Below are 112,795 nucleotides of genomic sequence, written 5' to 3'. Positions count from 1 at the left end.
GCGCGCGGCGGGCGGCGGGCTGGCCGGCCACGTCGCCGAGGTCGGGGGCGCTCTCGGAGGGGCCGTCCGGGACGAGCGAGCGCGCGCCGTCCGATCCGCCGGCGGGGCCGGGGAGCCCGGTGGGCGGGGCGTGCTCGGCCAGGGGCACGTTGACCGGGTCGTCACTGCGCAGCCAGCTCACCAGCTCACCCAGTGTGGCGACGGGGATCACGGTCACATCCGGCACGAGCGCGGCCTCGGCGGCGTTGTGCGCGGGGACCACGACGGTGCTCGCCCCGGCCTCGGCCCCGGCCGCGGCGAGCACGGCGGGCAGCACCCCGCGCACCGGTCTCACCGAGCCGTCGAGACCGAGCTCGCCGAGGAAGAACAGCCGGGCGACCTTGGCGCGGGGCACGGCCCCGGCCGCCGCGAGCAGGGCCACGGCGATCGCCAGGTCGAAGACGCTTCCGCGCTTGGGCAGGCTGGCGGGGAACAGGCTGACGGTGATCCGCGCGTCGGGCCATCCGTAGCGGCTGTTGACCACGGCCGAGCGGACCCGGTCACGCGCCTCGCTCAGCGCGGTGTCCAGCATGCCGATGAGGTGCAGGCCCGCCATACCGGCGCCGACGTCGGCCTCGACGTCGACGAGGTGGCCTGCCACCCCGACCAGCGCGATGCAGCGGGTGCGGGCGACGGTCACGGTGTCGCCTCCTGGGCGGCGCGCATGGGGCGCAGCCGGTCCGGGCGGCGGTCCGGAACGGGGCCGTGACCGCCCCTGGGCATGCCCAGGGGGCCGGCGAGCCGGTGGAAGCCCGCCTCGGGCGAGGCGGCCGTCGGCCGGAGCAGCGAGCGGCGGGGCTCGGGCACCTAGCACACCCCCCGCTCGTGGCGGAGGACGAGATCTCCGGCGAACCGCTCCAGGGCGATGACGTCGACACGGATGGAGCCGTATCGCTCAGGCCGCGTGGCCAGCCATCTGACCGCGAGCCTGCGCAGGCGGGAGAGCTTCGCCTCGGTGACCGCCTCGAAGGCGGTGCCGTGACTGCGGCCGGAGCGGGTCTTCACCTCCACCACGACGAGTGCCCGCCCCTCCCGGGCGACCACGTCGATCTCCCCGTCCGGGCACCGCCAGTTGCGATCCAGGATCTGCATGCCGTGCGCCAGCAGATAGTCGACGGCGACCTGTTCGCCGTGCCTGCCGAGCTCGTCCTTCGCGGCCATGGAACCACCTCCGGTCCCAGACCTTCGCTCAGCTCGCCCCGGTCCCGGCAGACCGGATCCGATTCTGTGGATAATCAGCCGGACGCGGGCCGCGCCTGTGGAGAACTCCTCAGTTGGAGAAACCCTCCTTGGGCATCTCGAGATCCGGCTTGGCCAGCTCCTCGACGTTGACGTCCTTGAAGGTGACCACGCGGACGTTCTTCACGAATCTCGCCGGTCGGTACATGTCCCAGACCCAGGCGTCCTGCATCTTCACGTCGAAGAACACGTCGCCGTTCTCGGCCGTCCGGACGTCGAGGTCGACGGAGTTGGTCAGATAGAAGCGCCGCTCGGTCTCCACGACGTAGGTGAACAGTCCGACGACGTCGCGGTACTCACGGTAAAGCTGCAGCTCCATCTCGGTTTCGTATTTCTCGAGATCTTCTGCGCTCATACCGATCCTCCTGTTGCACGCCTTCCGGCCCGCCCGATCAGGCGAGACCGGCCCCCATTTCATTCTCACCCATCAGCCCACCGGGCCCGGACCGCGCCACCGTCGCGAACGAGAATCGGTGGGCCGGACACGGGCCGTGAGTTTCGAGCGCCCTGCGATGGCTCACGGTGCCATACCCCTTGTGCACGGCGAAACCGTACTCGGGATGGCGCTCGTCGAGCGCGGTCATCATCCTGTCGCGTGTCACCTTCGCCACGATCGAGGCGGCCGCCACGCAGGCCGCCACCTGGTCTCCCTTCCACACTCCGAGCGACGGCACGGGCAGGCCCGAGACGGGGAACCCGTCGGTGAGCACGTAGCCGAGGTCACAGGACAACCGGGCGACGGCCCGGCGCATTCCCTCGATGTTGGATCTGTGCAGGCCGCGCGCGTCGATGTCGGCCGGTGGGATCACCACCACGCTGACCGCCTCCGCGGCCGCCATGATCAGCTCGTACAGCGACTCGCGCCGGGAGACGGTGAGCAGCTTGGAGTCGTTCAGGCCGCCGATCCGGCGGCTGAGGACCACCGCGGCGACCACCAGCGGGCCGGCGCAGGCGCCCCGGCCGGCCTCGTCGACCCCGGCCACGGGACCCAGCCCACGGCGGGCCAGAGCCCGCTCGTAGCCGTACAGTCCCGAATCCCGCCGGACCACACTCGGCGTGGGGCGGAACGCAACCGTCATGGCACCACGGCAGACATAGCGACCATGACCCGAGAGTACGCCCCATCCGGACCGTTCGGTACTGCTATCTCACCTTGGCGGGGCTGTCCCTACTTCGCCGTGGCGAAGATCTCCGGCTTGGCGAAGACCTCGGGCGTCGAGAGGGTCGTCGCGCGGGAGAACGGCCAGAAGATCGCGAAGGCCCGGCCGATCACGTCGTCCTCGGAGATCGTGCCCTCGCCCTCCTGCTCCTCGTGGTCGCGCGAGTCCGCGGAGGCCGAGCGGTGGTCGCCCATGACCCAGAGCCGCCCCTCGGGCACGACCTTCTCGAACTTGCCGCCCGCGGCGAAGTCGTCGGGGTGCAGGTAGGCCTTCTCGTCGATCGGGACCCCGTTGACGGTGATCCGGTCCTGGGCGTCACAGCACTTCACGGTGTCGCCGCCGACCGCGATGACCCGTTTGATGGTGTCACCGCCCGGCCAGCCCTTGAAGACCACCACGTCACCGCGCTCGGTCTCACCGTGCAGCTTGTTGACGATCACCCGGTCGCCTTCCCGCAGGGTGTTCTCCATCGACTCCGACGGGATCTTGAAGGGCTGAACGACGAACGCCTGCAGCAGCAGCGCCACCACCACGCCGGACGCGATCAGGGCGACCGTCTCGCGCAGTCTGCCCTTGCGAGGTTCCGCCTTCCTGCTCTCGGATTCCGCGGGCTTGCTCTCGGGTTCCACAGTCATGAGGTACGGCTACCGCCTTGAAAGCCGACGACGCCACAGCACCAGCGGCACGGCCCCCGCGAGGCCGCCGAGGAGCGGGACCGCTCCGGCCGCGGCGGACGCCTTGAGCGCGGGCTGCTGGAAGGTGTCGGGGATGGGGAGGATCTTAGCTCTGGAGAAGGGCCACACGATCACGAAGGCACGGCCGACCACCTTGTCCACCGGGATCGTCCCGCCGCCGGGGTCGCCGGTGTGGGAGCGGGAGTCGAGGGAGACCGCGCGGTGGTCGCCCATGACCCACAGGCGGCCCTCCGGGACCTTGACCTCGAAGGGATCGCGGGAGGCCAGGTCACCCGGGTAGAGGTAGTCCCGCTCGTCGAGGGGCACCCCGTTGACCGTGACCCGCCCCTGGACGTCACAGCACTTCACGGTGTCGCCGTGGACGCCGATGACGCGCTTGATGTAGTCCTTCTCGCCGGGGACCACGCCGAAGGCGGTGCCGACCCAGCGGAAGAAGGCGGAGACCGGGTTGGACGGCTCCGGCAACCGGACCTCGCCGTCCCAGGAGTCCACGCCGGAGAAGACCACGATGTCACCGCGCTCGATGTCACGGGTGTGGTAGACGAGCTTGTTCACCAGCACCCGGTCGTTCGTCAGGAGGGTGTTCTCCATCGACTCCGACGGGATGTAGAACGCCTGGATCACGAAGGTCTTGATCAACAGCGCGAGGAGCAGCGCGACGACGACCAGGACGGGGAGCTCCTTCCAGAAGGAGCCCTTCTTCTTGTCCTTGTCGCTCTCGGCGGTCTTCTGTGCGTCTTCGGCGACCACGCCCACCTCGTCCTCGACAGGCCGACGCGAGGCCGCGCCGTACTCCCGGTCTTCGCTAGTCATCGTGACGAGCCTAGATGATGGCCGATGTCATCCGACTGCCCGCCGGGTCACCATGGCTATGCGTCTTGCCCATAGGAGGTCAAAACCCTCCTTGCACACGGCTGGCCCGCACCCCGGGAGGGGGACGGGCCAGGACGGCACGGCGCGGGCTCTAGCGGGCGTCGCGCTTCTCGCGGATGCGGGCGGCCTTGCCGCGCAGGTCGCGCATGTAGTAGAGCTTGGCGCGGCGGACGTCGCCACGGGTCACCAGGGTGATCTTCTCGATGACCGGGCTGTGCACCGGGAAGGTGCGCTCGACGCCGACGCTGTAGCTGACCTTGCGGACGGTGAAGGTCTCACGGGCGCCACTGCCCTGGCGACGCAGGACGAAGCCCTTGAAGACCTGGACACGGGAGCGGGTGCCCTCGATCACTCGGACGTGCACTTCGAGCGTGTCACCGGGGCGGAAGTCCGGGATGTCGCTGCGGAGCGTGGCCTTCTCAAGCTCAGTGATCAGCGTGTGCATGGCAGTGGTACCTCATTTACGCGAGCACCCGGAGGTCCATCCGGCCGCGACGGAGCGGCATCGTGACGGACACGCGTGCTGAATTGGACTGTGTCTTGGGAGTCAGGCCCTGCCCGACGGCGCGCGCCAACCAGCGGACAGTCGGCGGCAACGGTTCAGTCTGCCATATTTTCGCGACCGACCGGAAATCAACCAGTCAGAACGCCCCGGCGGCCCGGTCCCGGAGCCCGGGGACGGCGGGCGGCCCGCCGCCCCGGCCCCCGCGGTCAGCCGGAGAAGCCGAGCTCCGCCAGGACCTGGCGGTCATGCTTGTCCAGGCTCTCCGGATCGAGCGCCGACAGCAGCTCGGGCCGGTTCTTCGCGGTACGGCGGAGCGCCTCGTCCCGCCGCCACCGGGCGATCTTCCCGTGGTGGCCGGAGAGCAGGATCTCCGGGACCTCGCGCCCCCGCCACTCGGGCGGCTTGGTGTGGACCGGCCCCTCCAGGAGGTTCTCCATCGCCCCCGGCGCGAACGAGTCGTCCACGGCCGAGTGGGCGTTGCCGAGCACGCCGGGCAGCAGCCGCCCGACGGCCTCCACCATCACCAGCACCGCCACCTCGCCGCCGGCGAGCACGTAGTCGCCGACGCTGACCTCGTCCACGCGCATGCGCGAGCCGTACTCGGCCATGACCCGGGAGTCGATGCCCTCGTAGCGGGCCGGGGTGAACAGCAGCCACGGCTCGCGGGCGTACTCCATGGCCAGCTTCTGGGTGAAGGGCACCCCGCTGGGGGTCGGCACGATGATCCGGGGCTGCGCGCCGGGGCCGGCGGCGAGGACGGTGTCGATGGCCTCGCCCCACGGCTCGGGCTTCATCACCATTCCGGGCCCGCCCCCGTAGGGGGTGTCGTCCACCGTGCGGTGCACGTCGTGGGCCCAGTCGCGGAGCTGGTGGAGGTGGACGTCGAGGATGCCGCGCTCGCGGGCCTTGCCGATGAGGGAGACGTCGAGCGGGGCGAAGTATTCGGGGAAGATCGAGATGACGTCGATGCGCATGTCAGACGGCCTGGTCCGGATCGAGCAGACCGGCGGGCCCGTCCACGACGAGGAGGCCCTCGTCCAGGTCGATCACGGGGACCAGCGCCTTCACGAACGGCACGTAGACCTCGGCCGTGCCCCGCCGTACGACGAGCAGGTCCTGACCGTGGTGGAGGACGTCGGTCACCTCCCCGACCCGCTCGCCGTCGGGGGTGACCACGGCGAGGCCGATGAGCTGGTGGTCGTAGAACTCGTCGGGGTCCTCGGAGGGCGGGATGTCCGCCGAGTCGATGACGAGCGTGGTGCCGCGGAGCGCCTCGGCGCGGTCGCGGTCGTTGACGCCCTCGAACCTGACCAGCAGGACTCCCGAGTGCCAGCGCCGGGACTCGACGACGAGCGGACCGGTCGACGCGGGGTCGGTGGCGACGGCCGTGCCCGGGGCGAAACGCCCCTCCGGGTCATCGGTGCGGACCTCCACGGACACGTCGCCGCGGAGTCCGTGCGGGCGGCCGATCCGGCCTATGACAAGCTGCACGCCCGCCTCCCAAAGTTAGTCGTGTGTGGCAGAAAGCAAACGGGCCACCCACTGGATGGGTGACCCGTTCACTCGATGGATCGCGTCGGCTAGCGGGCCTCGTTCAGGTCGAGCAGATCGACCCGGACGTATTTGCCGTCGCCCAAGGCGTTCACGACGGTGCGCAGCGCCTTGGCCGTACGGCCACCACGGCCGATGACCTTGCCGAGGTCCTCGGGGTGGACCCGGACCTCAAGCACACGCCCGCTGCGGATGCGGCGAGCGTGAACCTGGACCTCGTCGGGATGTTCGACGATGCCCTTCACCAGGTGCTCGAGGGCCTCCTCGAGCATCTCAGGCCTCGCCTTCCGGCTTCTCCTCCGCGACCGGCTCAGCCGGGGTCTCAGCGGCGGTCTCGTCGGCCTTCACCGGCTTCTTGGCCGACTTCTTCGGCGTGGTGGCGGCGGCGTCCAGGGACAGCGCCTCCTTGGCCGCGGCCTCGTAGGCGGCGTGACGGTCGGCCTTGGGCTCGGCGACCTTGAGCGGAGCCGGAGCCGGCTCGCCCTTGAACTTCTGCCAGTCACCGGTGAGCTTGAGGAGCTTCAGCACGGGCTCGGTCGGCTGCGCGCCGACACCCAGCCAGTAAGCCGCCCGCTCGGCATCGATCTCGATGCGCGAGGGGTTCTCCTTCGGGTGGTACAGGCCGATCTCCTCGATCGCCCGGCCGTCACGCTTGGTGCGGCTGTCGGCGATGACAATGCGGTACTGCGGGTTGCGGATCATGCCGAGCCGCTTGAGCTTGATCTTGACTGCCACTGGTGTGGTCTCTCCTGCATTAGAGCGTGGGTGAACGGCTTCTCGTCGAGTGGGGCACGAGGAGAGGACCGTCCGTAGGGACAGGCGCGGCACGCGGGGGTGAGAGGGCACCCACGTGGTCACGATGTTCCAACATGTCATTGTGCCAGATGTACGGGAGTGCCCAGCCAAACAACGCCCATTCCGTCCGGCCCGCAGAGGGCAAATCTCGGTAATCACCGTGTGTCCGGGGCACCGGCCGGAGCGCCCTGCTGCGCTAAATGGCCGCCGTGGCAACCACCCTGAGATCCCTGCTGCTGACCGCGACCGGTTCCCTCGCCGTCCTGGGCGCCGTGCTGGCCATGAGAGCGTCCGCCGCCACCGGCGGATCGGTCCTGGCCAGAGGCGTCGAACTGGAGGTCCACGGCATTCCCGCACTCGGCCAGGAGGCGTTCGCCGGCAGTTGGGGCCGCGCCTTCGCCGGCCCCTCCGGGGGTGAGGACGACGGCGACTGGGCGGACCCCGACGGCGTCCGGGCCTTCGTCTCACTGGGCGGCAGGCGGCTGCGGGCGAGGGTCGCCGCGCCGGTCTCCTGGGAGGCGACCAGCCGGTTCGACGTCAGGCGGCTCAGGCTCAACCCCCGAGCCGGGCAGCCGCTGCTGGTGACGGGCACGGTGACGACCGGCGTCAGGTGGCGGCCGTCCGGTCCGGCGAGCGCCTCGGTCCTGGCCGCGCCCGGTAGCGTGACCGTGCTCGGCCGGCCGGTCGAGGCGGGCACGACGGTCATCCCGGCGACGGGCGCCCAGCTCGGCTACCCCGGGGTCGGGAGCGCGGTGCTCACCGTCGTCAGGACCGACGTACGGCGGACCGCCCCGCGCGCCGAGGCCGGGATGACCCTCGCGATCAGCGGGCGCATGCTCGACGCCTCGGGCGGCCTCCTCCACGACGGGCCCCTGGCCGAGGTGACCCTCGGCGGCACCGGTGTCCACTGCGCCGGCGCCGGCGTGCCACCGCGTCCCGCCCCGTCTCCGGCGTCGGACTTCACACCGAGCCTCGCCCCGTTCTCCGAGCCCGCGCCGGCCGTCACTCCGGCACCGGCGCCCGGCCCGCTCCCGGGACCCGCCGCCACCCCGGCACCCGTCCCGTTCTGGGCACCCGCCTCCTCCTCTGGGCCGGCCGCCTCGCCCGTCTTCTCCGCGGGCTCCTCGGGGCCGGTCACCGCACCGGTCACCGTCCCGGCCGCCGCACCGGCCTCCGTCGAGTCGCTGCTGAGTGCGCTGGCCGCCCCGGCCGGCTGCGCACGGCCTCCGGCCTGAGCGTCCGGACGACCAGGCGGGGATGGCCCGGGACGGCCGTGCAGGGTGGTCCGGGATGACCGTGCGGGGGTGAACGGGACGACATGCGGAGCGGGGGCGGCGGATCTCTCCGCCGCCCCCGCTCCGAGGTCCTACTTGGGCCGCACTCCCAGCAGTTCGAGTGTCGCCAGGATGATGAAGCCCACCATGATGACCAGCCAGATCCATCCGGCCCGTCGGTGGAACTTGCCGTCGCTCACTTCTGCCCGGGGAACTTGAACTTCGAGGGGTCGAAGCCCGGCGGCAGCTCCAGGCCCGGCGGGAGCTGACCGGCCCCCAGCTTGCCGAGGGCGCCACCCGGCTTGGGGGCGCCGTCGGAAGCGTCGGCGGAGGGGGCCTTGCCGAGAGCCGCCTTGCGCGGGTCACCACTGACCCGCCGGCCCTTGGCCGCCTTCTTCTGCGCGGCCTTGTTGGCCTTGCGCCCGCCGGGCATGCCGGGGATGCCCATCCCGCCGGCCATCCGCTTCATCATCTTCTGGGCGTCGAAGAAGCGGGTCACCAGGCCGTTCACCTCGGTCACCGTCACGCCGGAGCCCTTGGCGATGCGGGCCCGGCGGGAGCCGTCGATCATCTTGGGGTTCTGGCGCTCGGCCGGGGTCATCGAGCGGATGATGGCGGCGATGCGGTCGAGGTCACGGTCGTCGACCTGGTTGAGCTGCTCGCGCATCTGCCCCATGCCGGGCATCATGCCGAGCAGGTTCTTGATGGGGCCCATCTTCTGGACCATCATCATCTGCTCGAGGAAGTCCTCCAGCGTGAAGCCCTCGCCCGAGGTGAGCTTGCCCGCCATCTTGGCGGCCTCGGCCTCGTCGAAGGTCTTCTGGGCCTGCTCGATCAGGGTGAGGATGTCGCCCATGTCGAGGATGCGGGAGGCCATCCGGTCCGGGTGGAAGGCGTCGAAGTCTTCGAGCTTCTCACCGGTGGAGGCGAACATGATCGGCTTGCCGGTGATGTGGCGGACCGACAGGGCGGCGCCGCCACGGGCGTCACCGTCGAGCTTGGTGAGCACGACGCCGTCGAAGCCGACGCCCTCCATGAACGCCTGGGCCGTGGAGACGGCGTCCTGACCGATCATGGCGTCGACGACGAACAGGACCTCGTCGGGCGAGACCGCGTCGCGGATGTCGGCGGCCTGCTTCATCAGCTCCTGGTCGATGCCCAGGCGGCCGGCGGTGTCGATGATGACGATGTCGTGCTGCTGCCGCCGGGCGTGGTCGATCGACTGGCGGGCCACCTCGATCGGGTCCCCGACGCCGTTGCCCGGCTCGGGCGCGTAGACCGCGACGCCGGCGCGCTCGGCCATGACCTGGAGCTGCTGGACCGCGTTGGGACGCTGGAGGTCGGCGGCGACCAGCATGGGCGTGTGGTTCTGGTCCCGCAGCCAGCGGGCGAGCTTGCCCGCCAGCGTGGTCTTACCGGCACCCTGGAGACCCGCGAGCATGATGACGGTCGGCGGGGTCTTCGCGTAGCGGAGCCGCCGGGTCTCGCCGCCGAGGATCTCGATCAGCTCGTCATTTACGATCTTGACGACTTGCTGCGCGGGGTTCAGCGCCTGGGAGACCTCGACACCGCGGGCGCGCTCCTTGACCTGGGCGACGAACGTCTTGACCACGGGCAGCGCGACGTCAGCCTCAAGCAACGCGATGCGGATCTCACGGCAGGTGGCGTCGATGTCGGCATCCGACAGCCGCCCCTTGGAACGGAGGGAGGAGAAGACCGATGTAAGCCGGTCGGAAAGCGTCTCGAACACGTGATTGGCCAGCCTCTGCGCTACAGGTCTGCGACTCGACCCCCCAGCCTATCCGTTGGGAGGCGCCACTAACGCCCCTACGGTCGGCGTCCCCGCGCGGGAACGCCTGCCCGCGTGGTCAGCGCCCCCATCCGGGAACGGCCATCCGCATGGTCAGCGCGTGCTCCACCAGCGTGATGAGCGTGGCCTTCACCGCGTCGCGCGAGCGCGCGTCGGTCCGTGAGATCGGGATGTGCGGCGCCAGTGTCAGCGCCTCGCGCACCTCTTCCTCACCGTGCGGGTAGGTCCCGTCCCAGCCGTTGACCGCGACCACGAACGGGAGCTTGGCCTCCTCGAAGTAGTCGATCGCCGGGAAGCTGTCGGCCAGCCGCCGGGTGTCGACCAGCACGATCGCGCCGATCGCGCCGCGCACGAGGTCGTCCCACATGAACCAGAACCGGTGCTGGCCCGGCGTGCCGAACAGGTACAGGATCAGATCCCGGTCCAGCGATACACGGCCGAAGTCCATCGCGACCGTGGTGGTGGTCTTGTTCGGCGTGAGACCGAGGTCGTCGATGCCGGCGCTGGCGTCGGTCATCACCGCCTCGGTGGTCAGCGGCAGGATCTCCGAGACCGCTCCCACGAACGTGGTCTTTCCCACACCGAATCCACCGGCGACGACGATCTTCGTCGATGTCAGGCCGCCGCCGCGGCTAGAGCCTGCGAAGTCCACTGAGCACCCTTTCCAGCAGGTTGAGATCCGGCTTGCCCGCGTCCAGCTGCGGCTGATGCAGCTGGACCAGGCCCTCGGCCGCCATGTCCGCGACCAGGATCCGGGTCACGCCGAGCGGGATGCGGAGCATCGCGGAGATCTCAGCGACCGAACGCACTTGCCGGCACAGGGCGCTGATCGCCTGATACTCCGGAGTGCGGGTGGACAGATCATGATGTGCGGACGTCGCCGAGGAGACCAGGGCCTCCATGGCGAGCTGGGTCCGGGGGGCGGTGCGCCCCCCGGTCACGGCATATGGCCGGACCAGGGAGCTCTGCTCCGCCGGCGCCGGTTGCATGAGATGTGAAGGACCACCCTGTTGCCGATAGAGATCGTCCATCGACTGATAAGGCGACCCGCCTAACGGGTCACCCTCACCGGTCCAACCGCGGCCTGCCACGGCATCCTCCTAGGATCATCGCCCTCACCTGGGGTGGGAGGCCTGGAGTTCGGCGCGGACGGCCGGTGTGAGCACCTGGCCCGCTCGTTCGACAAGCAAGGTCATCTGATAGGCCACCAGCCCCATGTCACAGTCGGCGGCGGCCAGCACGGCGAGACAGGAACCGTCACTGATCGACATGATGAGGAGCAGCCCTCGCTGCATCTCCACCACCGTCTGGGTGACCGCCCCGCCCTCGAAGACCCTGGAAGCACCCTGGGTCAGGCTGATCAGACCGGCCGCGACCGCCGCCAGCTGATCCGCCCTGTCCCGGGGAAATCCATCGGAATACGCCAACGGCAGACCGTCCGCCGACACCACGACCGTGTGCGCCACGCCTGGGACGTTGTTCACAAAGTCAGTGATCAGCCAATTGACCCCCCGGGCGGCCTGGCTCATTTCGCGCACGTGTCATCCTCCTTGGCGACCATGATGAGCTCGCTCACCGGTCCTCCTTGTTTCCTTCAACATCCCGGCCGAAGTCGGGATACGGCTGCCCGTCACCGGCCTCGCCCCGGGCCGCCGCGCGGCCCTGCCGTACTCCCTTCTGGAAGCTCGCCAGCCTGTTGCGCACCGCCTCCGGGGAGACGGTCGGCCGGAGCACGGGGGTCTGCGAGGCCGCGCCCGCGTCGGGTGCGGCCGTGCCCGGCACCAGGTTCGCCTTGGGCACCCGCTTGGGCAGCCCGGAACCGGTGATCCCGCCGAGCGAGGGCTCGCTCGCCGCCTGGGCCGCCTGCCAGCCCGCGTCCGCTGGTGAGGACCAGGCGTCGGACGCCGGCGCGGGCGCCGGCGCGTCCGCTTCCTTGAGCTCCTCGGTCAGGTCCTGGACCGGGGCGACGGGCTCGACCTTCCTGAACCAGTCGGACTCGACCGCGGCGAAGATCGGCAGGAACTCCTCCTTCGCCTCTTCCATGGGCGAGGAGTCGCGGACCACGGGCAGCGGGCCGGTGTTGTCGGCCACTTCGAAGGAGCGCCGTTCGAACGGCCCCGGGTCGGCCGTGGACGGCCAGCCCACCGAGTCGCCCTCACGGGACGGAGGTTCGGGCCAGACTCCGGAGTCGCCGCCGCGCATCGGCGCGTTCGACCACATCCCGGAGTCGCCCTCACGGGACGGCGGGCCAGGCCACGCCCCGGAGTCGCCCTCACGGGAGGGCGGGTTCGACCACATCCCGGAGTCGCCCTCACGGGAGGGCGGGCCGGGCCAGACTCCGGAGTCGCCACCGCGCGCCGGCGGGTTCGACCACACTCCGGTGTCGGCCTGGGAGGTGTTCGGCCAGCCGGGGTCGGCGCCCGGCGGCGGCACGTGGCCGGGCCAGGGGGTGTCGACCGGCGCCTGACCGAAGTAGCCGCCGCCCAGGGAGGACTGCGGGGCCTCGAAGGAACCGAGCTGTCCGATGTCGAAGGAGTTGAAGGAGTGCTGGGCGGCGTCGAAGGAGGCGAACGCCGGCTGCGCGGGGTCGAGCCCGGTGGGACTGGCCAGCGCCGGCGCCCGGTCCATCGAGCCGGCGGCCCCGGCCCAGTCGCCGCCCGGCACCTGACGGGCGACGGAACCGGAGAGCAGGGCCTCGGGGAGCAGCACCATGGCAGTCAGGCCGCCGCTGTCCTGCTGGCGGAGCTGCACGCGGATGCCGTGCCGCAGCGCCAGCCGGCCGACCACGAACAGGCCCATGCGGCGGGAGACCGAGACGTCCACCACCGGCGGGTTGGCCAGCCGCCAGTTGGCCCGGCCGAGCTCCTCGGGGGTCATGCCGATGCCGATGTCGGTGACCGAGACCATCACGCCGCCACCGTCGATGCGGTTGCTGGAGACGACGACCTTGGTCTCCCGGGGGGAGAAGGAGATCGCGTTCTCCACCAGCTCGGCGATCAGGTGCACGACGTCGTTGACGGAGGTGCCGACCACGGACACGCCGCCGGAGATCCGCAGGTCCACCCGCTCGTAGTTCTCGACCTCCGACAGTGAGGCGCGGACCACGTCGATCAGGGGGATGGGCTGGCTCCACCGGCGCGCGGGCTCCTGGCCGGCGAGGACCAGGAGGTTCTCGGAGTTGCGGCGCATGCGGGTGGCCAGGTGGTCGAGCCGGAAGAGGCTGCCGAGACGGTTCTCGTCCTGCTCGCCCTGCTCCAGGTTCTCGATGAGGGAGAGCTGCCGTTCGACCAGGGTCTGGGTGCGCCGGGAGAGGTTGACGAACATCGCGTTGACGTTGCTCCGCAGCGTCGCCTCCTGGCCCGCCAGGCGGACCGCCTCACGGTGGACCTCGTCGAAGGCGCGGGCCACCTGGCCGATCTCGTCATCGGAGGCCACTCCGATCGGGATGACGTCCTCGGCCGCGGCCTCGCCGCTCTCGCGCATGCTCTGCACGGTCTCCGGCAGGCGCTCGCCGGCGATGAACAGCGCCTCGGTGCGCAGCGTGCGCAGCGGCCTGACCAGCGACCGCGCCATGATCGAGGTGATGATCAGGACGAGGATGAGCAGCAGTACGCTCAGCCCTCCGGCGATCAGCGCGCCACGCTGCTCGTCCTCCTGCAGGACGCGGCTCTGCGCGATCAGGGTGTCGGCGATCTGCTTCTCCACCGTGCGCATCCGGTCGATGCCGTCGGAGGAGGCGTCGAACCAGGTCGTCTGGTCGCCGGCACCGGTCCTGGAGACGTCGACGCGGACGAGCGGGGAGCCGTCGACGGCCAGGACGAGGGCACGGGCGCGCATGGACTCCGCGCGGTCCTTCTTCTGGCTGCTCACGGTGTCGTCGTAGAGCTGCCGCTGGGTGATCGACGCGTCGGAGCGGAAGGTCGCCAGCTCGCTGTCGCGCTGCGCGCGGGCGGCCAGCATGGCGTTCAGGCCCTCGGAGGTGAACCCTCTGGCCGCGAGGGCGACGGCGAGGTTCGCCCGTTCCCTGGACGCCTGCTCCTTGGCCCTGGCCAGCGCTCCGAAGGCGGACGCGCTGCCGACGAGCTCCTGGTCGGCGACACCCTGGATGATCTCGTCGTGCAGGGCCAGCAGGTCGGCGATCGTCCGGGAGTACATGGCGATCGTGGGCTGGGCGGGGAGGTGGGTGCCGACCGCGGTCTTGCGTACGCTGCCGAGCTCCTCGATGCGGCTGCGCATCTGGGCGAGCTCGCTCCGGCCGCGCTCGCCGAAGCCCTCGGCGGCACTGCTGCCGGTGATGATGTCGATGCGGTCTTTCACGCTCTTGGCCGCCTGGTCGACGGCCTTGTACTGCTCCTGCAGCCTCGCCCTGCCGGTGCTGCCGCGGCCCTGGGCGACGAACCGGGCCGACAGGTCGCGCTCGGTCTCCAGGTTGTGCGCCAGCTCGCTCAGGTCGGCGACGAGCTCGGCGCTGGTGCGCACCTGCTCGTACTGGGCGGCGGTGCTGATCGAGGTGACCACCCGCAGACCGCCCAGGACGATCGCGGCGGCGGTGGGGATGACGATGAGCGCGATCAGCCGCGTCCGCACGCGCCAGTTCTTGAGCGCGAGCTTGCTGCCGTTCTTCTCGGTCCCACGATCACCGAGGTCCGGAGCCGGGCCGCCCTCCGGCGGCACCCCCTCGGCGTCGAATGCCGGGGGAGATTCCGCCCCGGATTCGCGTTCGCTGGGGATTGACGCTGTCCTCACTGGCCTCCGCTACCTCTCCTCGGATCGTCTGCTTGGAGGGGATCGCGTCACGCATTTGATGTGCAGGTGACGCCGACGCATCCATGGGGTAGGGGTTATTGGAGCACAGCCGGAAGAGTTCGGCCAACAGCACATAACTCGCATTTTATGCGTAACCGGTACAACCAGGCCGTAACCGGACAGTCACTCTCCGACTCGACGTGCAAAGTTTCACAAAGTCGCGAAATCCATTTCTTGACACCCTGGGGTGCGACGACTAGACAAATCCCAGTCGTCGCGATTCATGGACGCGCAGTAAGCAAGCCCGGTTATCGCCCTTTTGCCCCATTAGGCCGATATTTGTAATTTGGGCGATCTACTCCGCTACTCTGATCCGCGGTCGGCATACCCCCCTTGATCACGTGCCTCCCGGGACTGTCTCCATGTCGCCCGCTACTTCAGCGAGTTCCGGCGGGGCGGTGAAACGCAGCTAAGGAGACCCCATGAGGTTCAGACTTGCGGGCCGGGCGGCCATCGCAGGGCTCGCTGCCGTGCTGGCACTGAGCGCCTGTGGTGGTTCGGACGACAAGCCCGACACCGCCAACGCGAGCGGGCTGGAGAAGTCCAAGATCTCGATCGGCGCGCTGCCCATCCCCGACTCGGCGGCGCTCTACATCGCCGACAAGAGGGGCTTCTTCAAGGAAGAAGGCCTGACCGTCGACATCCAGGTGGTCCAGGGTGGGGCCCAGGCGCAGCAGAGCCTGTTCGGCGGCTCCCTCGACGCCACGCAGACTAACTACGTCTCGACCTTCCTGGCCACGGCGGCCGGCAACAAGCCGAAGATCATTTCTGACCTTTATCAGGCGACCCCCAACTCCTTCAACCTCATGGTGGCCAAGGACTCCTCGATCAAGACCCCGGCCGATCTGAAGGGCAAGAAGATCGCGGTCAACAGCCTCAGGAACATCGGCACCCTGTCGGTGACCTCCGTGCTCAAGACGCACGGGCTCACCGAAAAGGACGTCGAGTTCCTGGAGTTCCCCTTCCCCGACATGGCGGGCAAGCTGGAGCAGGGCGTGGTCGACGCGGCCTGGATGACCGAGCCGCACCTGACCGCGGTCCAGAAGAACATCGGCGCCCAGAAGCTCGCCGACACCATGGTCGACTCGACCGCCGACTTCCCCATCGCCGGCGTGATCGTCACCGAGGACTTCGCGGCCAAGAACCCCAAGACCGTCGCCGCCTTCCAGCGCGCGGTCGCCAAGGCCCAGAAGATCTCCGCCTCCGACCGCAAGGCCGTGGAGGAGATCCTGCCGACCTACACCAAGATTGACGCGGCCACCGCCGCCGTCATCACCCTCGGCACCTTCCCCACCAGCCTCGACGAGACCCGTCTGCAGCGGGTGGCCGATCTGATGCTCGAGCAGGGCCTGTTGAAGAGCAAGATCGAGGCCAAGTCCCTCCTTCTCGGAAACTCCGGGTGATCGGACGACGCCTGCTCGACAGCAAACCGCTCTGCGGCGCCCTCGGCGCCGCGGGGCTGTTCTGCGTCCTGGAGGCAATCGGCCGGACCGGGCTGATCAGCCCGATCGTGTTCCCGCTGGCCTCGACGGTGCTCGGCCGCGCGGCCACGCTCGTGACCGACGGGGACTTCCTCCTCGATGTCGTCTCGACCCTCGGCGCCTGGGCTCTGGGGCTGCTGCTCACCGTCGTGGTCGCGGTGCCCGCCGGGTTCCTGCTCGGCACCCTGCCGCGGGTGGAGACCGCCCTCCGCCCCGTCCTGGAGTTCCTGCGCCCGATCCCGTCGCTGGCGCTGATCCCGCTGGCGCTCGCGCTGTTCTCCGACAAGTTCGACATGAAGATCGTGTTGATCGTCTACGCGGCGACCTGGCCGGTCCTGATGAACACGCTGTACGGCCTCAAGGACGTCGACCCGGTCGCCAAGGAGACGCTGCGCAGCTTCGGGTTCGGCCCGCTGGCCGTGCTGTGGCGGGTGTCGCTGCCGAGCACCGCGCCGTTCGTCGCCACCGGCGTACGGCTGGCCTCGGCGATCGCGCTCATCGTGGCGATCAGCACCGAACTGCTCGCCGGCGGCTCCGACGGCATCGGCGTCTTCCTCATCGAGGCGGGCGGCAGCTCCGACGCGATGCAGTACATCGTCGCCACCTCTATCTGGGCCGGGGTCATCGGCCTGGTCTCCAACAGCCTGTTCGTGCTGGCGGAGCGGCGGATCTTCCGCTGGCACAGCGCCCGGACGGAGGTCGTCTGATGGGACGCGTCCTGCGCGCCGTCGGCCGCCTGTGGGCGGTCCCGGTGGTCGTGGTGGCGTGGGAGCTCGCCACCCGCGCCGCGGAGAACCTCTCCTTCCCGCCGCCGACGGAGATCGCCGCCAGCATGTACCGGATGTGGCTGTCCGGCCCGGCCGAGCGGCTCTGGCTCACCGACGCGGCACTGGAGAACATCCCCGCGAGCATCGGCCGGCTGCTGGCCGGGTGGCTGCTGGCCGGAGTCGTCGGGACCGCCCTCGGGCTCGCGATGGGCCGCCTGCCGGTGCTCTTCCGGTTCGTGGACCCGCTTGTGCAGTTCGCCCGGGCCATCCCCCCGCCCATGCTGCTGCCGTTCTTCATGGCCCTGTTCGCCATCGGCCCGCAGATGCAGATCAACGTGATCGTGTTCGGCATCATCTGGCCGGTGCTGATCAACGCCGGTGAGGGCGCCCGGCACGTCGACCGCCAGCACCTGGACACCGCCAGGGTCTTCGGGCTGTCGCGCGGGCAGCGGCTTTTCCAGATCATCCTCCCCTCCGCGATGCCGAAGATCTTCGCCGGCCTGCGGGTCAGCCTGTCCCTGGCGTTGATCCTGATGGTCATCTCCGAGCTGGTGGGCAGCACCGACGGGATCGGCTTCCAGCTCCTGGACGCCCAGAGGTCTTACGATCTCCCCGGCGTGTGGGGGACCATCGTGGTACTCGGTGTCTTGGGATACGTGCTCAACTCGGCGTTCCTCGCGGCCGAACGACGCGTCCTGTCCTGGCACCGGGCCGCCAAGCAGACGACCTGAGGACCTGCTGTGCTTGAGATCTCCAACCTGTCCCACACCTACGGCAGCGGGCCGGGCGCCCATACCGCGCTGGGCGGCATCGACCTGACGGTCGCCGAGGGCGAGCTGGTGTGCATCGTCGGCCCCTCGGGGTGCGGCAAGTCCACGCTGCTGCGCTCCATCGCCGGGCTGCTGCGGCCCACCGGCGGGCAGGTCGTGCTCAACGGCTCCCCCGTCGAGCGGACTCCGGACAACCTGGCCGTGGTCTTCCAGGACTACAGCCGCTCCCTGTTCCCCTGGATGTCGGTGGCCGACAACGTCTCCCTCCCCCTGCGGCGCAAGGGGATGGACAAGAAGCAGCGCAGGGCGGCCGCGCTGGAGGCGCTGGAGCAGGTCGGACTGGAGGGCGCCGCGGCCAAATACCCGTGGCAGCTGTCCGGGGGCATGCAGCAGCGGGTCTCCATCGCCCGGGCCCTGGCCTACCGCCCCACCCTGCTGCTGATGGACGAGCCCTTCGGCTCGGTCGACGCCCAGACCCGCGAGGAGCTGGAGGACCTGACCCTGCAGGTCCGCAGCCACCACAACATGACCATCGTGCTCATCACCCACGACATCGACGAGAGCGTCTACGTCGGCGACCGTGTCGTGGTGCTGTCGAAGTCCCCGGCCGGGATCGTCGGCGACCTGCGCGTGGACCTGCCCGGCCCGCGCGACCAGATCACCACGCGGGAGCACCCCGACTTCGTGCACCTGCGCGCCGAGGTCGGCCGCCTGGTCCGCGGCATACGGAGCGGGCCGGCCCCCGCCTCCGAAGACGAGGCGGCCCCCGAAGACGAGACGACCTCCACCTCCGAAGACACGGCCCCCGACGACGAGGCGGCCTCTGACGACGAGGCGGCCCCCGCCTCCGAAGACACGGCCCCGGCCCCCGGGGCGAAGGCGCCCGCCTCCCAGGAGCCGGCCTCCGCCTCCCAATGAGAACTCCACCTCCCGACAGAGAACTCCCGACGAAGAAACAGGAGTGTCAATGAGCGACCCACAGGCACCGGTCTGGGATGCGATCGGCGGGGTCTCCCGCTTCGCGGCCCTGGCCACGATGGCCGAGCTGGGCTGCGCCGATCATCTGAAGGACGGGCCGCTGAGCGTCAAGGAGCTCGCGGCCCGGTGCGGGGCGGACCCGTCCGGGCTCGGCCGGGTGCTCCGCCAGCTCGCCTCCATGGGCATCGTGGCGACGACGACGCCCGGGGTCTACGAGCTGACCGAGGCGGGCGCCACGCTCCGCGAGGACGCGCCCGACACACTGCGCCCCGCCGTACGGATGATCGCCCAGGAGGGCTTCTGGTACGGCATGGGCACGGTCGCCCGGACGGTGCGCACCGGCAGGTCGGCCTTCATCGAGCGGCACGGCCCCCTCTACGGATACCTCAAGGACAACCCGGAGGCCGGGCGCCTGTTCGACGACTACATGGTGGCCAGGGCCCAGCCGTTCGCCGAGGCCGTGGCCGCCCGCTACGACTTCTCCGGCGTGCGCACCCTGGTGGACGTGGCCGGAGGCAAGGGGCACATCCTGGCCGCCATCCTGAAGGCCAATTCAGACATCCAGGGCATATTGTTCGATCTGGAACAGGTGATCCCGGGCGCACGGGAGTTCTTCGCCGAGGCCGGTCTTGAAGATCGGTGCAAATACCTCAGCGGTGACTTTTTCTCCTCGGTGCCCGCCGGGGCGGACGCCTACATGCTGGGCAGCGTGATCCACAACTGGTCCGACGAGGACGCCGTGCGGATCCTGCGCAACATCCGCGACGTCATCGCCGACGACGGCCGGCTGCTCCTGGTGGAGTTCGTGGTGCCGGACGACGACCGCGCCCACATCAGCAAGGACGTGGACATGCGGATGCTCGCCCTGTTCGGCGAGGGCCTGGAGCGCAGCACGTCCGAGTACGGCGAGCTGCTGAGCAGGGCCGGCTTCCGCTTCAGCCGCCAGGTCGAGCTGCCGGGCGGGGCCGGGATCGTCGAGGCCCGGCCGGTCTGAGCGGCGCGACGGCCGGTGACGTGGGGATCCGCGTCACCGGCCGTCGGCGTTCCAGGAGGGCCGCTCGTTGAGGAACCTGACGTCCATGTCGGTGATCCGGCCCTGGTCGGCGGCCATCTCGGCCAGCTCCTGGGGGGTGAGCACCTCCGAGATGTCGCCGAAGCCCAGCGGCGCCCGCTCGGCCACCATCGCGAGGGTCCGCTCCATCGGCATCTCCCGGTTGGCCAGGACGAGCGGGGTGGTGGCCGCCCTCCTCTCCTCCTCGTAGGCGGCCAGGCCCTCGACCGGGCCGGACCGGGCGAGGGAGCGGGCCAGCACCCGGGCGTCGAGCACGGCCTGCGAGCCGCCGTTGGACCCGACCGGATACATGGGGTGGGCCGCGTCACCGAGCAGGGTCGTCCGGCCCCGGCCCCACGACCGGAGCGGGTCCTTGTCCACCATGGGGTACTCCAGGATCCGCCCGGCCCCGGTGAGCAGTTCCGGCACGTCCAGCCAGGGGAACCGCCAGTCCGCGAAGTGCGGCAGCACGTCCTGCAGCCGGCCCTCCCGCGACCAGTCGGCGACCGGGACCGGCCCGCCCTCGGCCACCTTCACCTCCGCCACCCAGTTGACCTGGGTCCGGTCTGGCGAGACGGGGTAGGCCACGAACTTGCACGACAGGTTGGACCCGGCGACGGCCACCGTGGCGCCGTCCAGGAACGGCCGCCCCTCGGTGATCCCCCGCCACATCCGGACGCCGCCCCACAGCAGCGGCCCGTCGTGCGGGTGGAGCCGGGCCCGCACGGCCGAGTGGACACCGTCGGCGCCCACCAGCACGTCGGCGGCCACCTCGACGCGCCGTCCGGTGCCCGTCTCCAGCAGCGACGCGGTGATCCCGTCCGGCCCCTCGGTGACGTCCTGGAAGGTCAGGCCGGTCCGGACCGCCCCGGCGCCGAGCCTGCGGCGCACCGCGTCGAGCAGCGACATCTGTAGCACGCCCCGGTGGACGGAGTACTGCGGCCAGCGGTAGCCGGCGGCCCTCCCCCTGGGCAGCGACAGAATCGTGCCGCCGAAGCGGTCGGTGTAGGTCTGAAAACTGGTCGGGACGCCGATCGCCGCCAGTTCCTCACCCAGTCCGAGTTCGGTGAGCTCCCTGACGGCATGGGGCTGGATATTGATGCCCACGCCCAGTGGGCGCAATTCCGCGGCCGACTCCGCGACCACGCATTCGATTCCCGCGGCGTGGAGGCTGAGCGCGGCGGTGAGGCCGCCGATCCCGCCTCCGATGACCAATACGCGCATCCGCCCCTCATCCCCGGCCACGATTTCACCGGACCGATCTCCACACAAGATCATAACTCATGGACTTATGCCATGCCTTGATAGTTAATTCCGGTCGGCGTTCATCTGGATGAACCATGGCGGGAACGGCATGGCCGAGCCGAATTCCCTCCGCTAGAGTCGCTGTCGCTTCAAAGATCGCGGAGACGGGGGACCATTAGGCGCGCAGGCCCGTTCCGATTCCACTCATGAAATTCATCAATCCGCTCAAAAGGGGAGTTCATGAGAATCAGCCACGCTTTCCTGGCCGCCCTGGTGGCCGCGCTGGCGCTCAGCGCGTGCGGCGGCGCGGACACCGGCGCCGCCCGGCCCGCGACCGGCGACGGGCCGGAGAAGACGGAGATCACCGTCGGAGTGGTGCCCGTCCCCTCGGCCGCGCCGCTGTTCATCGCGATGGAGAAGGGCTTCTTCGAGCAGGAGGGCCTGAAGGTCAGGACGGAGACCATCCAGGCGCCCCAGGCTGTCATGCCGAAGATCCTCAACGGCTCCATCGACACCTTCCTGACCAGCTACGTCTCCCTGATCGCCATCCAGGACTCCGGGGTGGCCAGGCTCAAGATGCTGGTGGAGTCCCAGCAGGGGGCGCCGGGCGTCAACGGCGTGCTGGTCACCGGCGACTCGCCGCTGAAGGAGACCGGTGACCTCAAGGGCAAGAAGATCGCCGTGAACGTGGTGAAGGCGCTCGGCGAGGTGACCACCAGCGCCCATCTGAAGGCCGCCGGGCTCGCCCCCGCGGACGTCAGCTTCGTGCCGGTGCCCTTCGCCGAGCAGCTCGCGGCGCTGCGGGCGGGCCGGGTGGACGCGGCCTGGATGACCGAGCCCTACATCTCGGCGGCCAAGAAGGACCTGTCGGCCCGCGTCCTGGTCGACACCCTCACCGGCCCGACCGAGGGGCTCCCCCTGGACGGCTGGGCGGCGAGCGCCGACTGGACGGCCAAGCACCCGAAGACCGCCGCCGCCTTCCAGCGCGCCCTGGGCAGGGCCCAGAAGCTGGCCGCCTCCGACCGGGCCGAACTGGACAGGGTGATCCCGGCCTATACCCGGATCCCGGCCGACGTCGCGGCGGAGATGACCCTGGGCACCTTCAGCACCTCGCTCGACGCCGCGCGGGTCCAGCGGGTGGCCGACCTCATGTCCGAGTTCGGGCTGACCAAGACCAAGATCGACGCCACCGCCCTCGTGGCGGGGTGACGGCCGCACCCGGATGACGACGTGCCCGCGCCCCGAGGGGCGTGACCGTTGAACCTGCGGACGGCCCGCCGCGGCGTCACCGGCGTCGCCGCCTTTCTCGCCGTGCTGGAGACGCTCGGCCGCACCGGGCTGATCGACCCGCTGCTGCTGCCGCTCGCCTCCACCGTGACGGCCAGGGTGGCCGGGCTCGCGGCCGACCCGGACTTCCTGGCCGCCGCGGGCCACACCCTCCTGGCCTGCGGCGGGGGGCTGCTGCTCGCGGTGGCGGCGGCCGTACCGGCCGGGCTGCTGCTGGGGACGGTCCCCGCGCTCGAGGGCGCGCTGCGCCCGCTGATCGAGTTCCTCCGCCCGATCCCCTCGGTGGCGCTGATCCCGCTCGCCCTGTTCCTGTTCGCCGACGGCGCGCAGGCCAAGGTCGCGCTCATCGTGTTCACCACCTCCTGGCCGCTGCTGATCAACACGCTGTACGGCCTGCGGGAGGTGGACCCGCTGGCCAAGGACACCCTGCGGAGCTTCGGCTTCGGCCCACTGGCCGTCGTGCTCCGGGTCTCGCTGCCCAGCGCGGCCCCGTTCGTCGTCACGGGCGTGCGGATCGCGGCCTCGGTCGCCCTGATCGTGGCGGTGAGCGTGGAGCTCGTCGCGGGAGGCACCGGGATCGGCACCTTCCTCAGCGACGCGGCGGCCGGGAACCGGCGGGACGTGATGCTCGCCGCCGTCGTCTGGACCGGGGTCATCGGCCTGGCCCTCAACGCGCTGCTGGTCGCCGCCGAGCACCGGCTGTTCGGCTGGCGTCGCGCCGGGGCCGGGGAGGTCTGGTGAGGGGCCCGCTGATCCGGTCGTGGATCGTGCCCGTCGCGCTCGTGGCCTGGGAGCTGCTGACCCGGTGGGCCCGGGCGGTCTACTTCCCGCCGCCCTCGGTGATCGTGGCCCGGCTGCACGAGATGTGGCTGTCCGGGCCAGCCACCAGGCTCTTCCTGACCGACGACGCGCTCGGCAACGTGCTGCCCAGCCTGGGCCGGCTGGCGCTCGGCTGGGGCGCCGCGTGCCTGGCCGGAGTCGTCGCCGGGGTGGCGGTCGGCCGCTCGGTGCGCCTGTCGGAGTACGCCGGCCCGCTGATCCAGCTCGGCCGGTCCGTCCCCCCGCCCACGCTGCTGCCGATCTTCCTGCTGCTGTTCGGCGTGGGGGCCCCGATGCAGGTGGCCGCGATCGTGTTCGGCGTCATGTGGCCGGTGCTGATCAACTCGGCGGACGGCGCCCGCCACGTGGACCGCGGGTATCTGGAGGCCGCCCAGGTCTTCGGGCTGGACCGGGGCCGGCGGCTGCTGCTGGTGATCCTCCCGGCCGCCGCCCCGAAGATATTCGCGGGCCTGCGGCTCAGCGTCTCGCTCGCCCTGATCATGATGATCGTCTCCGAGCTGGTCGGCAGCACCGAGGGCATCGGCTACCGGATGCTGGTCGCCCAGAGCGAGCTGGACATCCCGTCGATGTGGTCGGCCATCACCCTGATCGGCCTGCTGGGCTACGGCCTCAACGCGGCCTTCCTCCGGGTGGAGCGGCGTGTGCTCGCCTGGCATCTGGCCCGGGGCTGACCCGCCCTCGGGCCGGTGGACGCGCCCGGAGACGCGGCGTGGCGGCGTGGCGTACGGGCGTGGCGTGGGGGCCGCCTGGTGGCGGGCCCCACGCCACGGTCTCAGACCCGGAGCGTGAGGACGTGCTCGACCAAGGTGATCAAGGTCGACTTCACGGCGTCGCGGGACCGGGCGTCGGTCCGGACGACGGGGATGTGCGGGGAGATCGTCAGAGCCTCCCGCACCTCCTCCTCACCGTGGATGTGCGAGCCGCCGAAGCCGTTGAGCGCCACCACGAAGGGCAGCCCGGCCTCCTCGAAGTAGTCGATCGCCGGGAAGCTGTCGGCCAGCCGCCGGGTGTCGACCAGCACGATCGCGCCGATCGCGCCCTTCACGAGGTCGTCCCACATGAACCAGAACCGGTGCTGACCCGGCGTACCGAACAGGTACAGGATCAGATCCCGGTCCAGCGAGACCCGACCGAAGTCCATGGCCACCGTGGTGGTCCGCTTGGTCGGGATGTGCGAGAGGTCGTCGACCTCCGCACTGGCCTCCGTCATGACCGCTTCCGTGGTCAACGGCATGATCTCGGAGACCGCGCCGACGAAGGTCGTCTTGCCGACACCGAATCCTCCGGCGACAACGATCTTCGTCGACGTCATTCCGGCGTCAGAGCCTGCGAAGCCCACTGAGCACCCTTTCAAGCAAGTTGAGATCCGGCTTTCCGGCATCCAGTGACGGCTGGTGGATCTGCACCAGGCCCTCGGCCGCCATGTCCGCGATCAGGACCCGGGTCACGCCCAGCGGCATCCGCAGCAGAGCTGAGAGCTCCGCCACCGAGCGCACCTGCTGGGACAGCGAGATGATCGCCTGATACTCCGTGGAGAGCGTGCCCGTATCCACGCTCACGAACGTTGCCGAGGAGACCAGCGCCTCGAGTGCGAGCTGCATCCGAGGGGCGGTCCTTCCCCCGGTCACAGCGTACGGGCGGATCAGACGATCTCGCCCGCTCTTGGCCTGAGACGTGTTCGGGATTTCCTCCCCCGGACCACGCCAACCTGGTGCGTCCATATCACCTCCCTATCGCTGAGCCGACTGCAGCTCGGCCCGGAGCGCGGGCGTGAGCGCCTGGCCGGCCCGCTCTGCCAGCAGTGTCATCTGGTAGGCCACCAGGCCCATATCACAGTCCGGCGAGGCCAGTACGGCGAGCGCGGAACCATCGCTGATCGACATGGTCAGCAGGAGGCCCCGCTGCATCTCGATCACGGTCTGGGCGACGGGGCCGCCCTCGAACACCCGGGAGGCCCCCTGGGTCAGGCTGATCAGACCGGCCGTGATCGCGGCGAGCTGGTCGGCGCGGTCCTTCGGAAAGCCCTGGGAGTAGGCCAGTGGAAGACCGTCCGCGGAGACGATCACCGCGTGGGCGACTCCCGGCATCTCTTTGACGAACTCGGTGATCAGCCAATTGAAGCCACGTGCGGCCTGACTGAGTTGGTGGTTCACTGCTTCTCTCCCTCGACGGCGTTGGACCGCTCGTTCATCTCAGCGCGGCCCTGCCGTACGCCTTGCTGGAAACTGGACAGACGACTGCGCACTCGTTCCGCCGAGATCGGGGGCATCGGCGGTGGCGGCGTCGCCGGCGCCGCGGAGGCGGATCCGGGGACGAGGTTCGCCTTGGGCACCCGCTTGGGCAGACCGGCGCCGGTCGTGCCGCCCTCCACGGGCTTCTTGGCCACCTCGGCCGCGGCCCAGCCCTGGTCGGAGGGGGTGCTCCACGGCTGCCTCTCACCGGACTGCAGGCTCTGCCTGGGCTGGCGGACCGGCAGCGGCTGGGCGGCCTCCTGGACCGGCTGCTCCAGCGGCCGGGGCCTGGCCATGGGCCGCTCGGCCTCGGACCCGGGCTCGGGCTCGGGCTCGGGTTCGAGCTCGGCGGAGGAACTGCTGCGGAACCAGTCCGACCCCACCGCCGCGAAGATCGGCAGGAACTCCTCCGACTCCGTCGCCGACACCTCGACCGCAGGAAGGTTCTGGGTGTTGTCGGCCACCTCCTGCTGCGGCGGCGTCCACGGGTCGACCGGCGGCATCTCCGGCCAGGACGGCGGGAACGACGGCTGCGAGGCCGAGGCCGGCGGCTGCGGCGCCCGGGCCGGCGGCGCGGCCGGGGGCGGCGGCGAGACCGACGTGAAGGGCGACGACCACAGGTCCTCCACCGCGGAGGCCGACATCACCGGCGCCGACCAGATGTCGGCCGCCGGAGCTGGGGACGGCGGGGCGGCGGCCGCCGGGGCCGCGGGCGTCCGGTCGGCCGGCCCGCGTGCCGGGGCGGTGCCGAACGGGTCGGGGTTCGGCCCGGCCGCGAACGGGTCGGAGTTGGAGATGCTGCCGAACGACGACAGGGACATGTTCTGACCGGTCATGGCCAGCTCCGGCATCCCGGACTGGGCCACCACCTGCACGGGGAGCAGGACGACGGCGCTGAGGCCGCCGACCTCCGGGCGGCGGAGCTGGACCCGGATGCCGTGGCGCATGGCCAGGCGGCCGACCACGAACAGGCCCATCCGGCGGGAGACCGACAGGTCCACGGCCGGGGGCTCGGCCAGCCGGCGGTTGGCCTCGGCCAGCTCCTCGTCGCTCATGCCGATGCCCGCGTCGGTGACCGCCAGGATGATGGCGCCCGTCTCGTTGCCGTTGCTGCTCACCGTGATCTTGGTGTCCTGCGGCGAGAAGAAGATGGCGTTCTCGACCAGCTCGGCGATCAGGTGGACGATGTCGTTGACGGCCGAGCCGATGATCGAGGTGCCGGACTCCACCCGGAGGGACACCCGCTCGTAGTTCTCGACCTCCGACAGCGAGGCGCGGACGACGTCGCTCAGCGGGACCGGCTCGCTCCAGCGGCGGCTCTGCTCCTGGCCCGCGAGGACCAGGAGGTTCTCGGAGTTACGGCGCATGCGGGTGGCCAGGTGGTCCAGCTTGAAGAGGCTGGCCAGCCGGTTGTCGTCCTGCTCGCCCTGCTCCAGGTCGTCGATGAGGTCGATCTGGCGTTCCACGAGCGACTGGGTGCGCCGGGAGAGGTTGACGAACATCGCGTTGACGTTGTTCCGCAGCCGGGCCTCGTCGCCCGCCAGCCGGATGGCCTCGCGGTGGACCTCGTCGAAGGCCCGGGCCACTTCCCCGATCTCGTCGCGGGAGAGCACCCCGATGGAGGGCACCTCGACGTTGGGCGCGAGGTCCCCGGACTCCCGCAGCACGCGGACGGTCTCGGGCAGCCGGGTGTCGGCCACTTCGAGCGCCTCGCTGCGCAGCCTGCGCAGCGGCCGGACGAGCGTGCCGGCCACCCAGGCGGTGATCAGCAGGATCAGGATCAGCAGGACGGCGATCGCGGCACCGGAGATGATGGCGCTGCGCTGCTCGTTGCTCTCCATCTCCTGGCTGCGGGCGACGACCGCCGCGGACAGGCCGCGCTCGACGGTCCGCATGCCGTCCACCGTCGCCGAGGAGGTGAGATACCAGTTGTTGATCCCCCGGATCCCCATGGGGGGCAGGGGGAGGAACTCTCGCATGCGGGACATGACCAGGGCACGCGTGGCGTCGGCCCGGTCGATCCGCTGGCCGCTGACCGCTTCCCGGAAGCGCTTGATGTCGTTCGGGGTGGCGGTCGCCTGGAAGGCGGACAGTTCGCTGAGCTGGCTCTTGTAGGCGCCCAGGAACTCGGCGGGGTCGTCGAAGTCGAACTTGCGCTCCTGCAGGCCGACGAGGAGGATGCCGCGCTGCCTGGCGACCTGCTCCTTGGCCCGGCTCAGCGCGCCCAGCGCGAGCGCGTCACCGATGAGACGTTCGTCACCGCCGCTACGGCCGAGGTCGTCGTGGAGGGTGATGAAGTCGGTGATCATCCGCGAGTAGATGCTGAGGGCCGCACGCGGGAGCACCCCCTGCTCCATGGGCCTGCGCAGACCGGGCAGGCCCTTCAGCCAGCGGCTCACCTGGGAGGTCTCGGTGACGACCCGGGCCGCCTCCCCGCTGTCGAGGCCCTCGATCGACTTCTGCACCTGCGCGCTGACCTGGTCGACCACTTCACGCTGCTGCTTGACCTTGGTGAACCGGGCGGGACGGTGCCTGTCGGCGATGTACCAGGCGGTGAGGTCGCGTTCCTCGGCCATCTCGTGGGAGAGCGTGCCGAGCTGCTCGACGAGCGAGGCGATCTCACTCATCCTGCGATACTCGCCGGCACTGGCCAGCGAGCTGGTGAGCTGGAGTCCGGTCAGCGCCACAGCTGCCGCGGTGGGGAGCAGGATCAGCGCGACCAGTCGGGGACGCACGCGCCAGTTCGACGGCAGTAGTCGGCTGCCCACCCCTGACGCGCGGTGGCTCCGGCGGTCTTGTGTCATCACTGGCCTACGTAACCCCTCGCCGGGTGCGGATGCGGCGAAAGCAATTTGAGCACATCCTTTATGTCACTTCGAATGGAGTAAGTGTCGACAAATCCCCGCAAAAGGGATATATGACCCAGAATTTCAGGCCGGCCGGAAGGAGTCTCTCGCCTCAGGAGCCTGGTGTTTGATCATCAGATGGCGCGTCACGGAGTACTCCTGGACCGCCTCCTGGCTCATGTCCTTGCCGAATCCGCTGCCCTTGACCCCACCGTGCGGCGCCTCGGAGGCGATCGGCAGATGGTCGTTTACCCAGGTCACGCCCACGTCGAGGCGGTGCGAGACGCGCAGCGCCCGGGCCACGTCGCTGGACCAGACCGAGGAGGCCAGGCCGTAGGGGGTGTCGTTGGCCAGCCGTACCGCCTCGTCCTCACCGTCGAACGGCAGAGCCACCAACACCGGCCCGAAGAGTTCACCCTGGACGATCTCGCTGTCCTGGCGGGCGCCGGAGATCAGCGTGGGCGGATAGTAGAAGCCGGGGCCGTCCAGGGGGGCGCCACCGCACAGGAGCGAGGCGCCCGCGGCGACGGCGCGCTCGACGAACCCGTGCACACGGGCCCGGTGCCCGGCGGAGATCAGCGGACCGATGTCGGTCGCCTCGTCCCAGGGGTCCCCCGCCTTGATCTTCGCCAGAGTCTCGTGCAGCGCCTCGACCGCCTCGCCGTACACCTCCCGGGCGATGTAGACGCGGGTCGCGGCCGTGCAGTCCTGGCCGGTGTTGTAGGTGGCGCCCATGGCCACTCCCCTGGCCATCTCGGCCAGGTCCGCGTCGCCGAACACCAGCGCCGGAGCCTTGCCGCCGAGCTCCAGGTGGACCCGCTTCAGCGACCCCGCGGCCCCGCGCATGACGGCGCGGCCGGTCTCGGTGGAGCCGGTCACGCTCACCATGTCCACACCCGGATCGGTGACCAGCGCCTCACCCACCTCGGCGTCGCCGAGGACGACCTGGAGCAGACCCTCGGGCGCCCCCGCTCCGGCGAACAGCTCGGCCAGCCGGAGCGTGGTGCCCGGCGTCTGCGGGGCGGGCTTGATGACCACCGCGTTGCCCGCGGCGAGGGCGGGGCCGATCTTCCAGATGGCCATCACGAGCGGGAAGTTCCACGGGGCGATCGACCCGACGACCCCGACCGGGCGGCGGACCAGCACCGAGGTGTAGCCGGAGCTGAGCACTCCGGCCCCGGTGCCCTCCAGCGAGCGGGCCGCCCCGGCGAAGAAGCGGAGGTTGTCGGCCGCGAACGGCAGCTCGCCGTCGCGGAACACCGCCGCCGGTTTGCCGGTCTCGGCGACCTCCAGCCGGGTCAGCTCCTCGGCGTCGGCCTCGACGAGGTCGGCGAAGCGCAGCATCACCTTGGCCCGCTCGGCCGGGGTGGCCCTGCTCCATTCCTCATACGCCGCACGCGCTCGCCGTACGGCGGCCGCGACCTCGGAGACCGGGGTGTCGGCCACCTCCCTGAGGAGCTGGCCGTCTGCCGGGTTGATCAACTTGCCCATGGAACTTCCCTCGTAATGGTGGTGCTCAGAGCTTTCAGGCGCCGGCCTGCTCGATCAGGTCGGCGGCCTTGCGCAGGCCGTCGCGGCGGCGGATCTCCTCACCGGCCGCCGCCAGGCGCTCGCGGAGCTCGCCGTCGCCGAGCAGCCTGTCCAGGGCGCCGGTCAGCTCCTCGTCGGTGAAGGTGTAGGTGCCCAGGCGGACGCCGTAGCCGAGCTCGTGGATCCGCTGCGCGTTGTCGTACTGGTCCCAGAACAGGGGCAGCAGGATCATCGGCTTGCCGAAGTGCAGCGCCTCGGTGGTGGTGTTGTTGCCGCCGTGCGTGATGACCAGGTCCGCCATGGGGATGATCTTCGTCTGCGGGACGAACTCGGCGCCCCACATGTTGTCGGCGAGCTTGATCTCCTCGTGCAGCGGGCCCTTGGAGACGATGAAGCGGTGGGGGGTGGTGCCCAGCACGTCGATGACCCGCTGCATCAGCGCGACGTCCGCCGAGCCGAGCGAGCCGAGCGAGAAGTAGACCAGCGCGCCGTCCCGCCCGGCCAGCGACGCGGGCAGCTCGAAGCCGCCGTCGGTCTCGCGGACCGAGGAGTCCAGGCGGTGCCAGGACTCGCCCAGCGGCCGGGCGTCGGTGTAGTCGGCGATCTCCGGGAAGACGTAGAGGTTCAGGTCGCCCTCGTGGATGAAGTCCAGCTCCGGCAGCGGCCGGGCGCCCTGGGCGACGACCCACTCGTTGAAGGCGGTCCAGATCTCGCGGTGGGTCCGGTCGTACTCGGCGCGGAAGGGCTCCCACTCGGACCGGTCGTCGGCCGGCAGGCCGGAGAAGACCGGCGCGACGCCCTCGCCGCGCACCTCCAGCGGGTTGCAGGAGACGATGCGGACGAACGGCTTGCCGGCCGTGAGCAGTGCCGGGAAGGTGATGACGTTGTCCTCGACGATCACATCCGGCTGGACCCGCTCGATAATCGCCTTCAGCTGAGGCTCGCAGTACTTCACGCCGTCGACGAGCGCCTCCCAGATCGGCTTGGTCACCGTCTCAAGCTGATCCGAGGTTGACTTGCGATATTCCGGCGCGGTGTCCCGGATGAAGTCCTTCCAGAACTGTCCCGGGTCCTGCTCCTCTTCCGACGGCGGCGCGAGATCGACCAGGTCCTCCTCGAATCCGAGAGCCTCCAATTTGCCCTTCCAGGAGGCTTCAGCTGCGAAGACGACCCGGTGGCCGCGCTTGCGAAGAATGTCGCCGATGCCGATGCAGTTGTTCGTCGGCCCGTAGGCGCTCTCCGGCATGAACAGGATCGTGAGAGACATCATGCCTCCAAGTGAGAGGAAATTCTGGCTTTGAAGAATGGTTCAATTCTTAGAGCTAGCTAAACCGCCGGAAAGCGGTCACTATGGACCCCGGCACAGAGCGTGGTTTTCAACGAGTGGGGGATTATGACGCGCAAGAGCCGGGCGGATCGTCGCCTGGATCTCATTGCAGCCGCACACCGGGCGATCATCCGGCACGGCACTGAGGGAGTGCACCTCAACCACGTCGCCGAGGAGGCCGGTCTGACCTCCGGAGCGGTTCTCTACCACTACCCCAACTTGGGCGAGCTGCTGGTGGACGCCCATCACGCCGGGATGGAACGTTTCTATGAGCAGCGTCTCAAGCGGATCAGCGGCATGCGCGACCCCGCCGACAAGCTCATCGTCACCGTCCGCTCGGGCCTGCCGCTCGGGCCGGACGACCCGGACGTGCGGCTGCTCAACGAGCTCGGCGGAGCCGCCGCCCGCAACAGGATGTACGCCCTGCTGCTCACCACGCTCTACGACCGCCAGGTCTCCATGTATCAGAGCGTCCTGGAGACCGGGGCCGCCCTGGGGACCTTCACGCTGTCCGGCGACTCCCTCGTCATCGCGCGCAACCTCGTCGCGCTCGAAGATGCGTACGGTTACCGCATAACGGCCCGCCACCCGGTGATCGGCCCGCAGGAGGCGACGGAACTGATCCTGTCCTACGCCAGGACCGTCACGAACAACCCGCTCAAGACGTCTCATTGAGGGATCAGCACCCCATCCTCGGCCGCCCAGGTGAGGGCGACCGAGGAGCCCGCCTGGACCTGGGTGGCCCCTTGCGTGGCCACCAGGACCGGCGTCGGGCGACCGTCCACCTGGACCGAGACGTGTGAGATGCCGCCGTAGAAGCTGACGTCCGCGACCTTCCCCCGCAGCACGCCCTCCCCCGCCACCGGGCTCACGGCCGCCTCCGCGTCTCCAGAGCCCTCAGCTCCTCCAGCATCCTCGGCGCCTTCGGAGTCTTCGGCGTCCGCGTCCCTGACGTCCTCGGCGCTCTCAACGCCCTCACCGTCCGCCGCGTCCTCGGCGCCTTCGGAGTCTTCGGCGTCCGCGTCCTTGACGTCCTCGGCGCTCTCAACGCCTTCGGCGTCCGCCGCGTCCTTGACGTCCTCACCGTCCGCCGCGTCCTCGACGCCCTCGGTAACGTCGGCGGCGTCGGTGTCCTCAGCGCTCTCGGCGCCGGCCGCGCCCTCGGTGCCCTCGGCAACCTCGGTGCTCTCGTCACCCGCCGCGTCCGCCGCACCCTCCGTGCTCTCACCGTCCGCCGCGTCCTCAGCGTCCGCCGCGTCCTCAGCGCTCTCAGCGCTCTCAGCGTCCGCCGCGCCCTCGGTGCTCTCGTCACCCGCCGGGTCCTGGGCGCCCTCCGTGCCTTCGGCGGCTTCGGCGCGCTCGGCGCCCTCGTCGCCTTCTGCATCCTCGGTGTCGTCGGCGCCCTCGGTGTCGTCGGCACTCTCGGCCCCGGCCACCGTGTCTTCGACGCTCTCACCCTCCGCTGTCGCGTCCTCGGCGGTTCCGTCCTCGACGGCCGTTTCCTCGGCCGTCTCGTCCTCAGCCGTCTCGTCCTCGGCCGTCTCGTCCTCGGCGTCCGCCGGGGTCCAGCTGACCAGCCTGAGCCGCTCGGGCCGTACGGCGAGCAGCGCCGGCACGCCCTCCTCCAGGTCGGACAGGCCGGGCAGGACGCCGAGCGCGTCGCTGGACAGGCCGTCCGCGCACGCCTTGCCCTCGAAGAGGTTGTTGGCGCCCACGAAGTCGGCGACGAACGGCGTGCGGGGCCGCTCGTACAGCGTCACCGGCGCGTCCACCTGCTCCACCTTGCCCGCGCTGAAGACCGCGATCCGGTCGGCCAGCGACATGGCCTCCTCCTGGTCGTGGGTGACCACGACGAAGGTGATGCCGACCTCGTGCTGGAGCCGCTTGAGCTCAAGCTGCATCTCGGCGCGGACCTTCTTGTCCAGCGCGGACAGCGGCTCGTCCAGCAGCAGCAGCCGCGGCCGCTTCACGATCGCGCGGGCCAGCGCGACACGCTGCCGCTGGCCGCCGGAGAGCTGCTGCGGTCTGCGCTTGGCCATCGCGCTCAGGCCGACCTTCTCCAGGACCTCCTCCACCCGCTCGCGGATCTCGGCCTTGGGCAGCTTCTCCCGCTCCAGGCCGTAGGCGATGTTCTTGGCCACGCTCATGTGCGGGAACAGCGCGTAGGACTGGAACATGAGGTTGACCGGGCGGCGGTGCGCGGCCTGGGTGAGCAGGTCGGCGCCGTCGAGCGTGACGGTGCCCGAGTCGGGGGACTCGAAGCCCGCCAGGATCCGCAGGAGCGTGGTCTTGCCGCAGCCGCTGGGGCCCAGCAGCGCGAAGAACTCTCCCTGCCGGATCTCCAGGGAGATCTCCGACAGCGCCGTGACGTCGCCGAACCGGCGGCTGACACCTGTGATCTGCAGCATTAGGACAGCGACTCCGTCAGTCGGGTCATCCGCTGGGCCACGATCACCACGGTGAAGCTCACGGCCAGCAGCAGGGTCGCCAGCGCGTTGATCTCCGGGGTGACCCCGAAGCGGACCATTGAGTAGATGACGATGGGCAAGGTGGGGGTGGTCGGCGCCGCGGTGAAGAAGGCGATCACGAACTCGTCGATGGAGAGCGTGAACGCCAGCAGGGCCCCCGCCGCGATGCCGGGCATGAGCTGGGGCAGCGTGACGCGGACGAACGTCGTCAGCGGCGTCGCGCCGAGGTCCCTGGACGCCTCCTCCAGGGAGGTGTCGGCGTGGGTGAGCCGGGTGCGGACCACCGCGGTCACGAAGGCCATGCCGAACACCGTGTGGGCCAGCAGCACCGAGTGCAGGCCGAGGGTCATCTTGATCATGGCGTAGAGCACCAGCAGGCCGATGGCCAGCACCAGGTCGGGCAGTACGGCCGGCAGCACGCCGAGCCCGTCCAGCAGCCGCGACCTGGTGTGACGGGCCAGGCCCACCGCCAGCAGGGTGCCGAGCACGGTGGCGAGCGCCGTGGACCCGGCGGCCACGATCAGGGTGTTGACCAGGCCCTCGCGGACGGTCTCGTTCCCGGCGAGCTTGCCGTACCACTTCAGGCTCAGGCCCTCGAAGGTGTAGGGCGACTTGCCGGCGTTGAACGACATGACGACGAGCACCACGATGGGCGCGTACAGGAATATGTAGGTCACCCAGAAAGGGACGTACAGCAGACGCGGTCTACGCACGGCGGGAACTCCAGGCCTGCAGGAGCAGCAGGACGATCAGGACGGCGAGGAGGGCGAGCGTGAGGGCGGAGCCGAACGGCCAGTCGCGCGCCTTGAGGAACTGGTCCCGGATCAGGTTCCCGACCATGATCGAGCGACCGCCGCCGAGCAGTTCGGGGATGACGAAGTTGCCGAAGCTCGGCACGAAGACGAACATGCACCCGGTGACCACGCCCGGCAGGGTCAGCGGCAGCGTCACCGAGGCGAAGGTGCGGGCCGGCCTGGCGCCGAGGTTGGCCGAGGCCTCGCGGAGCTGCGGGTCCAGCTTCTCGATCGCCGCGTAGAGCGGGAGCACCATGAGCGGCAGGTAGGAGTAGATGAGGCCGGTGACGATCGTGCCCTGGTTGTACAGGAACTCGAACGGGCCCAGGCCGAGCTTGCCCAGCGCGGTGTTGACCAGCCCGGGGCCGCTGAGAAGAACGATCCAGGCGTAGATGCGGACCAGGAAGTTCGTCCAGAAGGGCAGCACGATCGCGACCAACGCGACCGTCTTCCACTTCGCGGGGAGCTGGGCGATCACATAGGCCGTGGGGTAGCCGACCAGCAGGGCGATCAGCGTGGCGGCCGTGGCCAGCTTCAGCGAGTCGAGCACGACGTCGAGGTAGATCGGGTCGAGCAGCCGGGTGAAGTTCTCCCCGGTCAGCTCGTAGATGACGCCGCCGAAACGTCCCCTGCGGAAGAACGCGTAGCTGATCACCAGCGCCAGCGGGATCAGCATGAGGATGATCAGATAGGTCAGGCCGGGACTGAGGAAGACCAGCCGTCCGAGCACACGCGACCGGCGCGACCGCGACTTCGCGGTCGCGCCGGAGACGGTAGAGCTTGTCACTTCGCTGCCTGAACCTCGGTGGCCAGACGGGTGAACTTGGTGGAGTCCTCGCCCAGGTCGATGATCGACTCACCGGCCAGCAGCTGCGACGGGGTCATCTGGAGCGGCGCGTTCTTCTCCACGAGCTCCTTGGGCAGCTTGTCCATGGCGGCCTTGTTCGGGACCTTGTAGAGGATGTTCTCCGCGGCCCAGCCGTGGATCTCCGGGTCCAGGATGAAGTTGATGAACGCGTGCGCGGCTTCCTTGTTCTTGGAGCCCTTCAGCACCACCATCGTGTCCACCCAGAGGTCGCTGCCCTCCTTCGGCACCACGAACTTGATGTTCTTCTCGCTGGTCGGGCACCAGCCGTCCCACGCCTCGGCCATCACGGCCTCGCCGCTCGTGAGGCGCTTGCCGAAGTCGACGTCGTCGTAGCGGAGCAGGTTGGGCTTGGCCTCCAGCAGCTTCGCCTTGACCTTGGCCAGGTCCTCGTCGCTCTTGGTGTTGACCGACAGGCCGAGCGCCTTGACGGCGGGCAGGGCCAGCCAGCGCTCGGTGGTCATCATGGTGACCTTCTTCTTGGCCTCGTCCGGCGGGTTGAGGATGTCGTTCCAGCTCGTCGGCTCGGTCTTCACCAGGTCGCTGCGGTAGCAGATGCCGGTGGTGCCCCAGGTGTAGGGGACGGAGAAGACGTTGCCCTTGTCGTAGGAGAGCTCCTTGGCCTCGGGGTAGAGGTTGGCCAGGTTGGGGATGAGCTCGGGGTGGATCGGCTCCAGCAGGCCGGCCTCGTTGAGGGCCTGGGCATACTGGCCGGAGACGAAGGCCACGTCGAGGCCGGTGTCGGCGCCGGCGGTCAGCTTGCCCATGATGATCTCGTTGGTGTCGTGCAGCGTGACCTTGAGATCGGTCTTGAGTTTGTCCTTGACCCTCTTGGGAAGGTCTTCAGGGGTGTAGCCCGGCCAGACCGAAATGGTGATGCTCTGCTTGGACAGATCCATGTTCGGGTCGAGCTGGGCGGACGAGGCGCTCGCGGCGGGCGCGGCGGCACTGTCCGTGGACCCTCCGCCGCAGGCCGAGACGGCGAGAGCGAGACCGGCGACCAGGGCGGCGGCCGGAAGACGACGGGTGTACCGGGCACGGGACACGACCGCTACTCCTTCAAATTTCAAGTGTAATTAGGGTAGACCGGCCGTTACGGACACGGCAGACCAAAGCAGGAGTGTTGCAGCCAAGAATAACTTGGGCAAGACTTTGCCGGACATCACCCCAGGGAAGTTTGGTCTGTTTGTTGAATCCGCCTTCAATATGGGATCAGCTCGACACCGTGCCCCGCGCCGGCGACGGGCGGAGCAGCGCGCTGATCACCGCTCTGAACTGCGATGTCTCCGCACCGTTCACCGTCCGCCGATTCCACCCGCTACCCGGCCCATCGACGCCCGGTTTTTCAACCGATGTTCAACTGTTACCGGTCAACGGCCCGTCTGGGACCCCCGAACGGGGCTTCGACGTGGACCAGACCAACCACTCGGTGGTCGTCGGCGAGAGCGTGGTCGTCAAGTGGCTCACCCCGCCGGCTCCGCTCCCCCAGCCGACCCCGGACATGTTCGCCCACCTGACCTCGGTCGGCTTCACCGCCACCGCCACGCCGTACGCCGCCGTGTCCCGCCGCGGCGACGACGGCGGTGAGCTGCTGCTCGCCCTGGTCACCGCCTACCTGCCCGACGCCCGGGACGGCTGGGAGTGGTGCGTGGACGAGGCCGTCGCCGGCGGCACGGACTTCGCCGCCGGCCTGGGCGTGCTGGCCGCCGACCTGCACACCGCGATGGCCACCCCGTCGACGACCTTCCCCGACCCCGTACGGCACGCGCCCGCCGCCACGCAGGAGGGGACGGGCGCCTGGTCGGCCCGTGCCGGGCAGGCCCTGGAGGAGGCGCTCGCGCTGACCGACGGCGAGGACGGCGAGTGGCTCGCGGCCCACGCTGACGCCCTCCGCGCCGAGCTCGCCCCCCTGGCCTGGGCGGACGCCACCCCGCTGATCCGCATCCACGGCGACCTGCACGTGGGGCAGATGCTCCGCTGGCGGGACGGCTACGCGGTGATCGACTTCGACGGCAACCCGACGGTCACCGGCGCCGACCCCTACCAGCCCGCCGCCCGCGACCTCGCCCAGCTGATCACCAGCCTCGAACACGTCGGGCAGGTCGCCGTCAGGCGCCGCGACGCCCACCCCCTGGTGATCTCCGCGTGGGCCACCGCCGCCCGCGCCGCCTTGGAGTCCGCCTACCTCGCCCGCCTCGCCGGGCGCGGCCACGCCACCCTGCTGGACCGTTCCCTGCTGCGCCCGTTCGAGATCGAGCAGGAGTGCAGGGAGCTCATCTACGCCGCCCGCCACCTGCCCCGCTGGCGCTACGCCCCCATGGGCGTCCTGCGGTCCTGGTATCCGTGACCGCCCGGCACCACCCGTGACCGGCCCCGTCCCGCGGCGGCCGTGACCGCGCCGGCCCGCCGGGGCCGGCTCCGGTACCGCCCCGGACCGGAGCCGCGCCGGAGCCGGACCCGGCGGCCGATCCCCGTGCCGCCGACTGAACCCAAGGAGAGAATGTGAACCCCGAGCTGTACCTCGCCGATCTGGAGGCCAAGCCCGCCGCGCTGGCCGGCCTGGCGAGCGCCCTGGAGGCCGGCGACCCGTTCGACGGGATCCCGGCCGGGATCCGGCGGGTGGTCTTCCTCGGCATGGGCAGCTCCCGATACGCCGCCGGGGTCGCCGCGCTGCGCCTGCGGGCGGCGGGCGTCGACGCGGTGGCCGAGTACGCCTCGGCCTCCGTCTCCTACCCGCCGGGTCCGGACACCCTGGCCGTCGCCGTCTCCGCCACCGGCGGCAGCCGGGAGACCCTCGACGCGGTCGCCCGCCACCGCGGCCGGTCCTACGTGCTGGCGCTGACCAACCGGTCCGGCTCGGCGATCACCGAGGGCGCCGACCTGGTGGTGCCGATGGCGGCGGGCGAGGAGCGCGGCGGCGTGTCCTGCCGGACCTTCCAGCACACCCTCGGCCTGCTCCTGGCCCTGCAGAACCGCCTCACCGCCCCGGGCCGCGCCACCTCCACCGGCTCCGGCACCGCCCTGGACGTGCCCGGCCTGCTCCGCCGCTCGGCCGAGGCCACCGCCGACCTGCTGGAGCGCCGGGGCAGGTGGCTGGATCCGGCGATGACCCTGCTCGACGGCCCGGCCGGGGTCTACACGATCGCCCCCGCCGAGCGCCTGTCCTCGGCCGAGCAGTCCGCCCTGATGTTCCGTGAGGGCCCCCGCCGCGCCGCCGACGCCTGCGAGACCGGCGACTGGTCCCACGTGGACGTCTACCTGACCAAGACCCTCGACTACCGCGCCATCCTGTTCCCCGGGTCCCGCTACGACGACCAGGCCATGGACTGGATCCGCCAGCGCGGCTCCACCGTGCTCACCGTCGGCGGCGAGCACCCCGACGCCAGGGCCGCCGTCCGCTACCTCCACGACGACGACCCCGACGTCGCCCTGCTCACCGAGACCCTGGTGGCCGAGCTCGTCGCCGCCCACTGGTGGCTGGCCCAGCACTGAGCGCGCTCACAGGCGGTGCAGACCGCTGAGGACGCGTTCCAGCAGTTGGAGGCCGGGACCGTCCTTGTCGATCCGGGGATGGTGGATCCTGACCAGGCCCTCGGCCTCCATGTCCGCGACCAGGACGCGGGCCACGCCGAGGGGGATGCCCAGGAGGGCGGAGATCTCGGCGACGGAGCGGATCTGCCGGCAGAGCTCGCTGATGTCGCGGTATTCGCGGATGTAGGACAGGCCGAGCTGGGCGGAGGTGGCGGAGGAGACCAGGGCCTCCATGGCGAGCTGGGTCCGCGGGGCGGTCCGGCCGCCGGTGACGGCGTACAGCCGGACCAGCGAGCTCTCCTCCTCGGGCGGCTCGCCGTACGGCGACGACCCGTAACCGGGCGGCTCCCCGTACGGCGGGCCGTACCCGGGCGGCTCCTCGCCCGGCGCCCCATGGCCGGGCGGCCCGCCGTACCGAGGGGGCTCACCCGGCGGGGGACCGTACCCGGGCTGCCCGCCGTATCGAGGGGGCTCCTCCTGCGGCTGCCCCCCGTAGCCGGGCGGCTGCCCGCCGTACCGAGGTGGTTCCCCGCGCGGCGGGCCGTAGCCGGGGGATCCGCCCGGCGCCGGGCCGTAGCCGTCTCCCGGTCCCGGTCCCGCTCCCTGTCCGCTCTCCTGGTATCCGCCCCACATGGCTCAGCCCTCCCGGTCCGGGAGCTCGTTGCGGGCCTTGCGCACGCCCTCCTGGAAACTCGACATCCGGCTGCGGACCCGCTCCGCCGAGACGGGGGCGGCCGGGGGCGGCTGGACCGGGTCAGGGGGCGGATTCACCGAGCCCGGCACCAGGTTCGCCTTGGGGGTCCGTTTGGGCAGGCCCGAGGTGGTCATCCCGCCGAGCGCGGGAGCGCTCGCGGCCTGGGCGGCCTGCCAGCCGGTGTCGGCGGGGGACGACCAGGCGGCGGGCTCGGCCGGACCGGACTCACCGGACTCACCGGACTCACCGGGCTCACCGGGCTCGTCCGGCGGCCCGGCCCCGCCGGCGGGGGCGGGGGCGGGGGCGGGGGCGCCGACGCGGAACCAGCCCGACTCCACCGAGGCGAAGATCGGCAGGAAGTCCTCGTCGGAGTCCAGAGCCGAGATCTCCACCTTGGGCAGCGGCCCGGTGGCGTCCGCCTCCGCCGGGCCCGGACGGTGTTCGGGCAGGCCGGGCGGCGGCGGGAACCGTCCCTCCTCCGCCGGAGGGCGCGGCCGCTCCGCCGGAGGGCTCCACACGTTCGGCCCGGTCGCCCACCGGGACCTGGTCTGCGGCGGCACGGCCTTCTCCTGCGGGACGGGCGCCGCCAGAAGGGGCACGGCGGCGGGCGAGGCCCCCGTCTGGGCGGGCACGGCATCCGGGACGGGCGGGAACGTCGGGCCCGCCGCGGTCTCGGGCACCGCGGGGAAATCAGGCACCGCGGGAAAAGGAGTGTCGGGCCTCGCGGGGAACGGGGAGTCCGGTGGCGCGGCCGGGTGGAGCGCCCCGGGAGGCCGGGGCGGCCCGGCGGGCTGGGACAGGCCGGGCAGGGAGGCGAAGAGCGTCTCGGGGAGGAGGACCATGGCGGTCATGCCGGCGTCCTGGGGGCGGAGCTGGACCCGGATGCCGTGTTTGAGCGCGAGGCGGCCGACCACGAACAGACCCATGCGGCGGGCCACGGAGGCGTCGGCCGTCTGGGGGTTGGCCAGACGCCAGTTCGCCTGGGAGAGCTCCTCGTGCGTCATGCCGATGCCCTGGTCGGTCACCGAGAGCATCACACCGCCCCCGTCGATCCGGCTGCTGGAGACCACGACCTTGCTCACCTTCGGCGAGAACGAGACCGCGTTCTCCACCAGCTCGGCGAGCAGGTGCACCACGTCGCTCACCGCGGGACCCGTTATGGCGACCTCGGACTGGACCCGGGTCACCACCCGGTCGTAGTTCTCCACCTCCGACAGCGAGGCGCGCACGACGTCCATCAGCTCGACCGGCTGCCGCCAGCGCCGCGCCACCTCCTGCCCGGCGAGGACGAGCAGGTTCTCGCTGTTGCGGCGCATGCGGGTGGCGAGGTGGTCGAGTTTGAACAGGTCGGCCAGGCGCTGGTCGTCGCGTTCGCCGCGCTCCAGCCGCTCGACCAGGGTGAGCTGGCGTTCCACGAGCGTCTGGCTCCGGCGGGAGAGGTTGACGAACATCGCGTTGACCGTGTTGCGCAGCTTGGCCTCGTCACCGGCCAGCCGTACGGCCTCCCGGTGGACCTCGTCGAACGCCCGGGCGACCTCGCCGATCTCGTCGCGGGAGATGACCCCGATCGGCGGCACCTCGGCGGCGGTCCCGTCGTCGCCCACCTCACGGACCCGCTGGACGTAGGCGGGCAGGCGTTCCCCGGCCACCTCCAGCGCCTCCCGGCGCAGCCGCCGCAACGGCCTGACCAGCGAGCGCGCCACCCCCGTGGTGATCAGCAGCACGACCAGCAGGAGTCCGGCGACCGATCCGGCGACCAGCAGGGCACGGCTCTGCTCGGCGTCGCCGAGCTCCTGGCTGCGGGTGACGATGTCCTGGGCGTGCCGCTGCTCGACCTGCCGCATCCGGTCGATCGTGACCGTCGCCGCGTCGTACCACTGCCTGGCGTCGTCGCGCTCGGCCAGGTCCAGCCCCTTCAGCGAGGCCCCGGAGGCCGCGCGGAGCAGGACCAGCTCCCGCAGGAACTCCGCCTGGTCGGCGGTCCGGCCGTTGACGGTCTCGTCGAAGAGCCGGCGCTGCCCGCTGCCGGCCTCGGCGGCGAAGGTCTTGCGCTCGTTGCGCTCGGAGGAGAGCGCGCCGAGGAACTTCTCCATCTGCTCCTGCTCGAACCGGCCGGCGACCAGCACCACCGCCAGCAGCCCCCGCTGGAGCGAGGCGGCCTCCTTGGCGCGGGCGAGCGCGTCCAGGGTCAGCGCCTGGCCGTACAGCACGTCGTCGGCGCTCCCCTTGCCGAGCTCGTCGTGGAGGGAGAGCAGGTCGGCGATCACCAGGGAGTAGGCGTCGATGGCGGCGTCGGGCAGCAGCGTCGACTTCAGGGCCTGCTCCCGCAGCGGCCCGAGGTCGTCCAGCCGGGTGATCACGGTCTCGACCTCGTCCCTCGTCCGGCCGCTCACCGCCTTCCTGAGCAGGGTGCCGCTGTCGCGGACGTGCATCACGGCGGCGTCCACCGCCTCCATCTGCCTGCCCACGCCCTCCACCTCGCGCTCGGGGCGGCCCAGGGCGATGAACCAGGCCGTGCGGTCGCGCTCCTCGGCCAGCTCGTGGGTGAGGGCGCCGATGTGGTCGGAGAGCCTGGCCAGATCGTTGACCTGCTGGTAGTCGGCGGCGGCCCGCATGGAGGCGAAGACCTGGACCCCGCCGAGCAGCACCGCCGCCGCGGTGGGGACCAGGATGAGCGCGACCAGCCTGGAGCGCACCCTCCAGTTCCGCAGGCGGAGCCCGCTCCCCGCACCCTGGATGTTGTGTGTACTCACCGACGCTGCCTCTCGGTGGACGAACCCGCTGGCCGAATTTCCCTTGGTTCCCGGTAATTCGAGCACATCTCTACCGGTGGGGCCAATCGAACACAGCTCCACAAATGATTACTTATGAGGCAGCAGGGATAAGATCTGGAGCTCCAGTTAAGGCTGGAACCCTTATTACGGACATCCATATAACCTTATTAAGTATTTCTCGTGCCCGTATGGCCGTTTGCACCGTTCCAGAAAGGAGAACGGGTATAAGCGCGGCGACCTCCAAAAGATCACCCGATTGTGATTCACGATATTTCCCCCATATGTTGACTCCTTACATCCGGAGGCTCGCCGGATCCGGGCGCCGAGCTTTGGAGGAGACAGTGGCCCCATCCGACGGTGCCGCGATCGAGGTCCGCGGGCTGTGGAAGATCTTCGGCCCCCGGGCCGAGCGCGTTCTCGACAGCCCCGACGCGCGGCTCGACCCGGCCGCGCTCCGGGAGAAGACCGGCTGCGTCGCCGCCGTCCGGGACGTCGGCTTCGCGGTGCGGCCCGGCGAGGTGTTCGTCGTGATGGGCCTGTCCGGGAGCGGCAAGTCCACCCTGGTCCGCTGCCTGACCCGGCTGATCGAGCCGACCGCCGGGGAGATCTCGATCGCCGGCCAGGACGTGCGCGCCGCCTCCCCCGCCCAGCTCAGGGACCTGCGCAGGCACCGGGTCAGCATGGTCTTCCAGCACTTCGGCCTCCTGCCCCACCGCAGGGTCCTCGACAACGTCGCCTACGGGCTGGAGGTCCAGGGCGTCCCCCGGGCGAGACGGCACCGGCGGGCCTGGGAGATCCTCTCCCTGGTCGGCCTGGACGGCTCCGCCGACGCCCGCCCCGATCAGCTCTCCGGCGGCATGCAGCAGCGGGTCGGCCTGGCCCGGGCGCTGGCCGTGGACCCCGAGGTGCTGCTGTTCGACGAGCCGTTCAGCGCGCTGGACCCGCTGATCCGCCGGGACATGCAGGCGGAGGTCATCCGCCTGCACCGCGAGGTCGGCAAGACCATGGTGTTCATCACCCACGACCTGTCGGAGGCGCTCAAGCTCGGCGAGCGCATCGCGATCATGAGGGCGGGCGCGATCGTCCAGCTCGGCACCGCCGAGGAGCTGGTCGGCGCACCCGCCGACGACTACGTGGCCGACTTCGTCCGGGACGTGCCCAGGAGCGAGGTGCTCTCGCTGCGCTGGATCTGCCGCCCCCCGCTGGAGGAGGAGCACCTCGACGGTCCCGCGCTCCCGGCGGCCACCGTCATCCGCGACGCGGTACCGGCCGCCATGGCGTCGGCCCGGCCGATCCGCGTCATCCGGGACGGGGAGCTGATCGGCGTGGTCGACCGTCTCGACATCCTGGCGGCGATGGCCGGCGGCCCGGGCGTGGCCGTACCGGACGCCCGCCGCCCGCCGGACCCCACACGATCGGGAGTCGGCCGCCCGCCGGACCCCACCCGATCGGACGCCCGCCGCCCGCAGGGCCCCCCGGGCTCCGGGGCCCGCCCGGAGCGGCCCCGGCCGGCCACCGGGGGCGGGGCATGACCTCCCCGCCGGCGGCGCTCTCCCCGGCGCAGGCGGCCCCGCCCACCCCCCGCGCCAGGACGCCGCTGCCGTCCTGGCTGGCACCGCTCGGCGGCGCGGCCGTGGCGGTGGTCGCCTACCTGCTCTTCCGGGGCACCGCGCTCCTCCCCCACGACGACGACGCCGCGCAGTTCGCAGCCGTCAACGACGCGCGGGACTGGGTGGACGCCAACCGCAACGAGAGCCCGCTCTTCCTGTTCTTCGTGAACTACGTGCGGCTGTCCGTCGGCGCCCTCCACGACGTCCTCCGGCTCGCGCTGCACGGCGCCGGCTGGGTGGGGCTGATCGGGGCCGCGGGGACGCTGGGCTGGCTGGCCGGCGGCCTGCGGACCGCGCTGCTCGCCGCACTGGGGACCGGCTCGTTCGCGGTGCTGGGGCTGTGGGAGGCCGGCGCCGACACCCTCGCGCTCGTGCTCACGGCGGTCCTGCTCTCGCTGCTCGTCGGCCTGCCGCTGGGCGTGTGGGCGGGCCGTTCGGTACGGCTGCGCCGCCTGCTCACCCCGGTCCTCGACGTCATGCAGATCATGCCGACGTTCGCCTACCTGGCGCCGATGGTGCTGTTCTTCCAGATCGGACCCGCGTCAGCCACCGTCGCAACGATGATCTACTCGATCCCGCCCGCGATCAGGATCACCGCGCTGGCCATCGAGCAGGTCTCCCCGACGGCCGTGGAGGCCTCCACGGCGCTCGGCGCCACCCGCCGGCAGACGCTGTGCAAGGTCCACATCCCGATGGCGCGCGCCACGATCGCGCTGGCGATCAACCAGACCGTCATGATGGCGCTGTCCATGGTGGTGATCGCGGCACTGATCGCGGCCCCGGGGCTGGGCTCGGACATCGTCCGTGGGCTCTCCCGGGCCAACGTGGGCCTCATGCTCCCGGCGGGCATCGCCATCGTGGTCATGGCCGTCGTGCTGGACCGGATCACCATGGCCGCCGCGGCGCGCGGGCCCGTGCCGTCCGGCGCCCTCTCCTCCCGGTCCCGGCTCGCCGTCGCGGCGCTCCTCCTCCTCGCCACCGGGCTCGCGGCCCGGTCCCTGCCCGCCGAGTTCCCCCAGGAGTGGGTGCTCCGCCTGGCCGGGCCGGTGAACGAGGCCGTGAACTGGGCCAAGTTCTCCTGGTACGGCGTCACCGACGCGATCAGGAACGCCACCACCGAGGCGCTCCTCAACCCCCTGCAGACGGTGCTCACCACCGCCCCCTGGTGGCTGGTCGCGGCGGCCGTGCTCGCGCTCGCCTGGCGGACCGGCGGGGCGCGGCCCGCGGTCACCGCGGTGGGGTGCCTGCTCGCCACCGCGCTGCTCGGGCTGTGGCAGCACACCATGGAGACGCTCACCACCGTGCTGGCCGGGGTGGTGCCCGCCCTGGCCGCCGGGCTCGTGCTCGGCGTCGCGGCGGCCCGCTCCCCCCGGTTCGCCGCCGCGCAGCGGCCGCTGCTCGACGCCGCGCAGACCATGCCCGCCTTCGTCTACCTGCTGCCCGCGCTGGCGCTGTTCGGCGCGACCCGGTTCACCGCGATCTTCGCCTCGGTGGTCTACGCGGTGCCGCCGGTCGTCCGGCTGGTGGAGGACGGGATCAGGAACGTCTCCCCGGCAGCGGTGGAGGCCGCGCGGTCGTCCGGCTCCACCGGCCGGCAGCTGCTGTGGAAGGTGCAGCTGCCGATGGCCCGCCCGGCGATCCTGCTCGCCGCCAACCAGGGCATCGTCATGACGCTCGCCATGGTCGTGGTCGGCGGGCTGGTCGGCGCGGGCGGCCTGGGCTACGACGTCGTCTCGGGATTCTCCCAGCGCACCGACTTCGGCATGGGCTTCGCGGCCGGGGTGGCCACCGTGCTGCTCGGGATCGTGCTCGACCGGATAACGCAGGGCGCCGACAGGCGCCCTTCCCCCCGAAAGAAGAAGAGGATCGCATGAGGATCGGACGCAGAGTCCGCCTGCTCGCCGGTGTTCTGACACTCGGGCTGGCCGCCGCAGGCTGCGGTGGCGCCAAGGTGGAGACCGGCGCCGGCCCGGGGCAGCCGTCCACCGGCGCCGCCGGATCGTCGGCGCCGGCCACGGGCGGCACCGTGAGGATCGCCGTCAACCCGTGGGCCGGCTACGAGGCCAGCGCCGCCGTGCTCTCATATCTGCTGGAGAACGAGCTCGGCTACAAGGTCGAGAAGAAGGAGCTCGCCGAGCAGGTCTCCTGGGAGGGGTTCGAGAGCGGCGACGTCGACCTCATCGTGGAGAACTGGGGTCACGACGACCTGAAGAAGACCTTCATCGAGGAGAAGAAGGTCGCCGCCGAGGCGGGCTCCACCGGCAACAAGGGCGTCATCGGCTGGTACATCCCCAAGTGGATGGCGGACAAGTATCCCGACATCACCGACTACAAGAACCTGAACAAGTACGCCGCCCTGTTCAGGACCTCGGAGTCGGGCGGCAAGGGACAGCTCCTGTTCGGTGACCCGTCCTACGTCAGCAACGAAGAAGCGATCATCAAGAACCTGAGGCTCGACTACAAGGTGGTCGTGGGCGGCAGCGAGGCGGCGCTGATCGAGTCGGCCACCCAGGCCCAGAAGCAGCGCAGGCCGCTGCTGTTCTACTTCTGGGACCCGCACTGGCTGTTCAGCCGGATCGACCTGGTCCGCGTCAACCTGCCGCCCCACACCGACGGCTGCGACGCCGACCCCAAGAAGGTCGCCTGCGACTACGCCGAGCTGGACCTCGACAAGATCGTGAGCAGGAAGTTCGCCGAGACCGGCGGCCGGGCCTACGAGCTGGTCAAGAACTTCTCCTGGACCAACGAGGCGCAGAACGCGGTGGCCGACGACATGACCAACAACGGCCTGAGCCCCGAGGACGCGGCCAAGAAGTGGGTCGAGGCCAACCCGGCCGTCTGGGCCTCCTGGATCCCCAAGTAACCGATCGGCCGATTCCGTGAGAAGACAACTCACCGGGGCCGTCGCGGCGTTCCTCCTCCTCACCGCGTGCAGCGGCGAGGAGGCGGGGCCTGCGCCGGCCGGCGGCACCGTGAAGATCGCCATCAACGGGTGGGCGGGCTACGAGGCCAGCGCCGCGGTGCTCGGCCGGCTCCTGGAACAGGAGCTCGGCTACGAGGTGCGGAGGGTGGAGCTCAACGAGGCCCAGTCCTGGGAGGGGCTCGAAAAGGGCACGGTGGACGTCATCGTCGAGAACTGGGGCCGCGAGACCGAGAAGAAGACCTACATCGAGGAGAAGAAGGTCGCCGTATCCGCCGGAAGAAACGGGAACAGAGGGGTCATCGGATGGTATGTCCCGCAGTGGATGGCCGACCGGTACCCGGATATCACCGACTGGCGGCAGCTCAACAAGTACGCCCATCTATTTAAGACCGACAAGTCAGGTAATTTCGGTCAGCTCCTCGACGGGGACGCCTCATACGTCACCAATGACGAGGCCCTGGTCCGCAATCTCAAGCTCAACTACAAGGTCGTCTACGCCGGCAGCGAGAAGGCCCTGATAAGGGCCGCCAGAACGGCGACGCGGCGGCGCACCCCGCTGCTGATGTATTTCTACGAACCGCAGTGGCTGTTCACCCAGATCAAGCTGGCCAAGATCAACCTGCCGCCCTACGCGATCGGCTGCGACGCCGACGCCGCCAAGGTCGCGTGCGACTACCCGCCCTACCTGCTCGACAAGATCGTGAGCAGGAGGTTCGCCGACACCGGCGGCCGGGCCTACGAGCTGGTGCGCAACTTCACCTGGACGAACGACCAGCAGAACGCGGTCGCCGACGACATGACCAACAACGGCCTGAACGCCGACCAGGCGGCCCAGAAGTGGGTCGACGCGAACAGGATCGTGTGGAAGGACTGGGTGCCCGACTGACACACCGCCCTCCACCGCGGGCCGCGCCCGGCCCGGCATGCCGTAGGCGGCGCGGACCCGCGGGAGGTGCCCGGCCCGGGCCGGAAGGCCACAGGCCGGGCGGGCCGCGCCCGGCCTAGACCGACATGCCGTAGGCGGCGCGGACCCGCAGGACGTGCTCGACCAGCGTGATGAGCGTGCCCTTGACGGAGTCGCGGGAGCGGGCGTCGGTGCGCACGACGGGGACGTGCGGGGCGAGGGCCAGGGCCTCCCGCACCTCCTCCTCGGTGTGCTGGAAGCGCCCGTCCCAGCCGTTGATGCCGACCACGAACGGGAGCTTGGCCTCCTCGAAGTAGTCGATCGCCGGGAAGCCGTCGGCCAGCCGCCGGGTGTCGATCAGGACGACCGCGCCGAGCGCGCCGCGGACCAGGTCGTCCCACATGAACCAGAACCGGTGCTGGCCCGGCGTGCCGAACAGGTAGAGGATCAGGTCCCGGTCGAGCGAGAGGCGGCCGAAGTCCATCGCGACCGTGGTCGTCGCCTTGTTCGGCGTGAGACCGAGGTCGTCGATGCCGGCGCTGGCGTCGGTCATCACCGCCTCCGTGGTCAGGGGGAGGATCTCCGAAACCGCGCCCACGAACGTGGTCTTGCCGACGCCGAACCCGCCCGCTACGACGATCTTCGTCGACGTCAGGCCGCCGTGGTTAGAGCCTGCGAAGTCCACTGAGCACCCTTTCGAGCATGTTGAGATCCGGTTGTCCCTGTTCGAGCCGTGGCTGGTGGAGACGGACGAGGCCCTCATCGGCCATGTCCGCCACCAGCACGCGGGCCACCCCGAGGGGGACCCTCAGCAGCGCCGAGATCTCGGCGACCGAACGGAACGAACGGCACATCCTGATGATGGCGTCCTGCTCGGGAGTGAGCAGGGCCAGCTCCTCGTCCATGATGAACGAGGAGGAGACCAGTGTCTCCATCGCCATGTGATACCGGGGCTCGGATCGGCCGCCGGTGACCGCGTATGGACGGAACAGGGGCTCCTCGTCCCCGGTTCCGTCACTCCCGAGCACGTCCCTCTCCAGTGAAGGACTCGGTTGCCGCGAAGGACCCGGACACTACCGCCCCCTGGAGGACTGCAGCTCGGCCCGGAGGGCCGGGGTGAGCGCCTGGCCGGCCCGGTCGACGAGCAGCGTCATCTGGTAGGCCACCAGACCCATGTCGCACTCGGGAGAGGCCAGCACCGCGAGCACGGAACCGTCGCTGATCGCCATGACCAGCATGAGCCCGCGCTCCATCTCGACCACCGTCTGGGTGACCGCCCCGCCGTCGAACACGCGGGACGCGCCCACGGTCAGGCTGAGCAGGCCCGCCGCGACGGCGGCGAGCTGGTCGGCCCGGTCGTCGGGGAACCCGTCCGAGCTGGCGATCCGCAGGCCGTCCGCCGAGACGCACACCGCGTGCGCGACACCGGGGGTGCCGCGGACGAACTCGGTGATCAGCCAGTCGAACCTGCGCGCCTCATGGCTCAGGGTCGTCACGAGCCCTCCTCCTTATCTGCCAGGGTTCTGGCGGTCTCCTCGTTCAGTTCGGCACGGCCCCGCCGTACGCCCTGCTGGAAACTCGACAAACGGCTGCGCACCCGTTCGGGCGAGAGGGACGGCATCGGGCTGGACGGCGCGCTGGCCGCGGCGCCGGGCACCAGGTTGGCCTTGGGGGTCCGCTTGGGCAGGCCGGCCGAGGTGATCCCGCCGAGGGCCGGGTCGCTGGCCGCCTGGGCCGCCTGCCATCCGGCGTCGGCCGCGGTCTGCCAGCCGCCCTGCTCCCGGGCCGGCGCCGGCTGCGTGACCGGCTCGCGGGCCGGCATGCCGTCCGGGGGCGTGGGCGCCTCGACCGCGGGGTCGAGCGAGCCGAGCGGGTCGAGCGGCTCCAGCGGGGCGGGGGTCTCCCGGGGCGCGGGCTCCTCAGCGACGGCCGCCTGCTCGCCCGTGTCGTCGGCCCGGCGGAACCAGGCCGACTCGATGGAGGCGAAGATCGGCAGGAACTCCTCCTGCTCGGATTCGAGCGGGGAGACCCGTACGGCGGGCATCGACGCGGTCGCCGGATCCTCCGGGGAAGGCTGCCCCCAGGACGGGACCGCGGGGGTTGGAACGCTCCCGCCGCCGTTCGCTCCGGGGACCGGACGCTTGGGGAGGGGGGATCCGCCGGTGGGCGCCGGGGCGTTGGTCGGGCCGGCGGGGAGCGGCTGCGGCCGGCCCGGGGCCGGTTGGCCGCCGGGGAACGACGTGGAGCCGAACGGGGACGCCTGCGGATCGGGGGTCTGCCCGAACGAGGTCTGCCCGAACGAGGAGGCCGAGGGGGTCGAGGTCTGCCCGAACGAGGTCTGCCCGAACGGGGAGGCGGAAGGGGTCGAGGTCTGCCCGAACGAGGTCTGCCCGAACGGGGAGGCGGAAGGGATCGAGGTCTGCCCGAACGAGGTCTGGCCGAACGGGGACTGATCGGGGACGGGCTGCCGGGCCTGCGGCTCGGCGCCCCACGAGGGGGTGATGGACGGCGGCTGCGCCGCCTCGACGATCAGCTCCGGCGGGAAGAGGACCATGGCGATGAGGCCACCGATCTCCTGCGGGCGGAGCTGGACGCGGATGCCGTGGCGCAGCGCCAGCCGGCCGACCACGAACAGGCCCATCCGCCGCGACACCGACACGTCGACGACGGGCGGGTCGGCCAGGCGCCGGTTGGTCTCGATCAGCTCCTCGGTGGTCATGCCGATGCCGGCGTCGCTGACCGCGAGCAGCGCGGCACCGCCCTCGATCATGCTGCTGGAGACCACGACCTGGCTGGCCCGGGGCGAGAACTGGATGGCGTTCTCCACCAGCTCGGCGACCAGGTGGACGATGTCGTTGGCGGCGCTCCCGGCGACCGAGATCGTGCGGTGCACCTTGATCTGGACCCGCTCGTAGTCCTCGACCTCCGACAGCGAGGCGCGCACGACGTCGACGAGCTTGGCCGGCTGGCTGCGCCTGCGGGTCGGCTCGTGACCGGCCAGGACCAGGAGGTTCTCGGAGTTGCGGCGCATGCGGGTGGCCAGGTGGTCGAGCTTGAACAGGTCCGCCAGGCGGCCGCCGTCCTCCTCGCCCTTCTCCAGGCCGTCGATCAGCGAGATCTGCCGCTCGACCAGGGTCTGGGTGCGGCGTGACAGGTTGACGAACATCGCGCTGATGTTGGAGCGGAGCTCGGACTCCTCCGCGGCCAGCCGCACGGCCTGCCGGTGGACCTCGTCGAAGGCCTTGGCGACCTCTCCGATCTCGTCCTTGGTGTCGACCGAGATGGGGTCGATGTCGGGGGTGCGGGAGTCTCCGGAGACCCGGAGCCTGCGCACGACCTCGGGGAGGGTGAATCCGGCGACGTCCAGCGCCTCGGCCCGCAGCCGGCGCAGCGGCAGGACCATCGAGCGGGCGATGAGGACGGTGAGGCCGAGGACCAGCAGCAGCAGGAGCAGGATGAGGCCGGAGGCGACGATCGCGTTGCGCTGCTCGGTCTTCTCCAGGTCCCGGGCCCGGGTGATCACGTCACCGGCGACCTTCTCCTCGACCTGCTGCATCTTGTCGATGGTCGCGCCGTTGTCGGAGAACCACTGCTTGACCTCGTTGAAGTCGGACAGCAGGCGGCCCTCGTTGGCCGGGTCGCTGGCCAGCACGATCGCCCTGGCCTTGGTCAGCTCGGCGCGGTGCACCCTCTCGTCGATCATGGCCTTGACGAGGAGCTGGCCGTTGAGCGGGCTCGCCTCGACGCCGAAGTCCGCCTTGTACTCCTCCATACGCGACCGGGAGGCGATGAACTTCTCGATCTCCTGGGCGTTGACCAGCGAGGGCGCGTAGTAGCCGGCCAGCAGGCGGGCCCGCTGCCTGGAGACCTCCTCCTTGGCGTAGGCCAGCGCGCTGAGCGCGCGGGTGTTGCCGACGATCTCCGGGTCGTCGCTGACCAGCGTGAGCTCCTCGTGGAGCTGGAGCAGCGGGGCGACCATGAGGCCGTAGCGCTCCGCCTGGGCCGTCCCGGAGAGCCCGCGCAGCTCCTTGAGGCCGGCGAGCTGGTAGGTCACGTCCTTGGCGGCCTCGGCCACCCGGAGGCCGTAGGAGTCGTCGATCGCCCGCAGGTCGAGGAGCACTTTCCCGACCAGCGCGTCGACTGTCTTGCGCTGCGCCTCGGCGTTGTCCTTCAGCCCCTTGTTGGAGGGCTGGAAGGAGGCCCAGGCGACCCGGTCACGTTCCAGACCGAGCGCCTGGGCGAGGTCGCGGATGTCGCCGGAGTATTCGGCCGCCGACTCGGTCCGCTGGTAGCCCGCCACACTGTCGACGGAGGCGACCACGCGGGTGCCGGCGAGCGCGACGCCCACCGCGGTCGGCACCAGAATCAGGGCCGTGAGGCGCGACCGCACGCGCCAGTTCCGCAGGCCGAACCGGGCGGCAGGCCGCTTGCCGCGGTCGTGTGCCGGAGCACCGTCGCTCTCGGATGTCGCCGTCGTCACCGCTCTCGCTACCCCTCACCATCACGACATAAGTGGCCAACATCAGACCACAAGGTCACGGGACATAATCGGCAAAACCGACAAACCGGACTTAATCGTTACGAAGGTGACAAGAGAACGATGGATTACGGTTACCGCAAGGCGGCAAGCACCTGGTCCCGCACCTGTGCCCGCTGGGCCTCATCGGTCAGAGGACGGCCGGCCCTGTCTACGACGTAGAAGACGTCTACCGCCTCTGCGCCGAGAGTCTCCACACGCGCAGCGCGTACGTCAAGACCGCAGTCCCCAAAAGCTCTACCGATTCGCCACAATAGTCCGGGACGGTCGTGGGCGCGCACCTCTACGACAGTCGCCGTGCTGGAGGCGTCGTCCACCAGGGTGACCCGCGGCGGGGCCACCGGCACCCGGGCCGGGCGCATCGACCGGGCCCTTCTGGCCAGACGCTGCTCGATGTCGAGCCGGCCGGCCAGCACCAGGCGCAGGTCGGCCTCCAGGGTCGCCGGATCGGGCGGCGAGCCGTACTCGGGGACGACCGAGAACTCGATGACGGCGGTCGCCCCCGCCGAGGCGGCCGAGGCGGCGCGGACCACCATCCGGTGGGCGGCGAGCACGCCGGCCGCGCGCCAGAGCAGTCCCGACCGGTCCGGCGCGACCACGGTGACCGCTCCCCCGTTGACCCGTACGGCACCGCCGCCGTGCCGGGCCAGCGACGCCTGCGCGGTCGACAGCGCCGGCGCGGGCGGCGGCGGGGTGCCCGACAGGACCGAGCGCACCCGGCGCACGAGGTCGGTGACCAGGGATGCCTTCCAGGAGTTCCAGGCGGCCGGCCCGGTCGCGTTGCCGTCGGCCACGGCCAGGGCGGCCAGCAGTTCGAGGACCTCACGCGTGCCGACCGCCTCGGCCACCCGGGAGATCGTCACCGGGTCGTCCAGGTCGCGGCGGGTCGCCGTCTCGGGCAGCAGCAGGTGGTGGCGGACCACGGTCTCCAGGATGGAGACGTCCGCCGGGGACAGGCCGATCCGGGTGCCGATGTCGCGGGCCACGACCGCGCCGGTGGTGGAGTGGTCGCCGGGCCAGCCCTTGCCGACGTCGTGCAGGAGCGCGGAGATGAGCAGCAGGTCCGGCCGGGACACCTCGCGGGTGAAGGAGGCGGCTCCGGCGGCGGCCTCGATCAGGTGCCGGTCCACGGTGTAGCGGTGCACGGGATTGCGCTGCGGGCGGTGGCGCACCCGCTCCCAGTCCGGCAGGAGCCGGACCAGCACCCCCGCCTGGTCCAGTTCCTCCCAGACAGGCACCGCCGCGCGCCCCGCGCCGAGCAGCGCGACCAGCGCGTCCCGCGCCTCGTCCGGCCACGGGACCGGGAGCGGCGGGGACTGGGCCGCCAGCGTGTTCACGGTGGCGGGCGCGAGGGGCAGTCCCGCCTCCGCGGCGGCCGCGGCGGCGCGGAGCACGAGCACGGGATCCTTGCGCGGGTTGACCCCGCGGGCGAGCACGACCTCGCCGCCGTGCTCGACGACGCCGTCGGCGAGCGGGCGGCGGCCCCGGGGGGCGGGGCCCGACACCAGCCGGTCGACGGTGCGCCAGGTGGCGTCGAAGGCGTGCGCGACCGTCCGGCCCGCCTCGGCGAGCCTGCGCATCAGCGCCTCGGCGTCGAGCAGGCCCAGTGCCCCGGCGACCGCGTCCTGCTCCTGGAGGACCAGCCGGTCGGCGCCCCGGGCGGTCACCAGGTGCAGGCCGTGCCGTACGTCGAGCAGGAGTTCGTAGGCCTCGCGGACCCGGGGGCCCGGGGCCGAGGCGACCCAGGCGGCGGCGACGGCCTGCATCGCCTGCACGTCGCGGATCCCGCCACGCGAGTCCTTGAGATCGGGTTCGAGCAGGAACGCCAGCTCCCCGCTCGACTCCGCGCGCTTGTCGGTGGCCTCGCGCAGCTCGCCCAGGCGGCGCCTGGAGTCGGCCCGCCACTCGGAGAGCACCGTCTCGCGGGCCGCGCGCGTCAGCTCGGGGTCCCCCGCCACGTGCCGGGCCTGGATCAGCCCCAGCACCGCCTTGAGGTCGTCTCTGGCGACCGTGGCGGCCTCGTCCACGGTCCGCACCGAGTGGTCGAGCCCGACTCCGGAGTCCCAGACCGGGTACCAGACGCGGTCGGCGATGCGCGCCACGTCGTCACGGCCGTTGTGCAGCAGGACCAGATCCAGGTCGCTGCCCGGAGCGAGCTCCGCGCGGCCCAGGCTGCCCACCGCGACGAGCGCGACACCGTTGAGGGCGCCGCGCTCGTCGGTGTTCCTGGAGTCCCCGTTCCTCCCCGTGCGCCCGTACGGCGTGCCGCAGGCGGTCCGGAGCAGGTCCGTCAGCCAGCGGTCGATGTCCGCGGCCCGTTCCTTGCGGGCCGCGGCGTACGAGCGAGTGTCGCCTCTCACCGGCTAGAGCGCCTCAGGTCCGCGCTCTCCGGTGCGGACCCGGACGACCGTGTCCACCGGGACCGACCAGACCTTGCCGTCACCGATCTTGCCGGTCTGCGCGGCCTTGACGATGACGTCGATGACGTCCTCGGCGTCGTCCTCCTCGGCGAGCACCTCCAGCCGGACCTTGGGCACCAGGTCCACCTGGTACTCGGCGCCCCGGTAGACCTCGGTGTGGCCGCGCTGGCGGCCGTACCCGCTGGCCTCGCTGACCGTCATGCCCTTGACACCGAACTGCTCCAGGGCCGCCTTCACGTCGTCGAGCTTGAAGGGCTTGATGACCGCGGTGATGAGTCTCATGCGTCGACCTTCTTGGACGCCGGGGCGGCGACCGCGCCGTTGGCGGAGGCCACGCCCGAGGAGTGGATGGTGCCGAGGTCGTAACCGGTCTCGGCGTGGGAGGTGATGTCGATGCCGGTGACCTCTTCCTCCGCGCCGACCCGGAAGCCCATCACCCTGTCGATGATCTTGGCGATGACCCAGGTGACGACGAAGGAGTAGGCGCCGACCGCCACCGGGCCCAGGACCTGCAGACCCAGCTGGATGACACCGCCACCGTAGAACAGACCCTTGTGCTGCTGCTCCAGGAACGGGTAGGCGGCGAGGAATCCGAGGGAGACCGCGCCGATCACACCGCCGACCAGGTGCACGCCCACCACGTCGAGCGAGTCGTCGTAGCCGAGCTTGTACTTCAGGCCCACGGCGTAGGCGCAGACCGCGCCGGCCAGAGCACCGATGAGCATGGCGGCCCAGGGGTCGACGAAGCCACAGGCCGGGGTGATCGCGACCAGGCCGGCGACGGCGCCCGAGGCGACGCCGAGGCTGCTGGCGTGGCCGTCGCGCATCTTCTCAACGACGAGCCAGGCGCCGGCGGCGACCGCGGTGGCGATCTGGGTGTTCATGAACGCCAGGCCGGCGGTGCCGTCGACGGCGAGCTCGGAGCCCGCGTTGAAGCCGAACCAGCCGAACCAGAGCAGGCCCGCGCCGAGCAGCACCAGGGTCAGGTTGTGCGGCCGCATCGGCTCCTTGCGCCATCCGGCGCGCTTGCCGAGGACCAGCGCGAGGGCGAGTGCCGCCGCTCCCGCGTTGATGTGGACCACGGTGCCGCCGGCGAAGTCCTCGATGCCGAGGTTGAACAGCCAGCCGTTGCCCCAGACCCAGTGGGCCACGGGGAAGTAGACGACGGTCGCCCAGACGACGGTGAACAACACCCAGGCGCCGAACTTGGCACGGTCGGCGATGGCACCGCTGATCAGGGCGACGGTGATGATCGCGAAAGTGAGCTGGAAGGCCGAGAAGACGAGGCTCGGCATGCCGGTGCCGTCGTCCTTGGTGGCCGTGTCGACCAGGCTCTGCAGGCCGAGGGCGTCGAAGCCGCCGACGAACTTGTTGACGATGTCGCTGCCGTTGTCGGTGAAGGTCAGCGAGTGTCCGTACAGAACCCAGGCGATGGTGACGGTGACGATGCTGACGAACGACATCATCATCATGTTCAGGACGCTCTTGGCCCTGGTCATGCCCCCGTAGAAGAACGCGAGCCCAGGAGTCATCAGCAACACCAGCGCGGTGGCCGTGAGCATCCAGGCAGTGGTGCCGCTATCGATCTTCATTCGATGCGACCCTCCCTTACAAATGGCGTGTGGCCGTTTTCACAGTCGCAGTGGACGCTTCCTGGGCTCCGTCGACCGGCCGCGCACTGACGTTGCGCCACAGCGTCCGCTTCCGCCGTTTCAGGTCCCGACCAGGTGTGTTTCGCATCTGTGAAACTCGGCCACACGGTGTTTCGGGGGTGTTTCGGACAGGGCGAACCTTGGCCCGTAGATGACCACAACTATGCTTAGGTATGCCTTACCTAAAGCTCTAAGGGGAAACGATGACCTTCCGCACGGCCAGGGCCGCGGCCGCCGTCCTGCTGTCCACCCTCGCCCTCGCGGCCTGCGGCTCCTCCGGCGGTGGCCAGGCCGCCGAGGGTCCGACCCGCACGATCAAGCACGCGATGGGCGAGACGAAGGTGCCCGAGTCTCCCAAGCGGGTCATCGTGCTCGACACCGACAAGCTCGACACCATGGTCTCCCTGGGCCTCACACCGGTCGGTGCGGCACAGGCGTCCGAAAATCAGGCCTGGCCGAAATACCTGGGATCCGCGCTCGACGCCACCAAGCCGGTCGGCACCCTCCAGGCGCCCAACCTGGAGGCCATCTCCGCGCTCAAGCCGGACCTGATCCTCGGCACGAAGTTCCGGCAGGAGCAGTTCTACGGCAAGCTCAGCCAGATCGCGCCCACCGTGTTCACCGAGAAGGTCGGGATCACCTGGAAGGAGAACCTCCTGCTCGACGCCGACGCCCTGGGGAAGAAGGCGCAGGCGGACAAGCTCCTCGCCGACTACCAGGCGCGGGCCGGCTCCCTGGGCGGCTCCGACGCGGTCGAGGTGAGCATCGTGCGCTTCATGCCCGCCCAGATCCGGATGTACGGCCCCGAGTCGTTCAGCGGCATCGTCGTCGGCGACGCCGGTTTCGGCCGTCCCGGGCCGCAGCGGCTGGCCGACGCCCAGGACAGGCGCTTCGGCGAGCTGAGCCAGGAGAACCTCTCCCAGGCCGACGGCGACGTGCTCTTCTACAGCGCCTACGGCGCCCAGGCGGCGCAGAGCCAGGCCGCGGTCACCGGCGGCCCCCTGTGGAAGAACCTGCCGGCGGTCAAGGACGGCAGGGCGCACAACGTGGACGACGAGACCTGGATGCTCGGCATCGGCGTCACCGCCGCCGGAAAGATCCTCGACGACCTGGAGAAGTACGCCAAGCCCTGACGTCCCCGGAAGCCGGGGCCCGGCCGCGTCCCCGGCCCCGCGCGGACGGCCGGGGACGCGGCCCTGACTCCCGCGGGGACGGGGAGAGGTCCGGCCACCTCACCGGTCGCCGGCCACCTCGCCGGTGGGGCCCGGAAGGACCGGTCCGGTACGGCACGGCCGTACCGGACCGGCGGACGGTCAGGCCGCCGTGGCCATCTTCCGCAGCCGCGCCAGGGCGTCGCGCTCGATGCGGCGGGCCCGGTCGCGGCCGATGCCGTAGCGCTCACCGACCTCGGTCAGCGTGTGCTCGCGGCCGTCCATGAGGCCGTAGCGCCAGCGGAGCATCTCGCGGGTCTGGCCCTCCAGCCCGGTCAGCCACTGCTCCAGGCGCTCACGCTCCAGGATGTCCATCGCCTGCTGCTCGGGGTCGGCCCACGTCTCGTCGGCGATCATGTCACCGAGCTCCGTCTCGTCCTCGTCGCCGACGCCGAGCTGGAGGGAGACGGGGTCGGAGGCCCAGCGGCGCAGCTCGCGGACCCGCTCGATCGGCAGCTCCAGCACCGCGGCCAGGTCGGCGTCCGTCGGCTCCTGGTCGAACTCGGCCAGCATGTCGCGCCGGACCCGCATCAGCCGGGTCATCTGCTCGCCCGCGTGGGTGGGCAGCCGGACCGGCCGGGCCTGCTCGTGGATCGCGCGGCCCACCGACTGGCGGATCCACCAGGTGGCGTATGTGGAGAACTTGTAGCCGCGCCGGTAATCGAATTTCTCGACCGCCCGCACCAGGCCCAGGTTTCCCTCTTGGACCAGATCGATCAGCGGCATTCCCCTTCCGGAGTATTTGCGCGCGACCGCCACCACAAGACGTAGATTGGCCTGGATGAATTCATCCTTGGCCCGCTGCCCCGAAACAGCCAGTCGTTCGAGCTCCTCGTCGGCGGCGTCCGCGATCCGCGGCTCCGCCAGTCCGCCGTCCAGCAACTGCTCCGCGAAGAGGCCCGCCTCGATCCGCTTGGCGAGCTCGACCTCCTCCTCCGCGGTGAGCAGGGGGACCCGCCCGATCTCAGCCAGGTAGGTCCCGAGCAGGTCTCGATCAGAGACGTGCTGATCCTGCGTCCGATTCCCCGTCGGCCTTGCCATCCGATGGCACCTCGCTCCGCCTGCTTATGGCATGCCCGCACGCTCGCCCAAGGCCCCGCGCGTGCAGACATGTCGCTTGCCTAATCAACGCTCGGATCAGGGCAAAGATTCCCTAAAAAAGTACGTCCGGAGAACGGTTTTGAATTTCCTCCTTAAGGAGGATGTCTTCGAACGTGACGTCACAGGCATTGCGGCTGCCCCCGCGGACCGGCTTCAAACCAGGCGGCGTCCCTCCTTCCAGACCTGCGCCACCAGTGGTACCCCCGGGCGGTAGGCCAGATGGACGTAGGACGGGGCGTCCAGGATCACCAGATCGCCGCGGGCCCCCACCCGCAGCGTGCCGACGTCGTCGCGGCGCAGCGCCCTGGCTCCGCCGTACGTGGCGGCCCGGACCGCCTCCAGCGGCGTCATCCGCATCTCCCGGACGGCCAGCGCCACGCAGAACGGCATGGAGGAGGTGAAGGAGGACCCGGGATTGCAGTCGGTGGCCAGCGCGACGGTCACCCCGGCCGCCAGCAGGCGGCGCGCGTCCGGGTAGGGCGAGCGGGTGGAGAACTCCGCGCCGGGCAGCAGGGTGGCCACCACCCCGGCCGAGGACAGCGCCGAGACGTCCTCGTCGGTCAGGTGGGTGCAGTGGTCGGCCGAGGCGGCGCCCACCTCCGCGGCGATCCGCGCGCCGGGGCCCTCCCCGAGCTGGTTGGCGTGGACCCGGGGCAGCAGCCCGGCCTTGACCCCGGCGAGCAGGATCTCCCTGCTCTGGTCGGCGTCGAACGCGCCGCGCTCGCAGAACACGTCGACCCACCTGGCGTACGGCGCGCAGGCCCGCAGCATCTCCCCGGTGACCGTGCGGACGTAGTCGTCGGCGGAGGAGGCGTCCGGAGGCACGACGTGCGCGCCCAGATAGGTGGTCTCCCCGGTGAACCTGCGGGCGATCTCCAGGGAGCGGCGCTCGTCCTCGACCGTGAGGCCGTAGCCGCTCTTGATCTCGACCGTGGTGGTCCCCTGGGCGAGCATCTCGGCGACCAGCGCGGCCGTCCGCCCGGCGAGGGCTGCGTCGTCGGCCGCGCGGGTGGCCGCGACGGTGGTCCGGATGCCGCCGGCGCTGTAGCGCTCCCCCGACATGCGGGCGGTGAACTCCGCCGTGCGGTCCCCGGCGAAGACCAGGTGGGCGTGGCTGTCGACGAAGCCCGGGATCACACAGCGCCCGCCCACGTCCACGCGCTCGTCGGCGCCGGGGTCCGTGCCGGCGGCTCCGGTCCACACCACCGTGCCGCCCTCGACCACGATGGCGGCGTCCTCGATCTCCTCCCGCGCCGGGTCACCGGTGTAGAGCAGGCCGATCCGGTCAAAAAGGACGCTCATGCGCTCTCCCCCCGCGCCTCGGCGACCGCCGCGCCGAGCAGCGCGCCCACGTCGCCGAGGACGTGCCGGCCCTCGGCGACCACCCGGCGGCCGCCCGAGATCACCGAGTGCACGTCGGCGGCCGTCGCGGCGAAGACCACCGTCTCCGAGGCGCCGTTGTGCGAGGCGCCCGCCGTACGGACCGAGTCGAGGCGCACCGACACCAGGTCGGCCCACGCGCCCGGCACGAGCGTGCCCGCGTCGGGGAAGCCCAGCGAGGCGTGTCCGGCGGCGGTGGCGGCCTGGAGCAGCTCGGCGGCCGTCCAGTGACCGCGCTGCTCGCTGGCCAGCCGCTCGTCCAGCTCGACCGCGCGGGCCTCCTCGAACAGGTCGATGACCGCGTGGCTGTCGGAGCCGAGTGTGATCGGCGAGCCCGCCTCGAACATCAGCCTGGCCGGGCCGATGCCGTCGGCCAGGTCGCGCTCGGTCGTCGGGCACATGCAGACGTGGGTGCCCGACTGGCCGAGCAGCGCGATGTCCACATCGGACACGTGGGTGGCGTGCACGGCGGTGGAGCGGGGGCCGAGCACGCCGTGCTCGGTCAGCACCTGGACCGGGCTGGCGGCGTACATCTCCACGCAGGCGGCGTTCTCGGCGCGCTGCTCGGAGACGTGGACGTGCATCGGGAGCGCGTGGTGGTGGGAGAACCTGCTCACCGTCGGCATCTGCTCGGCGGGGACCGCGCGGACCGAGTGGACGGCCACGCCGACCTCCACGTCCTCCGCGCCCCGGTAGGCGCCGGCGAGGGCCTCGACCCGCGCGGCCCAGTCGTCGGCGTCGCCGTCGCCGAAGCGGAGCTGGGTGCCGGTCAGCGGGGTGCCGAAGCCGCCGCTCAGATAGCAGGTGTCCAGCAGCGCGATGCGCAGCCCGGCCTCCCGCGCGGCCTGGACGAGCGCGTGCCCCATGACGTTCGGATCGTCGTACGGCCTGCCCCCGGGGCCGTGGTGCAGGTAGTGGAACTCCCCGACACCGGTGATCCCGGCCAGCGCCATCTCGGCGAAGGTGGCCCTGGCCAGCCTGAGATAGGAGTCGGGGTCCAGCGTCGCGGCCACGCCGTACATCTGCTCGCGCCAGGTCCAGAAGCTGCCCTTCTCCCGCTGCGTCACCCCGCGCAGGGCCCGGTGGAAGGCGTGGGAGTGCGCGTTGGCCAGCCCGGGGACGGTCAGCCCGTCGAGCCGGACGGCCCCCGCGGGAGGGTCGGCCATGCCCGGTGTGATCTCCTCGATGCGGGAGCCCGAGATCCGGACAAGCACCCCCGCGACGACCTCGCCGGGCGGCAGCCAGGCCAGCTCGCACCAGTAGTTCAGCTCCGGCACAGCTCCTCCAGGGCGGTGGCGAGGGCGGCGACCCCCGCGTGGCAGTCAGACATCTCGGCGTGTTCCTCAGGGGAGTGTGAGATTCCCGTTGGATTGCGTACGAACACCATCGCGCTGGGCACGCCCGCGGACGCCAGGATCCCGGCGTCGTGACCGGCCCCGGTCGGCAGGACGGGCACACCCCCCAGGACGGCGGCGATCCGCTCCCTCAGGACCACGTCGAAGTCGACGACGGGGGTCCACGATTCGGCGCTGACCTCGGCCCCGGAGAACTCGCTCAGCTCGGCGACCAGCGCCCGGACCGCGTCCTCGTCACCGCCCCGGGCGTCCAGCCAGGCGCTGACCAGCCCGGGGACGGCGTTGGCGTTGTTGGGCGACACGCGGAGCTTGCCGAAGGTGGCCACCACACCGCCCCGCTCGGCGGCTTCGCGGGCGCGCAGCACGGTCCGGGCGAAGGGCAGCATCGGGTCGTCGCGGTCCTCCAGCCGGGTGGTGCCGGCGTGGTTGGCCTGGCCGCGGAAGTCGAACCGCCAGCGGCCGTGCGGCCAGATGGCGGCGGCCACGCCGACCGGGGCGTCCCGGTGGACCAGCGCCTGGCCCTGCTCGACGTGGAGCTCCACGAAGACGCCGACGTGCCCGAGGGTCTCGTCGTCGCGGCCCAGCTCGCCGGGGTCTCGTCCGGCCCGGCGCAACACCTCGGCCATCGAGTCGCCCCCGTCGTCGGTCAGGCCGCGGGCCCGGTCGGGGTCGAGCGCGCCGGTGAGCAGCCGGGAGCCCATGCAGGGGACGCCGAACCTGGCGCCCTCCTCGTCGGTGAAACAGGCCACCCCCAGCGGGCGGGCGGGCTCGAACCCCCTGGCCCGCAGGGCGTCGAGGGCGGCGAAGGCGGACACGACGCCGAGGGGGCCGTCGAAGGCGCCGCCCTGCCGCACCGAGTCGAGGTGGCTGCCCGTGACGACACCCGGCCTGCCCGACGGGTCACCCCACCAGGCCCACAGGTTGCCGTTTCGGTCTTCTCGCAGGTCGAGGCCCCTTCCGGCGGCCTCCTGGCGGAACCACTGGCGGAGCTCCAGATCGGCGGGCGACCACGCGTCGCGCAGGTAGCCCCGGGTCCGGCCGTCACGTCCGAGGTGCGCGATGGCACCCCACATCTCGTCGAACACCCCTCCATTATTGTGAATGGGGTCATTCATTGGCGAACCCGCGCCCCTTTCGGCGCGCGGACCCCGCCCCGCTCCGGGACACGGCCCCGCCTCAGGGCCGGGATCCGCTCCGGAGCGCGGCCCCGCGCCCCTCCGGCGCCCGGGCCCGGGCCCGGTGCTCAGTTCGCGGGCCCGGCCGTCGGGCGGACGGTGATCTCGGTGACGTGGGCGTCGGGAGAGGCCGTCACGGCCGCCGCCACCGCCCGGGCCACCGACTCGGGGGCCAGGTATTTCTCCGGCTCGTAGGTCCCGTTCTCCTGGGCCCGCACGCCGCGCTGCATGTCGGTGTCGACCCGCCCCGGATAGACCGTGGTCACCCTGAGGCCGGGCTCCTCCAGCCGGAGCGCGTCGGCGAAGGCCCGCAGCGCGAACTTGCTGGCCGCGTAGGACCCCCAGTTCGGGTTGGCCCGCTGCCCCGCCCCCGAGTTGACCGCCACCACATGCCCGCCGGCCGCGCGCAGCGCGGGCAGCAGCAGCCGGGTCAGCTCGGCCACCGCGACCACGTTGATCTCCATCGTCCGCCGCCAGACCTCGGCGGGGGTCTCGGCGATCCGCCCCAGCGTCACCACCCCGGCACTGTGCACGAGGACGTCGAGCCGGTCGATCCCGGCGACGTCGGCCTCGGTGACGGCGGTGAGCTCCACCGGCCAGGGCCGCGCGTGCGGCAGGCCCGCGCACACCTTGGCCAGCGCGTCGACGTCGCGGCCGCCGAGCAGCAGGTCGTGGGTGGGGGCCAGGGCGTGCGCGACGGCGGCCCCGACCCCTCGGGAGGCTCCGGTGACCAGCGCGGTCGGTCGTGCAGACATGCAGGTCACCTTACTCCGGTCGCCCCCGGTCACCGTGGGCGGAACGTGGCGGGTCCGGGGCGCTCCAGCGTCAGGGCGTAGACGTCGTGGGGGTAGCGATGGTCGTGCGGGCGGATCCTGATCTCGTCGGCGGCGGCCTCCAGGATCACGCAGCCGTACCACTCGCCGTCCTCCAGGAACTCCCACGGCCGCATCAGCACCTCCAGCCCCGACCGGTGGACCTCCTCGGCGGCCTCCCCCTCGGGGCGCGGCCCTCCCAGCGGGTAGCCGAACACGGTCAGCGGCTCCCATCCGCCGTCCACCGGCCGCAGGAAGCCCAGCAGGGCGCCGTCGTCGTCACGTCTGATCTCTCGCATGGTTGACACCATATACAAATTTTAATAAAAATTTGCACATGTCTTCCACCCGTGTTCTACTTCTCGGCGTGCTGCTCGACGGCCCGCTCCACGGCTACGAGGTACGGCGCCGCCTCGAACTCATGGGCACCCAGCACTGGGCCAACGTGGCCTACGGCTCGATCTACCACGGGCTGGGCAAGATGGCCGACGAGGGCCTGCTGAAGCGGATGGAGGAAGGCAAAGGTGGCAAGACCCTCTACGCGATCACCGACGTCGGCCGGGCCGAGTTCGGACGTCACCTGCTCAGCCACTGGTGGGAGATCAAGCCGATCGTGGACCCGTTCCAGGTGGCGATCACCTTCATGGACCGGCTCTCGCCCGCCGAGCTGGCCTCGGCGATGGAGGCCAGGGCCGCCCAGCTCCAGTTCTCCATCGGGATGACCGAGCGCGCCATCGGCGGCAAGCAGGCCTACGGCGCCCCCCGGCACATCGACGAATGCCTGCGGCTCAACATCCTCCAGCTCAAGGCCCAGTTGGAGTGGGTCGGCGAAGCCGCCGAGAAGGTCAAGAACGGCGAGCTCCCCTGAGGGGTGCCCGCCCCCGGAGAGCCGCCGGGCCCTGGAAAACCGGTTGAGCCTCCCCCTGCCAGAGGGTCCATCCTCTTCCTTGCCCCCGCCGGAGGCCACCGCTCCTTCCTCACCCCTGCCGGAGACCACCGCTCCGCCCCCTGCCGGGGACCGCGGCTCTCCGGCCCCACCCCCCACTCCTGGGACGGAGAAAAATGATCATCGAAGCGCACGGTCTGTGCAAGACCTTCACCGCCAGACGCGGACGAGGCAGGACAGAGGAGGTCGAGGCCGTCCGGGGCATCGACCTGAGCGTCGGCGAGGGCGAGATCTTCGCCGTCCTCGGCCCGAACGGCGCGGGCAAGACCACCACCGTCCGGATGCTGGCCACCTTCACCGCCCCCACCGCCGGCACCGCCCGGGTGGCCGGGCACGACGTGGTGAAGGAGGCCGCGAAGGTCAGGGAGCGGATCGGCTACGTCAGCCAGGCCGGCGGCGTGGACGACAACGCCCCCGGCCGGGAGAGCCTGCTGCTGTCGGCGCGCCTGTCCGGGCTCTCCCGGAGCCAGGCGCACACCCGCGCCGACGAGCTGCTGGAGACCTTCAGCCTCACCGAGATCGCCGACCGCCCGGTGAGGTCGCTGTCCGGCGGGCAGAAGCGGCGCTTCGCGCTGGCCATCGGCCTGGTGAACCGGCCGCCGCTGGTCTTCCTGGACGAGCCCACCACCGGCCTGGACCCGCAGAACCGCGCCAACCTGTGGGACGAGGTCCGCAGCCTGCGCGACCAGGGCACCAGCGTGCTGCTGACCACCCACTACCTGGACGAGGCCGACGCGCTCTGCGACCGGCTGGTCATCGTCGACCACGGCCTGATCGTCGCCGAGGGCACCCCCGACAAGCTCAAGCAGGAGGTGGCGGGCGACGTCGTCACGCTCAGGCTCGACGACCTGGCCGCCGCCGGGGAGCTCCTGAACGCCCAGCCCTACATCAAGGAGACCCGGCCGGAGGACGACTGCCTGCGCGCCTACCTCGACGACGGCGAGCACAACCTGCCCGCCCTGCTCCGCGCCCTGGAGAGCGGCGGCCTGGCGATCCGGTCGATCTCCCTCGACCGGGCCACGCTCGACGACGTCTTCCTGCGGCACACCGGCCGCTCCCTCCGCGACGCCGCCTGACCCCGTTAGGACCCCCCATGTTCCGACACACCATGCTGTTCTTCGGCTACGAGCTCGGCAACGTCCGCCGCAACCCGGTCTGGCCGCTGTTCGGCATCCTGCAACCCGTGCTCTATCTGCTGCTGTTCGCCCCGTTGCTGACCGGGATGGTCCCGGGCGGGACGCTGGTCGACGCGCTGAGGGTCTTCACGCCCGGCGCGATGATGATGATCGCCCTGTTCGGCTCGCTGTTCACCGGCTTCAGCATGATCAACGAGACCCGCAACGGGGTGCTGGAGCGGCTCGCGGTCAGCCAGGCCTGGCGTCCGGCGATCATCCTCGGCCGCGTGCTGAAGGACATGCTCGTCCTCGTCCTGCAGGCGCTCCTGGTGATGGGGGTGGCCGTGCTGATGGGCCTGCGGCTGCCGCTGCCGGCCCTGGGCCTGATGCTGCTGCTCATGGCCGCGACCGGCCTGTTCGCCGCCAGCCTCTCCTACGGCCTGGCGCTGGCGATCCGCGACGAGAACGGCATGTCGCAGCTCGTCCAGTTCTTCGCGCTGCCGCTGACCCTGCTCGCCGGAATGATGCTGCCGGTCTCGCTCGGGCCGGAGTGGCTGCAGACGGCCGCCAGGTTCAACCCGCTCTACTACTCGGTCGAGGCGGGCCGCTCCCTGTTCGCCGGCGACCTGTCCGACGGCACGGTCCCGGTGGCCTTCGGCGTCTTCCTCGTGCTCGGCGCGCTCGCGCTGACCTGGTCGGTCCGCTCGCTGCGCAAGCTCGCCGGCTAGGCGACTAGCCGGCCGGCGTGTCCGGCCGGTCGACGAAGACCCCGGCCTGGTCGGTCATCCGTTCGTACTCCTCCAGCCGGGCCTGCGTCCGCAGCGGCGCCGCGTCCGCCATGGCCTCCACCAGCACCATGGCCAGGGCGAGCGGCGCCGCGTGCGAGTCGAACACCAGCCGCTCGCCGACCGGGGCGTCCAGGATCACCTCGGCCTCGAACGGCACGTCCGGCCGGTCGGTGATCACCGCCGTCCGCAGGCCCAGCTCCCTGGCGCCGGCGAGGGCCTGTACGGCCTCGGCCGGATATCGGGGCAGCACCACCGCGACCAGCCAGCCCGCCCCCGCCCGCCGTGCGGCGTGCAGGCCGTCGGCCAGCTCGGAGCCGCCGTGGGTCAGCAGCCGGACGTCGGGGTGGATCCGGCGGGCGAAGTAGGCGAAGGTGGTGGCCAGCCCGCTCGACACCCGCAGCCCGAGCACCGGCAGCGGCTCGCACCCGGCCAGAGCGGCGCCCAGCTCCGCGATGGACGACGGGTCGTTCAGCCCCTCTCGGACCCTCCGCAGATTCTCGATCTCCACGTCGATCGCGGTCTGCAGGTCGTTGGCCCGCGACGGGCTCCGCTCGCCCATGACGAAGGGCCGCAGCGCCTGCCTGAGCTCGGGGTATCCCGCGAAACCGAGCACCATGGCGAACCTGGTCACCGATGGCTGACTCACCCCGGCCCGCTCGGCCAGCTCCACGCTGGACAGGAAGATGGCCTCGGCCAGGTGGTCGTCGAGGTAGCGCGCGATCCGCCGCTGCACAGGCGACAGCCGCCGGCCCTCCAGAAGTCGATCGAGTGCGTCCCCCACGTCACCTCCAACCGCCCGATCGTCGGCGGGAATTCCCACCTGTCTCCCGCCCGTCTCCCGCCCGCCCCGCCTGCGGCGCACCTGGCCGCCGGCGCGCCGGGACGGGCGGGAGACGGCCCGTTCCGGGACCCGCCCGCCGGAGCCCGTAGAGACCCACGTCAGGGCCTTCAGGACCCGCGTCGGGCCTTCCGCGACTCCCGCGTCAGGCCCTCCGCAACCCTCACGTCAGGCCTTTCGGGACTCCCGCGTCAGACCCTCCCCAACTCCCACGTCAGGCCCTTCGGGACTCCCGCATCAGACCCTCCGCAACTCCCGCATCAGGCCTTTCAGGACTCCTGCATCGGGACGCGGACGCCGCGCTCTCGCGCCACCTCGACGGCCCCGTCGTAGCCCGCGTCGACGTGGCGGATCACGCCCATGCCCGGGTCGTTGGTGAGGACCCTGTTGAGCTTCTCGGCGCTGAGCTTGGTGCCGTCGGCGACGGTGACCTGGCCGGCGTGGATGGAGCGGCCGATGCCGACGCCCCCGCCGTGGTGGATGGAGACCCACGCGGCGCCGGAGGCCACGTTGAGCATGGCGTTCAGCAGCGGCCAGTCGGCGATCGCGTCGGAGCCGTCGGCCATCCCCTCGGTCTCCCGGTAGGGGGAGGCGACCGAACCGCAGTCGAGGTGGTCCCGGCCGATCACCAGCGGGGCCTCGATCTCGCCGGAGGCAACCATGTCGTTGAACCGCTCGCCGGCCAGGTGGCGCTCGCCGTAGCCGAGCCAGCAGATCCGGGCGGGCAGGCCCTGGAAGTGGACCCGCTCCCGGGCCATCCGGATCCACCGGGCCAGCGGCTCGTTGTCCGGGAACAGCTCCAGGATCGCCTGGTCGGTCTTGGCGATGTCGGCGGCGGAGCCGGACAGCGCCGCCCAGCGGAAGGGGCCCTTGCCCTCGCAGAACAGCGGCCGGATGTAGGCCGGCACGAAGCCGGGGAAGTCGAAGGCGCGGGTGTAGCCGGCCAGTTGCGCCTCGCCGCGGATCGAGTTGCCGTAGTCGAAGACCTCGGCGCCCGCGTCCTGGAAGCCGACCATGGCCTCGACGTGCTTGGCCATGGCCTCACGCGCCTTGCGGGTGAACCCGGCCGGGTCCTTCTCCCGCTCGGCGGCCATGTCCTCGAAGGCCACGCCGATCGGCAGGTACATCAGCGGGTCGTGCGCCGACGTCTGGTCGGTGACGATGTCGATCTCGGCGCCCCGGCGGAGCAGCTCGGGCACGGCCTCGGCCGCGTTGGCCTCGACGCCGATGCTCAGCGGCCTGCGCTGGTCGCGGGCCTCGTAGGCCAGGCGCAGCGCCTCGTCGAGGTCCTTGGCCCGCACGTCCAGGTAGCGGTGCTCGATACGCCGGTCGATCGACCTGGGGTCGCAGTCGACGCAGATCACCACGCCGTCGTTCATGGTGACGGCGAGCGGCTGGGCGCCACCCATGCCGCCGAGCCCGGCGGTCAGCGTGATCGTCCCGGCCAGGGATCCGCCGAACCGCTTGGCGGCGACGGCCGCGAAGGTCTCGTAGGTCCCCTGCAGGATGCCCTGGGTGCCGATGTAGATCCAGGAGCCGGCGGTCATCTGCCCGTACATGGTCAGGCCGGCGGCCTCCAGGCGGCGGAACTCCTCCCAGTTGGCCCAGTCGGGCACGAGGTTGGAGTTGGCGATGAGCACCCGCGGCGCCCACTCGTGCGTACGGAAGACCCCCACGGGACGGCCGGACTGCACCAGCAGCGTCTCGTCCCCCTCCAGCGTGGTCAGGGTGCGGGTGATCGCGTCGAAGGAGCGCCAGTCGCGCGCCGCCTTGCCGGATCCGCCGTAGACGACGAGCTGCTCGGGATGCTCGGCCACCTCGGGATCCAGGTTGTTCTGGATCATACGGAGGGCCGCCTCCTGCGGCCACCCCTTGGCGGTGAGCGTGGTGCCGCGCGGCGCGCGCACGATCCGGCTGCCGGTCATGACCGAGCCTCCCCATCAGGACTGAATGAATGTATTCATATTTGTCACCTGGAGGCTACCGGTCAACCTGAACAGAGGGGGGCATCCCGGGCAGCACATCCGGGATGCCCCGTTTTCCGGTCGCCGACCCGATCTTTCCCCTGGCCCTCGTCCCGCACGGACTGGACCGGAGACCGGACACGGCGGGTGCCCGGCAGGCACCCCGAGCGAAGGAGAAGCTCCGCACAGGCCGGGATGCCCGCTTTCCTGGACGGCCAACCAGTCAGCGGGACGGGTGTCCGAATCATTACGTTACGTTCCGCAGAATTTGCCGCTGGCGACACCGGCCGCGAGCTCGGATCTACGTGGGCAGCAGGAACTGCGTGGCGGCGAGCTCACGGTAGAGATCGTCGTCGTCGAGCAGCTCATGGTGGGTGCCGACGGCCCGCACCCGCCCCGCCTCCATCACCACGATCCGGTCGGCGCTGGTCACCGTGGACAGGCGGTGGGCGATCACCAGCACGGTCGTCTCCTTCGCCACCTCCGCGATCACCTCGCGGAGCCGTAGCTCGTTGACCGCGTCGAGTTGGGAGGTGGCCTCGTCGAGCAGGAGCAGCCGGGGACGGCGCAGCAGGGCGCGGGCGATGGCCACCCGCTGCCGCTCACCGCCGGAGAGCATGATCCCGCGGTGACCGACCATGGTCTCCAGGCCCTCGGGGAGCCGGGCGACCAGGTCCTCCAGCCGGGTCAGCGCGAGCACCCGCCGGATGTCGGCCTCGCTCACGCCCGGCGCGGCGAAGACCAGGTTCTCCCGGAGCGTGCCGTCCAGCACCGGCGCGTCCTGCTCGACGTAGCCGAGGGAGGCGCGCAGCTCGCGCAGCGGCCACTGCCCGATGTCGCGGCCGTCGACCGTGATCGTCCCGGCCTGCTGCTCGTAGAACCGTTCGAGCAGGGCGAACACCGTGGACTTGCCCGCCCCCGACGGGCCGACGAGCGCGGTCATGCCGCCCGCCGGGACCGCGAAGGAGACGTCGTGGTGGACGACCGGCCGGTCGTCGCCGTAGCGGAAGGCCACCTCCTCGAAGGTCACCCCCACCGGAGCCGCGCCGATCTCCCCCGCCACGCCGCCGGCCTCCTCGGCCGGCAGCTCCTCGATCTCGCGGATCCGCTTCACCGCCGCCAGGCCGTTCTGCATCTGGGTGAACCCCTGGATCAGCTGCCCCACCGGGGCGACCAGGTAGAACAGGTAGAGCAGGAAGGCGATCAGCGAGGACACCTCCAGCGCGCCGGAGGCGACCCGCGCCCCGCCCACGCCGAGCACGGCCACGAAGGCGAGCTGCGCGGAGACCCAGGCGGAGATGCCGGCGATCGAGGTCCACCAGGCGACCGCGACGCCCCGGTCCCGCGCCTCGCGGGCCGCCTCACCCACGGTGGCGATCTCGCGCTCCTCGGCGCCGCTGGCCTTGACCGTGCGGAATGCCTGCAGCACCCGGTCGAGCACCGCGCCCATCTCACCCACCGCCACCTGCGCCTGTGTCGAGGCCCGCCGGATGCGCGGCATGACCAGGCCCACGAGGGAGCCGACCAGGACCAGCACCGCCAGCGTGATGACCAGCAGCAGCCCATCCATGATCGCCATCATCACCACGGCACCCAGGAGCATGAACACCGCGCCGACCATCTCGACGACGCCGTCGGTGAACACCGCCCGCAGCAGCGTGGTGTCGGAGGTGACCCGCGATAGCAGGTCGCCGGGCTTGAGCCGGTCGACCTCCGACACCCGCAACCGCAGCATCCGCCCCACCAGGCTCTGCCGGGCGGAGAACACGACGCCCTCACCCATGCGCTCCAGCACGTATCTGCCGAGCGCGCCGACGCCCGCACCCAGGAGCACGGCGGCCGTCAGGCCGAGCACCGGCCCGACCAGGGAACGCTGCTCGCCGAAGGCGTCGATGACCACCTTCGCCAGCAGCGGCATCGCGAGCCCGGCCAGCGAGCCGACGAGGCTGAGGACGCCGCCCAGGAGCAGGGCCCGTCTGTGCGGGCGGACGTAGGCGAGCAGGAGTCGCCAGGAGGCGGTCTCGGGCAATTTCATCTCCTCTGAGCTGACGTGACCGGCCCCCGGTCGCCGTCCTTCCTATCTACCGCGCACGGACCCACGCCGGGCGTCCCGCCCGGATCCGTAGACGAAAGTCGATGGTGTCAACATAAGTTGACGCGACCGCCTATGTCAACCAAAGTTGACCGCCGGGGGGCTGAGGGGTTAGGCGGGATCTCCGGGACACCCGTCCCGACTCGGGGTGGAACAGCCGTCCCGACTCGGGGGCGGAACGGCGCGAGAATCCCGCGTGGTCGACCGGGCGCCGAGCGCCGCGCCCCCGGCGGAGGGCGGCCCGGCCGACCTGGCGGAGAAGGACCAGGTCGACCCGGCCGAGGACGGCCCGGTCGACCTGGCCGGACGCCACACCCACCCCGGCGGAGGAGGGCCCGGCCGGACCGGTCCACGGCGAGGGCCGGCATGGGCCCTGGGCGCCTCACGCGCTCGTGCGGAGCGCGGCCCGAGCCCGGACCGCACGGCGCGAAGCCTCAGCGGGGTCCGACGGGCACGGGCCCCGCTCAACGGCCGATGACCGCTCAGCAGGCACGGGCCCCGCTCAACGGCCGGTGACCCGCGGAACGGGATCTAGGCGGGGATGAGCACCAGGCAGGCGTTGCTGCCGCCGAAACCGAAGGAGTTGGACAGGACCGGGGCCGCGGGGACGGGGCGGGGCTCGCCGTGGACGAGGTCGATGAGGTCGCCCTCGGGACCGCCGGTGAAGTTGGCGGTCGGGGGGACGAGGCCCTCCCGGGCCGACAGCAGCGCGATCACCGCCTCCAGCGCCCCGGCGCCGCCGACCAGATGGCCGGTCACGCCCTTGGTGGAGGTCACCGGGGGCGTACGGTCGCCGAAGCAGCCACGCAGGGCGACGGCCTCGGCGCTGTCGTTGTGCGGGGTGGAGGTGCCGTGCGCGTTGACGTGGCCGACGTCCTCGGGGGCGAGCCCCGCGTCGAGCAGGGCGGCGCGCATGCAGTCGGCCGCCACGGTGCCGTCCCTGAGCGGCGCCACGATGTGGGTGGCGTCGCAGTTGGCCGCGTAGCCGCCGATCTCGCCGTAGACGCGGGCCCCCCGGGCCTCGGCGAGGTCGGCGCGCTCCAGGACGAGGAAGGCGGCGCCCTCTCCCATGACGAAGCCGTCCCGGTCCCCGTCGAAGGGCCGGCAGGCCTCCGCGGGCGAGCCGATCCGCTCCGACAGGGCCCCGACCCGGGCGAAGGCGCACATGGCCAGCGGGGACAGCAGCGCGTCCAGCCCGCCGGCCACCGCGGCGCCGACCACCCCGGAGCGGATCGCGCGCAGCGCCTCCCCGATCGCCGTGGCCCCGCTGGCGCAGGCCGTGTTGAAGGTCAGGCAGGGGCCGCGGCAGCCGTACCGGATGGCGATGCGCGCGGCCGTCGAGCTGGACATCAGCGTCGGCACGGCGTGGACGGGCACCTTCTCACGGCCGAGCGTGTGGCCCACGATCAGGCTCTCCAGCGCGGCGAACCCGCCGCCGCCGGTGCCCACGTAGACGCCGCAGCCCTCGGCCGGCAGACCCCCCGCGTCGGTGACGGCGTCGGCCGCCGCGGCGAGGCCGATCTGGGAGGTGCGGTCCAGCGTCCTGAGCTCGCGGCCGGTGAAGTAGTCCAGCGGCTCGAAAGGGGCCAGCGGGCACCCGATCGGCACCGGCGTCTCCTCCTCGGCGAGTGCCGGGATCACGGTCGCGAGCGACTTGCCGGCCAGAACCGTGGCGAACGCGTCCCGGACGGTGTTGCCGGCCGGACTCTTCACGCCCAGCCCGGTGACGACGACGCGCGTCACCGGGCCGCCAGCGCGGCGTGCAGGATCCCGGCCATGTCGGCGACGGTCCGCGCGCCCGCGAAGTCGCCGGGTTCGAGCTGGATGCCCAGCTTCTCCTCGATGATGACGGCGATCTCCACCCATTCCAGGCTGTCGATCTGGTGGTCGGCGATGGTGGCGCTGGGCTTGACCTGATCGCTGGGCACGCTGAGCACCTCGGCGATCGCGGACCGGACTACGGATGTGGCTGAATCGAGGGTTGCCATTCGCCCGCCTTTAAAAGTAAAGGGATCGATCCACTCAGGTCCCCGCAATGCCCGGACTATAGCGAAACAGACACAAGTTCTGTCTATGCCCTACCAGGCTAAATTCTGGAAATTTCCACTCATTTACCGATGATTCATTGCTCGGAAAATCCGCCAATCCGGAGGCGGCCCGGCGGCGAATAGAGGACCGGGGAATCCGGCCGGATCCTTTTCCTCCCCAGCATCACCAGGCCGGTCACACCCGTGGCCGGCGGCCGAAAGGACCGACTGACACATGGAGCTCCGAATCAATCGGCGCGCTCTGATCGGCATCGGCGTCGCGGGAGCGTTGACCGTCTCCTCACTCGCCCTGCTCAGAGCAGAGACCGGCGTGGCGTCCTCGCACCGCGAGGCGCCCATGATCGCGGGTGACCCCCGCAACGACAACACCGACGTGTACGCGTTCGTCAGCCCCGACAGGCCCGACACCGTCACCCTGATGGCCAACTTCATCCCGTTCGAGGAGCCGAACGGCGGGCCGGACTTCTACCGGTTCGACGCCCGCTCGCGCTACAACATCAAGATCGACAGCGATGGCGACGCCAGGCCCGACACCGTCTACCAGTGGAGGTTCCGCGACGAGGACAGGCGCGGCACGGGCACCTTCCTGTACGGCAACGGCCCGATCACCTCGCTCGACGACGAGAACCTGCTGTTCCGGCAGCGCTACACGCTCAAGAAGATCACCGCCAGGGGGACGCGGACCCTGGTCGCGGACGGCGTGGTGGCTCCGAGCAACACCGGGCCGGCCTCGATGCCCGACTACGGTTCGCTGCGCGCCCAGTCGATCAGGGATCTGCCCGGCGGCGGCAAGGTCTTCGCGGGCCAGGCCGACGAGGCGTTCTTCGCCGACCTACGGGTCTTCGACCTGCTCTACGGCGGCGACCTGTCCGAGGTCGGCCAGGACACGCTCAAGGGCTACAACGTGCACAGCCTGGCCCTGCAGGTGCCCAAGAACGAGGTCGCGCTGAGGGGCGACCCGCGCCGCAACCCGGTCATCGGCGTCTGGTCCACCGTGGACAAATGGAGCCCCAAGGGCTACGTCCAGGTCTCCCGCCTGGGCCAGCCGCTGGTCAACGAGGTCGTGGTCCCTGCCGGGCTGAAGGACGCCTTCAACGCGCTGAGCCCCCACAAGGACGCCGACGTCCCAGCCGTCGTCAAGCGCGTCACCGACCCCGAGGTGCCCAGGCTCATCGAGGCCGTCTACGGCCTCAAGGCGCCGAAGACCCCCAGGGCGGACCTGGTCGAGATCTTCCTCACCGGCATCGCCAAGGCCAACGGCCCGATCAAGGCCGACCTCAACTCCCAGAGCCTCAACAAGGACGCCGGCAGGCTGCGCCCGTCGGAGATGCTGCGGCTGAACATGGCGATCGCGCCCAGCGCGGACCCGCACCGGCTCGGCGTGCTCGCCGGCGACCTGCAGGGCTTCCCGAACGGCCGCCGCCTCGGGGACGACGTGATCGACATCGCTCTCCAGACGATGGAGGGCGCCGCCCAGACCGGCGAGCTCGTCGGCGCGCTGGCCGCCGGCGACAAGGTCGACCGGAACGACAAGCCGTTCGGCACGCGGTTCCCCTACATCCCGCTGCCCGGCCACAGGTCGGTCAACGCGAGCTGACCCGAAGGCGCGGGACCCGGTCCTGCCGGGTCCCGCACCCGGTCCTGAGGGGAGCAACATGAAGACTTCCGCGAAAGCCCTGATCGCCGCGGGCGTGCTGGGCCTGGCGGCGGCGCTGACCGCCGGGGCCGCCCTGATCCCCGGCGGGCGGACGCCGCCGGCCGCCGCCCCGCCCCGGCCGGCCGAGATCCCGGTCTCGGCCACCTCGCTCGGGAGCACGGTCCACGCCCTGACCGCCCGGCTCCAGCGGCTGCCCGAGGACCACCGGGCCTGGGCCCAGCTCGGCTCCGCCTACGTCCAGCAGGCACGCCTCAGCGCCGACCCGTCCTTCTACCGGCGGGCCGAGCAGGCGCTGGCCAGGTCCGCCGCGCTGAGCCCCGGCAATTTCGCCGCCCTGACCGGCCAGGCCGCGCTCGCCGCCGGCCGCCACGACTTCGCCGAGGCCGTACGGCTGGCCAAGCTGTCGGAGGCCGCCAACCCCTACGGCCAGGACGCCCAGGCGGTGCTGGCCGACGCCTACACCCAGCTCGGCCGGTACAGCGAGGCCACGCGGGCGATCGACAGGATGACGGAGCTGCATCCCGGCGTCGCGGCCTTCACCCGGGCCTCCTACGCCGCCGATCTGCGGGGTGACCGCGCCACGGCGCGACGCATGCTGGAGCACGCCCTCGACGACGCCCTCGCCCCCGCCGACGTGGCCTACTGCCGCCACTACCTGGGCGAGCTGGCCCTGCACGCCGGCGACCTCCGCGGCGCCGCCGAGCAGTACCGCCTCGCGCTGGAGGCCGCCCCGGACTTCACCCCGGCCCTGGCCGGGACCGCCAGGGCCGCCGCGCTCGACGGCCGGTTGACGGAGGCCGCCGGCCTCTACGGCACCGTGGTCGGGCGGCTGCCCCTGGCCCAGTACGTCACCGAGTACGCCGAGGTGCTGTCCGCGGCGGGCGGAGACCCCTCGGAGCAGTGGGCGCTGCTGCGCGCGCAGCGCGAGCTGATGGAGCAGGCCGGAGTCAAGGACGACCTGACCTGGGCCGAGTTCGAGGCCGACCACGGCTCCCCGGCGCGGGCCGTCGAACACGCCGAGGCCGAATACGCCCGCAACCCCAACCTGGTGGCCGCCGACGCACTGGCCTGGGCCCTGCATCGAGACGGCCGCGACCGGGAGGCCCTGCCGTACGCGCGCGAGGCCACCGCCACCGGCTGGCACAACGCGCTGCTCCACCACCACCGCGCCGAGATCGAGCGCTCGCTCGGCCTGGCCGCGGAGTCCAGGAGGTCGGCGGCCCGGGCCCGGGCCGCCGACCCCGCCTTCTCCCCCGATCTTCCCGCCCTGGCGAGGTTCTCATGAGTCCCGGAAAGACCGTCCGGACGGCGGCCGCCTCGGCCCTGTCCGGCCTGGCGGTGTGCGCGGCGCTCGCCCTGCCCGCCTCCCCCGCCGCCGCCCAGGCCACGCACCCCCTGGGCAACTTCACCGTCAACCACTACAACGGCCTGCGGGTCACGCCGGACCGGGTGGAGAACCTGGCGGTCGTGGACAGCGCCGAGCTGCCCACCCTGCAGGCCCGGCCCGAGGTGGACGCCGACCGGTCGGGGACGGTCTCGGACGCCGAGCGGTCGGCGTACGGCACCGCCCGGTGCGCCGAACTCGCCGCCGCGCAGCGGCTGACGGTGAACGGGACCGCGACGACGTGGCGGGTCCCCGAGGCCGCCTTCGACTACGGGCCCGGGCAGGGCGGGCTGGAGACCAGCCGGCTGACGTGCCGGCTCTCCGCCGCTGTGGCGACGCCGGGGACGGTCGGGTTCAGCGACGGGTTCCTCGCCGACCGGACGGGCTGGAGGGAGATCACCGCGGTCTCCTCAGGAGGGGTGCGGCTGGCGCGCTCGTCGGTCCCCGGCGCGAGTGTCAGCCGGGAGTTGCGGGCCTACCCGGACGACCTGCTGGTCAGCCCGCTCGACCAGCGTACGGCGGAGCTGAGCGTCACGCCCGGGACCGGCGCGGCCGCGGTCGCGCCGCCGCTGGTGTCCGGCGGGCCGGTCGGGGACGCGCTGGCCGCGCTGGACCGCGCCTTCACCGGGCTGATCGGGGCCGGGTCGCTGACCGTGCCGCTGGGCCTGCTGGCGGTGCTGCTGGCCGCCGTCCTCGGCGCCGGCCACGCCCTGGTCCCGGGCCACGGCAAGACCGTCATGGCCGCCTACCTGGCCGGGCGGAAGGGACGTCCCCGCGACGCCATGGTCGTCGGCGCCACCGTGACCATCACCCACACGCTGGGCGTTCTGGTGGTCGGCCTGCTGCTGAGCGCCTCCTCCGCCCTCACCGGGGAGTCCGTGCTCGGCTGGCTCGGCCTGGCCGCCGGGCTGCTGATCACCGTCATCGGCACCCGCCTGCTGTGGTCCGCCTGGCCGGCCCACCACAGCGGTGGGCCCCTCGCCCACTTCGGGCACGGCCACGGGCACGGGCACGGGCACGGGCACGGCCACAGGCCGGGGAGCAGTCCCCCTGCCCACGGTCGCGGACCAGAGAACGGCCTTCCGCTCCGCGGCCACGGCCCTACGCGCTCCGCCGACGGACACGGGCGCCTGGATCGGGACGGTGTCCAGGTGGCGCTCCTGGGACGGGAAGGGGCCGGACGGAGCGAGGGGGCCGGGCGTTCGCGGCGCGGGCTGGTGGGGCTGGGGGTGGCCGGAGGCCTGGTGCCCAGTCCTTCGGCGCTCGTCGTCCTGCTCGGGGCGGTCGCGCTCGGCCGCACCTGGTTCGGGGTCGTGCTGGTCCTCGCCTACGGCGCCGGGATGGCGGGCACACTCACCGCCACCGGCCTGCTCCTGGTGAAGCTGGCCGGACGGCTCGACGGCATGACCATGAGGGGGCACGGCCTGGCGGCCCGCCTGTCGTCCCTCGCCCCGATCGGCACCGCCGCCGTCGTCGTCGCGCTCGGCCTGGGGCTGGCCGTACGGGGCCTGACCGGGGCGGTGTGAGGAGCGGTCCGCGCCGGGCGCCCCCGGCGCACGGACCGGCTCGCCGTACATCCGCCGGGCACCGGTGTCCGGGGGCCCGCGGCGGGTCAGCCGCGGCGGCGGACGCCGTACTCCCTGCGCATCTCGGCGACGGTGTCCAGGATCTCGTCCTGGGTCTTGAGGAGCTTCGCCTCGGCCTCCTCGGTCCGCCCCTCGGCCGCCAACCGGCGGTTGCCCGTCCGGCTGCCCAGCTTCCGCTTGGCCCTGGCCTTCATCTCACGCAGATTGAGCTTCTCGATGAGACTCACGATCCACACTCCTTCGGCAGGCAGGACCGTCGACTGCCCGGCGGGCGGCCGGATATGCCTCTCGGGGCCCGACCGGCCGCCGCCGTGGCGTGACAGGCGTCCTCGCGGCCCGCGGTCAGTCCGGGTCGGGGACGTCGTCGTAGTCGGCGCCCTGTTCGGCGTCGCCCTCGTCGGCCCGGCGGAGCTTGATGTCCTCCACCCAGGCGTAGGACAGGCGCCTGATCTCGGCGATGCGCTCCCCGGTGACCCCGTACGCCTCGAAGTCCTCATCGGCGATCAGGTCGACGAACTCCAGCCGCATCACCAGCTCGGAGAGGGAGAACTCCTCGTTGTGCAGGCGGGCCAGGCGCTCCAGGTCGCGGAAGCCGTACAGGTGGGAGACCGACGCGATGTCGATGACGTCGCGGGCGAGGCTCCGTTCGTGCAGGGCCCGCATCTTGAGCCCCACCGCGTCGTCCAGGGAGACGACGGACAGGTCGCCGACGATCACGGGCTGCTGCTGGAACGCCTCCCGCAGCAGGTCGAACTCGCAGCTCTGCTCGGTCACCGGGTCGCTCACGACCAGCCGGCCCATCCGGGGCGTGACCTCGACCACGGTGACCTCCAGCCCGCTGTCCGCCAGGGCCCGGGCGACCCCGTCCGCGACCTCGGACAGCGGCGTCTCGGCGGCGGTGGCGAAGTCGAGGTCGTTGCTGGGACGCTCGGTGAAGCCGTGGGCGTTCATGGCGTAGCCGCCGGCCAGGACCAGCCCGAACCGGGCGCAGACCGGGAGCACGGCCTGGAGCATCCGCTGCTGGAGCGGCGGCAGGAGCATCATTCCCAGCCCAACGCGGCGATCTTGCCCTCCCAGGCCCGGCGGTAGCTCGGCCCGAGGCCGCGGCGGAGCGTGGGCCAGTCGGCGACCAGGAGCTCGGCGTTCAGGTAGGACTCGGCGTCTCCCCGGCCGCCGCCGGTGATGACCGTGCGGTAGAGGCTCATCCGCAGCAGCGGGTTCATCAGGTCGAACTCGGTTAGCCCCGACCAGCCGAGGTGGACGGGCAGGGCGACCACCCCCGTGGCCGGACCGCGCAGGTCGGCCAGGGAGTCGGGGACCCGCTGATCGACACCGTCCCAGCGGGATGGAAGCGCGCTCACGCCTCCCAGTATGCCCGCCCGCCCAGCCCCGGGCCCCGCCCGCTCACCACCGGGCGCGGCGGCTGGAGGGCAGGTCGTGCCGGCCGGAGACGAACTCCTGAAAGGCGATCTTGGCGCGGATCGCCGGGCGGCGCCAGCGCTCCTCGCGGCGCTCGGCCCTGGCCATCTGGCGGGGGCGGGGACGCCGGGCGCCGGACGCCATGAACCAGTGGGCCCAGGGCGATCCCGGGCGGGCCAGCCGCAGCGCGCCGGGGATCAGCAGGAGCGGGACGAACAGCCCGGCCAGCCCGGTCCAGATCTTGCCCTTGAGCAGAGTGATCACCGCGAGCACGAGGTTGCCGACGATGATCCCGGCGGTGAGCCACGTCCCCTGCGGCGTGCCGTCGGAGCGCTCCCAGCCGAGCGGGCGCAGGCCGAGCAGGAGCAGGCCGGTGAGGGCGATCGCGATGAACACCGCGTCGACCGACGTGCGCCCCTCCTCCTCCCAGTAGACGTCGTGCAGGTGCAGGATCAGCGCGAACTCGTCCAGGATCAGGGCGGCGCCGACGCCGAAGACGGCCGCCGTCACGGCGTACCAGCCCTGCGAGATGCCTGAGACGACCAGCCCCGACACCCCGCCGAGCAGGGTCAGCACCACGCCGAACACCACGTGGTGGATGTGCATCTCGCCGACGCTGACGTTGCGGAACCAGCCGACCTCGGCACGGATGAGCCGGACGTTGATCCGGGTGAACACGAAAGTGACGATCAGCGCGACGAAGAAACAGAACAGCGGCAGCCGTCCTGCGTCCACGATTCGCTCTCGTAACAGATCCCCCACAGTTTCACCAGATTATGCGAGGAATCCCCGCAGCAGCGCGGCTGTCCCCTCCAGATGCTCGGCCACCGCGCGGCGCGCGGCGTCGGGGTCTCCGGCCAGGATGGCGGCCACGATCGCCTCGTGCTGGGTGGCGGCGTGCTCGATGTTGCGCTGGAGCACGGGGATGGCGTTGAGCAGGTCGGTGACCCGCAGCCTGGCGTCGGCGCAGGTCGCGGCGAGCAGCGGGGAGCCGGTCAGCTCGGCGATGGCCAGGTGGAAGGCGGTGTCGAGGCGGCGGTAGTCGTCGGGCCCGGCCGAGTTGACCCCGTCCAGGCGCTGGCGCAGCGTGTCGCGCTGCGCCTGGCTCAGCCCGGCGGTGGCCAGCACCTGGGCGGCGCCGCACTCCACGGCCATCCGGAAGGTGAGCGCGTCGGCCAGGTCGTCGGTGCCCATGTCGGCCACGACCTTGCGCAGGTCGCCCTGGCTCGGGCGCGGCGGGGCGTAGGTGACGAACGCGCCGCCGTACCTGCCGCGCCGCACGGTGAGGTAGCCCGCCTCCTGCAGCGCGCGGATGGCCTCGCGCAGGGTGACCCTGCTGATCCCCAGCTGCACCGCCAGCTCCCGCTCCGGTGGCAGCTTCTCGGTCACCACCCCGAGTTTGATCGCCTGGAGCAGGCGCTCCACGGTCTCCTCGAACGCGTTCCCCGCACGCACCGGCCGCAGCACGGTCGTCAATCGCGGCGACTCGTCCAATCTCACCTCCACCCTTGACAACTGATCCTCACATGGAACTCAATGGTATGAGATTAGCCCAATAAGACTCCGGCGAGGAGAGCCGCTTGGACGTCAGCGAGCTTCGCGACGAGGTGGCCGCGGGACGGGTCGACACCGTGCTGCTGGCGATCGTCGACATGCAGGGCCGCCTGCAGGGGAAACGGCTGTCGGCGCGCTACTTCTTGGAGGAGGTGCTGCACCACGCCTCCGAGGGCTGCAACTACCTGCTCGCGGTGGACGTGGACATGAACACGGTGGACGGCTACGCCATGTCGTCGTGGGAGCGGGGATACGGCGACTTCGTGATGAGACCCGACCTGTCCACCCTGCGCCGGGTGCCGTGGCAGGAGGGCACCGCCCTGCTGATGGCCGACCTGGTGTGGGAGGACGGCTCGGACGTGGCCGCCTCGCCGAGGCAGATCCTGCGCCGCCAGCTCGACCGGCTGGGCGAGCGGGGCTGGGGCGCGTCCGTCGGGACCGAGCTGGAGTTCGTGGTCTACAACGACACCTACGAGCAGGCCTGGCGGCGCGCGTACCGGGACCTGACCCCGGCCAACCTCTACAACGTCGACTACTCCCTCCTGGGCACCGCCCGGGTCGAGCCGCTGCTGCGCAGGATCAGGCTCGGCATGGAGGGCGCCGGGATGTACGTCGAGTCGGCCAAGGGCGAGTGCAACCTCGGCCAGCACGAGATCGCCTTCCGCTACGCCGACGCCCTCACCAGCTGCGACAACCACGCCGTCTACAAGAACGGCGCCAAGGAGATCGCCTCCCAGGAGGGCATGTCGCTCACGTTCATGGCCAAGCCGAACCAGCGCGAGGGCAACTCCTGCCACATCCACATCTCCCTGCGGGACTCCGCCGGGGAACCGGTCATGGCCGGGGACGGGCCGTACGGGCTGTCGGAGACCGGGCGGCGCTTCATCGCCGGGCAGCTGGCCTGCCTGCGCGAGCTGACCCTGCTCTACGCCCCGAACGTCAACTCCTACAAGCGCTACGTGGCGGGCAGCTTCGCCCCCACCGCGGTCAAGTGGGGGGTGGACAACCGCACCTGCGCGCTGCGGCTGGTCGGCCACGGGCCGTCGCTGCGGATCGAGAACCGGGTGCCCGGCGGCGACGTCAACCCCTACCTGGCGGTCTCGGCCCTGATCGCCGCCGGGCTGTACGGCATCGACAACGGGCTGCCGCTCCAGGAGCCGTTCACCGGCAACGCCTACGCGTCGGGCGCGGAGACCGTGCCGCACACGCTCCGCGGCGCGCTGGAGCTGTGGGAGGGCTCCGACAAGGCCCGCGACGCCTTCGGCGAGGACGTCGTGGCGCACTACGCCAACAACGCCCGGGTCGAGCTGGCCGCCTTCGACGCGGCGGTCACCGACTGGGAGCTGTTCCGGGGATTCGAGCGGATGTGAACATGAAGATCATCAATCCGGCGACCGAGGAAGTGGTCGCCGAGGTCGAGCCGGTGGACGCCGCCGAGGTGGACCGGGCGGTGGAGCGCGCCAGGCGCGCCTTCGCCACCTGGCGCGCCGTCGGCCCGGGAGACCGGGCCCGGCTGCTGCGCGCCTTCGCCTCCCTGGTGGAGGAGCACGCCGAGGAGCTGGCCCAACTGGAGATCGCCAACTCCGGGCACACGGTCGGCAACGCCCGCTGGGAGGCGGGCAACGTCCGTGACGTGCTGAACTTCTACGCCGGGGCGCCGGAGCGCAACCACGGCAGGCAGATCCCGGTGGCCGGCGGGCTGGACGTCACCTTCCAGGAGCCGCTGGGCGTCGTCGGCGTGATCGTGCCGTGGAACTTCCCGATGGTCATCATGACCTGGGGGGTGGCCCCGGCGCTGGCGGCGGGCAACACCGTGATCGTCAAACCCGCCGAGTGGACGCCGCTGACCGCCCTGCGCCTGGCCGAGCTGGCCCTGGCGGCCGGCCTGCCCGAGGGGGTGCTCCAGGTCCTGCCCGGGACCGGGGAGGTGGCCGGGGCCCGGCTGGTCGACCACCCGGACGTGGCGAAGATCGTGTTCACCGGTTCGACCGAGGTGGGCAAGGAGATCGCGGCCAAGTGCGCCGGGCAGGTCAAGCGGATCACCCTGGAGCTGGGCGGCAAGAGCGCCAACGTGGTCTTCGCCGACGCCGACCTGGACAGGGCCGCGGCGACCGCGCCGTACGCGGTGTTCGACAACTCGGGGCAGGACTGCTGCGCGCGCTCCCGCATCCTGGTGGAGCGCACCGTCTACGACGACTTCCTGGCGCGGCTGGAGGCGGCGGTGCTGAAGGTCCGGGTCGGCGACCCCCGTGACGAGGCCACCGAGATGGGGCCGCTGATCAGCGCCGAGCACCGCGACCGGGTGGCCTCCTACCTCACCGGGCCGGTCCGCCTGCAGGGCCGGTGCCCGCAGGGGCCCGGGTTCTGGTTCCCCGCGACGCTGCTGACCCCCGACAGCCTCGACGACCCGGCCTTCACCGAGGAGATCTTCGGGCCGGTGGTGGCGGTGGTGCCGTTCGACGACGAGGAGCACGCCGTACGGATCGCCAACGACACCAGATACGGCCTCAGCGGGTCGATCTGGACCAGGGACGTCGGCCGCGCCCTCCGGGTGGCCCGGGCCGTCGAGGCGGGCAACCTCAGCGTGAACTCCCATTCGAGCGTCCGCTACTGGACCCCGTTCGGCGGCTTCAAGCAGTCCGGCCTCGGCCGGGAGCTGGGCCCCGACGCCCTGACCGCGTTCACCGAGACCAAGAACGTCTTCATTTCGGAGGATTGACAGCCATGCAGCGTTTGCAGGACCGGGTCGCCGTCATCACCGGCGCGGGCAGCGGGATCGGCCTGGCCACCGCCCGCCGGTTCGCCCAGGAGGGCGCCCGCGTCGTGTGCGTGGACCTGGACGAGTCGAGCGGGTCGGCGGCCGCGGCCGAGGTGGACGGCCTGTTCGTCAAGGCCGACGTCACCAGCGAGGACGACGTCGTGCGGATGTTCCGGACCGCCTTCGACACCTACGGCAGCGTGGACATCGCCTTCAACAACGCGGGCATCTCGCCGCCGGAGGACGACTCGATCCTGGAGACCGGCATCGACGCCTGGCGCCGGGTCCAGGAGGTCAACCTCACCTCGGTCTACCTGTGCTGCAAGCACGTCATCCCCTACATGCGGCGCCAGGGCAAGGGGTCGATCATCAACACCGCGTCCTTCGTGGCCGTGATGGGCTCGGCCACCAGCCAGATCTCCTACACCGCCTCCAAGGGCGGGGTGCTGGCCATGTCCCGCGAACTCGGGGTGCAGTTCGCCCGCGAGGGCATCCGGGTCAACGCGCTCTGCCCGGGGCCGGTCAACACGCCGCTGCTGCAGGAGCTGTTCGCCAAGGACCCCGAGCAGGCGCAGCGCCGCCTGGTGCACATCCCCACCGGCCGCTTCGCCGAGGCCTCCGAGATCGCCGCGGCGGTGGCGTTCCTGGCCTCGGACGACGCGAGCTTCGTCACCGGCTCGGAGTTCCTGGTGGACGGCGGCATCTCGGGCGCCTACGTCACCCCGCTGTGACCGCCGCGGCGCCCGGCGGCCGGGACCGCCCGCGGGAGGGCCCCGGCCGCGTCTGCCCACCCCATCCCCTCCGCCCCCGATAACGTGCCGGGACGTGGGCGGAGACCCCACGTCCCGGCGTCCGGCAAGAAAGAGATCATGTCCCGTCCCGTCATCGGCATCACCTGCTACATCGAGCCCGCCACGTTCACCGTCTGGGAGATGCCCACCGCGCTCCTGCCGTACGGCTACGTCGACCACGTGGCCCGCGCCGGCGGGCAGCCGGTGATCCTGCCGCCGGTGGGCGACCCCGCGGCGCTGGTCGGGCGCCTGGACGGGCTGATCCTGGCCGGCGGCGGGGACGTCGACCCGGCACGGTACGGCCAGGTCCCGCACGAGCGGACCGGCCACGTCCGCGGCTTCCGCGACGACGCCGAGTTCGGGCTGGCCCACGCGGCCCTGGAGCGCGGCATCCCGCTGCTGGGAGTCTGCCGGGGCCTGCAGGTCCTCAACGTCGCCCTCGGCGGCAGCCTGCGCCAGCACCTGCCCGACGAGGTCGGCCACAGCGGGCACGCCCCGGCCCCCGGCCGCTTCGGCCGGATGCCGGTACGGCTGACCCCCGGGAGCCAGATCGCCAAGATCCTCGACACCGAGACCGCGGACGTGGCCCACTACCACCACCAGGCCGCCGACCGGCTGGGCGCGGGCCTGACCGTGACCGCCCACGCCGAGGACGGCACGGTCGAGGCCGTGGAGCTGGAGGGCCACCCGTTCGCCCTCGCCGTCCAGTGGCACCCCGAAGCCGACGACGAGTGCCTGCTGTTCGAGGAACTGGTACGGCGCAGCCGCCCCTGACCGGCGCGGCCGTCCCGGGCGGCGAGAACACGAGCCCGGGGGATTTCGCTCGGCCGGTGCGGGCGGTTAGGCTGGTCACGACACCGATGAATCCCGCGCGGGAGAGCGTCCTGACATCCAGGCCAGGACCCCTGAAGGAGCAAGCCCTCCCCGCGAACCTCTCAAGGCAAAGGACCGTGCGGGTAGGTGGCCTCTGGAAAGCAGGTCTCGCGGCCTCGCCGAAGGTGAAAGTCCGGTAAAAACCGGGCGAAGCTCTCAGGCATCGATGACAGAGGGGGAGGATGCTCTCATCTGACCCCTGCCTGAGGTGCGAACATGTCCCGACCTACGCCGCTGCGCGGTGTCCACGAGGCCCTCGGCGCGACGCTGACCGATTTCGCGGGCTGGCTGATGCCGCTGCGCTACGGCAGCGAGTCCACCGAGCACAACGCGGTCCGCCAGGCGGCGGGCCTGTTCGACCTGTCCCACATGGGCGAGATCTTCGTGACCGGCCCGCAGGCCGGCGAGGCCCTCGACTACGCGCTGGTGGGTTACCTGTCCGCCCTTGAGCCGGGCCGCGCCCGCTACACGATGATCGTCTCCCCCTCCGGCGGCGTGCTGGACGACCTGATCGTCTACCGCCTGGCCGACGAGGAGTTCATGGTCGTCGCCAACGCCTCCAACTACCCGCGGGTCGCCGCCGAGCTCACCGAGCGCGCCAAGTCCTTCGACGCCGCCGTGGACGACCGCTCCGAGCAGTACGCGCTGGTCGCGGTCCAGGGCCCGCGCTCGCGCGCCATCATGGGCGAGGTCACCGACGCCGACCTCGACGGGCTGAAGTACTACGCCGGCCTGCCCGCCACCGTGGCCGGCCGCGAGGCCCTCATCGCCCGCACCGGATACACCGGCGAGGACGGCTTCGAGCTGTTCGTCGCCGCCGCCGACGCAGAGCCGCTCTGGGCCGCGCTCACCGAGGCGGGCGCGGCGCACGGGCTGCTGCCGGCCGGGCTGTCGGCGCGCGACACCCTCCGCCTGGAGGCGGGCATGCCGCTCTACGGCAACGAGCTGTCGGCCGATCTCACTCCGTTCGACGCGGGGCTCGGCCGTGTGGTGAGGTTTGACAAGCCGGGCGACTTCGTCGGCCGGGCCGCCCTGGAGCCTCTCAAGGACGTCCCGCCGACCCGTCGCCGGGTCGGACTGGTCGCGACGGGCCGCCGGGTGCCCCGGCACGGGTACCCGGTGGTCTCCGAGGACGGCGCCGTCGTCGGCGAGGTCACCAGCGGGGCCCCCTCCCAGTCACTGGGCCGGCCCATCGCCATGGCCTACGTGGACAACGGCCTGTCCACCGGCCTGGCGGTGGACATCCGGGGTAGTCGCGAACCGGTCGACGTCGTCGACCTGCCTTTCTACAGGAGGAAATAATGAGCAGCATTCCCGATGACCTGCACTACACCAAGGAGCACGAGTGGATCGCGGGCATCGATGACGGCCTGACCCTCACCGTGGGCATCACCGCCTACGCCGCCGAGGCGCTGGGCGACGTGGTCTACGTGCAGCTCCCCGAGGCCGGGGCGACGATCTCCGCCGGCGACGCCGTCGGCGAGGTCGAGTCGACCAAGTCGGTGAGCGACATCTTCGCGCCGGTGGGCGGTGAGGTCGTCGAGGTCAACCAGGCCGTCGTGGACGACCCGTCCCTGGTCAACAGTGACTCCTACGGTGATGGCTGGCTGTTCCGCGTCCGTCTTGAGGGCGACGCCGACGACCTGCTGTCCGCCGAGGAGTACGCCGCGCTCACCTCGGGTGAGTCCTGAAATTTCTCCTCTTGCGCCGTGATCACGCGCACCACCGGGTGCGCGTGGTCACGGCGATGTGAAGGCAGGGACCAGATCAATGGCGATCAGCGTCTTCGATCTCTTCAAGATCGGAATCGGCCCGTCCAGCTCGCACACCGGCGGGCCGATGGCCGCCGCGCACAAATTCGCCCGCGGCCTGGAGCAGGACAGGCTCCTGGAGAAGACCGCCCGGGTCGAGGTGATCCTGTACGGATCGCTCGGACTGACCGGCAAGGGCCACGGCAGCGACAAGGCCGTCCTGCTGGGCCTGTCGGGTGAGAAGCCCGAGCTCGTGGACGTCGACACCGTCGACGACCGGCTGGCCGCCATGCGCGCCTCCGGGACGATCTCCCTGTACGGCTCCCGCGAGATCCCCTTCGTGGTCGGCGAGCACCTCGTGTTCGAACGCAAGATCTCGCTGCCGCACCACCCCAACGGCATGCGCTTCATCGCCTTCTCCGAGACGGGCGAGCAGCTCCGCGAGAAGGTCTACTACTCGGTGGGCGGCGGCTTCGTGGTGGACGAGAACGCCACCGGCGCCGACCGGATCAAACCCGACGACACCGTCCTGCCGCACCCCTTCACGACGGCCGCCGAACTGCTCGCCCACTGCACGGAGACCGGCCTGTCGATCTCCGGGCTGATGCTGGAGAACGAGAAGGCCTTCGGCCGCTCGGAGCAGGAGATCCGCGACCAGCTGCTGCACCTGTGGCGGGTCATGGCCGAGTGCGTCCGGCGCGGCACCGCCAAGGAGGGCGTGCTGCCCGGCGGGCTGAAGGTCCGGCGCCGGGCCCACCAGCTCCACCGGCGGCTGCAGAGCGAGTCCCCGGAGAAGGACCCGCTGCAGACCATGGACTGGGTCTCGCTGTACGCCCTGGCGGTGAACGAGGAGAACGCGGCGGGCGGCCGGATCGTCACCGCCCCGACCAACGGCGCCGCCGGCATCATCCCGGCCGTGCTGACCTACTACGACCGCTTCACCCCCAAGTCCGACGACGACGGCGTGGTCCGCTTCCTGCTCACCGCGGGGGCGATCGGCGTGCTGTTCAAGGAGAACGCCTCCATCTCCGGCGCCGAGGTCGGCTGCCAGGGCGAGGTCGGCTCGGCCTGCTCCATGGCCGCCGCCGGGCTCACCGAGGTGCTGGGCGGCACCCCGGAGCAGGTGGAGAACGCCGCCGAGATCGGCATCGAGCACAACCTGGGCCTGACCTGCGACCCGATCGGCGGACTGGTGCAGATCCCGTGCATCGAGCGCAACGCGGTGGCCTCGATCAAGGCCATCACCGCCGCCCGGATCGCGCTGCGCGGCGACGGCCGCCACTTCGTCTCCCTGGACAAGGCCATCAAGACCATGCGCGACACCGGCCGCGACATGCTCGACAAATACAAGGAGACCAGCCGCGGCGGCCTGGCCGTCAACGTCATCGAATGCTGAACCGGCCGGGCGGCGGACAAGGGCCGGGCGGACGTTCCGTAACGGGCCCGGCCACGGCTGCGAGCCACGGCTGAGCGGGCGCGGCTCTCCGGGTCACGGCAGCCCGGGTCACACCTGAGCAGGTCACACCTGAGCGGGCACGGCCGGCCGGATCACGGCTGAGCGGGCGCGTCTCTCCGGGTCACGGCTGAACGGGCGCGGCTCTCCGGATCACGGCTGAACGGGCGCGGGTCTCCGGATCACGGCTGAACGGGCGCGGGTCTCCGGATCACGGCTGAACGGGCACGGCCGGCCGGATCAGCGGCTCCATAAGGTAGCTGTGGTCCCGGTCCGGCCCGCCGTGGATGACCGGCAGGGTCCGCGCCGCGAGCCCCCCGACTTCTCGGGTGAACAGGTCGATCGGCACGAGCTTCATCATCTCGTACAGGATCGCCCCCTCTCGCGCCTATGCTGGGTGGCTCGTCACGGGGGCTCCTGTCGTGGAGCCCGCCTGCCTCGGAGACTCGGGAGGTCCTGGTGCCAGCGGGAGAACGTCCGGCGAGCCGTTTCCTCCGCCTCTCCGGCACCCACGGGCTCTTCCTGACCGCCCTGCTGGCCGGCGCCGGGCTCCGGGTCCTGGCCGTGCTCGGCTACCGGCCGGCCCTGTGGTTCTGGGCCGACTCCTTCGTCTACCTCAACGCCGGACTCGACCCCCGCCCCATGGAGTCGCGCCCCTCGGGCTACTCCCTGTTGCTGTGGACGCTGCAGCCGCTGTCGAGCGTCCAGGCCGTGGTCGTGCTCCAGCACCTGCTCGGCCTGACCATGGCCGTCTGCGTCTATCTCCTGCTGCGCCGTCTGGGCGGCCTGCCGGGATGGGGGGCGACGCTCGCCGCGCTGCCGGTGCTGCTGGACGTCCACCAGGTCCAGCTCGAACACCTCGTCATGGCCGACCTGCTGATGGAGTTCCTGGCGGTCCTGGCGGTCACGCTGCTGCTGTGGCGGCGCCGGCCGCCGGTGTGGGCCGCCCTCCTCGCCGGGGCCCTGCTGGCCGCGGCGACCGTCACCCGGACGATGGGGCTGCCGCTGACCGCCGTGGTGCTGGTCTGCCTGGTGATCGGCCGCGCCGGCTGGAAGGCGGTCACCGCCACCGCGCTGGCCGCCGCGATCGGCCTGGGCGCCTACGCCACCTGGTTCAGGTCCGAGCACGGCGACTACGGGCTCACCCGGGGCAACGCCTTCCTGTGGGCGCGCACGGCGACCTTCGCCGACTGCGCGAAGATCAAGCCCACCGGGCCGGAGGCCGCGCTCTGCCTCCCCGGCCCGGTGAGCGAGCGCAGACCCCCGCCCGTATACATCTGGGACGGCGCATCGCCGCTCAACAAAGTCAAGGGCACCTGGGCCGAGCGCGACAGGCTCGCCGGCGACTTCGCCGTCCAGGCCATCAAGGCGCAGCCCCTGGACTTCCTCCGGGCGGGCCTGACCGACGTGGCCCACATCTTCGACTGGACCCGCCGGGTCTATCCCACCCCCGGCCCGCAGAGCGCCTACGTCTTCCCTGACACGGCCCGCCCCTTCCCCAAGGGGACCGCCTCCCAGGGGAGGACCGCCGAGGAGGTGACCACGGCCTACCAGGGCGTCTCCGGCGCGCCCTCCCTGGTCGAGCCCTATGCCGGCTGGCTGCGGGCCTACCAGGAGCACGGCTTCCTGCGCGGCCCGTTCCTCGCCGCGATCCTGCTGGCCGGCCTCGCCGGCGTCCTGTTCCGTCTGCGGGACCTCGGCGGCGCCGTGCTGATGCCGTGGGCCGCCGGCACCGTGCTGCTGGTCCTGCCGCCCTTCATCGCCGCCTTCGACCACCGCTACGTGGTGCCCGCCCTGCCGCTGGCGTGCCTGGCCGCCGGACTGGCCTTCGGCACCCGGCGACGGCCGTCAGCGGCGCCTGACGTGCAGGCGGACGGAGGCCCCGAGCCCGTCGTCGCCGACCGTCCTGCGGACCTTGCCGACGGCGTCCTTGTTCAGCCGGGCCACGAGTTTGGCGACGTCCGCCTCTGGCCCGCAGCTGATCCCGATCCGCAGCCGGTCGCCCGCCACCGCCCTGACATGGATGCGCCTGAGCCCTTCGACTTCTTTAAGCGCAACCCCCAGCATCGCGATCCCGCTGCCCGTCCGGCTCCCCCAGCGCCCCCAGCCCACGGCGCCCAGCAGCCACCGGATCGCCAGCAGCGTCAGCACCATCAGTAGCAGCGCGGCCAGCCAGCCCATCCACGGGTGCTCGGCCAGGTGGGCGGGCAGCTCCCTGTTCAGGATCCGGTCCCCGCGCGGCTGCGGGAGCTTGCCCCACCCCCGCAGGAACCCGTAGAGCCCGCCCCCGGCCAGCACCGCCCCGGTGACGGCCAGGCCGATCCGGTTGCCCTGGTAGACCTTCATCAGATCCCCCGCCTGCGCAGCCGTACCATGACCTCGCCCCCGCACATCGCGCCCAGTCCCGTCATCCGGTCGCCCACCGCCGTGCCGACCTGGCGCAGCAGCGGCCCGGTCCGCTCGGCGTCGCTGACCACCGTGATCTCGATGTTCCGCCAGCCGAGCCGCACCCGTGCCTTGTCCACGTCGTCGACCGACTGGGCCGCCGCCCGCAGCGTGCGGCGGAGCCCGGACCTGGTCAGGCCGATCACCATCCGGGGGTCGGCGGACTCCAGCGGCACCAGCCGGGTCCTGCCCGGCAGCGCCGCGAGCGCGAGCAGCAGGGTCCCGGTCACCACCGCGACCAGCGACACCAAGAGCGGGACCGTGTCGGACCACTGCGCCTCGCCGACCCAGGCGGCGAACTGCCGGTACGGCATCCGCCCGAACGGCGAGCCCGTCACCAGCCCCACCGTCACCCCGGTCGCGGTGGACAGCGCGAGGGAGGCCGCCAGGGCGACCACCACACCGGCCGGTGTCCTGCCCGGTCTCAGCGACCGCAGCGACCGGCGGCGGACCGCGTTCAGGTTCTCCCCGCCCGCTGTGCTCCCCGCGCTCGACAGGATGTCCTGGAGAGTGCTCATCACCCGGTCAGGTTTACGCGGCCCTGGCGTCCGGCGCGGGTCCCAACCTGCCACTTTCACGATCTTGGAGCCGTCCTGGCCGGAGAATTTACTGCCGCGCCACCAATATGAACAATACTCACATTCGGTTGGATCAGGTTATCCTGCCGTCATGGACGACCGCCAGCGCTACGACCGGGCCACCGCGCACCTGGACCCCCCGTTCGCCCTGCTCGACCTGGCAGCCCTGCGCTCGAACGCGGCCGCCATGTCGCGGCGGGCCGGCGGCAAGCCCATCAGGGTCGCCAGCAAATCGGTCAGATCCCGCCCCGTCCTGGAACGGATCCTCGCCATGGACGGCTTCGCCGGAATCATGGCCTTCACCCTGCCGGAGGCCCTCTGGCTGGTCTCCACCGGCCTGCGCGACGTGCTCGTCGCCTACCCCACCGCCGACCGCGCCGCACTGGCCACACTGGCCGCCGACACCCGCGCGGCACAGGAGATCACCGTGATGGTGGACCGGGCCGAGCACCTGGACTTCATCGAGTCCGCCGTCGCCGACGTCCGCGACCGCCACGAGATCCGGATCTGCCTTGACATCGACGCCGGATTCATCGCCTTCGGCGGCAGATTCCGCGCCGGCGCCCGACGCTCCCCCATCCGCGACGCCGACCAGGCCGCCGACCTCGCCGCCGACGTCGCCAAACGGCCCGGCTTCCGCCTGGTCGGCCTGATGGCCTACGAAGCCCAGATCGCCGGCGTCGGCGACAACCCTCCCGGCAACCCCGCCCTCACCCGAGCGATCCGCCTGATGCAGGCCCGGTCGCGGCGCGAGCTGATCACGCGCAGGGGCCGCATCGTCCAGGCCGTCACCCAGATCGCCGACCTGGAGTTCGTCAACGGCGGCGGCACCGGCAGCATCGACAAGACCGCCCGCGAGAAGGCCGTCACCGAAGTGGCCGCCGGATCGGGCTTCTTCCACCCCCGCCTGTTCGACTTCTACCGCGGCTTCACCGGCCGCCCCGCCGCCCTGTTCGCCCTGCCCGTCGTCCGCCGCCCGGCACCCGGCGTCGTCACCGTCCTCGGCGGCGGCTACCACGCCTCCGGCGCCCCCGGCCCCGACCGTCTCCCCCAGCCCTACCTGCCCTGCGGGCTCCGCTACGACCCCGACGAGGGCGCCGGCGAGGTCCAGACCCCGCTCCTCGGCCAGGCGGCCGAGGACCTGCGCGTCGGCGACCGCGTCTGGTTCCGGCACGCCAAGGCGGGCGAGCTCTGCGAACGCTTCGCCACCCTGCACCTGATCGACGGCGACGAGATCGTGGACGAGGCCCCCACCTACCGGGGCGAGGGCCGGACCTTCCTCTGACCTCTGACCTCCGAGCCTTCCCCCGAACGGAGGCCGACGCCGGCGGCGCAGACCCGCCGGATCAGCCGCGCCGGCGCCGCCAGAGCATGATCATCGCACTGACCGCCAGCACCGCGCCCACACCGATCAGGATCGGCGCCAGATCCGGCTGATCGTCCGCCCACAGGTCATCGGGCTCATCACCCAGCCTGACCGGCCGCGACGCGCCCCCCACCGCCTCGCCGACCCGGTCCCCCACCGAGACCAGGAACTGCCTCGCGCTCGTCTCCGCCTTGGCGACGGTGCGCCTCGCGACCTTCTTCGGGCTCACCCGATCGGCGATGGCGTCAACCGTCTGGGCCAACTCCGCACGGGTCCGCTCGATCCGCCGCTCCAACTCCGCGGGATCGGTGTCCGCCATGGCTCTCCTCTCATCGCCCTTGACATTGATCAGTCTGTCAGGTCCGACCCTCCCACGACACTTCAGGTCGGCCGGTAAGTTGACCCGGGAACGATTCCTCAGAGGAGCCACATGAAACTCGAGCCGGGCGACGCCGCCCCAGACGTCACTCTCCCCGCCGCCGACGGCACCACCGTCTCCCTCGACGCCTACCGCGGCAAGCGGGTCATCCTCTACTTCTACCCCGCCGCGATGACCCCCGGCTGCACCAAGCAGGCCTGCGACTTCCGCGACAGCCTCGCCTCCCTGACCGCGGCGGGCCTGGTGGTCCTCGGCGTGTCGAAGGACACCCCGGCCAAGCTCGCCAAGTTCGTCGAGCGCGACGCCCTGACCTTCCCCCTCCTGTCGGACCCCGACCTGGAGGTCCACAAGGCCTACGGCGTCTACGGCGAGAAGACGATGTACGGCAAGACCACCCTCGGCGTCATCCGCTCCACCTTCGTCATCGACGCCGACGGGAAAATCGAAAAGGCCCTCTACAACGTGAAGGCGACCGGCCACGTAGCCCGCCTCCGCCGCGAACTCGGGCTCGAATAAATAGCGTTTTTCACCATTTATCACAGCATGTGCATGCCCCAAGAAATGTCAGCCCCATTACCTATCCTTGGGGCATGCCAACCAAATACAAGTACACCCCCGAAATGCTGGCCGAGGCGGCAGCCAACTCCCTCAGCATCGCCGACGTCCTCCGCCACCTCGGCGTGAAATGGACCGGCGGCTCCCACGCCCACATCAGCCGCCGCCTGAAGCACTTCGGGATCGACACCTCCCACTTCTTGGGGCAGTCGCACCACCGAGGGCAGCCCTCTCCCAGACGCCGCCGTCCCGAACAAGTTCTCGTCGTACTACCGGACGGCAGCCCTCGCCCCAACCCCAGGCAGCTCAGAAGGAGCCTGCTCGCAATCGGGATGCCACACCGCTGCGCGGGCTGTAAGATCGAAGCAGTCTGGCGAGGTCAGCCACTGACACTTCACATCGATCACATCAGCGGCAATTGGCTTGACAACAGAAAAGAAAATCTGCGATTCCTCTGTCCGAATTGCCATTCGCAGACGGAAAATTTCGCAGGAAAAAACAAGGGGCCGTAGTCCAAAGGCAGAGACACACGGTTTAGGTCCGTGCCAGTCCGGGTTCGAATCCCGGCGGCCCTACAAAACAAAAAGAATTATCCGTTAATCAAACCACCTGCTGGCGACACCCTCCCGTAAATCCAGAAGGCGCTTTACATTACTTCCCATCAAGGCAAGGGAAATCAATCTGCGGCAATAATCGAAGGAATTCGACTGTTGCGCAGATTCATATCAAAATTACTACACGCCAGTCTTTCGAGATCGCCCCCAGGCAGGTCCCGACGGCGGGATCCAGCATGACGATGACGGCGGGGAGCCGCAGGGGTGAGGTCCGGCCGGTCGGCCACGGCCCAGCGGGCGCTGCGGCCGACCGGTCCCTGGCCGCTCTCAGGTGGTGCGGCGCAGCAGGAGGGTGACGAAGCCGAGGGTGTCGCGATAGCCGTTGAGCCACATGTCGCGGTGGTCGTGGGCGGCGGCGAGGGCGGCGTCGCCGTCGGGGCCGGGGTGGTCGAGGGCCCAGTTGGTGAGGGTGCCGGTCCAGGACCACTCGTATTCGTGCCATTCGGCGGGTTCGCTGGTGTGCGCGTAGACGGTGGCGTATCCGGCGTTCTCGGCCTGGGTCACGGTTGCGGGGAGGTCTCCGTAGTCGTCGGGCCGGGCGTCGAGTATGGCCAGCGTCTGCGGGCTCGGGGGCTGCTCCCAGAAGCCCTCTCCCACCAGTGCGAGTCCTCCGGGGCGCAGGTGGCGGCTGATGGCCTCCAGGGTCTGGGTCAGGCCGCCGAAGGCGTGGGTGGAGCCGACGCAGAGGACGAGGTCGTAGGGGCCGGTGCCGGTGAAGTCGGCAGCCGGGACGTCGTGGAGGCTGAGGCGGTCGGACAGCCCTCGGCGGTCGGCCTCCTTCTTGGCGGCGGCCAGCGCGTGCGAGGAGATGTCGACCCCGTCGGCGGTGGCGCCGGGATGCAGTTCCAGGGCCCGTAGCGTCCAGGCGGCCTCTCCGCATCCGAGGTCGAGGATGCGTGCTCCGGCGGGGAGTTTCGCCCGGGTGAGAAGGCGTTCCAGATGCGCGTCGCTCACGGGGGAGGCGATCGGATGGTCTTGGTGGGCGATATGACTGATCAGTTGGCGTTCCACCCGGGGAGAATATGCCCGATGCCGGGGCCGGTGCGCCACTGAATGAACCCGGCGGGTGGGCGTGCTCCGGGCGGTGGTGGCGGGTGAGCGGCTTCCGGGCCGTCGCGTGGGGTCGTGGCGCGTTCCGGGGCCTGTCGGTCGCGGGGTGTCCGGAGCGCCGCGTGGGGTCATCCGGTGGCGGTGCCGGAGATCGGGTCGCGCGGTGCATCCTTTTCACCGCGCGACCCGGCGTGATTGTGATCCGCCATCACAAACATTCTCCCTTTACTCACCCCGGAGGGTGCTCCCGGAAACCATGATGCCCAACGGGGGGTAAAGAAGGCGTAAGCCATGGGTGGTGTGCGACCTGGGTCGTAGACGGGGCTCCCCCCTGAGGGGGAAGGGCATTGATCTGCGGATACGTATGGTGGTGGTGTGTTCGGCAGATTACGCGCCTGGAGCCGGCGCCATCCCAGTGCTGTGGACGCCTTGTGGCTGGCGCCGTTCATGCTGGCCTGCCTGGGCACCGTCGTCGGGGTGGCGCTGGATCCGGAGCTTTATCAGCGCGGGCAGGGCGGGGTGGGCTTCTGGGGCTATCTGGGGTTGGGCGCGGTGCTGGCCCTCCCGTTGTTCTGGCGGCGGAGCCGGCCCCTGACGGTGTTCGCGATCGTCTCGGTGGCGAGTTTCGGGCAGTGGCTGTGGGGGGTGGAGCCGACGCCGTTCAACGTGGCGGTGCTCATCGCGATGTACGCGGTGGCGTCGCTGTGCTCGCTGCGGTGGGCGATCGCGGCGGGGCTGGTGGCCGAGCTGGGGCTCGCCCTGTCTTTCGGCCAGATCACGACAAATCCTGATCCGGGTACTTTCGCAAGTGCCTCGGTGTTCGTGGTCGCGATCTGGATCACGGGGATCTACGCCAACACCCGCCGCCGCTATCTGGAGAGCCTGGAGGAGCGGGCCGAACGGGCCGAGCGGGAGCGGGACCAGCAGGCCCAGCTGGCCGCGGCGGCCGAGCGGGCCCGGATCGCCCGCGAGCTGCACGACGTGGTCGCGCACAACGTGAGTGTGATCATCGTTCAGGCCGACGGGGCGGGTTACGCGATCGACAGCGACCCCGAGCAGGCCCGTAAGGCCATGCAGGCCATCTCCGTCACGGGCCGGCAGGCGCTGGCGGAGATGCGCAGGATGGTCGGTGTGCTGCGGACCGACGGCGCCGCCGTCGAGGGGGGAGCAGAGGGGGAATACGCCCCGCAGCCGAGCCTGTCGCAGCTGGACGACCTGGTGGCGCAGGTGCGTTCCTCGGGGCTGCCGGTCGATTTCCAGGTCACCGGCGCTCCGCAGGAGCTGCCCGAGGGGGAGCAGCTGACGGTCTACCGGATCGTGCAGGAGGCGCTGACCAATACCCTCAAGCATGGCGGTCCGGACACCAGGGCCACGGTCGAGATGGAGTACGGCTTGCGCGAGCTGCTTCTGCGGGTGACCGATGACGGTCGCGGCGCCGCCGCACCGGGGCGTCCGGGCGGGCACGGCCTGGTCGGCATGCGGGAGCGGGTGGCCATGTTCGGCGGGAGTGTGGAGGCCAGGCCCCGCATGGGCGGCGGGTTCCAGGTGACCGCGCGGCTGCCGATCGGCGAGACCGGGCGGAGCCGGGCCGCGTGACGGGCGTGCCGGACGCGGTGGGCGGAGTCGCGGTGGGCGGAGTCTCCGTCCGGACCGGCGCGGGGCCGGGGAGCCGGTGGAGGCCGGGGAGCCGGCGGAGAGGGCGGGGAGCCGGTGGAGAGGGCGGGGAGCGGTGAGCGGCCGGTGATCCGGGTCATGTTGGTCGACGACCAGGTGCTGCTGCGGGCCGGGTTCCGCATGGTGCTCGGCGCGCAGCCGGACATCGAGGTCGTCGCGGAGGCTGGCGACGGGGCCGCGGCGGTCGAGGCGGCGCGGACGGCCGAGGTCGACGTCGTGCTGATGGACGTGCGGATGCCGGTCATGGACGGGGTGGAGGCGACCCGGCTGATCTGCGCGGCGGGCGAGCGGCCCCGCGTGCTGATCCTGACCACCTTCGATCTGGACGACTACGCGTTCGCGGCGCTGAAGGCGGGCGCTTCGGGGTTCCTGCTGAAGGACGTGCCGCCGTCAGACCTGATCAGTGCGATCCACTCGGTGCACAGCGGGGACGCGGTGGTCGCGCCGAGCACGACACGGCGGCTGCTGGAGCGCTTCGCCGTGCATCTCCCCTCTCCGGGCACGACGGAGCCGACGGCGCTGACCGGGTTGACCGCGCGGGAGCGGGAGGTGCTCGTGCTGGTGGCCAGGGGCCTGTCGAACACGGAGATCGCCGACCGGCTGGAGCTGGCGGAGGCGACGGTCAAGACGCATCTGGGCCGGGTCCTGGCCAAGCTGAGCCTGCGGGACCGGGCGCAGGTCGTGGTCTACGCCTACGAGTCGGGTCTCGTGACCCCGCATTCGGCGGGTTAGCGCGGCGACGGCGGGGCGCTCCTCGTCCGAATGGCCGATGCGGGGCTACCCCTGAGGTGGCGGTGATCCTTCCGCGGGAGCCCTGCGGCGGAGGGAGAGTCCGTCCTTCAGTCCGATGGCCTGCGCTTTCTCCGGCAATAGCGTTTATCCCGTCGTAAACGCAGATGTTTGCCGAGGAGAGTTGACGTGACCATCACCGGAGAGGTCGGCGCCTGGAAGGCGCGGGAGAGCGTGGCGGCCGCCGTGGTAGCCAGAGGTCTGACCAAGGTGTACGGGCAGGGGGACGCTGCCGTACACGCCCTCCGGGGGGTGGACGTCTCCTTCGCGACGGGCGCCTTCACCGCGATCATGGGCCCCTCCGGGTCGGGCAAGTCCACGCTGATGCACTGCCTGGCCGGGCTGGACACCGTCAGCGGCGGGCAGGTGCACATCGGCGACGTGGAGCTCACCGGGCTGGGCGACAAGCAGCTCACCCTGCTGCGCCGCGAGCGGATCGGCTTCATCTTCCAGGCGTTCAACCTGCTGCCGACGCTGACCGCCGAGCAGAACATCCGGCTCCCGCTGGAGATCGCCGGACGCCAGGCCGACCGGGATCTGTTCGACCGGGTCGTGGAGACAGTGGGCCTGCGTGACCGGCTCGGCCACAAGCCGACCGAGCTGTCGGGCGGCCAGCAGCAGCGCGTGGCGGTGGCCCGCGCCCTGATCAGCAAGCCGCAGGTCATCTTCGCCGACGAGCCGACCGGGAACCTGGACTCGCGCAGCGGCGCGGAGGTGCTGTCGTTCCTGCGTACCTCGGTGCACGAGCTCGGCCAGACGATCGTGATGGTCACCCACGACCCGGTCGCGGCCTCCTACGCCGACCGGGTGGTCTTCCTCCGGGACGGCCTGCTGGTCAGCGAGGTGGTCAAGCCGACGCCGCAGACCGTGCTCGACACGCTGATGAAGCTGGAGGCCTGAGTTGCTGAAGACGACTCTGGCCGGACTGCGGGCGCACAAGCTGCGCCTGCTGCTCACCTCGCTGGCGATCGCGCTGGGGGTGGGCTTCATCGCGGGCACGTTCGTGCTCACCGACACCATCGAAGCGGGTTTCACCCAGAAGTTCTCCGCGGCGGCTGACAAGATCGATGTCGCCGTGCTGCCCGTGCCGGACGAGAAGTCCGACGCGGTGCCGTCCGTCTCCGCCGCCACGCTGGAGAAGATCCGCGCCGTCGGCGGCGTCGCCGACGCGCAGGGTCTCGTGCAGGGCACCGCCGCGCTGATCGGCAAGGACGGCAAGGCCGCCGGTGACTATCCCACGGCGGGCATCTCCATCGCCGAGGGCTCGCTGAACCGCACCGCGATCACCAGCGGCTCCGCCCCGAAGACCCCGACGGAGGTCGTGCTCGACGAGAACACCGCCAAGACCCGCGGTTTCAAGGTCGGCGACACCGTCACGGTGCTGGACTCCGGGAACGCCGAGCACCGGTTCACGGTGGTGGGTCTGTTCGACGTCGGCCTCAACCAGGAGCTCGGCTACACCGGCGCGGTGGGCTTCACCACCGGCGCGGCCCAGACGATGACCGGGGAGAAGGGCTTCCGGGAGGTCGACGTCGCGGCCGCCGAGGGCGTGTCGCAGGAGACGGTGCGCGACTCGGTCGCCGCGGCCCTGGGCTCGGGATACCAGGTCAAGACGGGTAAGCAGTACGCCGACGCCATGGCCAGGCAGAACGGCGCCGACACCGAGTTCCTCAAGCTGGGCCTGCTGCTGTTCGGCCTGGTGGCGATGTTCGTGGCCGCGCTGGTCATCTACAACACCTTCAACATCCTGGTCGCCCAGCGCACCCGCGAGATGGCGCTGCTGCGCTGCATCGGCGCGACCCGCGGGCAGGTGTTCGGCTCCATCGTGCTGGAGTCCGTCGTGGTGGGCGTGCTGTCGTCGGTGCTGGGCCTGCTGCTGGGCTACGGGCTGGGCGCGGGGGCGCTGGCCGTGCTGTCCTCGGTCGGGGCGCCGCTGCCCGAGGCGACCGCCGCGCTGACGCCGCGCACGATCGGTCTCGGCCTGCTCATCGGCCTGGTCGTCACGGTGGGGGCGGCGCTGCTGCCGGCGCGGTCGGCGACGAAGGTCGCACCGATCGCGGCGCTGCGCACGCAGGTCGAGGAGCACACCTTCCGGGCGGGCCTGACCCGGGTGATCTTCGCGTCGCTGTTCCTGGTCGCGGGCGTGGGCGCCACGGTGGCCGCGCTGAACATGGGGGCCGGTCAGACCGCGCTCGTGGTGGTCATGGCCGGGGGCTCGCTCGTCTTCCTCGGGGTGCTGATCCTCGGCCCGGTGATCGTCAAGCCGCTCGGCGCCTTCGTGGGCTGGCTGCCCGCCAAGCTGTTCCGGGTGCCCGGCAGGCTGGCCGTGGACAACTCGCGGCGCAATCCCAAGCGGTCGGCCACCACCACCGTGGCGCTGACCGTGGGCGTGACGCTGATGACGCTCATCGCCGTCCTCACCGGCACCATCCGGATGACCTACACCCAGAAGCTCGACGACCAGTTCCCCGTGGACTACATGGTCCAGGCTCAGGCCCGGGACTCCGGGCTGCCCCGCGCGCTGGCCGAGGACCTGCGGACCAAGCCCGAACTGACCTCGGTCGTCGCCTTCCGGGGGACCGCCGCCAAGGCCGGTGACAGGGGCGAGAGGTATGAGGTCGGGACCTTCACCGCCGCCTCGGACTTCAGGCCGGAGCTCGCCACGGGCTCGATCGACCTTCTCCGGCCCGGCACCGCGGTCGTCGCCGAGCACGTCGTCAAGCACCTCAAGCTCAAGGTCGGCGACCGGCTGCCGGTGCGGACGGCCAGGGCCGGCACGGTGGACCTCACGGTCGTGTCCACCTTCGACCCGCAGAACACCGATCTGGCCGAGGTGACCGTGCCGGACAAGGATTTCGAGCGCTACTTCGGCACGGTCGACGACAGCCGGGTGATGATCAACGCCAAGGACGGCGTCAGCCCCGAGCGGTCCCGCCAGGTGGTCGAGGCGGCGGCGCAGCCGTACCCGACGGCGAAGGTCGCCAGCTCGACGGACGTCCGGGGCGAGTTCGACGAGGCGCTCGACATGATGTTGATGATCATCACCGGCCTGCTGGGCCTGGCGGTGCTCATCTCCCTGCTGGGCATCGCCAACACGCTCTCCCTGTCGGTCCACGAGCGGACCCGTGAGTCGGCGCTGCTGCGGGCGCTCGGCCTGACCCGGCCCCAGCTGCGGCGGATGCTCTCGGTGGAGGCACTCATCCTGGGGCTGATCGGCGCGCTGGTCGGCGTGGTGCTCGGTGTCACGTTCGGCTGGGCGGCGGCGCGGACGATGACGGAGGACGTCGTCTTCCAGCTCCCGGTCCTGCAGATCCTGGCGTTCGTGGCGCTGTCCGGCCTGGCCGGGGTGGTCGCCGCCGTGCTGCCCGCCCGCCGGGCGGCGCGCGCCTCGATCGTGGGCTCGCTCGCCGCCGGCTGACCTGGCGCCCACCACCCGCGGGCCGGGCGCTCCGGTGGCCGGCCTGACGCTCACCGGTCAGGCCCCCGCCTGCGGGCCGGGCGCTCCGGTGGCCGACCGGGCCCCGCCTGCGGGCCGGGCCCTCCGGTCACCGGCTGGACCTCCGCCCGCGGGCCGGGCTCTTCCCGGTGGCCGGGGCGCCTTCTATCGGGGGCGGCGCCCCGGCCACTGCTCCGCCACCGTCTCGGGGTTGAGCAGGGGACGGATGACGACCTCCCCGGTGGCCTTGTCGATCACGATGCAGCCCGCGCCGACCGTGTCGGGCAGCACGCTGGGGTCGTCGGGCTCGGGCTCCTTCGACCAGGCGACATAGCCTTCTTTGAAGGTATATATCCTGATCTCTGCAGCGGAGCCTGGGCTGCGGACACCGTTGAAATACTCCTCGGCGATGGCCCTGGCCTGGTCGAGGTTCACAGCCGCCGCCCCTCCCTGTCGATCACCACACAGAAGACGCCCGTCACCGACTCGTACGGCGGCTCGACCGCCATGTGGCCCCGCTGCGCGTCGATCCAGATCACCTCTCCGCCGGAGTTGACCGCGTTCCACGCGTGGCTGCCGCCGGCCGGCCAGCGGTTGACGATGATCGCGGCGGCACCGTGCCCGCCCGCCAGCAGCGCCTGCGCGATGGGGACGTAGGCGTGGCGCCCCTGTCCCACGTACTGGAAGCGCTGGCCCAGCCACCGCTCGGCCCGCGCCACTCCCCCCGCCTCACCGGTGAGCAGCGGCTTGCCGACCCGGTCGTACTCCGGCCGCCGGGGAGCGGCCACCGCCGGCGCGCCGTGCCAGGTGGAGAGCACCGCCAGCGCGCAGTCCACCGCGTTGGTCGCCCGGAACGGGTCCTCGGCGGCCCCGGCCCCGTTGATCAGCCTGATCCACATCCCCCGCGGATCGGGGAAGCGCCGGGGCACCCCCTGCTCGGTGACCGGCACGGCCCGCACCATGTCCTCCTGGGTCTGCGGGTCGGGCCTGGCCAGCCCCCCGGCCACGCCGTACGGCCGGCACCGCTCCAGCCGCAGCGGCCTCCACTGCGCCCGATCGGGAACCCGGTCGGGAATCCGGTCGGGAACCCGCTCGGGCTCCCGTGGCGCCGCCGCCCCGGCCGGTCCCGGAGCCTCCAGCTCGAAGTCGCGCCACCGCTGGCCGTCCGCCGTCACGACGGGGTTGTAGACCCCCGCGGGTAGAAACAACCGAGTCACCGGGTCCCCCTCGCCCATCCGCCTCGCGCCCGATGCTAGGCCGCTCTCCCCCGCGGCGTGGGCGAGTTGACCAGTTCAAGGGCCGGCGTCGCCCCGCGCCTCGGCGAGGTGCGCGAGAACCGTGTCCGCGATGTCGCCGAGAGTATCGATCTGTTCCGGGGTGAGCAGGTCGATCAGGTGGCGGCGGACCGACTCGACGTGGCCGGGGGCTGCGGCCTCGATGGCCCGCTGTCCCGCCTCGGTGAGGACGATGACCGCGCCGCGGGCGTCGGTGGCGCAGTCCTCGCGGGTGACCAGGCCGCGCTCCTCCATCCGGCTGATGTGCCGGGACAGGCGGCTCTTGGACCAGAGCATGCGGTCGGCGAGCGCCTGCAGGCGCCAGCGGCGGTCCTCGCTGGAGGTCAGCGCGGACAGCACGTCGTAGTCGGGATCGGACAGACCCGACTCCCCGCTGAGGTCACGGGCGATCTGTGCGTCGAGCAGCAGGCGCATCCGGCGGTAGCCGAGCCACGCCCGGAACTCCCGCTCGTCGAGCCACCGTGGGTCGGCCATGCGCCCACCCTAACCGTTGGTTGACATGTAACCAGAACGGTCCGCCCAGCGGCCCCCGTCGCTCCTGCGGCCGCCGCGGCCAGGGACCGGCCCGATGAACCAGGGGAGCGGGAGCTTCTGCCGGTCCTCACAGCAGGACCCGGTCCTCGCAGCAGGACAAGATGACATGTCGTAATCGTTTGAGGTCCGCAGGCACCTTGTTCGTCGGTCTCACCGCCGGTCAATATCTTCGCCATCCCCCCATCCGGCGCTGGTCCCAGAAAGGCGCACGCGATTTGAGCATCACCGACAGCACCGAGGCCCCGGCCGACGGTGTCCACCGCCTCCGCAAGAACGCCGTAGGACTGGTCGGCGTCATCTTCATGGCGGTCGCCACCGCCGCGCCCATCACCGCGATGACCGGCAACGTCCCGATCGTCGTGGGCTTCGGCAACGGCCTGGGCGTGCCCGCCGGGTACCTCGTGGCGACGATCGTGCTCACCGTCTTCTCGGTGGGCTACGTGGCGATGGCCAAGCACATCACCTCCGCGGGCGCTTTCTACGGCTACATCTCCCACGGCCTGGGCCAGGTCGTGGGCATGGTGGCCGGCCTGCTCGCCACCATGGCCTACGTCGTCTTCGAAGCCTCGATCATCGGGTTCTTCGCCTACTCGGCCAACGACACCTTCAAGAGCCTGGCCGGTGTGGACATCCACTGGCTCTGGTTCGCCCTCCTCGGCCTGGCGCTGAACGCGATCCTCACCTACTTCGACATCAACCTGACCGCCAAGGTCCTGGGGGTCTTCCTCGTCACCGAGATCCTCATGCTCGGGCTGACCGCCACGGTGACCCTGTTCCACGGCGGGGGCCCGGACGGCCTGATGGCCGAGACCCTCAACCCCGCGAGGGCCTTCACCGTCACCGGCCTGGAGACGGGCGCCGTCGGGCTCGGCCTGTTCATGTGCTTCTGGTCCTGGGTCGGGTTCGAGTCGACCGCCATGTACGGGGAGGAGTCCCGTGAGCCCAAGAAGATCATCCCGATCGCGACCCTGGTCTCGGTGATCGGCATCGGCCTGTTCTACACCTTCGTCTCCTGGATGACGGTGGCGGCCAACGGGGTGAAGGCGCCGCAGATCGCGGCCGAGGAGTTCGCCGGGATCTTCTTCAACCCCACCGGGGAACTGGTCGGGGAGTGGGCGGTCGACCTGTTCAAGATCCTCATCCTGACCGGCTCCTTCGCCTGCTCGATGGCCTTCCACAACTGCGCCGCCCGCTACCTCTACGCGATCGGCCGCGAGGATCTCATCCCCGGCACCCGCGCGACCCTGGGCGCCACCCACCCCAGGCACGGCTCCCCGCACATCGCCGGAGCCGTGCAGACCGCGATCTCCGTGGTGATCGTGCTGGCGTTCTTCTTCGCCGGGATGGACCCCTATCTGCACATCTACACCCTGCTCGCGGTGCTGGGCACGCTGGCCGTCCTGATCGTGCAGACCCTCTGCTCGTTCTCCGTGATCGGCTACTTCCACGTCAGGAAGAAGCACCCCGAGACCGCGTCCTGGTGGCGCACCCTGCTGGCCCCGCTCGTGGGCGGTCTGGCGATGGCCTACGTGGTGCTGCTGCTGTTCCAGAACCAGGAGGCCGCCGCCGGAGACGCCGCCAAGTCCCCGTTCTTCGCCCTGATCCCCTGGATCGTGCTCGGCGCCGCCCTCCTGGGTGCCGCCCTCGCCCTCTATCTGAGGGCCCGCAGGCCCGAGAAGTACGCGATCATCGGCCGGATCGTGCTGGAGGACACCGTCGAACGTGACTGACCGCACGTGAGAGTGCGGCCGGCGCGTGAGAGGCGGCCCGTCCTGAAGTACGGCCGGCGCGTGAGAGGCGGCCTGTCCTGAAGTACGGCCCGCGTTGAGGTGCGGTCCGTGCCCCCGTGATGGCTTCACGGGGGCACGGACCGCACCCGTGTCCTATCGCAGCGCGTCGATCACCTCGCCCGCGGCGCGCTCTCCCTCGGTGGCGCCGCCGTTCATGAACCCCTGGAAGTCGTAGGAGCAGTGCTCTCCGGCGATGTGCACGTTGCCCTGCCGGGTCCCCTCGTAGCCCGCGTGCCTGTGCAGGTATCCGACCGGCCAGTAGGAGTAGGCGCCGAGGGCGTAGGGGTTCCTGTGCCAGGCCGAGAGCTGGGCGCGGCCGTTCCACTCCGCCTTCGTGCCGGGGAAGACCGTGTCGATCCGGGTGAGCGTCGAGGCGACGAGGGCACGGACGTAGGCGTCGGAGTCGGTGGGGAACGGAGTGGACGGGTCGAGGGAGCGGGCCGCGTCGCCGCCGCCGTACTGGATGAGCACCCCGGTCGAGCCGGCCTGCCCCTTGGTGGTGTCCCAGCACTGCTGGAAGGGCAGGTCGGTGAAGCAGTCCCCGGCCGACACCCCCGGCCACGGGCCGGCGCCGATCCAGGTCCGGCGGGTGAACTGCATGTTGAGCTTGGTGACGTAGCCCATCCGGGCGTCACGCAGCAGGGCCGTCATGTGGGCGTCGAATCCGGCGCGCGACAGGTCCAGGCGCTGCAGGATCGGCAGGGGCACGGTGAGGACCGTGTGGTCGGCGACGACGGTCCTGGTGGTGCCGCCGTTGTCGAAGGTGAGCGTCTGGGTGCCGTCGGCGTTCGCCCGCACCGCCAGCAGCTCCCAGCCCATCTGGACCGAGCCGGACGGCAGCGCCGCCGCCATGGCCTGCGGGAGCAGGTCGTTGCCGCCGACGATGTGGTAGCGCTCGTCCGACAGGCCCCAGACGTTGAAGTGGCCGGGATTGGGCTGGTAGCCCATCAGCAGGACCAGCGCGAGAGAGGACTGGTCGGCCGTCTCGGCCCCGTACTCGACGTTGTAGGCGACGTCGAGGAAGCGGCCGAGGTCCGAGGCGTAGCCGCCGGGCACCCGGGAGTCGATCCACTGCCGGATCGACATGTCGTCCAGCGCGGTGCCCGCCGGCGTGGTGCTGTTCCACCTCACCTCGCCCGCGGCCCGCAGGTCGGCGTGGAGCGTCTGATACATCTCCTTGAAGTCGGCGTCCGCCTGGGAGCGCGGGTAGTAGGCGCCGTTGACGTGCAGGATCTCCTCGGCGCCGTTCGGCCCGGCCCCGGCGAAGTTGACTGTGGGCAGGCCGAAACGGCGGCACAGCTCCAGCATCTTCTTGTGTTCGACGTCGATCAGCTCGCCGCCGATCTCGGAGGTCTGGCCACCCGCCCAGTGGGAGCGCTGGGAGTACATCCGGCCGCCGACCCGTGACGGGTCGGCCTCGTAGACGACCGGGGTGGCCCCCGCGTCCCTGAGGGTGAGTGCCGCGGTGAGCCCGGCGATCCCGGCGCCGATGACGGCCACCCGGGCGGGCCTGAGCGGCGGCCTGGCCTGCGGCGTGACGTCGGCGCGGGCGCGGCCCTGGGCGGAGCCGAGCGCGGTGACCGCCAGACCGGCCAGCGCGGCGCGCCTGAGCAGGTCGCGGCGGGCGATGCCGCCCGGTTCGGCGGCGGCCTCGGCGCGCAGTCCGCGCAGGTCTTCGACGGGGATCCGGAGACGGCGGGCGTCGTGGTGCTCGGCTGCCAGGCGCTGGAGCGCGCGCAGAGACGAGGTTCGTGCCATGGGGGTGGCCTCTCTGATCGTGTTGGCGATCAGCATGGAGACCGGCGGGCTCCGGCGGCAGTCGGCATCGCGTAACCGATGTCGATCATCGCGTGACACTGTGCCTCGCCCGGCGGGCAGCGCGCCGGGACGGCCGTGGGCCGGCCGGCCCGCCACGCCGGGCCCCCTCCCCGGACATCGCCCTCTCCGGACCTCAGCCGTTAGTTGACATGTAACCAAAATGGCGACAGTCTCTGTTTACACGTAAACCACTTCTGAGGGGGCACGCCATGCCGTTGCTGAAGGTCATCGTCGCCAGCACCCGGCCGGTCCGGATCGGCCGCACCATCGGCGACTGGTTCACCCGCCACGCCGTCGAGCACGGCGGGTTCGACGTGGAACTCGTCGACCTCGCCGAGGTGGGGCTGCCGTTCCTGGACGAGCCCGAGGACGCGACCACGGGCAACTACGTCCACCGGCACACCAAGGACTGGAGCGCGACGATCGACGCGGCGGACGCGTTCGTCTTCGTCATGCCGGAGTACAACTACGCCTTCAACGCCCCCCTGAAGAACGCCCTCGACTTCCTCCACCGCGAGTGGGCCCACAAGCCGGTCGGGTTCGTCAGCTACGGCGGGCTCTCCGGCGGCCTGCGCGCGGTCGAGCTGCTCAAGCCGGTCGTGACCAAGCTGCGCATGGTCCCGGCGGGCGCCGCGGTGACCGTCTTCCGGCGCAGGAGCGTGGCCGCCGACGGCACCCTGACCGTCGACGGCACCCTGTCGGAGTCGGCGAGCGCGATGCTGGAGGAGCTCGGCCGGCTCACCCGGGCGATGTCCGTGATGCGCAGCTCCGTCTGACCGCCGCCCTTTGCCCCCCCGCCCTTCGACCCCGTTGACCGCCTCGCTTCCGCCGTCCCCGTCCGGCCGCCCGCGACCGGCCGTCCCGGTGCCCCGGTCACGGGCGTGCGGCTCTACCGGCCCGCTCGGACCGCGTCCCCTGATCCGCGGTCCGCGACCAGCCCCCGGTCCGGTCCGGGCCGGACGTTCAGGCGACTTCGACGCTGACGCTGTGCCAGCCGGTGGCCCCGTCGGGGGTCACCGGGGCGCGGTCGGGGGTCTGGGTGTAGCCGGTGGCGTCCGTGGCCCGCACCTCGATGGTGTGGCTGCCGGGCGTGGCGTCCCAGTCGTCGACCACCCACTGGCGCCAGGTGTCGGCGGTCGGCGCCTCGGCCAGCCGGGCCTGACGCCACTGCCCGCCGTCGACCCGCACCTCGACGGCGTCCACCCCCTTGTGCTGGGCCCAGGCGACCCCGGCGATCACGGTACGGCCCGGCGCGACGCTGGAGCCGTCTCTCGGCAGGTCGATGCGCGACTGGGTCTTGATCGGCCCCTGCGCCGACCATCCCCTGGACGTCCAGTAGGCCTCGTCCTGGTCGAACCGGGTGACCTTGATCTCCGTCACCCACTTGGTCGCCGAGACGTAGCCGTACAGGCCCGGGACGACCTGGCGGACGGGGAAACCGTGGTCGACCGGGAGCGCCTCGCCGTTCATCGCCAGGGCCAGCAGCGCGTCGCGCCCGTCGAGGACGACGTCGATCGGGGTGCCGCAGGTCCAGCCGTCCGCGGAGGTGCTGAGCAGCATGTCGGCCCCCGCCCGCACCCCCGCGTCACGCAGGACGCCGGCCAGGCTGGCGCCCAGCCAGCGGGCGTTGCCGATGTATGGTCCGCCGACCTCGTTGGAGACGCAGCACAGCGTGATGTCGGTCTCCTCCAGGGGGAGTTTCATCAGGTCGGCGAGGGCGAGCTCGACGGGCCTGTCCACCATGCCGTGGATCTTCAGGGTCCAGTTCCGGGGGTCCACCTGGGGCACGATGAGGGCGGTGTCCACCCGGTAGAAGTCGTGGTTCGGGGTGACGAACGGCGACAGCCCCCTGATCTTCAGGTCGACGCCGGCCGGGAGCGGGGTGGCCCGGACGGAGGGCCGGGGCAGCTCCATGCCGACCCGGGCCGCGGCCACCTGGGCCCGCCCCGACAGCATCCGCCCCGCCACGCCGGTCACTCCCGCGACGACGACACCCCCGGCCGTCCCGATCAGCAGCCTCCGCCGGTCAAGCGTGCGGAGATCCTCCCCCGCCCGCATGACCGGTGGGACCGGCGTGCCGTGCCGCTCTCCCGTACCGTCTCCGGTCTCGGGGGTCTCGCCGACCGGGTGAGCGTCGTGGGCGCCGGTCGGCGGACTCTCCTGCCGGGGAGCGGCGCCGCCCGTCTCCCGGGGGAGCAGAGCACGGCCCGTCAGGCGGTGCAGGGCGAACATGGCGGCGGCGACGCCCACCAGCGTGGGGACGACGTCCACGGCGCCGGCGTCGGGCCGGGTCAGGACGGCCAGGACGCCCACGACGCCGAACGCGGCCAGGCCCGCCAGGCCGTACCGGATGTCCCTGGCGGCCAGGACGCCCACGGCGGCGGCGATCACGGCGAGGACCAGGAAGATGCCCGCCAGCAGGACGACTTTGTCGTTCTCGCCGAAGGTGCGGATCGCGAAATCCTTCAGTCCTGCCGGAGTGAGGTCGATGGCGGCGTTGCCGACCGCCACGACGGGGAAGGCGGAGGCCTTCACCAGGCCCGCGGCCAGCAGTGACACCCCGACCGCCACCGCACCGGACACCAGGCCGATCAGCGCCGCCGCCCACAGGGGCACGCGCCCGTTGCTCTCCATCCTCTGACGCTACGCCCATCGGAGGGAACGGGATCTTACGCCCCGATTACGATCCGGCCCACTCCGCTCCGGAGCTCACCCGCCCGCGGCGGATACCCCACGTCACGGAGCGGGCGGGCTCATCGGGACCGCGCAACCGGCCCGGACCGTGCAGCCGGCCGGTACGCTCGGCCGTCCGCGATCCCTCGGCGGACCGGACCCTGCGGCCGGCCGGGATCGGTCAGGCGACCACTTCGGCCAGGATCGGGGCCAGGGCACGGAAGGCGCGGCCCCGGTGGCTGATGGCGTTCTTCTCCTCGGCCGACAGCTCGGCGGTCGTCCGACTCTCCCCTTCGGGTACGAAGATCGGGTCGTAGCCGAAACCGTTGGCCCCGCGCGGCGCGTCGATGATCAGGCCGTGCAGCGCGCCCTCGGCGACCCGCTCCTCCCCTGACGGCAGGGCCAGCGCCGCCGCGCACGCGAAGTGGGCGCCCCGGTGCTCCCGCGGCACGTCGGACACCTGCGCGAGCAGCAGGTCCAGGTTCGCCCCGTCGTCGCCGTGCCGGCCGGACCAGCGGGCCGAGAAGATGCCCGGCATGCCGTTCAGCGCGTCCACGCACAGGCCCGAGTCGTCGGCGATGGCGGGCAGGCCCGACGCCTGGGCGACGGCGTGCGCCTTGATCAGGGCGTTCTCGGCGAAGGTCAGGCCGGTCTCGGCGACATCGCCGATCTGCGGGAACTCCTCCAGGCCGACGATCTCCACCGGCACCGCGGCGTCGGCGAGGATCTGACGGAGCTCAACGATCTTTCCGGTGTTGCGGGTGGCCAGGACCACTCGGCGCACGACGGTGCCGGATCGCCCGGCCGTCTCGGTGCTCACGCCAGCGCCGCCTGCTGCAGTCGGGTGAGCTCCGCGCACCCGGCGACGCCGAGGTCGAGCAGCTCGTCCAGCGCCCCCCGGTTGAACGGCTTGCCCTCGGCCGTGCCCTGGACCTCGACGAACTCGCCGGCCCCGGTCATCACCACGTTCATGTCCGTCTCGGCGGCGACGTCCTCGGTGTAGCAGAGGTCCAGCAGGGGCGTGGACCCGACGACGCCGACCGACACGGCCGAGACCGAGGCGATCAGCGGGTCGCCCTTGCACATCTTCCGCTCGCGCATCCAGCTCACCGCGTCGGCCAGCGCCACGTAGGCGCCGGTGATCGCGGCCGTGCGGGTGCCGCCGTCGGCCTGGAGCACGTCGCAGTCGATGACGATCGAGTTCTCGCCGAGGACCTTGTAGTCGACGCAGGCCCGCAGGGACCGGCCGATCAGGCGGGAGATCTCGTGCGTCCGGCCACCGATCTTGCCGCGCACCGACTCCCGGTCGTTACGGGTGTTGGTGGCCCGGGGCAGCATGGCGTATTCGGCGGTGACCCAGCCCTGGCCGCTCCCCCGGCGCCAGCGCGGCACGCTGTCCTGCACAGAGGCGGCGCAGAGCACCTTGGTGCCGCCGAACTCGACGAGCACCGAGCCCTCGGCGTGCGCGAGCCAGCCACGGGTGATGGTGACGGGTCTGAGCTGATCGGGAGAACGTCCATCTGCACGAGCCATGAAACTCACCCTAGGTCATATACGGCCCCGCTCCGTGCCAGTTCGGTCCGCCCGCCGAAACCGCCCCGGGAGGCGTCCTGGAGGATCCGCGCGGGGTCGTGCCAGGGCACGAGATGGGTCAGCACCAGGGTGCCCACATCCGCCCTGGCCGCGTGCTCGGCGGCCTGGCGGCCGGTCAGGTGCAGGTCGGTGGGGAGGTCGGGCCGCTCCAGGAAGGACGCCTCGCACAGCAGCACGTCCGCCCCCGAGGCGAGCTTGACCAGTTCGGCGGACTCGCCGGTGTCGGCCGAGTAGGCCACCGAGCGCCCGCCGTAGGAGACCCGGAACCCGTAGGTCTCGACCGGGTGGTTCATCAGCGCGGCCGTCACCTCGAACGGCCCCACCTCGAACACACCTGGTACCAGCGGCGCGAAGTCGAAGGCCGTCTCGAGCCCCGGCTCGTCGGGCATGCCGTAGGCGGCGGCCAGGCGGCGGGGCGCGTCGGCGGGGGCGTGGACCGGCACCCTGGGGAGCGGCCCTTCCGGGGAGTAGGTGCGCACCACGTGGTAGGGGCAGATGTCGAGGCAGTGGTCGGCGTGCAGGTGGGACAGGCAGATCGCGTCCACGTCGTAGAGGCCGATGTGCCGCTGGAGCGCGCCCAGCGCGCCGTTGCCGAAGTCCAGCAGCATGCGGAACCCCTCGGCCTCCAGCAGATAGCAGGAGGAGGGGCTGTCCGGGCCGGGGAAACTCCCAGAGCACCCGATGATCGTCAGTTTCACGGCGGCCTCCTCCTTCTCGACTCTTCTCAGATTGCGGCGCTGCATGCCACGGCCCGGGCGCCGGTGACCGCCGTCTTCACGGGCGCTGGCCGTTGCCGGAGACGTCCCCCACCGGCGCGAGCTCGACGGCCTCGATCTCGGGACCGAGGAAGCGCCGCCCGAGCTGCTCGAACAGCGCGGTGTCGCCGGTGGCGCCGAACCGGTGGCGGGGGGTGCCGCCCGTGGCGGCCAGGCCCCGGTCGTGCAGGACGCGATAGACGTCCTTGGCCGTCTCGTCGGCGCTGGAGACCAGCGTGACGCCGTCTCCCGCGACGTAGGAGATGGGCGCGGTCAGCAGCGGGTAGTGCGTGCATCCCAGGATCAGCGTGTCGCATCCGTTGTCCAGCACCGGCTGCAGGTAGCCGCGGATGACCTCGATGAGCTCCTCGCTCATCGTCTCCCCGCGCTCCACGAACTCCACCAGCCGGGGGGCCGCCACCCCGGTCAGCAGAATGTCCGGGGCGGCGGTGAACGCGTCGTGGTAGGCCATCGACTCGATCGTCGCCCGGGTCCCGATCACTCCGACCCGGCCGTTGCGGGTGGCCCGCACGGCCCGGCGCGCCGCCGGCTGGATCACCTCGACGACCGGCACGTCATAGCGTTCGCGCGCGTCCCGCAGCACCGCCGAACTGGCGCTGTTGCACGCGATCACCAGCATCTTGACGTCGTGCTCGACGAGGTGGTCCATCACCTCCAGCGTGTAGGCGCGGAGCTGCGCGATGGTCTTGGGTCCGTACGGCTGCCGCGCCGTGTCGGCCACATAGAAGATCGACTCGCTGGGCAGCTGATCCATGATCGCCCTGGCCACCGTGAGGCCGCCCACACCGCTGTCAAAGATTCCGATACTCGCTTGCGACATGGTTCCCAAGGTTAGGCGACCTGGGACAACCGCTCACGGTAAGAATCCTCACAGTGTTTTCGGCGACGCTGCGCGCCGCGGCTCGGGGGCTGTAACCGCCGCCTTCCCTCGTCACGTGCTCGCTACGCTGCGCGCGCTCCTCAGTCCAGGCACCGGCGCCCCCTCACAGTGTTCTCGGCGACGCTGCGCGCCGCGGCTCGGGGGCTGTAACCGCCGCCTTCCCTCGTCACGTGCTCGCTACGCTGCGCGCGCTCCTCAGTCCAGGCACCGGCGCCCCCTCACAGTGT

General features: G+C 71.3%; 106 protein-coding genes, 1 tRNA gene and 2 riboswitches (1 of these 109 cut by a window edge). Of the genes, 41 read left to right on the top strand and 66 right to left on the bottom strand.

Going from position 1 to position 112,795, the window contains the following annotated elements; all coding sequences use genetic code 11:
* The 12 genes from ACZ6R6_RS19395 to rpsP form a co-directional block, all read right to left on the bottom strand.
* A protein-coding gene (locus tag ACZ6R6_RS19395) for a YifB family Mg chelatase-like AAA ATPase (protein ID WP_470095093.1) crosses the window boundary here: on the bottom strand, positions 1-679 show its beginning. Its footprint begins 911 nt before the window's first position; 679 of the gene's 1,590 nt are visible here — the first part of the coding sequence; its start codon is at positions 677-679; its stop codon lies beyond the left edge, outside the window.
* Positions 676-846: a hypothetical protein gene (locus tag ACZ6R6_RS19390; protein ID WP_470095091.1), complete on the bottom strand. Its 171-nt coding sequence runs from the start codon at positions 844-846 to the stop codon at positions 676-678. The genes ACZ6R6_RS19395 and ACZ6R6_RS19390 overlap by 4 nt, the downstream gene beginning before the upstream one ends.
* Entirely contained in the window at positions 847-1,200 is a 354-nt protein-coding gene (locus tag ACZ6R6_RS19385; protein ID WP_306856613.1) for a YraN family protein, read from the bottom strand.
* Positions 1,201-1,309: 109 nt separating this feature from the next.
* The gene (locus ACZ6R6_RS19380) at positions 1,310-1,633 is read right to left on the bottom strand and encodes a DUF2469 domain-containing protein (protein ID WP_012888569.1); all 324 of its coding nucleotides are present in this window, start codon (positions 1,631-1,633) and stop codon (positions 1,310-1,312) included.
* 37 nt (positions 1,634-1,670) lie between these two features.
* A complete protein-coding gene (locus ACZ6R6_RS19375) occupies positions 1,671-2,357 on the bottom strand; it encodes a ribonuclease HII (protein WP_306856609.1) in 687 nt (228 codons plus the stop codon).
* A gap of 89 nt (positions 2,358-2,446) precedes the next feature.
* A complete protein-coding gene (gene lepB, locus ACZ6R6_RS19370; protein WP_470095088.1) occupies positions 2,447-3,073 on the bottom strand; it encodes a signal peptidase I in 627 nt (208 codons plus the stop codon).
* A gap of 9 nt (positions 3,074-3,082) precedes the next feature.
* A complete protein-coding gene (lepB, locus tag ACZ6R6_RS19365; RefSeq protein WP_470095086.1) occupies positions 3,083-3,946 on the bottom strand; it encodes a signal peptidase I in 864 nt (287 codons plus the stop codon).
* A gap of 151 nt (positions 3,947-4,097) precedes the next feature.
* Entirely contained in the window at positions 4,098-4,451 is a 354-nt protein-coding gene (rplS, locus tag ACZ6R6_RS19360) for a 50S ribosomal protein L19 (protein WP_470095084.1), read from the bottom strand.
* A 266-nt stretch (positions 4,452-4,717) separates the two neighbouring features.
* Positions 4,718-5,485, bottom strand: coding sequence for a tRNA (guanosine(37)-N1)-methyltransferase TrmD (gene trmD / locus ACZ6R6_RS19355; RefSeq protein WP_470095082.1), 768 nt, complete (start codon positions 5,483-5,485; stop codon positions 4,718-4,720).
* Position 5,486: 1 nt separating this feature from the next.
* Positions 5,487-6,002, bottom strand: a complete 516-nt coding sequence (gene rimM, locus ACZ6R6_RS19350; RefSeq protein WP_470095080.1) for a ribosome maturation factor RimM — start codon at positions 6,000-6,002, stop codon at positions 5,487-5,489.
* Positions 6,003-6,091: 89 nt separating this feature from the next.
* Positions 6,092-6,334, bottom strand: coding sequence for an RNA-binding protein (locus tag ACZ6R6_RS19345; RefSeq protein WP_012888562.1), 243 nt, complete (start codon positions 6,332-6,334; stop codon positions 6,092-6,094).
* A gap of 1 nt (position 6,335) precedes the next feature.
* Positions 6,336-6,797: a 30S ribosomal protein S16 gene (gene rpsP / locus ACZ6R6_RS19340; protein ID WP_470095077.1), complete on the bottom strand. Its 462-nt coding sequence runs from the start codon at positions 6,795-6,797 to the stop codon at positions 6,336-6,338.
* 269 nt (positions 6,798-7,066) lie between these two features.
* Here rpsP and ACZ6R6_RS19335 point away from each other — a divergent pair, with 269 nt between their 5' ends.
* Complete coding sequence (locus ACZ6R6_RS19335) at positions 7,067-8,092, top strand: hypothetical protein (RefSeq protein WP_470095075.1); 1,026 nt, start codon at positions 7,067-7,069, stop codon at positions 8,090-8,092.
* Between the two features lie 235 nt (positions 8,093-8,327).
* Here the strand turns inward: ACZ6R6_RS19335 and ffh are convergent, their stop codons facing one another.
* From ffh to ACZ6R6_RS19310, 5 genes are all read right to left on the bottom strand, one after another.
* Positions 8,328-9,881, bottom strand: coding sequence for a signal recognition particle protein (gene ffh, locus ACZ6R6_RS19330; RefSeq protein ID WP_470095073.1), 1,554 nt, complete (start codon positions 9,879-9,881; stop codon positions 8,328-8,330).
* A gap of 118 nt (positions 9,882-9,999) precedes the next feature.
* On the bottom strand, positions 10,000-10,560 hold the full coding sequence (locus ACZ6R6_RS19325) for a GTP-binding protein (RefSeq protein ID WP_306858536.1): 561 nt from the start codon (positions 10,558-10,560) through the stop codon (positions 10,000-10,002).
* A 13-nt stretch (positions 10,561-10,573) separates the two neighbouring features.
* Positions 10,574-10,972 carry a DUF742 domain-containing protein gene (locus ACZ6R6_RS19320; RefSeq protein ID WP_470095071.1) on the bottom strand — a complete coding sequence of 133 codons (399 nt, stop codon included), beginning with the start codon at positions 10,970-10,972 and terminating at the stop codon, positions 10,574-10,576.
* Between the two features lie 84 nt (positions 10,973-11,056).
* A complete protein-coding gene (locus tag ACZ6R6_RS19315; RefSeq protein WP_197048434.1) occupies positions 11,057-11,470 on the bottom strand; it encodes a roadblock/LC7 domain-containing protein in 414 nt (137 codons plus the stop codon).
* Between the two features lie 43 nt (positions 11,471-11,513).
* Entirely contained in the window at positions 11,514-14,687 is a 3,174-nt protein-coding gene (locus tag ACZ6R6_RS19310; protein ID WP_470095069.1) for a sensor histidine kinase, read from the bottom strand.
* Positions 14,688-15,169: 482 nt separating this feature from the next.
* On the opposite strand from ACZ6R6_RS19310, the gene ACZ6R6_RS19305 reads away from it, so the two are divergent.
* From ACZ6R6_RS19305 to ACZ6R6_RS19285, 5 genes are read left to right on the top strand one after another with little or no spacing between them, the layout of a single operon-like run.
* On the top strand, positions 15,170-16,150 hold the full coding sequence (locus ACZ6R6_RS19305; protein WP_470095067.1) for an ABC transporter substrate-binding protein: 981 nt from the start codon (positions 15,170-15,172) through the stop codon (positions 16,148-16,150).
* A complete protein-coding gene (locus ACZ6R6_RS19300) occupies positions 16,147-16,935 on the top strand; it encodes an ABC transporter permease (RefSeq protein ID WP_470095065.1) in 789 nt (262 codons plus the stop codon). Before ACZ6R6_RS19305 ends, ACZ6R6_RS19300 begins: the two co-directional genes overlap by 4 nt.
* The gene (locus ACZ6R6_RS19295; protein WP_470095063.1) at positions 16,935-17,726 is read left to right on the top strand and encodes an ABC transporter permease; all 792 of its coding nucleotides are present in this window, start codon (positions 16,935-16,937) and stop codon (positions 17,724-17,726) included. Before ACZ6R6_RS19300 ends, ACZ6R6_RS19295 begins: the two co-directional genes overlap by 1 nt.
* Positions 17,727-17,735: 9 nt before the next feature.
* Complete coding sequence (locus ACZ6R6_RS19290; RefSeq protein WP_470095061.1) at positions 17,736-18,683, top strand: ABC transporter ATP-binding protein; 948 nt, start codon at positions 17,736-17,738, stop codon at positions 18,681-18,683.
* 49 nt (positions 18,684-18,732) lie between these two features.
* The gene (locus ACZ6R6_RS19285; protein ID WP_470095059.1) at positions 18,733-19,737 is read left to right on the top strand and encodes a methyltransferase; all 1,005 of its coding nucleotides are present in this window, start codon (positions 18,733-18,735) and stop codon (positions 19,735-19,737) included.
* 33 nt (positions 19,738-19,770) lie between these two features.
* Here ACZ6R6_RS19285 and ACZ6R6_RS19280 read toward each other — a convergent pair whose 3' ends face one another.
* The gene (locus ACZ6R6_RS19280; RefSeq protein ID WP_470095057.1) at positions 19,771-21,018 is read right to left on the bottom strand and encodes a flavin-dependent oxidoreductase; all 1,248 of its coding nucleotides are present in this window, start codon (positions 21,016-21,018) and stop codon (positions 19,771-19,773) included.
* 261 nt (positions 21,019-21,279) lie between these two features.
* Here ACZ6R6_RS19280 and ACZ6R6_RS19275 point away from each other — a divergent pair, with 261 nt between their 5' ends.
* From ACZ6R6_RS19275 to ACZ6R6_RS19265, 3 genes are read left to right on the top strand one after another with little or no spacing between them, the layout of a single operon-like run.
* A complete protein-coding gene (locus ACZ6R6_RS19275; RefSeq protein WP_470095055.1) occupies positions 21,280-22,248 on the top strand; it encodes an ABC transporter substrate-binding protein in 969 nt (322 codons plus the stop codon).
* A gap of 48 nt (positions 22,249-22,296) precedes the next feature.
* Entirely contained in the window at positions 22,297-23,067 is a 771-nt protein-coding gene (locus ACZ6R6_RS19270; RefSeq protein ID WP_470095053.1) for an ABC transporter permease, read from the top strand.
* On the top strand, positions 23,064-23,837 hold the full coding sequence (locus tag ACZ6R6_RS19265; protein WP_470095051.1) for an ABC transporter permease: 774 nt from the start codon (positions 23,064-23,066) through the stop codon (positions 23,835-23,837). Before ACZ6R6_RS19270 ends, ACZ6R6_RS19265 begins: the two co-directional genes overlap by 4 nt.
* 101 nt (positions 23,838-23,938) lie before the next feature.
* Here ACZ6R6_RS19265 and ACZ6R6_RS19260 read toward each other — a convergent pair whose 3' ends face one another.
* The 6 genes from ACZ6R6_RS19260 to ACZ6R6_RS19235 form a co-directional block, all read right to left on the bottom strand.
* Positions 23,939-24,478, bottom strand: a complete 540-nt coding sequence (locus ACZ6R6_RS19260) for a GTP-binding protein (RefSeq protein ID WP_012888545.1) — start codon at positions 24,476-24,478, stop codon at positions 23,939-23,941.
* Between the two features lie 7 nt (positions 24,479-24,485).
* Positions 24,486-24,767, bottom strand: coding sequence for a DUF742 domain-containing protein (locus ACZ6R6_RS19255; protein WP_031158898.1), 282 nt, complete (start codon positions 24,765-24,767; stop codon positions 24,486-24,488).
* 129 nt (positions 24,768-24,896) lie between these two features.
* Complete coding sequence (locus ACZ6R6_RS19250; RefSeq protein WP_012888544.1) at positions 24,897-25,319, bottom strand: roadblock/LC7 domain-containing protein; 423 nt, start codon at positions 25,317-25,319, stop codon at positions 24,897-24,899.
* Positions 25,316-28,132 carry a sensor histidine kinase gene (locus ACZ6R6_RS19245; protein WP_470095050.1) on the bottom strand — a complete coding sequence of 939 codons (2,817 nt, stop codon included), beginning with the start codon at positions 28,130-28,132 and terminating at the stop codon, positions 25,316-25,318. The genes ACZ6R6_RS19250 and ACZ6R6_RS19245 overlap by 4 nt, the downstream gene beginning before the upstream one ends.
* Positions 28,133-28,327: 195 nt before the next feature.
* Positions 28,328-29,734, bottom strand: coding sequence for an aminobutyraldehyde dehydrogenase (locus ACZ6R6_RS19240; protein ID WP_470095048.1), 1,407 nt, complete (start codon positions 29,732-29,734; stop codon positions 28,328-28,330).
* Between the two features lie 34 nt (positions 29,735-29,768).
* The gene (locus ACZ6R6_RS19235; RefSeq protein WP_470095046.1) at positions 29,769-31,043 is read right to left on the bottom strand and encodes a glycosyltransferase; all 1,275 of its coding nucleotides are present in this window, start codon (positions 31,041-31,043) and stop codon (positions 29,769-29,771) included.
* A gap of 123 nt (positions 31,044-31,166) precedes the next feature.
* Here ACZ6R6_RS19235 and ACZ6R6_RS19230 point away from each other — a divergent pair, with 123 nt between their 5' ends.
* Positions 31,167-31,775 carry a TetR/AcrR family transcriptional regulator gene (locus ACZ6R6_RS19230; RefSeq protein WP_470095044.1) on the top strand — a complete coding sequence of 203 codons (609 nt, stop codon included), beginning with the start codon at positions 31,167-31,169 and terminating at the stop codon, positions 31,773-31,775.
* On the opposite strand, the gene ACZ6R6_RS19225 is transcribed toward ACZ6R6_RS19230, so the two are convergent.
* From ACZ6R6_RS19225 to ACZ6R6_RS19210, 4 genes are read right to left on the bottom strand one after another with little or no spacing between them, the layout of a single operon-like run.
* On the bottom strand, positions 31,769-33,508 hold the full coding sequence (locus tag ACZ6R6_RS19225; RefSeq protein ID WP_470095042.1) for a polyamine ABC transporter ATP-binding protein: 1,740 nt from the start codon (positions 33,506-33,508) through the stop codon (positions 31,769-31,771). The genes ACZ6R6_RS19230 and ACZ6R6_RS19225 overlap by 7 nt on opposite strands.
* A complete protein-coding gene (locus ACZ6R6_RS19220; RefSeq protein ID WP_306856571.1) occupies positions 33,508-34,281 on the bottom strand; it encodes an ABC transporter permease in 774 nt (257 codons plus the stop codon). Before ACZ6R6_RS19220 ends, ACZ6R6_RS19225 begins: the two co-directional genes overlap by 1 nt.
* Complete coding sequence (locus ACZ6R6_RS19215) at positions 34,274-35,149, bottom strand: ABC transporter permease (RefSeq protein ID WP_470095040.1); 876 nt, start codon at positions 35,147-35,149, stop codon at positions 34,274-34,276. The genes ACZ6R6_RS19220 and ACZ6R6_RS19215 overlap by 8 nt, the downstream gene beginning before the upstream one ends.
* Entirely contained in the window at positions 35,146-36,273 is a 1,128-nt protein-coding gene (locus ACZ6R6_RS19210; RefSeq protein ID WP_470095038.1) for a polyamine ABC transporter substrate-binding protein, read from the bottom strand. Before ACZ6R6_RS19210 ends, ACZ6R6_RS19215 begins: the two co-directional genes overlap by 4 nt.
* Positions 36,274-36,635: 362 nt before the next feature.
* Between ACZ6R6_RS19210 and ACZ6R6_RS19205 the strand changes: the two genes are divergently transcribed.
* Positions 36,636-37,574: a hypothetical protein gene (locus ACZ6R6_RS19205; RefSeq protein WP_470095036.1), complete on the top strand. Its 939-nt coding sequence runs from the start codon at positions 36,636-36,638 to the stop codon at positions 37,572-37,574.
* 155 nt (positions 37,575-37,729) lie between these two features.
* Positions 37,730-38,719 carry an SIS domain-containing protein gene (locus ACZ6R6_RS19200; RefSeq protein ID WP_470095035.1) on the top strand — a complete coding sequence of 330 codons (990 nt, stop codon included), beginning with the start codon at positions 37,730-37,732 and terminating at the stop codon, positions 38,717-38,719.
* A gap of 6 nt (positions 38,720-38,725) precedes the next feature.
* Here ACZ6R6_RS19200 and ACZ6R6_RS19195 read toward each other — a convergent pair whose 3' ends face one another.
* Positions 38,726-39,391, bottom strand: coding sequence for a DUF742 domain-containing protein (locus tag ACZ6R6_RS19195; protein ID WP_470095033.1), 666 nt, complete (start codon positions 39,389-39,391; stop codon positions 38,726-38,728).
* 3 nt (positions 39,392-39,394) lie between these two features.
* Positions 39,395-42,205 carry a sensor histidine kinase gene (locus tag ACZ6R6_RS19190; protein WP_470095031.1) on the bottom strand — a complete coding sequence of 937 codons (2,811 nt, stop codon included), beginning with the start codon at positions 42,203-42,205 and terminating at the stop codon, positions 39,395-39,397.
* A 302-nt stretch (positions 42,206-42,507) separates the two neighbouring features.
* Here ACZ6R6_RS19190 and ACZ6R6_RS19185 point away from each other — a divergent pair, with 302 nt between their 5' ends.
* Genes ACZ6R6_RS19185 through ACZ6R6_RS19170 form a run of 4 tightly spaced genes read left to right on the top strand, consistent with a single transcriptional unit; the run spans position 42,508 to position 47,645 of the window.
* A complete protein-coding gene (locus tag ACZ6R6_RS19185; protein ID WP_470095029.1) occupies positions 42,508-43,758 on the top strand; it encodes a quaternary amine ABC transporter ATP-binding protein in 1,251 nt (416 codons plus the stop codon).
* Positions 43,755-45,710 carry an ABC transporter permease gene (locus ACZ6R6_RS19180; protein WP_470095027.1) on the top strand — a complete coding sequence of 652 codons (1,956 nt, stop codon included), beginning with the start codon at positions 43,755-43,757 and terminating at the stop codon, positions 45,708-45,710. The genes ACZ6R6_RS19185 and ACZ6R6_RS19180 overlap by 4 nt, the downstream gene beginning before the upstream one ends.
* Positions 45,707-46,699 carry an ABC transporter substrate-binding protein gene (locus ACZ6R6_RS19175; RefSeq protein WP_470095025.1) on the top strand — a complete coding sequence of 331 codons (993 nt, stop codon included), beginning with the start codon at positions 45,707-45,709 and terminating at the stop codon, positions 46,697-46,699. The genes ACZ6R6_RS19180 and ACZ6R6_RS19175 overlap by 4 nt, the downstream gene beginning before the upstream one ends.
* A 16-nt stretch (positions 46,700-46,715) precedes the next feature.
* Positions 46,716-47,645: an ABC transporter substrate-binding protein gene (locus ACZ6R6_RS19170; protein ID WP_470095023.1), complete on the top strand. Its 930-nt coding sequence runs from the start codon at positions 46,716-46,718 to the stop codon at positions 47,643-47,645.
* A gap of 115 nt (positions 47,646-47,760) precedes the next feature.
* Here the strand turns inward: ACZ6R6_RS19170 and ACZ6R6_RS19165 are convergent, their stop codons facing one another.
* The 7 genes from ACZ6R6_RS19165 to ACZ6R6_RS19135 form a co-directional block, all read right to left on the bottom strand.
* Entirely contained in the window at positions 47,761-48,348 is a 588-nt protein-coding gene (locus ACZ6R6_RS19165) for a GTP-binding protein (protein WP_470095021.1), read from the bottom strand.
* On the bottom strand, positions 48,329-48,604 hold the full coding sequence (locus ACZ6R6_RS19160) for a DUF742 domain-containing protein (RefSeq protein WP_470095229.1): 276 nt from the start codon (positions 48,602-48,604) through the stop codon (positions 48,329-48,331). Before ACZ6R6_RS19160 ends, ACZ6R6_RS19165 begins: the two co-directional genes overlap by 20 nt.
* 132 nt (positions 48,605-48,736) lie before the next feature.
* A complete protein-coding gene (locus ACZ6R6_RS19155; protein ID WP_370879580.1) occupies positions 48,737-49,159 on the bottom strand; it encodes a roadblock/LC7 domain-containing protein in 423 nt (140 codons plus the stop codon).
* Positions 49,156-52,053: a nitrate- and nitrite sensing domain-containing protein gene (locus tag ACZ6R6_RS19150; protein WP_470095019.1), complete on the bottom strand. Its 2,898-nt coding sequence runs from the start codon at positions 52,051-52,053 to the stop codon at positions 49,156-49,158. Before ACZ6R6_RS19150 ends, ACZ6R6_RS19155 begins: the two co-directional genes overlap by 4 nt.
* Positions 52,054-52,274: 221 nt before the next feature.
* Entirely contained in the window at positions 52,275-54,560 is a 2,286-nt protein-coding gene (locus tag ACZ6R6_RS19145) for a [protein-PII] uridylyltransferase (protein WP_470095017.1), read from the bottom strand.
* Between the two features lie 3 nt (positions 54,561-54,563).
* Positions 54,564-54,902 carry a P-II family nitrogen regulator gene (locus ACZ6R6_RS19140; RefSeq protein ID WP_012888521.1) on the bottom strand — a complete coding sequence of 113 codons (339 nt, stop codon included), beginning with the start codon at positions 54,900-54,902 and terminating at the stop codon, positions 54,564-54,566.
* Positions 54,899-56,212, bottom strand: coding sequence for an ammonium transporter (locus tag ACZ6R6_RS19135; RefSeq protein WP_470095015.1), 1,314 nt, complete (start codon positions 56,210-56,212; stop codon positions 54,899-54,901). The genes ACZ6R6_RS19140 and ACZ6R6_RS19135 overlap by 4 nt, the downstream gene beginning before the upstream one ends.
* A 263-nt stretch (positions 56,213-56,475) precedes the next feature.
* Here ACZ6R6_RS19135 and ACZ6R6_RS19130 point away from each other — a divergent pair, with 263 nt between their 5' ends.
* Positions 56,476-57,405, top strand: coding sequence for an ABC transporter substrate-binding protein (locus tag ACZ6R6_RS19130; protein WP_470095013.1), 930 nt, complete (start codon positions 56,476-56,478; stop codon positions 57,403-57,405).
* Between the two features lie 180 nt (positions 57,406-57,585).
* On the opposite strand, the gene ACZ6R6_RS19125 is transcribed toward ACZ6R6_RS19130, so the two are convergent.
* The 6 genes from ACZ6R6_RS19125 to ACZ6R6_RS19100 form a co-directional block, all read right to left on the bottom strand.
* On the bottom strand, positions 57,586-58,524 hold the full coding sequence (locus tag ACZ6R6_RS19125) for a sigma-70 family RNA polymerase sigma factor (protein WP_012888517.1): 939 nt from the start codon (positions 58,522-58,524) through the stop codon (positions 57,586-57,588).
* Positions 58,525-58,737: 213 nt separating this feature from the next.
* Positions 58,738-59,886 carry an imidazolonepropionase gene (gene hutI, locus ACZ6R6_RS19120; protein WP_470095010.1) on the bottom strand — a complete coding sequence of 383 codons (1,149 nt, stop codon included), beginning with the start codon at positions 59,884-59,886 and terminating at the stop codon, positions 58,738-58,740.
* Positions 59,883-61,241, bottom strand: coding sequence for a formimidoylglutamate deiminase (locus ACZ6R6_RS19115; protein ID WP_470095009.1), 1,359 nt, complete (start codon positions 61,239-61,241; stop codon positions 59,883-59,885). The genes hutI and ACZ6R6_RS19115 overlap by 4 nt, the downstream gene beginning before the upstream one ends.
* A complete protein-coding gene (locus ACZ6R6_RS19110; protein ID WP_470095227.1) occupies positions 61,229-62,392 on the bottom strand; it encodes an allantoate amidohydrolase in 1,164 nt (387 codons plus the stop codon). The genes ACZ6R6_RS19115 and ACZ6R6_RS19110 overlap by 13 nt, the downstream gene beginning before the upstream one ends.
* Before the next feature lie 170 nt (positions 62,393-62,562).
* Positions 62,563-63,249, bottom strand: coding sequence for an SDR family oxidoreductase (locus tag ACZ6R6_RS19105; protein WP_470095008.1), 687 nt, complete (start codon positions 63,247-63,249; stop codon positions 62,563-62,565).
* 29 nt (positions 63,250-63,278) lie between these two features.
* Complete coding sequence (locus tag ACZ6R6_RS19100; RefSeq protein ID WP_470095007.1) at positions 63,279-63,605, bottom strand: hypothetical protein; 327 nt, start codon at positions 63,603-63,605, stop codon at positions 63,279-63,281.
* Positions 63,606-63,643: 38 nt separating this feature from the next.
* On the opposite strand from ACZ6R6_RS19100, the gene ACZ6R6_RS19095 reads away from it, so the two are divergent.
* The 3 genes from ACZ6R6_RS19095 (at position 63,644) to ACZ6R6_RS19085 (ending at position 66,095) form a co-directional block, all read left to right on the top strand.
* Positions 63,644-64,174 carry a PadR family transcriptional regulator gene (locus tag ACZ6R6_RS19095; protein WP_470095006.1) on the top strand — a complete coding sequence of 177 codons (531 nt, stop codon included), beginning with the start codon at positions 63,644-63,646 and terminating at the stop codon, positions 64,172-64,174.
* 194 nt (positions 64,175-64,368) lie between these two features.
* Entirely contained in the window at positions 64,369-65,328 is a 960-nt protein-coding gene (locus ACZ6R6_RS19090) for an ATP-binding cassette domain-containing protein (protein ID WP_470095004.1), read from the top strand.
* A 17-nt stretch (positions 65,329-65,345) separates the two neighbouring features.
* Positions 65,346-66,095, top strand: a complete 750-nt coding sequence (locus tag ACZ6R6_RS19085) for an ABC transporter permease (RefSeq protein ID WP_470095003.1) — start codon at positions 65,346-65,348, stop codon at positions 66,093-66,095.
* A 4-nt stretch (positions 66,096-66,099) separates the two neighbouring features.
* Here the strand turns inward: ACZ6R6_RS19085 and ACZ6R6_RS19080 are convergent, their stop codons facing one another.
* From ACZ6R6_RS19080 to ACZ6R6_RS19060, 5 genes are all read right to left on the bottom strand, one after another.
* Positions 66,100-66,936 (bottom strand): MurR/RpiR family transcriptional regulator, encoded by an 837-nt coding sequence (locus ACZ6R6_RS19080; protein WP_470095001.1) that lies wholly within the window; start codon positions 66,934-66,936, stop codon positions 66,100-66,102.
* A gap of 326 nt (positions 66,937-67,262) precedes the next feature.
* Positions 67,263-68,918, bottom strand: a complete 1,656-nt coding sequence (gene hutU / locus ACZ6R6_RS19075) for a urocanate hydratase (protein ID WP_470094999.1) — start codon at positions 68,916-68,918, stop codon at positions 67,263-67,265.
* A gap of 340 nt (positions 68,919-69,258) precedes the next feature.
* Positions 69,259-70,992: an ABC transporter ATP-binding protein gene (locus ACZ6R6_RS19070; RefSeq protein WP_470094997.1), complete on the bottom strand. Its 1,734-nt coding sequence runs from the start codon at positions 70,990-70,992 to the stop codon at positions 69,259-69,261.
* A gap of 588 nt (positions 70,993-71,580) precedes the next feature.
* On the bottom strand, positions 71,581-72,792 hold the full coding sequence (locus tag ACZ6R6_RS19065) for a beta-ketoacyl-[acyl-carrier-protein] synthase family protein (protein ID WP_470094995.1): 1,212 nt from the start codon (positions 72,790-72,792) through the stop codon (positions 71,581-71,583).
* The gene (locus ACZ6R6_RS19060) at positions 72,789-73,037 is read right to left on the bottom strand and encodes an acyl carrier protein (protein WP_306856539.1); all 249 of its coding nucleotides are present in this window, start codon (positions 73,035-73,037) and stop codon (positions 72,789-72,791) included. Before ACZ6R6_RS19060 ends, ACZ6R6_RS19065 begins: the two co-directional genes overlap by 4 nt.
* Positions 73,038-73,311: 274 nt before the next feature.
* On the opposite strand from ACZ6R6_RS19060, the gene ACZ6R6_RS19055 reads away from it, so the two are divergent.
* The 3 genes from ACZ6R6_RS19055 to ACZ6R6_RS19045 are packed head-to-tail and all read left to right on the top strand — an operon-like array spanning position 73,312 to position 77,664.
* Positions 73,312-74,694, top strand: coding sequence for a DUF4331 domain-containing protein (locus tag ACZ6R6_RS19055; protein ID WP_470094993.1), 1,383 nt, complete (start codon positions 73,312-73,314; stop codon positions 74,692-74,694).
* A 58-nt stretch (positions 74,695-74,752) separates the two neighbouring features.
* Positions 74,753-76,039, top strand: a complete 1,287-nt coding sequence (locus ACZ6R6_RS19050; RefSeq protein ID WP_470094991.1) for a tetratricopeptide repeat protein — start codon at positions 74,753-74,755, stop codon at positions 76,037-76,039.
* A complete protein-coding gene (locus ACZ6R6_RS19045) occupies positions 76,036-77,664 on the top strand; it encodes a High-affinity nickel-transporter (RefSeq protein WP_470094989.1) in 1,629 nt (542 codons plus the stop codon). The genes ACZ6R6_RS19050 and ACZ6R6_RS19045 overlap by 4 nt, the downstream gene beginning before the upstream one ends.
* 86 nt (positions 77,665-77,750) lie before the next feature.
* Here ACZ6R6_RS19045 and ACZ6R6_RS19040 read toward each other — a convergent pair whose 3' ends face one another.
* The 5 genes from ACZ6R6_RS19040 to ACZ6R6_RS19020 all read right to left on the bottom strand — a co-directional run bounded on the left by ACZ6R6_RS19040 (position 77,751) and on the right by ACZ6R6_RS19020 (position 80,658).
* Positions 77,751-77,951 (bottom strand): hypothetical protein, encoded by a 201-nt coding sequence (locus ACZ6R6_RS19040; RefSeq protein ID WP_451928029.1) that lies wholly within the window; start codon positions 77,949-77,951, stop codon positions 77,751-77,753.
* A gap of 115 nt (positions 77,952-78,066) precedes the next feature.
* On the bottom strand, positions 78,067-78,768 hold the full coding sequence (locus ACZ6R6_RS19035; protein ID WP_470094987.1) for a nucleotidyl transferase AbiEii/AbiGii toxin family protein: 702 nt from the start codon (positions 78,766-78,768) through the stop codon (positions 78,067-78,069).
* Positions 78,765-79,085, bottom strand: coding sequence for a hypothetical protein (locus tag ACZ6R6_RS19030; RefSeq protein ID WP_451928031.1), 321 nt, complete (start codon positions 79,083-79,085; stop codon positions 78,765-78,767). Before ACZ6R6_RS19030 ends, ACZ6R6_RS19035 begins: the two co-directional genes overlap by 4 nt.
* Before the next feature lie 43 nt (positions 79,086-79,128).
* Positions 79,129-79,878, bottom strand: a complete 750-nt coding sequence (locus tag ACZ6R6_RS19025) for a hypothetical protein (protein ID WP_470094985.1) — start codon at positions 79,876-79,878, stop codon at positions 79,129-79,131.
* A 39-nt stretch (positions 79,879-79,917) separates the two neighbouring features.
* Entirely contained in the window at positions 79,918-80,658 is a 741-nt protein-coding gene (locus ACZ6R6_RS19020) for a FadR/GntR family transcriptional regulator (protein ID WP_470094983.1), read from the bottom strand.
* 65 nt (positions 80,659-80,723) lie between these two features.
* On the opposite strand from ACZ6R6_RS19020, the gene ACZ6R6_RS19015 reads away from it, so the two are divergent.
* The 7 genes from ACZ6R6_RS19015 (at position 80,724) to ACZ6R6_RS18985 (ending at position 88,266) form a co-directional block, all read left to right on the top strand.
* Positions 80,724-82,067 (top strand): glutamine synthetase family protein, encoded by a 1,344-nt coding sequence (locus ACZ6R6_RS19015; protein ID WP_470094981.1) that lies wholly within the window; start codon positions 80,724-80,726, stop codon positions 82,065-82,067.
* A gap of 2 nt (positions 82,068-82,069) precedes the next feature.
* Complete coding sequence (locus ACZ6R6_RS19010) at positions 82,070-83,416, top strand: aldehyde dehydrogenase family protein (protein ID WP_470094979.1); 1,347 nt, start codon at positions 82,070-82,072, stop codon at positions 83,414-83,416.
* A gap of 5 nt (positions 83,417-83,421) precedes the next feature.
* A complete protein-coding gene (locus tag ACZ6R6_RS19005; protein ID WP_470094977.1) occupies positions 83,422-84,186 on the top strand; it encodes a 3-oxoacyl-ACP reductase in 765 nt (254 codons plus the stop codon).
* Between the two features lie 138 nt (positions 84,187-84,324).
* Positions 84,325-85,020 carry a gamma-glutamyl-gamma-aminobutyrate hydrolase family protein gene (locus ACZ6R6_RS19000; RefSeq protein ID WP_470094975.1) on the top strand — a complete coding sequence of 232 codons (696 nt, stop codon included), beginning with the start codon at positions 84,325-84,327 and terminating at the stop codon, positions 85,018-85,020.
* Between the two features lie 88 nt (positions 85,021-85,108).
* Positions 85,109-85,207, top strand: a riboswitch (glycine riboswitch).
* Positions 85,208-85,302: riboswitch (glycine riboswitch) on the top strand.
* Between the two features lie 33 nt (positions 85,303-85,335).
* Positions 85,336-86,421 (top strand): glycine cleavage system aminomethyltransferase GcvT, encoded by a 1,086-nt coding sequence (gene gcvT / locus ACZ6R6_RS18995; protein WP_451928038.1) that lies wholly within the window; start codon positions 85,336-85,338, stop codon positions 86,419-86,421.
* Positions 86,421-86,810 (top strand): glycine cleavage system protein GcvH, encoded by a 390-nt coding sequence (gcvH, locus tag ACZ6R6_RS18990; protein ID WP_470094973.1) that lies wholly within the window; start codon positions 86,421-86,423, stop codon positions 86,808-86,810. Before gcvT ends, gcvH begins: the two co-directional genes overlap by 1 nt.
* 79 nt (positions 86,811-86,889) lie before the next feature.
* A complete protein-coding gene (locus tag ACZ6R6_RS18985; protein ID WP_470094971.1) occupies positions 86,890-88,266 on the top strand; it encodes an L-serine ammonia-lyase in 1,377 nt (458 codons plus the stop codon).
* Between the two features lie 268 nt (positions 88,267-88,534).
* Here the strand turns inward: ACZ6R6_RS18985 and ACZ6R6_RS18980 are convergent, their stop codons facing one another.
* Positions 88,535-88,684, bottom strand: a complete 150-nt coding sequence (locus ACZ6R6_RS18980; RefSeq protein ID WP_470094969.1) for a hypothetical protein — start codon at positions 88,682-88,684, stop codon at positions 88,535-88,537.
* 98 nt (positions 88,685-88,782) lie between these two features.
* On the opposite strand from ACZ6R6_RS18980, the gene ACZ6R6_RS18975 reads away from it, so the two are divergent.
* A complete protein-coding gene (locus tag ACZ6R6_RS18975; protein ID WP_470094967.1) occupies positions 88,783-90,483 on the top strand; it encodes a hypothetical protein in 1,701 nt (566 codons plus the stop codon).
* A gap of 185 nt (positions 90,484-90,668) precedes the next feature.
* On the opposite strand, the gene ACZ6R6_RS18970 is transcribed toward ACZ6R6_RS18975, so the two are convergent.
* Positions 90,669-91,286 (bottom strand): DUF6286 domain-containing protein, encoded by a 618-nt coding sequence (locus ACZ6R6_RS18970; protein ID WP_470094965.1) that lies wholly within the window; start codon positions 91,284-91,286, stop codon positions 90,669-90,671.
* Positions 91,287-91,437: 151 nt separating this feature from the next.
* On the opposite strand from ACZ6R6_RS18970, the gene ACZ6R6_RS18965 reads away from it, so the two are divergent.
* Entirely contained in the window at positions 91,438-92,631 is a 1,194-nt protein-coding gene (locus ACZ6R6_RS18965) for an amino acid deaminase/aldolase (protein WP_470094963.1), read from the top strand.
* A 61-nt stretch (positions 92,632-92,692) separates the two neighbouring features.
* On the opposite strand, the gene ACZ6R6_RS18960 is transcribed toward ACZ6R6_RS18965, so the two are convergent.
* Entirely contained in the window at positions 92,693-93,031 is a 339-nt protein-coding gene (locus tag ACZ6R6_RS18960; protein WP_470094961.1) for a DUF3618 domain-containing protein, read from the bottom strand.
* 111 nt (positions 93,032-93,142) lie between these two features.
* Between ACZ6R6_RS18960 and bcp the strand changes: the two genes are divergently transcribed.
* The 3 genes from bcp to ACZ6R6_RS18945 all read left to right on the top strand — a co-directional run bounded on the left by bcp (position 93,143) and on the right by ACZ6R6_RS18945 (position 94,221).
* The gene (gene bcp / locus ACZ6R6_RS18955; protein WP_470094959.1) at positions 93,143-93,607 is read left to right on the top strand and encodes a thioredoxin-dependent thiol peroxidase; all 465 of its coding nucleotides are present in this window, start codon (positions 93,143-93,145) and stop codon (positions 93,605-93,607) included.
* A gap of 74 nt (positions 93,608-93,681) precedes the next feature.
* Positions 93,682-94,158 carry an HNH endonuclease signature motif containing protein gene (locus tag ACZ6R6_RS18950; protein ID WP_470094957.1) on the top strand — a complete coding sequence of 159 codons (477 nt, stop codon included), beginning with the start codon at positions 93,682-93,684 and terminating at the stop codon, positions 94,156-94,158.
* A tRNA-Leu gene (locus ACZ6R6_RS18945) sits at positions 94,149-94,221 on the top strand. Before ACZ6R6_RS18950 ends, ACZ6R6_RS18945 begins: the two co-directional genes overlap by 10 nt.
* 306 nt (positions 94,222-94,527) lie before the next feature.
* Here ACZ6R6_RS18945 and ACZ6R6_RS18940 read toward each other — a convergent pair.
* On the bottom strand, positions 94,528-95,271 hold the full coding sequence (locus tag ACZ6R6_RS18940) for an SAM-dependent methyltransferase (protein ID WP_470094956.1): 744 nt from the start codon (positions 95,269-95,271) through the stop codon (positions 94,528-94,530).
* A gap of 414 nt (positions 95,272-95,685) precedes the next feature.
* Between ACZ6R6_RS18940 and ACZ6R6_RS18935 the strand changes: the two genes are divergently transcribed.
* From ACZ6R6_RS18935 to ACZ6R6_RS18920, 4 genes are all read left to right on the top strand, one after another.
* Positions 95,686-96,906 (top strand): sensor histidine kinase, encoded by a 1,221-nt coding sequence (locus ACZ6R6_RS18935; protein ID WP_470094955.1) that lies wholly within the window; start codon positions 95,686-95,688, stop codon positions 96,904-96,906.
* 156 nt (positions 96,907-97,062) lie between these two features.
* A complete protein-coding gene (locus tag ACZ6R6_RS18930; protein ID WP_470094954.1) occupies positions 97,063-97,716 on the top strand; it encodes a response regulator in 654 nt (217 codons plus the stop codon).
* Between the two features lie 186 nt (positions 97,717-97,902).
* Complete coding sequence (locus ACZ6R6_RS18925; RefSeq protein ID WP_306856505.1) at positions 97,903-98,673, top strand: ABC transporter ATP-binding protein; 771 nt, start codon at positions 97,903-97,905, stop codon at positions 98,671-98,673.
* Position 98,674: 1 nt separating this feature from the next.
* Positions 98,675-101,191 (top strand): ABC transporter permease, encoded by a 2,517-nt coding sequence (locus ACZ6R6_RS18920; RefSeq protein WP_470094952.1) that lies wholly within the window; start codon positions 98,675-98,677, stop codon positions 101,189-101,191.
* Between the two features lie 183 nt (positions 101,192-101,374).
* Here ACZ6R6_RS18920 and ACZ6R6_RS18915 read toward each other — a convergent pair whose 3' ends face one another.
* From ACZ6R6_RS18915 to ACZ6R6_RS18905, 3 genes are all read right to left on the bottom strand, one after another.
* Complete coding sequence (locus tag ACZ6R6_RS18915) at positions 101,375-101,644, bottom strand: hypothetical protein (RefSeq protein WP_470094950.1); 270 nt, start codon at positions 101,642-101,644, stop codon at positions 101,375-101,377.
* Positions 101,641-102,426, bottom strand: coding sequence for a toxin glutamine deamidase domain-containing protein (locus ACZ6R6_RS18910; RefSeq protein ID WP_470094949.1), 786 nt, complete (start codon positions 102,424-102,426; stop codon positions 101,641-101,643). The genes ACZ6R6_RS18915 and ACZ6R6_RS18910 overlap by 4 nt, the downstream gene beginning before the upstream one ends.
* Positions 102,427-102,501: 75 nt before the next feature.
* On the bottom strand, positions 102,502-102,978 hold the full coding sequence (locus ACZ6R6_RS18905; protein WP_470094948.1) for a MarR family winged helix-turn-helix transcriptional regulator: 477 nt from the start codon (positions 102,976-102,978) through the stop codon (positions 102,502-102,504).
* A 275-nt stretch (positions 102,979-103,253) separates the two neighbouring features.
* Here ACZ6R6_RS18905 and ACZ6R6_RS18900 point away from each other — a divergent pair, with 275 nt between their 5' ends.
* Positions 103,254-104,768 carry an APC family permease gene (locus tag ACZ6R6_RS18900; RefSeq protein WP_470094947.1) on the top strand — a complete coding sequence of 505 codons (1,515 nt, stop codon included), beginning with the start codon at positions 103,254-103,256 and terminating at the stop codon, positions 104,766-104,768.
* Between the two features lie 153 nt (positions 104,769-104,921).
* Here the strand turns inward: ACZ6R6_RS18900 and ACZ6R6_RS18895 are convergent, their stop codons facing one another.
* Entirely contained in the window at positions 104,922-106,586 is a 1,665-nt protein-coding gene (locus ACZ6R6_RS18895; RefSeq protein WP_470094946.1) for a flavin monoamine oxidase family protein, read from the bottom strand.
* A 269-nt stretch (positions 106,587-106,855) separates the two neighbouring features.
* Here ACZ6R6_RS18895 and ACZ6R6_RS18890 point away from each other — a divergent pair, with 269 nt between their 5' ends.
* Complete coding sequence (locus ACZ6R6_RS18890) at positions 106,856-107,422, top strand: NADPH-dependent FMN reductase (RefSeq protein WP_470094945.1); 567 nt, start codon at positions 106,856-106,858, stop codon at positions 107,420-107,422.
* A gap of 187 nt (positions 107,423-107,609) precedes the next feature.
* Here the strand turns inward: ACZ6R6_RS18890 and ACZ6R6_RS18885 are convergent, their stop codons facing one another.
* From ACZ6R6_RS18885 to murI, 5 genes are all read right to left on the bottom strand, one after another.
* A complete protein-coding gene (locus ACZ6R6_RS18885; protein WP_470094944.1) occupies positions 107,610-109,280 on the bottom strand; it encodes a molybdopterin-dependent oxidoreductase in 1,671 nt (556 codons plus the stop codon).
* A 220-nt stretch (positions 109,281-109,500) separates the two neighbouring features.
* Positions 109,501-110,139, bottom strand: coding sequence for an XTP/dITP diphosphatase (locus ACZ6R6_RS18880; RefSeq protein ID WP_470094942.1), 639 nt, complete (start codon positions 110,137-110,139; stop codon positions 109,501-109,503).
* Positions 110,136-110,852 (bottom strand): ribonuclease PH, encoded by a 717-nt coding sequence (rph, locus tag ACZ6R6_RS18875; protein ID WP_470094941.1) that lies wholly within the window; start codon positions 110,850-110,852, stop codon positions 110,136-110,138. Before rph ends, ACZ6R6_RS18880 begins: the two co-directional genes overlap by 4 nt.
* 5 nt (positions 110,853-110,857) lie before the next feature.
* Positions 110,858-111,610 (bottom strand): MBL fold metallo-hydrolase, encoded by a 753-nt coding sequence (locus tag ACZ6R6_RS18870; protein WP_470094940.1) that lies wholly within the window; start codon positions 111,608-111,610, stop codon positions 110,858-110,860.
* Between the two features lie 76 nt (positions 111,611-111,686).
* Positions 111,687-112,508: a glutamate racemase gene (murI, locus tag ACZ6R6_RS18865; protein WP_470094939.1), complete on the bottom strand. Its 822-nt coding sequence runs from the start codon at positions 112,506-112,508 to the stop codon at positions 111,687-111,689.
* Between the last annotated feature and the right edge of the window lie 287 nt (positions 112,509-112,795).

This window comes from Streptosporangium sp. NPDC048886 (assembly GCF_055586905.1).
Note: the sequence above shows the minus strand (reverse complement) of the source record. Positions and strands in the feature narration are given on the sequence as shown.

Bases quoted from the DNA above. Each gene is read 5' to 3' on its own strand.
- rplS (WP_470095084.1), bottom strand. From the start codon at position 4,451: ATGCACACGCTGATCACTGAGCTTGAGAAGGCCACGCTCCGCAGCGAC.
- ACZ6R6_RS19305 (WP_470095067.1), top strand. From the start codon at position 15,170: ATGAGGTTCAGACTTGCGGGCCGGGCGGCCATCGCAGGGCTCGCTGCC.
- ACZ6R6_RS18895 (WP_470094946.1), bottom strand. From the start codon at position 106,586: ATGGCACGAACCTCGTCTCTGCGCGCGCTCCAGCGCCTGGCAGCCGAG.
- ACZ6R6_RS19295 (WP_470095063.1), top strand. From the start codon at position 16,935: ATGGGACGCGTCCTGCGCGCCGTCGGCCGCCTGTGGGCGGTCCCGGTG.
- ACZ6R6_RS19385 (WP_306856613.1), bottom strand. From the start codon at position 1,200: ATGGCCGCGAAGGACGAGCTCGGCAGGCACGGCGAACAGGTCGCCGTC.
- ACZ6R6_RS18965 (WP_470094963.1), top strand. From the start codon at position 91,438: ATGGACGACCGCCAGCGCTACGACCGGGCCACCGCGCACCTGGACCCC.
- ACZ6R6_RS19175 (WP_470095025.1), top strand. From the start codon at position 45,707: ATGAGGATCGGACGCAGAGTCCGCCTGCTCGCCGGTGTTCTGACACTC.
- ACZ6R6_RS19005 (WP_470094977.1), top strand. From the start codon at position 83,422: ATGCAGCGTTTGCAGGACCGGGTCGCCGTCATCACCGGCGCGGGCAGC.
- ACZ6R6_RS19185 (WP_470095029.1), top strand. From the start codon at position 42,508: ATGTTGACTCCTTACATCCGGAGGCTCGCCGGATCCGGGCGCCGAGCT.
- ACZ6R6_RS19010 (WP_470094979.1), top strand. From the start codon at position 82,070: ATGAAGATCATCAATCCGGCGACCGAGGAAGTGGTCGCCGAGGTCGAG.
- ACZ6R6_RS19090 (WP_470095004.1), top strand. From the start codon at position 64,369: ATGATCATCGAAGCGCACGGTCTGTGCAAGACCTTCACCGCCAGACGC.
- ACZ6R6_RS19320 (WP_470095071.1), bottom strand. From the start codon at position 10,972: ATGGACGATCTCTATCGGCAACAGGGTGGTCCTTCACATCTCATGCAA.
- ACZ6R6_RS18985 (WP_470094971.1), top strand. From the start codon at position 86,890: ATGGCGATCAGCGTCTTCGATCTCTTCAAGATCGGAATCGGCCCGTCC.
- trmD (WP_470095082.1), bottom strand. From the start codon at position 5,485: ATGCGCATCGACGTCATCTCGATCTTCCCCGAATACTTCGCCCCGCTC.
- ACZ6R6_RS19345 (WP_012888562.1), bottom strand. From the start codon at position 6,334: ATGCTCGAGGAGGCCCTCGAGCACCTGGTGAAGGGCATCGTCGAACAT.
- ACZ6R6_RS19375 (WP_306856609.1), bottom strand. From the start codon at position 2,357: ATGACGGTTGCGTTCCGCCCCACGCCGAGTGTGGTCCGGCGGGATTCG.
- ACZ6R6_RS18970 (WP_470094965.1), bottom strand. From the start codon at position 91,286: ATGAGCACTCTCCAGGACATCCTGTCGAGCGCGGGGAGCACAGCGGGC.
- ACZ6R6_RS18890 (WP_470094945.1), top strand. From the start codon at position 106,856: ATGCCGTTGCTGAAGGTCATCGTCGCCAGCACCCGGCCGGTCCGGATC.
- ACZ6R6_RS19000 (WP_470094975.1), top strand. From the start codon at position 84,325: ATGTCCCGTCCCGTCATCGGCATCACCTGCTACATCGAGCCCGCCACG.
- ACZ6R6_RS19380 (WP_012888569.1), bottom strand. From the start codon at position 1,633: ATGAGCGCAGAAGATCTCGAGAAATACGAAACCGAGATGGAGCTGCAG.
- ACZ6R6_RS19135 (WP_470095015.1), bottom strand. From the start codon at position 56,212: ATGAAGATCGATAGCGGCACCACTGCCTGGATGCTCACGGCCACCGCG.
- ACZ6R6_RS19110 (WP_470095227.1), bottom strand. From the start codon at position 62,392: ATGTGGGGTGCCATCGCGCACCTCGGACGTGACGGCCGGACCCGGGGC.
- ACZ6R6_RS19230 (WP_470095044.1), top strand. From the start codon at position 31,167: ATGACGCGCAAGAGCCGGGCGGATCGTCGCCTGGATCTCATTGCAGCC.
- ACZ6R6_RS19275 (WP_470095055.1), top strand. From the start codon at position 21,280: ATGAGAATCAGCCACGCTTTCCTGGCCGCCCTGGTGGCCGCGCTGGCG.
- ACZ6R6_RS18950 (WP_470094957.1), top strand. From the start codon at position 93,682: ATGCCAACCAAATACAAGTACACCCCCGAAATGCTGGCCGAGGCGGCA.
- ACZ6R6_RS19240 (WP_470095048.1), bottom strand. From the start codon at position 29,734: ATGGGCAAGTTGATCAACCCGGCAGACGGCCAGCTCCTCAGGGAGGTG.
- ACZ6R6_RS19060 (WP_306856539.1), bottom strand. From the start codon at position 73,037: ATGGCAACCCTCGATTCAGCCACATCCGTAGTCCGGTCCGCGATCGCC.
- ACZ6R6_RS19105 (WP_470095008.1), bottom strand. From the start codon at position 63,249: ATGTCTGCACGACCGACCGCGCTGGTCACCGGAGCCTCCCGAGGGGTC.
- ACZ6R6_RS19195 (WP_470095033.1), bottom strand. From the start codon at position 39,391: ATGTGGGGCGGATACCAGGAGAGCGGACAGGGAGCGGGACCGGGACCG.
- ACZ6R6_RS18930 (WP_470094954.1), top strand. From the start codon at position 97,063: ATGTTGGTCGACGACCAGGTGCTGCTGCGGGCCGGGTTCCGCATGGTG.
- hutU (WP_470094999.1), bottom strand. From the start codon at position 68,918: ATGACCGGCAGCCGGATCGTGCGCGCGCCGCGCGGCACCACGCTCACC.
- ACZ6R6_RS19160 (WP_470095229.1), bottom strand. From the start codon at position 48,604: ATGGCGATGGAGACACTGGTCTCCTCCTCGTTCATCATGGACGAGGAG.
- ACZ6R6_RS19085 (WP_470095003.1), top strand. From the start codon at position 65,346: ATGTTCCGACACACCATGCTGTTCTTCGGCTACGAGCTCGGCAACGTC.
- hutI (WP_470095010.1), bottom strand. From the start codon at position 59,886: ATGAGCGTCCTTTTTGACCGGATCGGCCTGCTCTACACCGGTGACCCG.
- ACZ6R6_RS19140 (WP_012888521.1), bottom strand. From the start codon at position 54,902: ATGAGACTCATCACCGCGGTCATCAAGCCCTTCAAGCTCGACGACGTG.
- ACZ6R6_RS18885 (WP_470094944.1), bottom strand. From the start codon at position 109,280: ATGGAGAGCAACGGGCGCGTGCCCCTGTGGGCGGCGGCGCTGATCGGC.
- ACZ6R6_RS18960 (WP_470094961.1), bottom strand. From the start codon at position 93,031: ATGGCGGACACCGATCCCGCGGAGTTGGAGCGGCGGATCGAGCGGACC.
- ACZ6R6_RS19095 (WP_470095006.1), top strand. From the start codon at position 63,644: ATGTCTTCCACCCGTGTTCTACTTCTCGGCGTGCTGCTCGACGGCCCG.
- ACZ6R6_RS18980 (WP_470094969.1), bottom strand. From the start codon at position 88,684: ATGATGAAGCTCGTGCCGATCGACCTGTTCACCCGAGAAGTCGGGGGG.
- ACZ6R6_RS19235 (WP_470095046.1), bottom strand. From the start codon at position 31,043: ATGATGTCTCTCACGATCCTGTTCATGCCGGAGAGCGCCTACGGGCCG.
- gcvH (WP_470094973.1), top strand. From the start codon at position 86,421: ATGAGCAGCATTCCCGATGACCTGCACTACACCAAGGAGCACGAGTGG.
- bcp (WP_470094959.1), top strand. From the start codon at position 93,143: ATGAAACTCGAGCCGGGCGACGCCGCCCCAGACGTCACTCTCCCCGCC.
- gcvT (WP_451928038.1), top strand. From the start codon at position 85,336: ATGTCCCGACCTACGCCGCTGCGCGGTGTCCACGAGGCCCTCGGCGCG.
- ACZ6R6_RS19100 (WP_470095007.1), bottom strand. From the start codon at position 63,605: ATGCGAGAGATCAGACGTGACGACGACGGCGCCCTGCTGGGCTTCCTG.
- lepB (WP_470095088.1), bottom strand. From the start codon at position 3,073: ATGACTGTGGAACCCGAGAGCAAGCCCGCGGAATCCGAGAGCAGGAAG.
- ACZ6R6_RS19070 (WP_470094997.1), bottom strand. From the start codon at position 70,992: ATGAAATTGCCCGAGACCGCCTCCTGGCGACTCCTGCTCGCCTACGTC.
- rph (WP_470094941.1), bottom strand. From the start codon at position 110,852: ATGGCTCGTGCAGATGGACGTTCTCCCGATCAGCTCAGACCCGTCACC.
- ACZ6R6_RS19225 (WP_470095042.1), bottom strand. From the start codon at position 33,508: ATGCTGCAGATCACAGGTGTCAGCCGCCGGTTCGGCGACGTCACGGCG.
- ACZ6R6_RS19050 (WP_470094991.1), top strand. From the start codon at position 74,753: ATGAAGACTTCCGCGAAAGCCCTGATCGCCGCGGGCGTGCTGGGCCTG.
- lepB (WP_470095086.1), bottom strand. From the start codon at position 3,946: ATGACTAGCGAAGACCGGGAGTACGGCGCGGCCTCGCGTCGGCCTGTC.
- ACZ6R6_RS19055 (WP_470094993.1), top strand. From the start codon at position 73,312: ATGGAGCTCCGAATCAATCGGCGCGCTCTGATCGGCATCGGCGTCGCG.
- ACZ6R6_RS19045 (WP_470094989.1), top strand. From the start codon at position 76,036: ATGAGTCCCGGAAAGACCGTCCGGACGGCGGCCGCCTCGGCCCTGTCC.
- ACZ6R6_RS19285 (WP_470095059.1), top strand. From the start codon at position 18,733: ATGAGCGACCCACAGGCACCGGTCTGGGATGCGATCGGCGGGGTCTCC.
- ACZ6R6_RS19125 (WP_012888517.1), bottom strand. From the start codon at position 58,524: ATGGCAAGGCCGACGGGGAATCGGACGCAGGATCAGCACGTCTCTGAT.
- ACZ6R6_RS19315 (WP_197048434.1), bottom strand. From the start codon at position 11,470: ATGAGCCAGGCCGCCCGGGGGGTCAATTGGCTGATCACTGACTTTGTG.
- murI (WP_470094939.1), bottom strand. From the start codon at position 112,508: ATGTCGCAAGCGAGTATCGGAATCTTTGACAGCGGTGTGGGCGGCCTC.
- ACZ6R6_RS19280 (WP_470095057.1), bottom strand. From the start codon at position 21,018: ATGCGCGTATTGGTCATCGGAGGCGGGATCGGCGGCCTCACCGCCGCG.
- ACZ6R6_RS19180 (WP_470095027.1), top strand. From the start codon at position 43,755: ATGACCTCCCCGCCGGCGGCGCTCTCCCCGGCGCAGGCGGCCCCGCCC.
- ACZ6R6_RS19035 (WP_470094987.1), bottom strand. From the start codon at position 78,768: ATGATGCTCCTGCCGCCGCTCCAGCAGCGGATGCTCCAGGCCGTGCTC.
- ACZ6R6_RS19260 (WP_012888545.1), bottom strand. From the start codon at position 24,478: ATGACGTCGACGAAGATCGTTGTCGCCGGAGGATTCGGTGTCGGCAAG.
- ACZ6R6_RS18905 (WP_470094948.1), bottom strand. From the start codon at position 102,978: ATGGCCGACCCACGGTGGCTCGACGAGCGGGAGTTCCGGGCGTGGCTC.
- ACZ6R6_RS19255 (WP_031158898.1), bottom strand. From the start codon at position 24,767: ATGCAGCTCGCACTCGAGGCGCTGGTCTCCTCGGCAACGTTCGTGAGC.
- ACZ6R6_RS19130 (WP_470095013.1), top strand. From the start codon at position 56,476: ATGACCTTCCGCACGGCCAGGGCCGCGGCCGCCGTCCTGCTGTCCACC.